Below are 114,612 nucleotides of genomic sequence, written 5' to 3'. Positions count from 1 at the left end.
CGGACGCGTTGTCGATCATTGCGAAGAAGAGCCAGATTCCGGTTATCGCCGACATCCACTTCCAGCCGCGCTACATCTTCGCGGCAATCGATGCGGGATGCGCTGCGGTGCGCGTCAATCCGGGCAACATCAAGGAATTCGACGGCCGTGTCAAAGAGGTAGCCAAGGCTGCCGGTGATGCAGGCATTCCGATTCGTATCGGTGTCAACGCGGGATCGCTCGATCCTCGGTTGATGGAGAAGTACGGCAAGGCGACGCCCGAAGCGTTGGTCGAGTCCGCGCTGTGGGAGGCCGGGTTGTTCGAAGAGCACGGCTTCGGTGACATCAAGATCTCCGTCAAGCACAACGATCCGGTGATCATGGTCGAGGCTTACCGCCAACTCGCCGCGAAGTGCGATTACCCGTTGCACCTCGGCGTCACGGAGGCAGGGCCGGCGTTTCAGGGCACGATCAAGTCCGCGGTCGCCTTCGGTGCGCTGCTCGCGGAGGGTATCGGCGACACCATCCGGGTTTCGCTCTCGGCCCCGCCGGCCGAAGAAATCAAGGTCGGTAACCAGATTCTGCAGTCTCTGAACCTGCGTCCCCGCAAGCTCGAGATCGTGTCATGCCCCTCGTGTGGCCGTGCACAGGTCGATGTCTACACACTTGCCGACGAGGTCTCTGCCGGCCTCGAAGGCATGGAGATCCCGCTGCGCGTGGCAGTCATGGGTTGCGTCGTGAACGGACCGGGTGAAGCACGTGAGGCTGACCTCGGTGTGGCGTCCGGCAACGGCAAGGGCCAGATCTTCGTCAAGGGCAAGGTCATCAAGACGGTGCCCGAGGCGCAGATCGTCGAGACTTTGATCGAAGAAGCGATGAAAATCGCCGAAAGCATGGAGGGTGACGCTTCGGAGGGTGCGCCGGTCGTCACCGTGAGTTGAGTGATTGCCGGATGAATCTTCCCCGTCGGTGTCAGGTTCGTGGCAATCTGAGTGCATCATGATCGGGTAGTGATATTCGTGGACGCGCAGTCGAGTCGAGGGGGTTGACGGATGCTCAAACTCCTCGGAGCCAAGCAGGTCGGAAGTCGAGATCTCGAAGACGTCCGACGGGTACTCGACGCCGATCCGGTGGCCGCCTGCATGATTGCCGCGCGCGTCGAAGAATGCGGTGTCGACCCACGAATGATTCACGGCGAGCTGTGGAGTCGAGGCGGGCCGTTGTCCTCGCTGTGCTTTGCCGGGGCAAATCTGGTTCCACTTCGAGGCGATCCGGATGACATTCGGGCATTCGCTGACCGCGCCTGTCGGATTCCGCGCATGTGCTCGTCGGTGGTCGGTCGCGCCGAATTGGCGTTGCCGCTGTGGGAGATGCTCGAGCTCGATTGGGGAACTGCGCGGGAGGTTCGCCCCGAACAGCCGTTGCTCGCGGTATCCGAGCCGCTGGCATGCCCGTCGGACCCACTGGTGCGGCAGGTTCGCTCGGACGAACTCGAGATCTATCTGCCTGCCGCGATCGCGATGTTCATCGAAGAGGTTGGCGTCGATCCGCGTGCAAACGACGGTGGGCGCGGATATCGACATCGTGTGGCAAGCCTGATCGCCGCTGGTCGAGCGTGGGCGCATATCGAGGACGGCCAGGTCGTCTTCAAGGCGGAGGTCGGTTCGATGTCTGCTCGCTGTGGCCAGATTCAGGGCGTGTGGGTCAACCCGGAATTTCGTGGGCAGGGCTTCGGCGTGACCGGTACAGCGGCTGTAGCGGAGTCGATCATGGCGACCGGCCGCATTGCGAGCCTGTACGTCAACAGCTTCAATACGATTGCGCGGTCGACCTATTCGCGGGTGGGGTTCCGGCAGGTCGCGACCTTCTCGACGGTGCTGCTCGACTGAGCGTCCAAGCTGCGTGCAATGGTCGCGCCTACGCTGGGTGGAGCATTTGTCGCCCTACTATGGGGCTCGATGAACACTCGGCATTTCTCTCGTAGTCGCTCGGCCCAACTGTTGGCCTCCTGCACCGTGGTCTTTTTGGCGGTGGGGATCAGTTCGTGTACTCCGAAACCCGCCGGCCCCGAGCCCGTCGCGCAGCAGTTCCTGAGTGCGTTCGGTGACAGGGACATCGACGAGGCAGCAAAAATGACGGACCGGCCTGATTCCGCGGGTCCTGTATTGAGTGACACCTGGGATGCGCTTCAGGCGGAGTCGATGACTGCCGAGACCACGTCGGTGAAGATGAACGGTGACACTGCGACGGTCGGCTACACCTACGAGTGGCACCTGCCGAAAGACCGCGTCTGGACGTACGACGGCGAGCTGCAGATGGGACGCAAGGACGGCGACTGGTCCGTCCGTTGGAGTTCGACGGACGTTCATCCGCGCCTCGGTGACAAGCAGACGATGTCGTTGCGGGCAACCGCGGCGCCGCGAGCGCGGGTCAACGAGCATTCGGGGACCGACGTCCTGGTGCCGGGAATCGTCTACCGAGTGAAGTTCGATCGCTCCAAGAGCAACGACATCATAGGTTCCGCGAACAGTCTCGCAAGTGTTCTCGGGCGGTTCGATGCGTCGCTGACCGGTCAGTCGATTGCCGAATCCTCGACGGCCGTCAAGGGTGACTATCTGGTGACGCGGCTGCGCAGTGATGACTACGACCAAGTTTCGGCGCAGTTGGGTGCGATATCGGGAGTATCGGTATCGGACGAATCGGATCTCGTGTCGACCGACCCGGAGTTCGCGCCTGACCTTCTCGGGCAGATCAAGAAGACGATCATCGACGAGGTCGACGGCAAAGCCGGCTGGAGTGTCGTCACGGTCAACCAGAACGGCGTCGACACCGACGTGTTGACCGAGACTGCGCCACAACCGGTTCCGTCGTTCAGTATCAGTCTGGACCGCAACATCCAGATCGCTGCTCAGCGCGCGGTGAACGTGAACAAGGATCAGGCGATGATGGTGGTGATCGAACCGTCGAGTGGCGCGATCCTGGCCGTCGCGCAGAACAAGGCAGCTGACCGCGACGGGCCGGTCGCGACGATGGGTCAGTACCCGCCTGGTTCGACCTTCAAGATCATCACGGCAGGTGCGGCAATTTCGACCGGTCAGGCGACCCCCGACACGATGGTGCCATGCCCGGGCCGAATCGAGATCGGCGAGCGCAGCGTCCCCAACTACAACGAGTTCGCACTCGGCACGGTGCCGATGGCAACGGCCTTCGCGCGTTCGTGCAACACGTCCTTCGCCAAGTTGGCCAGCGAGATGCAGGCAGACACGTTGACCACTGCCGCAGCGCAGTTCGGCATCGGCCAGGACTACAACGTGGTGGGATTGCCGATCGATTCCGGTTCGGTGCCGCCTGCGTCGGACCTGGTCCAGCGGACGGAAGACGGGTTCGGTCAGGGCAAGGTCGTGGTCAGTCCGTTCGGAATGGCGATGGCAGCTGCGACGGTCGCGAACGGTTCGACTCCGGTGCCGCAACTGATTTCGGGGCGCGAAACCACCATCGACGGTGAGCGCCCGGCGATCACGCCGGCCATGGTCGACGGCCTGCGCGGCATGATGCGACTCGTGGTCACGAGCGGTACTGCAGAACGCGTCGAAGATCAGGGTGAGGTGTACGGCAAGACCGGTGAAGCCGAGGTCGACGGGGGATCGCATGCGTGGTTCGTCGGCTATCGCGGCAACCTGGCCTTCGCCACTCTGGTTGTGCGGGGCGGAAGTTCGGACAACGCCGTCGCAGTCACCCGCGACATGCTCACCGCCCTGCCGGAAGGCTACTGACCCCTCAGGGGAGCAGTCCCAACCTGCGAGCGGTAACCACGGCTTCGTGGCGTGAGCTCGCGTCCAGCTTTCCCATCGCGCTTCGCAGATAGCTCTTGACTGTTTCAGGTCGAAGGGAAAGCCTTTGGCCGGCTTCGATGTTGGTGCAGCCGAGTGCGACTTGCGAGAGAACATCCACTTCACGTGGGGTGAGCGCGACGTCGGATTCGGCGTCGGCGGTAGGCCGCAGCAGGTTGGCCAAACGCTGGGAAAGTCCGCGGAGCTTGGTCTGCAAGTCGGTGTCGGTCACGGTCTGGGCGACACTGCGTAGTTCGGCGTGGACTCCGCGGATCTCTTCCGAAGACATACCGTCGGCGGTGGTCGCGGCGGCGGCCTGAAGTAGTTGCAGGCGACGATCGACCTCGTCGCGGATGGCGAACTCCATCCCGAGACGCCGGGATGCGCTGACCATGACGTCTGCTGTGCGATCGCCGAGAGGCGCGGAATCACGGATCGCGGCGTAGAGGACAGCGCGCGATTTGCCGGACACCATGACCGGAACGGCGATGATCGAATGCAGGCCCTCGCTGAGAACAGGCCGGTCGAAGTGATGAGTGATGGACTGCGAATTGCCGTAATCGTTGACGGTGATCGGTGAACCCTGGGCGACGACGCGTCCGCCCATGCCCGAGCGCGGCGGGATGGCCAAGCCCTTGAGATTGTTGGTGCGGGTGCCGACGAATTCGCTCAGGTGCAGGGTTCCGTCCTGGACCTCGCCTCCGAACAGCACGGGAACAACGCCCTGAGCTGCAATCGTTCGGAGTTCACCTCGCATAGCGTCCCCGTCGCGGGGACGCAGAAGTGACGAAGCATGTCGATTCACGCAGGTACCCCTTTCTGGGGGTAGTGAAGTTCTCTTGTGAGCTAGATCATAGGGGGTGAACAGTACGTATGACGAGCCGCCAACTTAACCGGTCGGGCCAACCATACGACGATCGATAAGGAGCAAGTTGATGAGCACCGATCCCACCGCACGGGTGCGCGAGCTGCTGGACCAGTACGACACCCCGCATGCCAGCGCCGCAGAATTGCTCTGCGATCGGCATCCCGCGGATGGCGTTGCATTCACCGTCGTCGAGGCAGACCTTAGCTCGGTGGACCTCACTTACGGTCATCTACGTGAGCAGTCCGCGCGTTTCGCGGCAGCTCTGGCGGACCTCGGAGTCGAGCCGGGTGACAACGTCGCGACCTTGATGGGCAAGTCTGCGGACCTCGTGGTCGCGCTCCTCGGAATCTGGCGCCGCGGCGCGGTCCACGTGCCCTTGTTCACGGCGTTCGCTTCGCCGGCCATCGCTTTCCGCTTGACGGCCAGTGGCGCGAAGGTGGTCGTTTCCGACGCCAATCAGCTCGACAAGCTCGCGCCGGGCGAGGACATCCCCGCCGACGCAGCGTGGCAGGTCATCGTCGCGGGCGGTGCGGCCGGTGACGAGTTGGACTTCGATGCACTTGTCGCAGCTCAGGATGCCGAAGACCCGAAGGGCGCTGCTCAGGCAGTCGGCGGCAACGCACCGATGGTGCAGTTGTTCACCAGTGGCACCACGGGGACACCCAAGGGCGTGCCGGTTCCGGTGCGCGCGCTCGCGTCGTTCCACGCCTACCAGGAGTTCGGCCTCGACGTCCGTCAGGACGACGTGTTCTGGAACGCCGCAGACCCGGGCTGGGCGTACGGGCTGTACTACGCGTTGCTCGGTCCGCTTGCCGCGGGAACGCGAAGCATTCTGCTGCACGCCGGATTCTCCGCGCCGCTGACGTGGCAGATCATCGAGAAGTTCGGTGTCACCAATTTTGCCGCTGCTCCGACCGTGTACCGCAGTCTGCGTGCCGACAAGGCGCCCGTTCCGGAAGGCATCTCGCTTCGCCGCGCGTCCTCGGCCGGTGAGCCCTTGACTCCGGATGTTGTTGCGTGGTCGAAGAACTCGTTGGGCGTCGAGGTTCGTGATCACTACGGCCAGACCGAGCACGGCATGTTCATCGTCAACGCCTGGGCCGACGGACTCCGCGAGGACGTCCGTCCAGGATCCATGGGTCGTCCGTTGCCGGGCTGGTCTGCCGCTGTGCTGGAGGACAATTCGGATGACATCGCACCGGCTCGCACTCAGGGACGCGTGGCGATCGATACTCACAACAGTCCGTTGATGTGGTTCACCGGGTACGTCGATGCGCCGGAGAAGACGAAGCAGCGATTCAGCGAAGACGGTCGCTGGTACATCACCGGTGACGCCGGAATGACGGACGAGGACGGATTCTTCTTCTTCTCCTCGCGCGACGACGACGTCATCATCATGGCGGGCTACCGCATCGGTCCCTTCGACGTCGAGAGCGTGCTGGTCATGCACGAGCACGTCATCGAGGCGGCAGTGGTGGGCATGCCCGACGAGTTGCGCGGTGAGGTCCTCGAGGCGTTCGTCGTACTTCGCGAAGGTGTCGACGGTGACGACGAACTCGAGAAGGAACTGCAAACCCTGGTGAAGAAGAAGTTTGCAGCGCACGCGTACCCACGCACGGTGCACTTTGTTCCGAACCTGCCCAAGACCCCGAGCGGCAAGGTTCAGCGGTACATCTTGCGGAAGGGATAAACCCCTTGCTGTGCGCCGTTATTAAACCCGGGCGGGGGTAAAATGCGCCCCCCCAGGTCACCGCCGACGGGTTATGCCCACCCCCAAGAGGGCGCTTCGGGTAACTGCAAGCAGCAGTGTCGTATTTGCTGCGGCAAGAAATACCTGGCCGCGGTCGGTGAGTCCGAAGATACTGACCGGCAAGGTCTTCCATGTCGCCGGGTAGACCATGACCGTTGCGCCCAGCTCACCCATCGACAGTGCGATGGAAAGCCCGGCGGCCGCACCCAACGCTGGGAGCAGCAGCGGTAGCGTCACCCGCGTCAGCACCCGCACTGGGCCGGCGCCGAGTGATTCGGCAGCTTGACGGTAGGCGGGATCGAGCCGTTCGAGCGCGGCCGATACGGAACTGAAGGCAAAGGCAAGCACCAAAACCGTGTGAGCGAGGATCACGATCCATTTGGTGCCGCCGAGCAGTAGTGGGCGCTCGTTGAAAGTGATGAGCAGACCCAAGCCGATCGCGACCGACGGAACTGCAATCGGTAAATGGAATACGGCATCGGTGATGCGCCGCAGCCACATCGGTGCCTCACGAGAGGCCAGCGCTGCCCACGTTCCGACGATCAATGCCAGTGCTCCCGAGATGAACGCAGTCTGCAAACTGACGATCAGGCTGGCGAAGTTCTCGTCGGACAGCGCCGTGGAGAAGTTCTTGCCGCCGAGATTCGACGGAAGTGGACCGGTCCACGATCCGGCCAAAGCAGCCGCTACGACAGTGGCGATGGGCGCGACGAAAACCACCGCGACGACCAGGGTGAAGAATCCGAGTACGAGAGCCCTAGAGCTTCGTGTCCACAGCAGCACGGCTGCCTCCCATCAATCTGTTGAAGGTGAATCGGTAGAGGCAGTACAGGCCGAGTGAGAGTGCGACCTGGACCGTCGCGATCACTGCCGCGCCGGGCAAGTCGAAGGTGACGATGCCGCGGGTGTAGATGAGGACCGGAAGAGTTACGACGTCTTTTGCTCCGGTGAAGAGCACAATGCCGAATTCATTCAGTGTCATCAGAAGTACGAGCGATCCACCGGCCAGGAGGGCTGGCCACGCTTCCGGCATCACCACCTGCCGCAGAACTCGGACGGGTGACGCGCCGAGGCTGGCTGCAACGTCGAGCTGTTCACGCGGAATCTGGGTGAACGCGGCCAACAGTGGACGCACGACAAAGGGTGTGAAGAAGGTGATTTCGGCCGCGATGACTCCGAACGGAGTGTTCAGGAAGTTCAGCGGGCCGCTCGCGTCGCCGGTGATGCGGATGATCAAGGCGTTGACGGCGCCGGCCGTGCCGTACAGAAACGTGAACGCCAGCGTGATCAGGAATGACGGCAGGGCGAGCACCGTGTCGATCAATCGCCCCACCACCTTGGATCCGGCGAATGGAACGAAGGCAAGCACCAAGGCGAGGAAGGTTCCCAGGATCAGGCACCCCAGGGTCGACGCCACGGCGATCTGGATGGTCCGCCACAGTGCGGTCCTGAACAGTTCCGAACCGAGCACGGAGGACCACGTGGACAACCCGGTGCCGCTTCCGGTGCTCAGCGATTCCGTGAGGACACGCGCAGTGGGATAGACAGCAAACACGAGGACAAGAAGCAGTGGCGGTAGCGTCCACCCGATCCGGCGCCACGGGATGGGGTCTTTGTGCTGGGGCACAGCGGTTTCAGGGCGTTCCAAGGTTGTCGTCATGGGTGGCGATCCGCCGGCACCAGGACACTGCCGTCCGTGGGCAAGACGACGCCCACTTCGGTGTCGACCGGTCGTTCGTCGTGCCCTGGAACATCCACGTCGACGCGGACGTCGTCGAGGCCACGGACAGCCAGCGTCAGACGCGTCGTGGAACCGCGCCAGACGCTCGAGACGATGCGCGCCGGGAATGATCCTCGTGCGCCGACGCCGGTTACGCCTACCGCGTGTGGACGAACACACAGGTAGGCGTCCATGTCGGACTCCCATTCGATGTGCCCGATCTCGGGCTGCGGGGCGTGAGCGGTGAACGGCGTGCCACCGATCGAGACCAGTGCGGAGGTGCCGATGACGCGTGTGACGGTGCAGGGCAACAGGTTGGCACCCCCGAGGAAGGCCGCGGTGAAGCTGGACGGCGGGCGTTTCCACAAGGCCTCGGCGGTGTCGATGTCCGCGAGTCTGGCGTTGCGCATCACTGCGATTCGGTCTGCGAGCGCCAGGGCTTCACTCTGATCGTGCGTCACATAGAGCATGGCTGTGTCAGGTAGTGCGGCGCGCAGTCTCGCCAGTTCGCCGAGCATGCTCTCGCGAAGTTGCGCATCCAGGGCGGCCAGTGGTTCGTCGAGGAGGAGTACTCCAGGGCGAATTGCCAAGGCTCGGGCGATTGCGATTCGCTGCTGTTGACCGCCGGAAAGCTCACGGGGAAGGCGCTTTCCGTACGCCGACATCCCGACCATGTCGAGGGCTTCGGCTACGCGAGGGCCGATCTCCGAGCGCGGCACGCGATGGGCTCGGAGTCCGAAGGCTACGTTCTCGGAAACTCGCATGTGCGGGAAAAGAGCGTACGACTGAACGACGACGCCGATACCGCGTTGTGCGGGAGGCAGATTGGTGACGTCTCGGGTGCCGAGCTTGACGGAACCGGACGTGGGGCGGACAAATCCCGCGAGGGCCTTCAGGGCGGTCGACTTGCCGGATCCACTGGGCCCCAGCAGTGCCACAGTTTCACCCGGTGCCACTCGCAGATTGAAATCGACGAGTGCATGGGTTGCGGTCTTCCCGCGGCCGTAGGCGACGTTGACGCGATCGAAGGTGATGGCCGGAGCGGAATGTTCGATCGCTCCGTGAACACCGACGGTCTCGGGGAGCGTCCGCCCCAGTCTGGTTCTTGCCATGATCAGCTCCCGGTGGCTTTCTGGTAAGCGGCGATGTCGGCGTCGAGCGAGCTGAGGACGTCGTTCCAGTTCGGGGTCCACACGTTGACGCCCTGCAGAACTCCCGAAGGCGTGTTCTTGTCGGTCGATTCACCGGCACTGCTTCGGACGTCCTCGCGGACCGATACGCCGAGTGCATCGGTGGCGACGGTCTTCTGGGATTCTTCGGAGAGCAGGAACTCCATCAACTTCTTGGCTTGTTCGCTGCTCGGTGCGCTCTTGGCGAGGCCCATCACGTAGGGCAGTGCAATGGTGGTGCGAGTGCCGTCGGCTCCCGCGGGGAAGAAGATGTCGAACTTCGAGCCGTCGTCGGCGATGGAGGCGAGGTTCATCTGGACGTCACCGTTGGCGACCAGGAGTTCCCCGTTGCTGACCTTGGGCTGGAGCTTTCCGGTGGAGGACGAGGGACCGACGTTGTTGGCCTGGAGCTTTCCGAGGTAGTCGAGTGCGCCTTCCTTGCCCATCAGATGCTGGAGCAGCAACAACACCGCGGTACCGTCGCCGGCCTGGCCGGGCGTGGAGTACTGCAACTTGCCCTTGAACTGATCAGTGAGCAGGTCGTCCCAAGATTGTGGGGCGGGTGACGCAGTCGGATTGGCGATGAACGAGAGGTAATTCTCGACGACGGGTACGTATTTGCCGGCGTCGTCCTTCTCGTCCGCGGGAACGGCGGAGGTGTCGATTCCGCTGGGCTCGAGCAGACCTTGGGCGTCGGCCTTCTGGATGAACGGCGGCAGCGTGATGATCACGTCCGCCTGTGGGTTGGACTGTTCTTTCTCGACCCGCGAGACGACCTCGCCGGATCCGGCTTCCACGAGGTTGACGGCGATACCGGTCTGCGCGGTGAAGGCGTCGAATCTTCCCTTGTACCAACCGGACAGACCGTCGGCGCTGTAGACGGTGACGGTCTCGGTATCTGATCCGGCAGCAGTGCCGGTGCCACCGCAGGCAGTGGTGAACGAAAGGACGGACACGGCGAGAGCGGCCGCAGCGATGCTCGGGCGTAGACGCATGACGATTCCTTTTTCGGAGGTGAGATCAGGAGTGGGTGAGGAGTTCGGCGAACTCCGTCACGGACGGGACGATGTGGGTGGCTCCGGCGTCGCGAAGCTGTTGCTCGTCGTGTGCGCCGGTCAGAGTTCCGGCGACGATGGATGCGCCGGAGCGAATGCCGCTGAGCACGTCGTTGGACGTGTCGCCGAGTACGGCGATCTGGTGGACGTCGTCGATCGAAAGTTTGAGCAGGGCAGTCAGAATCAGGTCCGGGTACGGTCGACCGCGACCGACCTCGGCGGGGGAGAGGGTGAGATCGGCGAGGGTTTCCCAGCCGAGTGCGACGAGGAGTTTGTCCTGCGTCGATCGGCTGAAACCGGTGGTCAAGGCAACTTTGATGCCGGCCTCGCGCAGTGTGGTGATCGCCTTCTCCGCGCCAGGGATCGGCTCGGCCAGGCCCTGGTCGATGAGGGAATCGTAAGTGGTTTCGAAGGCGACGTTCGCGGCCTGGGCGCGGTTCTCGTCACCGAAGATCGCCCGGAACACGACGATCTTCGACTGGCCCATGGTGTCGAGGACGTACTGGCGAGCGGCGTCGGCTTCCGGGCCTTCGGCAGGCAGTCCGCCGGCTTCGGCAGCGGCGGCGAACGCGCGAAGAACCAGTCCGTCGTCGGCGACGGTGGTGCCGGCCATGTCGAGAACGGCAAGGGTGATGGGAGACATGAGAAGTCTTTCTTGTCGGAAGGATTCAGAGACCGAGCTGGTCGGCGGTTTGTTCCGCCAATGCCGGGCCGAGCGTCATGCCGCGGCCACCGGGACCGGCAACCACCCAGACGTTGTCGGCGGCTTGTGCGCGGTGAACAAGTTGTGAGGGGTCGAGGCACTGGCTGTAGACGCCCGCCCATCGCTTGACGATGGGCGGAAGATCGCGTCCCAGAAGTGTTTCCACGACTCCGGACAGATGGCGATAGGGCGCCTCGTCGACGTCGAAGTCGAAGGGCTCCTCGTATTCGTGGGTGTCACCGATGGTCAGACCGCCGTGCAAGCGCTGCACGCACAGGAGCTGCATGCGGTGCTCCTCGGCAGTCGGTTCCTGTGGCTGCACCGTGCGAAGGTGATCGAGGGCAGATCCGGCGAAACCGGGGTAGTAGCGGAAGCTGTCACCGTCAGCGATTGCGGTGGTGAGCTTTTCGCCGAGTGGGGCGGTCTGCATCATCTGCAGGCGCACACGTCGCAACGGGAGATCGCCGGCGAGATCGCGGGCCAATCCGCCGAGTGTTGCTCCGGGGCAGACGATCACGAGATCGGCGTCGAAGTTGCGACCGTGGTCGTCGCGGATGTGTACGCCGGAGGTGTTCGTCGTGATCTCGCGGGCTTCCGTTCCGGCGTGGAAGGTGTAACGGCCGGTGGATTCGAGGTAAGAACGGATGGCGGGGAGCGCTTGCCGTGACTCGACAGCGGCGTCCAGGGTGCAGTGCAGTCCGCCGAGAAACTTGCCCCGGAGCGCGGGGTTGACGACGCGAACGGCGTCGGGATCGAGAAGTGCGAACCCTCGGTTGTCGGCGTCCGGCCGAGCGAATGCTTCCTGCGCGACCGCGACCTCCTCCTCGGTGCGCATGAGGGTGATGGAGCCGGCCGGGCGGTATCCGACGCCGGGGACACGGGCGGCAAGGTCCGCCCACAGCTCGCGCGAACGCAGCGCGGCTTCGAGTTCGTGCGGAGCACGCCCGGATACCCAGACCAATCCGAAGTTCCGTACCGTTGCACCGCGGGCTTCGGGCTCGCGTTCGAGATGGATGACGTCGTGTCCCCGGCGGATTGCCTCGTCGGCGTGCGCCGTTCCGAGGATTCCTCCGCCCACAATCAAAATTCGCATGTAGAGATAGTGACGTTTGGTCTAGACCAATAGGGGGAATCGAGACGAACTCCAGGTTAACAATTGGTATAGACCGAATTCTTGTACGCTTGCGCCATGAATCAGCAGACGTCCACCGGGCCGGGGACCTCGAGCGTCGTGATCGAACCGGAGCTGAAGTACTACCGGGTGCGCACCGAGATCGAGACCATTCTCAGTGGGCTCGAGGAGGGCGACGCAGTCCCGTCCGAGCGGGAATTGGCGGCACGGTTCACTGTCGCTCGCGAGACGGTCCGTCAAGCGCTTCGTGATCTGCTTGTCGAAGGACGGATCGAGCGGCGGGGGCGGGGCACTGTCGTCGCGAGTCCGAAGTTGGTTCAGCCGCTCTCGATTCGTTCTTATACCGAAGGCGCACTGAGTGCTGGGCGAGTGCCCAGTCGTAAGGTTGTGACGTTCGAACGAATGTCGGCCGACGACGGTCTCGCCACGGAGTTGGGTATCGAGTTGGGCGACAGCGTCGTTCATCTCGAGCGTGTCCTCTTCGCCGACGGTGAGAAGATCGGACTCGAATCAACCTTCCTGCCGGACAGCAGGTTCGGTGAGATGCTCGACGCTTTCGACGCGACGACATCGCTCTACGCGGCCATCCGTTCCATCGGCGTGGTCTTCGCCTCCGCAACCGAACGGATCGAGACGGTGCTCGCGTCACCGCGTGAGGCAACGCTCGTCGAGTCCACGACCTCGATGCCGATGCTTCTGCTGCACCGGACCTCCGTCGATCCGGAGGGTGTGCCGATCGAGCGCGTTCGTTCGCTCTACCGTGGTGACCGTATTGCCTTCTTGACGACTCTTCGCGAGTAGGAGGGGCGTCGAGGGGGTCTGCTGTTACCGGGAACGATAGGCACTCCCAGGCCCGTGGAATCTGTTCTGTACTGGACTCCATCAAACGGGAGGACAGTGAACATGGGTGACAAGAAGGTCTGGTTCGTAACCGGCGCAGGCCGGGGCATGGGAGTCGACATTGCTCAGGCGGCTCTTGCCGGCGGGCACGCGGTGGTGGCAACGGGGCGTGATGCGGACCGTGTTTCTGCAGCGATCGGTGAGCATGACGACCTGTTGGTGATTGCCTTGGACATCACTGACGAACAAGCCGCATATGCTGCGGTGGACACGGCAGTTGCGCGATTCGGTGGAATCGATGTGCTGGTGAACAACGCCGGAAACTTCTACGCCGGGTTCTTCGAGGTTGTCAGTCCGGCGCAACTTCGCGCTCAGATGGAGACCAACTTTTTCGGGCCGATCAATGTGACACGGGCGGTGTTGCCGGTGATGCGTAGGCAACGGAGTGGACATGTCGTGACTGTCAGTTCGCTTGCGGGCCTGGTTGGTCAGGAGTTTTGCGCAGCCTACGCCGCGTCGAAATTTGCGCTGGAGGGCTGGATGGAATCATTGCGATTCGACGTCGAACCGTACGGAATCGGGACGACGATCGTGGAGCCGGGATTCTTCCGGACCGAACTGCTTGTCGAGGGTGCGTCGTCGATCTGGCCTGAATTGTCGATAGACGACTACGACGCTCGGACTGGCAAGACCGTCGAAGCGTGGAAGAGCATGAACGGTGCCCAGGGTGGGGATCCGGTGAAACTTGCAGCGGCACTTGTGGCACTTGTCGATTCGCCGCTACCCCCGCGTCGGTGGGTCGCCGGCGCCGATGCACTGTCCGTGGTCGAGCAGAAAGCCCACCAACTGCTCGATGAAGTCGAAGCCCACCGTGGTTTGTCTTCGTCGCTTGCCCTCGAGGCATGACGACCTGATCCGAATTCGTCAGGTCACGGTTGTGAGTTGAACATGTCCAGGAGCCCCTGGGGTGCGTTCTCGCCGAAGCACATGTCCAGACCGTCAGCCGACTGTTGTGCCGATGCGGCGCTGCGCGGGAAGAGTCGTTCTTCGTAGGCAGCAAGTCCTTCCTCCGTGCCGCTATGTGACGCGATCGCCTCGCCGAGTTCGGCGCCGTCGAGCATTGCCAGGTTCGCGCCCTCTCCGGCAAACGGCGACATGACATGCGCTGCGTCCCCGAGCAGAGTGACCCCGGGAGTACGGCTCCACCTGTGCCCGATGGGAAGGGCATGGATGGGGCGAGGGGTCAGCGAGCTGTCCGCTTCGACGATCAGTGACCGCAGCGACTCGTCCCAGTCCGAGAAGTGTTCCAGCAGAATCTTCTTCGCAATATGATCGTCGGAGAAGTCGACACTCGCTGACCAGTTCTCGGGAACTCGCAGGGCGGCGTAGATGTGCAGACTGTTGTCGGTCTCACGGTGGGCAAGGAAGCCCTTGTCAGCGCTGAGCGCGAACATCATTCCGCCGCCTACTGTTTCAGCGGCCTTCGCGTGCTGGTTGTCGGCGTCGTGAAGGTCGAACTCCACGAAAGATACTCCGGTATAGGCAGGAGTGGCGTTTGAAACCAGTTGGCGAATTTTCGACCACGCGCCGTCGGCGCCGACCAGGAGATCGGTGGTGAAGTGGGTGCCATCCGTGAGGTGGACCTCGTGTCGACCATCCGGCAACGGATGAGCACTGCGGACCTTTGCTCCCCAGTGAATTGTTTCTTTCGGAATTGAGCTGAGCAGTAGGTCACGCAGCTGGCCGCGGTCGATTTCCGGGCGATCGCCGTCTCCGGTGTCCTGCTCGCTCAGGTGCACGACGGCATTTCGATCGAGGACGCGTGTCTCTTCGCCGCCTTGATGAACGAGTGCGCGGAACTCGTCGTAGAGGCCTGCGGCACGAAGCGCGATCTGGCCCGAGTCTTCGTGAATGTCGAGCATCCCGCCTTGGGTCCGAGCTGTTGGTCCGGATTCGAGATCGAATACCGCCGAATCGATTCCGCGGAGATGGAGGACTCGGGCGAGGGTGAGGCCGCCGAGGCCGGCGCCGATAATTGCGATGGGATAGTGGTTCATGGTGGGTTCCTAAGAAGTGAGTGGGGTGTTCTCGATGCCCGTGATGAGCGTGCGGAATCCCCAGGAGAGGCGCGCGGTGGGTTCACCGGCAAGTAGAGCTGTTGCATGGCCTGCGACGAGTGGGTGCGTCTGCGGGTTTGCGTTCCGGATTGCGTCGGTCAACGCGCTCCATTGGGCATCCGAGTCGGCGGAATTGTTCGGCGCCGAGTGTTCGGCAGCAGTGGACGTCGCGTACTGCAGCAGCAAGTCCACGCCCCACGCGGCTTGACCCGAAGGGACTTCGCCTTCGTCGAGCAATGCGAGCAGGCGCTCGAGCAGGCGTACGTAGTGAGCTCCGCTGGGCCGGGAAACGAGAGCCGACTGGGCAAGGCCGGGATGATCGAACAGTATGGCCGTGTACGACGTCAGCACCCGTTCGAGGCGCGCTTGCCAAGTGCCGGAGGAATTTTCGGCGAGGTCCACGACTCCGAGCAGTTCGTCCAGAACGGCGGCGTGCAATTCGGCGGTATTTTGAACGTACACGTACAGCGACGCCGGCCCGGTGTCGAGTTCGAGGGCGAGTCGACGCATGGTCAACTTCTGCAACCCCTCCGACCGCAAGATTTCCACCGCGGTGCTGACGATGCCCTCGCGTGTCAGAGCGGGTTTGGCCGGACGATTGCGTCGGCTCGATGGACTTGCTGGCTGGTTGGGCATGTTTTCACCGTACACGAACATGTTCGTAACGAACATGTTCGTTGAGTCACGTGAAGATGTCACGAATCACATGCTGATGTGAATGGGCTACATGCCCGTACCGCCGGAGAGCATTGCGATCGTCAGCAGGATGCCGCCGACTATGCCCACGAGCGGGCTGTCGCTGTTGAGTAGCCAGTCGTTCAACGATCCCATGAGCGCCTCTTTCGGGTTTCGATCTGCCGACGGTCGAGCTTATCGACAGATCGAACCCGGTATGTCACTTTTGTCCGAATTGTGGATCGGACCTGAGGTGATCAGCCGTAGACGTTGTCGGGGCTGATCAACTTGGTGATCGGTGCCATCAATGCGCTGGTCAGATCAGTCTCGCCGTCGATGTCGGTGTTGATGAAGACGACCAGGGTGGTGTCCTTCTCGGGCAAGTAGACCGAGACTGTCTTGTAGCCGGGCAGGCTTCCGTTGTGACCGATCCAGCCACCGCTGTTGAACAATCCGAGTCCGTAGCCGGAGCTGTCGTCCCCTTCGCTCAAGTTCACGGTTTGCAGGCGCTGCTTCTGAGTGTCGTCGGTGAGGAGATCGCCCTTGGCCAGCGCCGGAACCCAGATGTGCATGTCGTCCAACGACGAGATCATTGCACCCGCGGCGCCGCCCCACGACGGATTCCAGTCCGTCGCCGCGGTCACGGATTCGTCGAGCGTTTGGTTGGTGTACCCCTGTGCGTGTGGTGTCGGGAACGCGTTGGTCGTGGGAAAGCTTGTGTGCTCCATGCCGAGTGGTGTCGTGATCTTGGTGTCGATGACGTCCGACAGTTTTGAGCCGGAGACCTTTTCGATCACCATTCCCAGCAGAATAGTGTTGGTGTTCGAGTAGTCGACGGTGGTCCCTGGTCGAAGTTGGAGTGGGAGGTCCTTGACGTATCCGACGAGTTCCTCCGGTGTGAAAGTTCGGCGAGGATCCGAAAGATATTCCATCACAAACTGTTCAGACGTCGTGTAGTCCACGAGGCCGCTGCGCATCCCTGCCAGATGACGCAAGCTGATCGCATCACCTTCCATGACCCCGTCGACGTACTGGGAGATCGGATCGTCGAGACCGATCTTTCCCTCGTCGACCAATTGCAGCAGGGCGGTGACGGTAAATGTCTTGGTGACGCTACCGATCCGGTGGTAGAAGTCGGTCTCCATCGGTGCCTTGGTTGCAGTGTCGGCGACTCCTGCAACCTTCACATAGTTGCCGTCGGGTCCCCAAATGCCCACCATCGCACCGGGAATCCCCGTCGAATTCACCGCAGCGTCGATGATCGAATCGAGCTGGCCGGTGATGGCAGAGTCCATGACCTTGTCAGTGGTGGATGTGGGATTGTCTGTGGATTTGTCCGTGCTGCAGCTGATTACAGCGCCGGCAATGATGGCGCTGCACAGGCCGACAAGCATGATGCGTCTTGCTCCGGTTTTCATGAGTCGAACTCTGCCTGTCCGAGGGCACTCACACATCGACCCCGGGTACGGCAGACGCAGTCCCCAGGTACCTCCTCAACCGGTACCGGGGGACTACGGAACCCTGGCCTGAACCCTTGACTTGGGTCAGAGCCCGCCGTCGAAGAACGCCGCCAGCGCCGGTGCGGGGTCTGCCGCGGTGCCCATATTTGCTACGCCGACAACGATCAATCCCAGCGTGAACAGTGCAGTGAGAAGGCCTATCGACCCCGACATGAATCTCGTCCGCCTGTCGGATCGTGCCGTTCTCGCGAAGCGTGCCCACACGACCACGGCCACGGCCAGTGATATTGCTGCCGCGATCAGCGCGATCACCGCCATGGCCAAGTGATACCGCGCGAAGTCGCTGATCATCAGTTCGAGGGCCGGACTTTGCTGATTTCCGGTGCCCGTCGACTGAGCGAGCTGTTGTCGGACCTGCCCGACAGTTTCGGAGAGTGCCCCATCCGTCTGGGCCACGGGCAACATCGAGATCAGCGAAGAGAAGGGTGCGACAACACCTTGGACATTTGCCATCACGAGTACCGAAGAGAACAGCGCGAGGAGCGTGACCAGGCCTCCCGCCGAGACGAATGCGAGTTTCTTTCCAACCGTCAGAGGGCCGGCGTTCACGAACGACGCCTTGACCATGCGGCCGAGTGCGAGCAGAACCGTCAGCAGGATTACCGCAATCACAGCCTTGGCCACGTGGTAGCGCAGCCAGTAGTCGACAGCGGACTCCAAGCTCGGAGAGAAGGCTTGGACACCGGAACTCCAGTATTCGACGAACGCGGCGCGGACCGTCTCGACGAGTTCCCCCTGGCCTACGTACCCATCGCCCGGCCTACTCGTCAGCATGCCCGGGGCGAGAACGAAGGCTGCGGAGAAGACGGCGGCGGCAGCGATCAGCGCGGCGATCTTGCGGCCGGAAGACAGTATCGGCCGAGATGGCCCCGACGCGGTATGCAGCGGGATTCCTCCAGCGTGATGAGCGATCATCTGGTCACCGTCCACAAAGTCATGTCAACGAGTGTAGAAATCGGTACACCGGACTTCATCGTTCGAGAGGATGATATTTCCGGCGATGGCGTCCGCCCGCCGTCGCCGCTGCCGTCGACATCCCCTCAGCACTCGACATCCCCTCAGCACTCGACGACATTGACGGCGAGTCCGCCTTCACTGGTTTCCTTGTAACGCACGGACATGTCGTTTCCGGTTTGGCGCATGGTTTCGATGACGGTATCGAGGCTCACCACATGCGTCCCGTCACCCAGGTATGCGAGCTGAGCTGCGGTGACTGCCGTCGAGGCGGCTACGGCATTTCGTTCGATGCAGGGGATTTGGACCAGGCCACCAACCGGATCGCAGGTCAGCCCCAGATGGTGTTCCATGGCAATCTCAGCTGCATTCTCGATTTGTCGTGGTGATCCGCCCATGACAGCGCACAAGCCGGCTGCCGCCATCGCGCAGGCAGCTCCGACTTCACCCTGGCACCCCGCCTCCGCACCCGAGATCGAGGCATTCGCCTTGATGATCGATCCGATTGCGGCAGCGGTGAGGAGAAAGGTTCGAACGTCGTGAGCGCCGGCGCCCGTAGCGCGTATGTGGTGATAGAGCACCGCCGGCACGATGCCCGCAGCGCCGTTCGTCGGAGCCGTTACCACGCGGCCACCTGCTGCATTTTCTTCGTTGACCGCCATGGCGTAGACGGTCAGCCACTCGCGTGAGGAGGGGTCGCAGTTACGTTGTTCCAGTTGAGTGTTCGCAGACCGTGCTCGTCGGCGAACTCCGAGACGCCCGGGCAATACACCTTCGGTCTGGGTGCCGCGTTCGATGCATGCGCGCATCGCGGACCAGATCGCGTCGATGCCGGTGAATGCTCGATCCTGGCCATGCATCGCGATTTCGTCCGACAGTGCCAGCTCGGCGATGGTTCCGGAGCCGCATTCCGCCAGTAGCTCTTTCGCGGTTCGATAGCGTGAGTTGATCGAATGCGCGCTTGCTTGCGTCTCCGTTCCGGCGCGCAGTACGAATCCGCCACCGATCGACAGATATGTACTCGTACAGACGATTTCGTTACCCTTGAAGGCTGTCAGTGTCATCGAGTTGGGGTGCCCGTGACGGCGAACGAGTGGCTCGAACACCATGTCCTCGCGAGTGAACACAACATGTTCGAGTGAGCCACCGACGAGCATCACCGATCCGCCGTCCGACAGTTCGGCCCAGCGCCCGTGAACGTCGGTCGGCTCGCACGTTTCAGGATCCAACCCACGAAGTCCCGCAATCACCGCGTCGGGAGTGCAGTGACCTATTCCGGTGGCGGCGAGAGAGCCGTGCAGGTAGCAGCGAATTCGGTCGACCGACGCGGTCAAGCCGGCGGCGGAGAGCTCGCCGCCGAAAGTGTGGGCGGCGCGCATCGGACCGACCGTGTGTGAACTGGAGGGTCCGATGCCGATGGAGAAGAATTCGAGAGCGGAAACGTAGACGCCGGTGGTGCTCATTCGGCGCTCGTGACGGTGGTCGCTCCTGACTCGCGCTGGGCCGCAATCGTCAGGAGGTTGGAGCGCGAGTCCCCGGTTGCGGCTCGGATCACTGTGCGCGCCATTGCGATTGCTCCGTGCAGAACAGCTTCGTCGCCCGCTGCGGAGCGGGCATCAGCGGCAAACTCGATAGTGTGAGGAACTCCGGTGACGCCGCGCAACGCGATCATCGGGTGGATCGAGGGGACCACCTTCGACACGTTGCCCATGTCCGTCGAGCCGCCGGTCAGGGGAGTTCGGGCGGCCGCGGTGCGGCCCAGGCTCGCGATCTCCTCGTCCCAGATCGTCGCCAGCACGCGATGTTGAACAAGCTCCTCGTAGCGCGGTTCGGCGCGTTCGGTCGACCAGGAGCAGTCGCTGGCCACAGCTGCGCCCTCGAAGCAGGCGAGCATGCGACGCTTGGCGTCCAACAGCACGTCGAGTTCTGCGGCCCGAACTTCCGCTCGCACCAACGTCGAGGCCGGAATGATGTTTGTTGCTTCGCCGCCGTGCTCGACGTAGGCGTTGAGCCTGACGTCGGACGGAAGTTGTTGACGGAGAAGTCCGATGGCGACCAAGGCGATCGTGGCGGCGTCACCTGCGTTGATGCCCTTGTGTGGCGCAGCGGCCGCGTGTGCGGCTCGTCCGGTGTAGGTCACGTCGAACCGGTCGACTGCCTGCGTTCCGGTGACGGTGCAACTGACGTCTTCACCTGCAGCACCGTGGACCATGATCGACATCGCCGCGCCCTCCCATGCGCCACGTTCGAGCAGCAAGACTTTCCCGCCGCCATGTTCTTCGGCCGGCGTACCGAGAAGGACGACGGTCAGGCCGTGTTCCTCCGCGACCTCTCCGAGCGCGATCGCTGCTCCCAGTCCGGCAGCGGCGATGACATTGTGTCCACACGCATGACCGATGTCGGGAAGGGCGTCGTACTCAGCGCAGACTACGACGCGGAAGGGGCCGGAGCCTCGCACAGCTTCGAATGCCGTCTCGAGGCCGTAGGCGGCGCGAGTAACCGTGAAGCCGGCTTCCTGTGCGGCGTCCGCCAAGAGGGCGGACGCCCGATGCTCTTCGAATGCCAGCTCTGGGTGAGCATGGATCGTGTGGCTGACATCGATGAGGCGTGATGCCCACTTCTCGATCGTGCTCGAAACCGAGTCTGTGTGGGTGAGGGTGTCAGCGATGGACATGGGTATTGCTTCCTTTCAACATCTTTGGTTCTCTGTGTCTTCGGATCGCGGTGTCTTCGGTTCTCAGCGTCTTCGGGTGCAGTTCTAGTGCCAGAGGCCCAGCGCGAACTCCGCGACGACCACGGAAAGTAGGTAAGAGGCGAGGATCGCGACGATTCCGACGGGCACGATCTTCCAGCCGATCGTCTTGAGCAAGGGAAGGTCCTTGCCGAGGCTGAGACCTGCGACAGTCAAGGTGAGGGTGCAGATCGAGAGAAAGTCGACAGTCCCGACGGTGCTCGAGACGAAATCACCGATGGGGGACCACGGTGTTGTCGCCAAGGCGCCGATGGTGATGATTGCGATCATCGCCGCGATCTTGCCGCGCGTCAGGCGGGCCACGCCGACGCCCAGGAGCAACAATCCGGTGAGGATCAGGTAACCGACGATGATCGATCGAGATACGCCACCCGCTGCGATTGAGGAGACGATGACCCCACCGACGAACAGAATCGGAACGATGGTGGTCAGCGGCACGGTGACGCTCGGCGCAACCGCTCGTGGGGCAGTGTCGGCTTTCCGTTCGCTGGTCGTCTTCGAGCGCTTGGTGAGTGCGCCGTAGATTCGATCGGCAAGGGGGAGTGCGACATACATGCCGACATACACGCCGAGGAGGCCGGTGATGATGTTGGATGTTGCCGCTACGGCGAGTACCTGGTCGGCCATCTCGGGGTGCGCCGAAACGACGCTGGCGGCAGCGGCAGCCATCATCGAGCCGGATCCGACCCCAGCACCCATCGCCAATGCAAGGGGGTCGAAGATGTTGAAGGATGTCGCCAGCGACGCAATCAGGCTGATCAGCACGGCACCGAACAGAGTGCCGAAGACGTACATCGACAGGACACCACGGTACTGGTCGGAATCGGGACCGTAGCGTTCACTGACCATCGCGAAGGACCCCTCGCGGTCGATGGAGAAGGTGGCTCCGACGGTGGCCGGTCCCATCCGAAGGAGTACCGCCAACGGGAGTGCGAGAGCGATAGTGCCGAACAAGTGCCCCAGTTCCTGCAGTAGCAGGGCGGGGCCCGCCTCGAACAACAGTTGGATGTTCGGGCCGATGGTGAAAGACAGTCTCGCGCAAAGCAAGAGAACAGCCAGCCCCATGATTGCCGAGGCTGCGGCCTGAAGATCGAGGCCGAGAGGTTTCCACTTCTGACTCGAGACGGCACCGCCGGCAATCAGTCCCCACACCATGGGCAAGATCGTGATGGCGGCAGCGCCGACAGGAATCACTGCGGGGCCGATCAGTTGAGCGCCTGCCGCAAGCGCGAGGAGCAGAATCGCCACGATCCACAGCCGTGGCGACCTCAAGGCGAAAACGATCTTTTGCGTCGGGGTTTGATCGCTGACCGGAGAATCGTCATGCGAGACAGGGAATGCTTCGGTCATGTCGGTGTCTTTCTCGAGGGGGCGAACGAACGCAAGAAGCAAGCGTTCTCGAGGTTCAGGATTTGGTGGACTATTGATGTGATGAAGTTAGGATCGATGCGTTTCGATCCTGTTTCGGTGCAGCATTCTTTTGAAAGTGAGGTCCTCGGTGCAGGATCAGGTGCTCAAGGACGAAGATCTTCGGCTGTTGAACGCACTGCAGATCAGGCCGCGAGCCTCGTGGTCCGAGCTTTCACGCGCGATCGGTTCCGACCCGGTCACCCTGACCAGGCGTTGGGAGCGTCTGCACTCGCAAGGGATAGCGTGGATCGCTGCGTACCGTGGGGGTCCCATCGTGTCGGCGACCGCACTGCTCGAGATCGAATGCGCACCGGCACAGACCTTGAGCGTGGCCGAACAGATCGCGCACGATCCCGAAGTTCTCACAGTCGATCTCACAACCGGCAATCGGGATCTACTCGTCACGCTCACCTGCACTGACCTCGATCAATTGTCCAGGTATGTCTTGGAACGAACACGATCGCTGCCGATGGTCACTGCGATGCGAACTCAGATCGTGTCCTCGGCGAATTCCGACGCACGAAACTGGCGTCTACGTGCTCTCGATGCGGAAGAAATTGCCGCGCTCGAGTCGGCCCCGGCGGCGAAGAGTCGTGGGGTACGCGCCAGCGAAGAGGAACAGTCGAAGCTGTTCGACATCCTTTCTCGCGAACCACGAATCACCGTCTCGGCCCTCGCTGCAGCCCTCGGCGTCACGCCGGCTCGCGCCGGGGCGCTCCTTTCTCACGAGCTGTCGACGGGGCGCCTGGTCGTCCGCACGGAGATTGCTCGGCCCTACTCCGGCTGGCCGGTCTACGCCTGGTATTTCTTACGTCTCGAGGGGCGAAAGGAAGCCATTGCTCAGCGCCTTTCCCTCCTGCGTGAGGCGAGGCTTGTTGCTTCGACGATCGGCAGCTACGACATCGCATTGGCGGTGTGGCTGCGCTCGATCGACGACGTGCAGCGTTTGGAAGGTTATCTCGCCGAGCAGTTTCCGGGCGTATCCGTGGTGGACCGGTCGATCGTCCTGCGTACGCCGCATCATCTACATCGAACAATCGATGTGTCGGGTCGAAGCATGCCGAAGCACGGGTGATCCGTAACGCGTTCGCGCGGATCGGGTGCTCTCCGACTACTGGGGGATCGCCACGTCGACGATCAAGCCGTAGTGATCGGAACCTTCGATCTCGATGCGCTCGAGAGTCTTCGCCTGTGCACCCCGCAGAAGTACATGGTCGATGCCGACGATCGCGGGAAATTTTTTGTCCGCCGGGTAGGTGCGAACGATGCCGACTCCCAATTGGTCTGCGGTATCGGAGTAGCCGACGTCGAGAAGGTCACGGAATTGCTTGTGCGTGAAGGTCGTGTTGAAATCGCCACTGACGACGACGGTTCCCTCCGCGGCAGCGGCGTCGAGCGCGTTTCGCAACGTGCTCAGCTCGGCAGTCCACACGTCGGGCGGGGTCACGTACGCCGGTCCGGGGTGAACCGCCAGAAGGGTGAACGGGGTTGAGAATCCCACTTCGGCAACAAGATTGGTAGGTCCGAAGCCGTTCAATTCCCGAGTTTCCGTCAGCGGATAACGACTGTAAATACCTGCGCCACCCCCGCCGGCCTCGTCCGATACCAAGTAGTGATGCGGCAGCAGTTGCTCGAGCCCTTGATCTCTCAGAGAGCCTTCGAGTGATGTGGTCAGTTCCTGAACCGTCAGGACATCGACTGCCTTCTCACGCACCGTCGCAGTCAAACTGACGGGGTCTGCCTGCCCGAAGAGAAGGTTCGCTTGCATTACACGCAGAGACGGCCCGTCGATTTCGGAACTGTTTGCTACATACAATGGACTGATCACCGACGCGCCCACCGCTATCAGTACCACCGAAATCGCCAGCAGGATCCAGCGGCGAAAAACCAGGCATATCAGGGACGCTGCGAGTGTGACTGCAAGCAGCATCGGGACAAAGGAGGCCACGGCGATCAACGGGTTGATCGGCTTGGTGGAGTACAACGAGATCAGCGCAATGACACCGACGGCAATCCCACCCACCCCGGCGACCTGAGCGATACGGCGAGCCGGAACGTTGTCCGTCGTGAATCCCATACCAAACGGTACCTAATGCAGCTTAGGCTCCCGATTGCCTGGCGTTGTCAGTCGCCGGTTCGGGTGCGGAATGCGTTCACGGCCGCTTCGATGGTCGGGTAGAAGTGCGTCGAATCGAACCTGTCGCCGACCCCGAATCGGATGAGTCGATCCTTGATCGGACCTTTCATCTCCGCGAATGCCAATCGAATTCCTTTGCCCTCCAAAAATGTATCCAGATCGACGAGTTCGTCGACGGCGGTCGTGTCGAGCCCGGTGATCGGCTCGGCGGCAATGACCACCCATTCGACCGGGTCGGGTGCCTTGGCGACGACGGAGCGAACGTACTCGTCGAAGATCTCGCCGTTCGCGAAAAACAGTGGTGCGTCAAATCTCACCAACACGAGGCCGGGGATGCGATGTCCGTCCGGGTGGCGTTCGACGTCGTGGAATCCCGCGGGTTCGCCCGTCTCGACGAGTTCGGTTCGATGTGGCTGCCATACCTGCGCGATGACCGCTACGAAGGAGAGTCCGATCGCAACAAGGATGCCTTGAAGCACCCCGACCAGGGCAACGCCCAGAAACGCCGCGACGGCGAGGCCGAATTCCACGGTGCTCATGCGCCACATGCGGACCATGCCGCCCACGTCGATCAGTGCACACGCGGCGACGATGACGACGGCGGCCAGTGTTGCATCGGGCAGATATGCCGTCAGTCCGGGAGCGACGAGGACAAACACCAGGACGGCGAGTGCTCCGACGACACCGGCCAATTGTGTATGCGCCCCACTCTGTTCGGCTACCGGCGTCCGTGATCCGCTCGCCGATATCGGAAATCCGCCGAACAGTCCGCCGGCCACGTTCGCGACACCGATCGCCTTCATCTCGGTACTGCCGTTCACGTCCTCGCCGTGGCGGGCGGCGAAGGTGCGCGAGAGAACGCCGGTGTCGGCGAAGGCAATCAGCGCGATACCTGCCGCCGGTCCGATCAGGTGCCCGACGTCCTGCCAGGTGACTCCACCGAGAGAGGGGAGGGGAAGTCCTTCCGGCAGTGCGCCGACCATGCCGATGTCATCGGTGAGACCGGCGGCGGCGGACAAGACTATTGCCGCGACGACGGCGACCAGCACACCGGGTACAACAGGTACCCAGAGCCGGAAGACCACAATGACAATGAGTGAACCCACGCCGATGACGGCAGCGAGGGGATCGACATCTCCACCGGCCAGAGCCTTTCCGATCTCACCGATTTCACCGAGGAGGCCGGACGCGTCGACGGAGAAACCGAGCAGCTTGGGAATCTGACCGATTACGACGACGAGCGCGATGGCGTTGAGGTAGCCGAGGCGGATCGGTTTCGAGAGGAGTTCGGTCACGAAACCCAGACGCAGAAATCCGCCGATCACCAGGATGAGCCCGACAAGGACGGCGAGAACCCCGGCGAGTGCAAGCGCGTTCTCCGAATCGCCGACCACCGCCAGCGGTATGACTGCGGCGGCGATGAGCGGTGCCAGCGACGAATCAGGCCCGAGTACAAGAATCTTCGACGGTCCGACTACCGCGTACGCGAGCAACGGCACGATGGTTGCGTACAGACCGGCGTACGCGGGCAATCCGGCGGCCTCGGCGTAGCCCATCCCCGCCGGGATCAGCAGGGCCGTCAAGACGAGCCCTGCTGTGATGTCGGTTCGCAGCCATTCGCGGCGGTACCCGCGGGCAGTCGCGATCCCCGGTAGCCGACCTAGACCCTCCGTCCACGTCATCGTGTGATTGTCCCTCCCTCAGCGGAGTGACGGGCGCGCTCGGGGGCAACTGCAGTGGTCGCGGTGATGGCGACAGGTGTCGGTGAGAGGCGGCGGCGTCGGATCGCCTTTTCCAACTCGACGACAACCGGGATGATCAGCGACCAGCCTAGGCAGACGAGCCACTGGGCGCCGGTCAGTGAGGTTGTCATGAGGAGATCCTGGAGAACACCCGCCTCGACGGCAAATACGGTCACGACCGTGGGGATGGTCAAGATCTTGATGGCACCGAGAACCGGCGGAACAAGGCCGGACTCGGGATCACGCCGCATGGTCAACCCAGCGAATATCGAACCGAGAGAGAGCACTACGAATGCGGTGGTCATGGGGACATTCGCCTCAGTAGTGCTCATTTCGCCGGGTGCGAGAAGCATCGCTGCGAGTGTCACTGCGAATTGCAAGACGCCGTACGCGAGCCACTGAGCGACTGCGCTTCGATGTGCGATCGGCATCTTGGGATCGCGTGGCGGCTTGTTCATCAGATCCGGTGGCGGCGGGTCGAGCATGATCACGGCGACGGGGAACAGTGTGATGAAGAAGTGCTGGAACAGCACCATCAGCGGTGTCAGTGCCACACCCTCGTTGATGTTGAAGATGCTCGCGGCGAGGAAGAGGAGAACCAACGAGAAGAGTTTCGACATCTGGTAGCGGATGTACGAGACGATCTTCCCGTAGATGTTGCGGCCCAGGGTGATCGCGGTGATGAGGGTTCCGAAGTTGTCGTCGGTGAGCACCATCTTGCCCGCCTGTTTGGTTACCTCACTGCCCGAGCCCATGGCGACGCCGATATCGGCCTTCTTCAACGCGGCGGCGTCGTTGACAGCATCTCCGGTCATCGCGACCACGGCGCCACCGCTCTGCATGACATCGACCAAGCGAAGTTTGTCCTGCGGAGTGACTCGGCCGAACACGTGCAGGTTCGGCAACGCGGCCGAGAGTTCGTCATCGGTCATCGCTTGCAATTCGGCTCCGCCGACCGCGCCCGGGCCGAGTCCGAGTTCGGCACCGATCGCGGCGGCGGTGATGGCATGGTCGCCGGTGATCATGCGGACCTCGATGCCGGCCCGGTGTGCGGTTCGCACCGAATCGACCGCCTCCGGACGCAGCGGGTCGATGATGCCTGCCATACCGACAAACGTCAGGTCCTCGACAAAGGACATAGGGTCCGCCACGACAGCGTCGTCCCGTCCGTCGAGGCGTCTGACCGCGAATGCCAGCACCCGAAGACCCTTCTCGGACATGGACTGATTTGCTGCCGTGAGTTCTTCTCGGACTTCCTCGATCGGGACCTGCCGACGGCCGGGGAGAAAGGCCGAAGAACACCGAGCGAGGACGACATCGGGTCCGCCCTTGACCAATCCGACGAACTGACTTACGCCGTCGACTTCGAGATGGTGGTACGTGGCCATGAACTTGTACGCGGAATCGAACGGAACCGTCGCCACCCGCGGGTAGGTCCGTCTGGTGAGTGGGGCGTCGGCACCGATCTTTGCCGCGAGCACCACGAGTGCGGCCTCGGTCGGGTCGCCGACAACTTCCCCAGAATCGGAAACCGTCGCATCGCTGTCGAGACACAGTCCGTATGCGAGAAGGGTGAAGTCGGGCGGTGCCTCGCCGGCAACCTGCGTGATCCTTCCCGCTTTGGCGTAGCCTTCGCCGTCGACCGTGTACCAACGGCCGTGGACGTACAGCGATCGGACGGTCATCTGGTTCATGGTCAGCGTGCCGGTCTTGTCCGAGTTGATTGCACTGGTCGCGCCGAGAGTTTCGACGTCGGTCAGGTTCTTCACGACGGCCTTGGCGTCGGCCAGTTGACGGGCCCCGTAGGCCAGCATTGCCTGGACGAAGGTTGGCAGGCCGGTCGGAATCGCGGACACTCCCATCGCGATACCAAGGAGCAGAAGCGTTGTCAGGTCCTGACCACGAATGAGTCCGATGACGACGATGACGATCACGGCCGTCCACGCGATGATGCCGAGAAGTTTGGTGAGAGAGTCCAATTCTCGTTGCAGTGGCGACTTGCCAGGGGCGACGGCCGACAACATCGACGCGATCTGGCCGATCTGCGTCTGCATTCCGGTCTCGGTGACCACCATGGTCGCTGTGCCGCGGGTGACCGAGGTGTTCTGGAACACCAGATTGCTGCGGTCTCCGAGTGGAATATCCTCATTGCTCAGCGTTTTCGGGTCCTTCGGGATCGGCGCGCTTTCCCCGGTCAATGCGGCTTCCTGTGTCTCCAGGGTCGTCGAGGCGAGCAACCGTCCGTCGGCAGCGATGATGTCTCCTGCCTCGACTTGGACGACGTCACCCGGCACCAGTTCGGTAGCGTCGAGCTGAATCAGGTTCCCGTCACGAATGACCCGCGCTTGGGGTGTCTGCATCTTGGCGAGCGCGTCGACGCTGGCCCGTGCCTTCAACTCCTGTCGAGTTCCGAGGACGATGTTGAGCACGACGAGCACCGCCACCACGATCGCTGTCGGCACTTCACCGATGGCGATGCTGACCGCGGCCACGGCGACGAGCATCAAGTTCATCGGATCTTTCAGTTGCAGCAGTGCGATCGACCACGTCGACGGCGGTGGCGTCGAGGTGATTTCGTTCGACCCGTAGCGTTGTCGACGTTGGTCGGCCTCACTCGATTGCAGTCCGCGCTGCTGGTCCGACTGCAGTACGGACACGACTGATTCGCCACTCTGCGCATGCCACGGCGTGGGGCTCATGACCGCACGTCCTTTCCTTGGCGATCGTCAATACCGGGTCGGAATCCAGTGAAGCGGTTGTTTGGGCGTCTGGTAGCCGTGGGCCTTCTGCCGTTTCGGCAGGGTGATGTCAGTGGATTGCACGGGCTCGTAGGGGATCTGACTCAAAATGTGACTGATGATGTTGAGTCGTCCGCGTTTCTTGTCGTCGTTGTTCGCGACATACCAGGGCGCCCAGCCGGTGTCGGTGAAGCGAAACATCTCATCGCGAGCACGCGAGTAGTCGTACCAATGACTGAACGACTTCAGATCGAGATTCGACAGCTTCCAGATCTTTCGAGGATCGTCGATCCGGCTTTGCAGACGTAAGAGCTGCTGTTCTTCGCTGACCTCGAGCCAGTACTTGAGCAGAATGACTCCCGATTCCACGATCGCGCGTTCGACGGTCGGAATGAGCTGGAGAAATTGATGAGCCTGTTCTTCGGTGCAAAAGCCCATCACTCGTTCGACTCCGGCACGGTTGTACCAACTTCGGTCGAAGATGACGATCTCGCCCGCCGCCGGGAGATGTGGGACGTAACGCTGGACATACATCTGCGAATGCTCTCGCTCGGTCGGCGCCGGTAGAGCAACCACCCGGAACACTCGTGGACTCACGCGTTCGGTGATGGCTTTGATTACTCCGCCCTTCCCCGCGGTATCTCGGCCTTCGAACACGATGCAGACCTTGGCGCCAGACGATTTGACCCACTCCTGCAAAGCCACGAGCTCACCGTGCATCGGCTTGAGTTCGTGGCGGTATACCTTGTTCTTCATCGGTTTTTCTGCGACGAGTGCCGCGTCGTCGTGAAGAATCCGAGCGTTCTTTCCCACTTCCACTCCTTGGAGACGTGAGCGCGCGGGGCATCGTCCGCTCGTATGTGTATGCCCCGTATTCGGTCAACCTATTCTCTCCGTGATCGAGACCCGAATCGTGTTGTTTTCGAACCTGTTTCGAGTCTTGACGCAGTCGCCTGGACGGACGACCATTAATGAATGACTGGCGACGAAGAGTTGCTCCACGTCGAGCGGGTGATCACTCGCCTGATTTCCCGGTATCCGAATGTTCCTCCACCGGAGATCGAAAACGGAGTGCGAACAATTCACCAACGTTTTATGGGCTGTCGGATACGTGACTTCGTGCCTCTCCTTGTCGAAAAGGCGGCCAGACACGAGATCTCGAACCGGGTGATCGTGATTCCGATAATGGATGAGCGGTCCGCAGTGCTGAACCCTCTCGAACTGTAGCCGGAACGGACGTCGTCGGCGCATACTGAAATGACCTTGGACCAGGGAGTTTTGGCCGACTGCAGATTTCAGGCGCGGAATGTCAGCCTCCCGAACTCCTTATGTGTAAACCGAGTACAGGGAGCGTTGACATGGAAGGTTTCTGGGAATTCTTCTGGTTCATCTTCGTCTGCTTTGCCTTTGTGGCGTATTTGAGCGTGTTGTTCTCGATCATCACCGACTTGTTCCGTGATCACGAGACTTCGGGTTGGGCCAAGGCGTTGTGGATGATTTTCCTCTTCGTCATTCCATTCTTGTCCGCGATGATCTATGTGGTTGTCAAGAATGACGGAATGACTCGGCGGTCGATGGAGGCCGCTCAACAGCACATACACGCGCAGAGTGACTACATTCGAACCGTCGCCGGCAGGTCTCCGACTCAGCAGATCGCCGACGCCAGAGAGCTTCTCGACTCCGGCGCGATCAACGAAGAGGAATTCCAGGCAATCAAGGCAAAGGCGCTGGCGTAGTTTTTGTATCTTCTGCCCCAGGCCTGGCGTCGTCGGTTCCGGCGTCGTCAGGCCGGGCGTCCTGCGCGGCGGCGCGTGCGGGACGAACCAGCACTTCGAGAGCTACGAGTGCAACCAGCGCAATGATGACGATCCAACCCACGACCAAACCGGTGGGGTAGCGCCAGAAGAGCAGCAACAATGCGGCGATGCCGATGATGGCGCAGCGCAGCGGAACACGAAGCTGATTGGCCCACCGCTCCACCTGATTTGGCGTACGGCCGCTTGAAGAATGCCGGACGAAGTCCAATGCCTGCCCGTAGCCTCGTCGAACGGCGATCGCCGACGACGACCCACCGACCAGGTAGGCGCCGAGCCCGACCACCACGCCGAGGACCGCAACCGCTCGCAGGCTCGTGCGCAGTGGTACCAGAACTGTGTCGATGACGGCAGTCGCGGCGTCTGGCGAGAGGATATCGGTGGGCACACTGTCGAGGTAGATTGCGCGTCCGATGAGAATTCCGATCGCGAGAACCAGCATTCCCAACGCAATCGACAAGCCGACCAGGGACAGTGCGCGGAGCCTGCGACCGGTTGGCGCAACGGCGACAGCGGCTGCCGCGCAAGCGATTCCCAACCACGGCAACACCGCTGAGACCTTGTCGAGTGCCGAGACGGCTCGCTGAGCCTTCACCAGCTCGGGGGACTGGAAGAGAACAAATTCCTTGTCCACGGAGGGGATTTTGTCTGCGAAGGCGAAGCCGCGGTCGATCAAAGCTGCTTTGACCCTGTCGATGATCGTACTGAGCGAAATGCTGACGGTTCCGCTCTGATCGACTTCGACGGAATTGGGGCCGTAATCTCCGGTCATGACCGAGACCAGTGCGTTGTGCGCCGATCGGTTCGCTTGAATCCACAAGTCCTCGAACTGTTGTGACCGAACGAGCGAGCCCACCGTGTCGTGAACAAAACTCTTTGCCTGGCCGGCGATCACCGGTGCCAACCCCACTACGGCTTGATCCAGACGCGGCGCGTTGGCCGCAAGATTCGACACGTCGGTCAGTGCGGTGAGTGCGTCGGTGGTGAGCCCCTCGACGTCGACACGATCGAAGATCTCGTCGGTGATCTGATTCGTGATCTCGGCCTGAACGGCGGGATTCTCGCCCAGTGGCGCGACCGTACTGACGTAGCGGTCCGTGTCGAGTATCTGACTACGGGTGAAGCGGGTGGTCACGGACAAGACGGCAAGGAGCGCGACCAACACCAGCAGTATCGCCACGGCAGTCCACCGCAGTCCGTGTCGAGGTGGCCGGGAGACTTGCTCGACGGTCGTTTCGCGGGCGCTGGGAGTCTGCTCGCGAAGCGTTGCAACCTCTTGCCGCAACCTGGATAGTTCGGCACGTTCGTCCTCCTGGAGTGGGCCGTCGTTCGTGCCGTTTGCCATCATGTTCCTCTCCGGAGGGAAACTGCTGCCGCACAGATGAAAACGCTGAATTCGATGGGTGGATCCGGAGTCGAGACCTCAGATCACGTCGGGATTCCATGTCGCGACAGCCCAGATGACGAATACGTCGAGCGCGATGATGGTGATCGACCACCACGGAGAGTGGGGTAGCCACAGGAAATTCGCGAGGATCGACAGCGAACAGAAGATTATCGCGCCTACCCGTGCCCACGTCGCGCCGGTGAAGAGCATGATTCCGACAGCGGTGACGAGCACGCCGAGTACGAGGTGAATCCATCCCCAGGAGGTGAGGTCGAATTGGTACGCGTATTCAGGGCCGACGACGGTCACATCGTCTTTGGATATCGCCGAGATGCCTTGGAGAATTTCGAGCACGCCGACGGTGACGAGAAGAACGGCTCCGCCCAGCGCGCTTCCTTTTGCCACACCTTGCTTGACCAGTGATTCCTCGGCCATGACCGCCCCTTGGTATCAAGTGCGAAATTGCCTGGCGTAACTCCGTATTGCGACCATTTACGGTGGTGAAGTATCCCGCCACGGGGCAAATCAAACATTCAGCGCTGGACATCCTCGCGATATTCGCTCGCCCACGAATCCGAGAGGATCTACCGTGACGGCATGGATGTGGAGGACGCAGGCATGACGCCGACGACTGCGCCGGTAACAATTCGGACGGATCGACTGGTGCTTCGTACCTACCGTCCCGGCGATCATCAGGACCTTCTCACCTTCTACGGGCGTAGCGACGTGTGCCGGTATTTGTTCAACGAACCCTGGAGCCCGGACGATGCGCGAGAGGCAGTGCAGACCAGAATGTCTCGCCGCGACCTGGCAGCGGGCGCGGTGGCTCTTGCTGTCGAATACGAGGGCCGGGTTGTCGGAAGCGTGAGTGCCTGGCTAGTCGAGGAATCGGGTTGCACAGCCGAAACCGCGCACACGGCAGAAGTCGGGTGGGCATTCTCGCCCGAGTTCGGCGGCCGAGGATTCGCGACGGAAGCTGTGACCGCTCTGATCGACCTGGTCTTCGCGACACCCCGATTGCGCCGCGTGGTCGCGCAGATGGATGCGAGAAACGAATCCTCGGCGCGACTCGCGCGGCGAATCGGGTTGCGGCGAGAGGCGCATTTTCGGCAGAACGCGTGGATCAAGAACGAGTGGACCGACACTGTGGTTTTTGCAACGCTGCGCAGTGAGTGGCCTTCAAGTCTCTGATCAGGAGGGCCGAGCTGCTACTTCGCAACCAGTTCGGTCAACTGGGGGACCAGCTCGTCAGTTGCCCATGGAACGCTCAAAACGCTGACGTACATTGTGGCGGCTGTCAGGCGATTGTCGGTGATCCACAAGTCCTTCCCGTTGGCGATAACCGGCCACCGTGCGAACAGGGTGTTGGCCAACGTGCTGTCGACTTCCGACTGATCGCTTGCCCATCCGAGATATACATCGGTGTTGATCGTGTCGAGCTTTTCCATGCTGATGCCGAACAGGAACGAGTCGCCTGCAAAGTTCTTGGCACCGTTGACCACGTCGGGAGCGACTGTGAGTCCGAGGTTTTCGACGAACTTCACGCGCGGATCGTCCGGGCCGTAGATGGCCGTTTCGGTTTCGCCTTCGCGGATGTAAGACCCGAAGGCGAACGTGACTCCATTGAATTCAGGATGGCTGGTCTTCGACTCTTCCACCGTCTTTTCGACGGACTTGATCAAATCCGCGGTTTGGGCCGGGCGCCCCAAGGCCTTGCCGACATCGGTGGCGAGGTTTTGCCACGAACTCGGCTGGTACGGCTTGGTGTCGTAGGGGAGTGTCGGGGCGATCGAGCTCAGGCGCTGATAGTCCTGCTCGGAGAAACCGGAATACGGGGCAAGAATCAGGTCGGGTGCGGCATTGAGGATCTGCTCGAACAGAAGCTCACCGCTGTCGGAGTAGTACGGCGCCGGTGTGGGCAGCGGCTGGCCCGACTTCTCGAGTTCCGCGCGCGTCCACGGGAGGAAGCCGTCGGCGTCGCCGGCCCACGAGTCCTTCTGCATTGCAATCGGAGTGACGCCGAGGGCGATGACAGTGTCGGCCGCTGCGGAATCGAGGGTGAGGATCCTGGTCGGTTCCTTGTCGATGGTGGTGCCGCCGAATGCGTGCTCGATCGTGACGGGGTATGCGCCGTCCTCGACAGCAGATGCCGACGAACTATTTTCCTGGGCGTCCGATGACGACTGCGTGCAGGCGGTCAGAGGCAGTGCGGCCGCCACCATCAGCGCAACGACAATTCGCCTCTTCCGTTGGGGACGAATTCTCTGACGGGCAGATCTGAACACGCGAAACTCCTCGGGATTGATCGGGGAAGTGCTTGCACGACTCAGCGCGGTACGCACATGAGAGCAGGCTTACCTAAGTGAATGTAGGGCGCGTGCGTGTAGCGAAGGGGCCAGCAGATGTCGACAACAGGTCAGGCTCGAGTCAGTTGACAGCGGCGAGCGCATTGCCAGGGGTGTAGCCGACCGTCTTACGAAAAGCAGCGATGAACGAGCTCGACGTCCCGTACCCGACTCGACGGCTGACGGCGTTCACACTCATCCCGGTCCCGAGCATGCCCAGTGCTGTGCTCATGCGAACCAGAGTGCGCCATTGCGCAAAACTCAGCGCAAGTTCCGCGGCAAAAATCCGGGTGACCGTGCGTCGGCTGAGGTTGAGAACGTGCGCCCACTGGTCGAGTGACCGATCGTCGGCGGGATCCGACAACACTTTGTCGACGAGTTGTCGAAGCCGGGGATCGCGGGGGATCGGTACGTCGAAGTGAGGTGCCGATGCCGGGGTGAGGAGATCGACACAGACCTGCTGTGCCCGAAGGCGTTGTTCTGCAGGCATTCCGGTATGGGCGAGGTGTATCAGCAGTACCCGGGCTGCCTCACTCAACGTCACGATGCACGGTTCGTTCCAGGCGGGAGTCCACAACTCGGGGGTGAAGAGAGTGGCGCGGAATGCGACGTGGGGATTGGCCTGACCTTCGTGGAGGACCCCGCGAGGGATCCACAGGCCGACGCCGGGCGTGACGGTCCAGAGTTGATTGTCGATGATCATGTTGACGACGCCGCGGTCGGACCAGATGAGTTCGTGCTCGGCATGAGCGTGCTGTGGCCACTGGGTGATGTGGTCGGTCTCGACGATGTACGTCGTCAGTTGGAACGGCGCCGGGACGGCGCGCGCCATCGGAGTGTGGCGGTCGGAATCCGACAGGTGGAGGCCACCGTCGATTTCACGAAGGGCAGGGATCGGCACTGCGGACTACCTCCAAAGCAAAGTTAGGTAAACCTTACACCCTGTTTGCTGGGTTCAGTGGCCCGCACCGAGTTCGATGAGAAGCACGCCTGCCGCGATAAGGCCGATCCCCACGATCATGAGCTTGGTCAGCGGTTCGCGAAAGAGAATGCGGGATGCGATTGCTGTTAGCGCCACCCCGCAAGCAGTCCAGATGCCGTACGCAACGCCGATTGTCAGGCCCGCGTCGAGTGCGAGCGTGAGGAAAGCGAAAGCGGCGAGGTACCCCACGGTGACAACCGCGAGCCATCGTTTGTCGCTGCCGTCCTGCGACGCCATCCGTAGTGACAACGTCGCGGTGACCTCGGAAATAATTGCAGCGATCAGAAATACGAAAGTCATGCCGGGTCCGCCGGCCCGCTGTCGGCAGCAACCTGGGAACCGAGTTCAACGCAGAGGACTCCGCCGATGACCAGGGCAATGCCGACGCCCATGGTGGCTGTCAGGGGGTCGCCGAAAAGGAAAGTCGCGAACACCGCGGTCAGGACAACTCCGGTTGCGCCCCAGATTCCGTATGCAACACCGAGTCTCATGCCCTCCCGCAGGACGAACGACAACGCGGTGAATGCTGCGAGATATCCGCCGACGACCACGACGTACCAGGCGGGGTGATCGAGGGCCGCGCGCAGAGACAGAGTCGCAGACACCTCGGTCAGGATCGCGGTGATCAACAGGAGCCATTTCTTCACGGTTCGGATTCTGTCAGGCTCCACCGATTCCGGTCGCGCACTACGGTTGAGACATGACGTGCGTGCTGCTCGGCGGAATCCGCCAAGGTGACATCCGCCACGATGTGTCCGGTGGCGATATAACCGCGACGCCGATTCTCGACTGGGGCCACGATGACGTGGCTCGCCTCTACGAGGACATTGCAGAAGGTGCGATCCAGTCGGCGCAGGAGTTCCTGGTGTCGGCCCATCGCAGCGTCGCTGCAAATATTCGGCCGGTGTACGGCCTCGACGACCGGCAACCCGTCTCGGTGACATTGAGCCGAGGACGCGGATCATGCAGTCAGAGACTGGCTATCGTCGAAGCGTTGGCTCGCCGCCGAGGTATCGCCACCCGAGTTCACGGTCTCGTACTTCGTGGGGAGTTCTGGTACCCGAGATTTCGGCGTCTACATGCGGTGATTCCGAAGTCAGTGCTGCTGGCGTGGCCGGAATTTCTGGTCGACGGACGCTGGCAGGACATTTCCGAGATCGTTTCACCTGCGGTGGTCTCAGCGCTCGAACCGTTCACGAACACCGGCGAGGAGACACTGTTCGACGCGATCGGACGCGCTCCGATCAGTTGGGGCAAATCAATTTCGTGCGATTGCTTGGACTTCTCCGAATTCGTCGACCGTGATCTGGGCACCTTCGAATCTCGCGACAAGCTCTTCGAGGAATTCGGACAGACGATGTCGACCCCCATCAGAATTCTCGTCGATCCGGTTTTCCGGAACTGGAGTGCATCCGGCTGACGCGCGACGCGAGGTCTAGGCTGTTCTGCATGTCTGTGCGTACCCCATTGGTCCCTGGAACCGTCTCTCCCGTCCTCGCTGTGCCCTCAAAGATCGAGCGGCCCGAGTACGCGTGGAAGCCGACCGCCAAAGAGGGCAACGAGCCCTGGGTTCAGACGCCGGAGACGATCGAGGCGATGCGCATCGCCAGCAAGATCGCTGCCGGCGCGCTGCAGGAAGCCGGCAAGGCTGTCGCTCCCGGTGTCACGACCGACGAGCTCGACCGCATCGCACACGAGTTCATGCTCGACCACGGCGCATACCCGTCGACGTTGGGCTACAAGAGCTTTCCGAAGTCGTGCTGCACGTCTCTCAACGAGGTGATCTGCCACGGAATCCCCGACTCGACCGTGATCCAGGACGGAGACATAGTCAATATCGACGTCACCGCATACATCAACGGAGTGCACGGGGACACCAATGCGACGTTCCTCGCCGGTGACGTGTCCGAAGAGAACCGCTTGCTCGTCGAGCGCACACACGAGGCAACGATGCGGGCCATCAAAGCCGTCAAGCCCGGCCGCGCGCTCAACGTGATCGGACGCGTCATCGAGTCCTACGCCCATCGGTTCGGGTACGGCGTCGTCCGGGACTTCACCGGACACGGAATCGGCGAGACCTTCCACAACGGCCTCGTGATCCTGCACTACGACGAGCCCGCGGTCGAGACGATCATCGAACCGGGCATGGTCTTCACGATCGAACCGATGATCAACCTCGGTGGTATCGACTACGAGATCTGGGAGGACGGCTGGACCGTCGTCACCAAGGACCGTAAGTGGACGGCGCAGTTCGAGCACACCTTGGTGGTCACCGAGACCGGTGCAGAGATTCTCACCCTGCCTTGAGTTCGGCGATGCGCGGCGCTCTGCTGGTAGCCGGCACTACTTCCGACGCAGGCAAGAGCGTTCTGGTAGCCGGATTGTGTCGCATGTTGGCGCGTCGAGGCGTCCGAGTGGCGCCGTTCAAGGCGCAGAACATGTCGAACAACTCCGTGGTCACGCTCGACGGCGGAGAGATCGGCCGTGCGCAGGCACTTCAGGCGCGGGCATGCGGTCTGGAGCCGAGTGTTCGATTCAATCCCGTGCTGCTCAAGCCGGGGAGTGATCGCACTTCGCAACTGGTCGTTCGGGGCAAGGCGATGACCACGGTGGGTGCTCGCGATTACATGCAGCATCGGCAGTGGCTTCGCGCCGTCGTGGCCGAAGATCTCGAATCGCTTCGATCCGAGTTCGACGTCGTGATCTGTGAAGGCGCCGGTTCACCGGCCGAAATCAACTTGCGCGCAACGGATCTTGCCAACATGGGATTGGCTGAGGCTGCGCAGATTCCGGTCGTCGTCGTCGGTGACATCGATCGCGGCGGCGTCCTGGCCCATCTGTTCGGGACCGTTGCTGTGCTCTCGCCGAGCGACCAGGCATTGATCGCGGGATTTGTGATCAACAAATTCCGCGGTGACGTTGCACTGTTGGAACCTGGACTGGATCAACTGCGCAGCCTCACCGGTCGACCCACTCTCGGAGTGATCCCGTTTGCCGACGATCTTTGGCTCGACGCCGAGGATTCGCTTGGCGTCACCGGCAACGCCCCGGTAGGGCGCCCTGGCCCACCCGTCGGTTCGGCCTGGCTCACCGTTGCTGCGGTTCGGCTCCCGCGCATCTCCAACTCGACGGATGTCGAGGCGCTGGCATGTGAACCGGGCGTGGCAGTTTCGTGGGTGACCGATCCGTCGCGGATCCGCGACGCAGACCTCGTGGTGATCCCCGGTAGTAAGTCCACCGTGAGTGACCTCGAGTGGTTGCGGAGTACCGGCCTGGCTGACGAGATCATCGCCCGAGCGGGCCGCGGGCAGGCGGTGCTGGGAGTCTGCGGCGGATACCAGATGCTGGGTAATTCGATCGTCGACGAGGTCGAATCAGGATCAGGGATCACCGCAGGACTCGGTCTGCTGGACCTCGACATCGAATTCGCTTCGGACAAAGTGCTGGCGCAGGTAACCGGTTCCGCCGACGGTATCTCGGTGTCGGGGTACGAGATTCATCACGGACGCGTCGTGCACAACGGGGACCGTCCATTGCTGGCGGACTCGGGCGGTGTGCCGGAAGGCAGTGTGCGAGGGTCTGTTCGAGGGACACACTGGCATGGTCTCCTGGAAAGTGACGACTTTCGGCGCAGCCTGCTGCGTGAGATCGCGGTTCCCGGTTTTGTTGCTGCACCCGACACCTCGGTTGCCGCGGTGCGAGAACAACAACTCGACCTTCTCGCTGATCTCGTCGAGCAGCACCTCGATCAGGATCTACTCGAGAAACTGATCAACGGTGGGGCGCCGATCGGGCTTCCCGTCATTGCCTCCGCACTCGAAGCCTGAGAGCGCTCCCGCGGGCGTCGACGTGGACGCGGTAGAATAGCCAGGCCTCACTCCCGCGACGGCTCCCTAGTAGGAGTGTGCGCGGTGACAGATCAATTCGACGGCTTGCTTACCGACTTCAGTGACGAGGTGCTGGTCGACTCGGCAATGCTCGGCGATCATGCGGCCTTCGACGTCATCGTTCGCCGATACGGCCCGCACTTGTATCGATTTGCCCGTCGACTCGTCACCAGTGAGAGTGACGTCGACGACATCGTCCAGGAAACCTGCGTTGCCGCCTGGCGCCAACTTCCGGGGTTTCAGCGGCGCTCGAGCATCAAGACCTGGTTGTTCGCGATCTGCTCTCGCAAGATCGCGGATGTCCATCGAAAAGTCGGCTCCTGCGCCGCCGATGTGGACGGACTTCGGGACGAAGTCGATACTCGATTGCGCGATCCGAGCGAGGAAGTATGCGGCACAGCATTTCTCGACGCTCTTGAAGCCGAACTCGATCGTCTACCGCTGCGTCAGCGCGCCGCCTGGGTCTTGCGGGAAGTGGAGGGCATGACGTATCCACAGATCGCAGTTGTCCTGGAACTGAGTCCGGACGCGGTTCGTGGCCAACACACTCGGGCGAGGCGGAATCTGGGTCTCGCGCTCGACCGATGGCGATGACGACTCGGCGGTTTGCCGGGTTCTGTCACCGAACTCACTCTCCTGACGGCCCGGGTAGCTGGAAGAATGCTTCGTCGTGGATACCGCTTTCGACCCCAGAGGCTTCGACCCGAGAACCGAGGATTCGGTGCCGTCGGTAATGCCGGACGATGCGACGGCAACGGGTGCTGACGTCGCCGTCGAGGCTGCGGAAACTCGGCTGACTGCAAGCGCGGTCCGGGAGTTGCTGGCAGCGCTCGGAGGAAGTATCGGCGACGAGGACGAACTCGTGGTTTTGCTCCAGCGCGCCGTCGAAATCGCGAACGACGCCATCGAGGGCGCCGACAGCATCGGCGTCACCATCGATCTGGCCGGGCAGACCTACACCGCCGTTCATACCGATTCGCGGACTCTGCGTGTCGACATCGAGCAGTACGACGCCGGCGACGGACCATGTCTGCACGCCGCTCGAACCGGTGAAACCGTTGTCGTCGATGCCGAGACCAGCGCGGAACGCTGGCCGCGGTTCGCGGCGGCGGCGAAGGACGAAGGGATCAAGTCCTTTCTCGCGGCGCCGCTCTTCACGCCGGATCAGCGACTGGGTTCGTTCAACCTGTACGGACGCGCCTCAGCGGCATTCGACCGGGTCGACGCGGATGTCATGGAGATTCTCACGACAACGGTCTCACGCGCGATCGGCGACTTCTCTCGTTTCAAGTCCGCCAAGGCGGTGGCTGATGCCTTGCAACGTGCGCTCGAGACCCGGGCGCCGATCGAACAGGCCAAAGGCATGCTGATGGCCATCCATCGGATCGACGCCGACACCGCATTTCACATGCTGCGCAAGCAGTCTCAGACGACGAATACCCGGTTGCGCGACGTGGCAGCCGAGATCGTCGAGACGTATTCGGCGCCGCCTACCGCTGTCTAGTTCGAGGGGGACCGACGTACAGCCTCGAGCGCGACGACGACGCTCGCGGCGACAACCACGTGCATCAGCGCGAGCATGACCGTGCTGGCGGCGTCGAAGTCTGCGGCAATGGTCAGAGCGATGGTGCCGAGCGCCACGACTGCCCCCACGATCTGGGCGATGCGGATGATCGGCTCCCACTTCAGTGAGATCAACATTGCGACCGACAAACCGACCAGCAGTGGCACCACCGTCAATGTGATGACCCCACCAGGCGCGACGCTCGCCGGCTTTCCCTGATCTGTCATCTCGAAGGATCCGCCCAATGCGAGGCCGATCAACCACAGGATCAGATTGACGACGAGAGCAATTATCGTGGCGCCGAGTACGGCGCGTGGCTTGGTGACGTGGAGGTTGTGTGCGGTTGACGCGATTGCAGACATGGTGTTCTCCCGGCTCGATGCGATGGTCTTGTGACGTCGCTCTGGTGAATAGACCCGCCGGCGGGCAGAAACTCATCGCTGAGGTTGACTATTGCCCGTCGACGACGGGCACTGCGGTGCCGGTGACCGAGATACCGCCGTCGACTGGGATGTCGACCTCGAGCACACTGGGACGCCCGACGTGTCGGCCCTGGTGGATGGTGATCCGCCGCGGAGTGGCCGCGGGTTCGAGTTTGCGCAGGTAACCGCCGGTCGACGCCGCTGCGGACCCGGTTGCAGGATCCTCGACGATGTTTCCCACCGGAAACAGATTTCGGGCTTCGAAGGTGTTGTCGTCGAGGGGGTGCAGGATTGTCACCGTGCCGGCCCACCCCTGCGCGTCCATCAGGGTTCTCATCGCTACGGGATCGAAGGTGAACTCGTCGAATGTCGACTGATCACGAAGTACGACGATCGGGTGAGTGTTGCCGGCGTACGAAAGCATTGCGGGATACCGCGCGTCGAGCGCAGACGAATCGACGCCGATGAGCCCGAGCAGCGCTGTCAGCACAGCATGATCGATCGGCGAGACCGACGGTTCGACGCTGATGAAGGTCGCGGTCGACCTTCCGTCCTCGTCGGTCGCCGTGTCGATGGATACCGGTCCGATCGGTGTTTCGAATGTGAAGGTTCCGTCGCCGTCTCGCTCGGTGAGAGCGATGGCCGTCGCAATAGTGGCATGACCGCAGAACGGTACTTCGGCGATAGGGGAGAAGTACCGGATCCGGCTGTGGCGCGGGTTGCCTCCGAGTTCCGGTTCGATGAGGAACGCCGTCTCGGCATACCCGACTTCGGCTGCAACGGATTGTAATTCGGGGTCGTCGAGTCCGCGGGCGTCGAGCAGCACGCCGGCGGGATTACCGCCGGCCGGATCCGAACTGAACGCAGTCAGTCGGAGGATGTCGTGAGAAGTTGCCATGTCGACCATCTTTGTCCGCTGTCGTCCATCGGGGGAAGAGACATCGCGCGATTGCGGTCCGCGATCTTCGAACTGGACTGCCTCCGGAACAAACCGGCCGCACGGCGTCGTTGGTGCAGATATGAGCAATGACACAGACACCGCCGAAGCGTTGTTCGCACTCGTGGCCCAGGGAAAACAAGGCGTGCTGGCAACCGTCAAGCGTGACGGCCGCCCACAGTTGTCCAACATCATTTACCGCTGGGACGTCGAGTCGAAGACGGCTTCCGTGTCCATCACAGCCGATCGCGCCAAGAGTAAAAATGCGATCCGCGATCCGCGGGTTTCCCTTCACGTCAGCGCGCCCGACTTCTGGAGCTACGCCGTGATCGAAGGACTTGCCGTGGTGACACCCGTCGCGGCCGATCCTCACGACGAAGTGTCTGACGCACTGGTCGAGCTGTACCGGGACATCAGCGGCCAGGAGCATCCTGATTGGGAGGAGTACCGCGAAGCAATGGTTGCGGAGCGTCGACAGATCCTCACGGTGCGCGCTGATCACATCTACGGAATGACGAGGCTCCCCAAGCCGTCCGGTACCTAGCCCCGCGCCCCACTCGAGTTCGGCCCACCCCCCACCTCGAGCGAACGGTACGTCCGTCGCCTCAGATGCGCCGAAAGCCACTTTCGCTCAGGGGAGAGGCGGTGCAGAGCGAACAAATCGGACTCGCCGGCGGTGGTGAGAATGTATGAGTGGTCATACTTCTGTCGACTCCAGGGTCCTCCACAGTGTGGATCGCGTACCGTTTCCAGACATGGAATTGACTCGAGTAGCGGTGGGCAGTGGTTCGTGCACCGTTCGGATCGACGGGCCGGTCAGCAAGCATGCGGTACTCCTGCTCCCCGGCAAGGGCGACCCCGTCGACTTGTACGACGATGTGTGTGAGCGACTGCACCATTCGGATTTGCGGACCGTCGCGGTGGAATCGATCGAGAATCTCGACGAGACCTCGGCTGTGGTACTTCTGGACGAGTTGAACATCGCCTGGGTGAACCTGGTCGGTCACCGGGAGGGCGCCGATCTCGCGTGGCTGTTGGCTGCACGTCAGTTCGGCCGCTTCGCGAGTTTGATCGCCGTGGACCGTGGACATCCGTCGGCGAGCGATATTGCCGGCGTACCGCCGGTCGAGGTTCCGACCACCGTCGTTGTGGGCAGTGGAGGTCGGGCCATCGCCGACGCCAGCGGTCGTTTCGTGTATTCCGACTTCCGTGTGACGGAACTTCCGGGTGTCGACGACGTCGTCAAGTCGGCACCGGCCGAACTCGCAACCGAGATCGTGCTGCGTACCAGCCCCTGGTGAAACTCTGACCTACGAAAAGGCGGGCACTCCCACTGTGCGGAGTGCCCGCCTTTTCGGCGTCATTAGGGCTGCGGGGCTCAGATGTCGAGGCCGAGCAGCGCGTTCTCGACCACTTCGGCCAGGGCCGGGTGGATCCAGTACTGGCCACGCGCCATGTCCTGAGCTGACAAACCGAAGCTCATCGCCTGGATGAGGGGCTGGATGACGGTCGGAGCCTGAGTGCCCATGACGTGGGCACCGAGGATGCGTCCGGTGCCGCGCTCGGCGATCACCTTGCAGATGCCTTCCTGATCCTCCATCGCCCAGCCGTACGCGACGTCGCCGTATGCCTGCACCTTGACGGTGATGTCGAGTCCGGCGTCGCGAGCCTGCTTCTCCGTCATTCCGACGTCGGCGATCTGCGGGTCGGTGAACACGGCTGCCGGCACGAAGCGGTGATCGGTGCTGCGAAGCCCGGACGTGTCCTTCCAAGCGTCCTGGAGCAGGTTGTGCTGAACAACGCGCGCTTCATGGTTGGCGACGTGCTTGAGCTGGTACGGCGACGAGACGTCACCGAGTGCGAAGACGCCCTCGGCGGTGGTGCGTTGGTATTCGTCGACCACGATCGAGCCCTTGTCGTCGAGTTCGACGCCGGCCTTGTCGAGACCGAGTAGATCGCCGTTGGGCTGGCGGCCCACTGCTACGAGAAGGACGTCACCGGAAACGACTGTGCCGTTTGCCAGTTCGACGGCGATGTTGTCGCCGTCGCCGCGTACCGACGTGAGGGGGGAGCTCAGATGGACGTCCCACTTCTGTTCGGCCAACTCGGTGAAACGCTCGGAGATCTCGTCGTCGAGGTGCCGCAGCAGTCTCTGGCTGCGACCGATGATCGACACGCGAGAACCCAACGCGGAGAACACGTGTGCGAACTCGGTGGCGATGAATCCGGAGCCGACGATCACCAGGTGCTCGGGAAGTTCGGGCAGTCGCATGATGTCTTCGTTGGTGTAGTACTTCACACCACTCGACGCGATCTCGTCCGGGATGATCGGACGCGAACCGGCTGCGATGACCACCTGGTCGGCGGTGATCGTCTCGCCGGTTCCGGTGTCGATCGTCTTGTCGCCGGTGAACGTGGCGTGGCCGCGGTAGACGGTGGTGTTGGGACTGTCTTCGCTGCGGTACCGCTCACCACCTGCAGAAATGGGATCGATGCGGCCGAAGACGCGCTTGACGATGTCGGACCAACGGACGCCGTCGAGCGTGGCGTCGACGCCGTACTTCTCGGCAGTGGTGATGGTGCGTGCCACCTCGGCGGCGTAGACGAACATCTTGGTCGGGATACACCCGACATTGAGACACGTTCCGCCGAAGGTGCCCTCTTCGAGGATTGCGATCTTCTTGCCGTCGAACCGCTCGTCGGGCAGCGAGTTTCCGGATCCGCTGCCGATGATTGCAAGGTCGTAGTGCGTCACTGCGCGATCTCCTGTGTGTTGCTTGCTGTGCTTGCCGAACTTTCTGCGGCCTGAGTGAGGTGGCCGTCGAGCCACTCCAACCACAGGTCGAGTTCGGAAAAGGCTGTGGCCAAGGGCTTCTCGGTCGAAAGAAACACGTCGTGACGGGCGCCGTCGATCGGGACGATGGTGGTGCGATCGCCGAGGCAACCCGCCCAGCGTGCGATCTGTTTGACGTCGAGAACGGAATCGGCGAGGTCGACGCTCGGGTTGTACGCCTTGGCGAACTGCGACTTCTTCGAGCGCAGAATCAGCGCAGGCACTCCGATGTCGAGGCCGCGGTGAAGTTTCGCGTGACCCGCTCGGACGGCCCGCATCCAGCCGAAGGTGACGGGGCAGCCGGCCAGAGGCTTCCAGTCGAGGTTGTAGTCCCACACTCCGTTTGCCGAAACATGAAGGCTGGAACCGTAAGTCGGTAGTCCGGTTCCCGGGATCACCGTCTTCGCCGATACCCGTCCGAGGGCGTCGATCGCGGTGGTTCCCACGTTACGAACCACCGAGGGGCCCTGAAGATCGAACCAGGGACTGTTGAGCACCAGCCCGCAGATTCCGGCGCCGTCGCTGCCACCGGGCTTGCGCTGCAAACGGTTCAGCCACAGCGGAACGATCAGACCTCCGGTCGAGTGCGCCATGAGCAGCACCTCGCTCCCGTCGGTCTCGCTGCGGACGATGCGCAGCGCCTCGTTCAGTTCGGCGTCGTAGAGCGCAAGGTCGGAGACGTAGTGCGCCGTGTGTCCCGGCTTGAGGGATCGCCCGCACTTGCGCAGGTCGAGTGCGAAGAATGCGTAGCCCTGCTCGGCAAAATGCTCGGCCAGGTGCTTCTGGAAGAAGTAATCGGTGAATCCGTGCACGTACAAGACGGCACGACGTGTCTTCACCGCCTCCTTCCGCGGTTGGTAGCGGACCAGTGTTGCGTCCACCTCGCCTTCGCCGTCCGGATCCGTTCCGAGCGGGATCGTCAGCTGCTGATATCCGTCACCGAGGACGTCTGGAACCCAAGTAGTCACAAATCACAATCTAATCGTCGTTTCGGGTGCGCGTTGTAGAGCACAATTGGGGGTGGTGAACCGCGCGAGTACGCACGGGTAACCTATTCGGCGTAACACAGCAGGCGGATGCGCGCACGGCTAATGACAAGGAAGTCGATTCTCCAGTGTCGAATCAGAACGCGGTAGAGACGAAGACGGATGTAGTGCTCGTGGGCGCAGGCATCATGAGCGCCACGCTGGGTGCATTGCTGCGCCAGCTGCAGCCCGATTGGTCGATCTCGACCTTCGAGCGGCTCGATGCCGTCGCAGCCGAGAGCAGCGACCCCTGGAACAACGCGGGAACCGGTCACTCCGCCCTGTGTGAGCTCAATTACACCCCGGAGAACTCCGACGGTACGGTCGACATCAAGAAGGCCGTCAACGTCAACGAGCAGTTCCAGGTGTCCCGCCAGTTCTGGGCACACGCGGTCGAGCAGGGCGTCCTGACTCAGCCCAAGGAATTCATCAATCCCATCCCACACGTGAGCTTCGTTCACGGTGAGGCCAACGCCAAGTACCTGCGTGCTCGCTACGACGCACTTGCCGGCCACACGCTCTTCCGCGGCATGGAGTACATCGACGATCCGGCCGAGTTCAGCGAGCGTTTGCCGCTCATGGCCAAGGGACGCGACTTCTCCGATCCCATCGCCCTGAACTGGAGCCAGGACGGCACCGACGTCGATTTCGGAGCGCTCACCAAGCAGCTCATCGGCTACATCGGTAAGACCGGCGGCAAGATGTACTTCGGCCACGAGGTCACCAACCTGACCCAGAACTCGGACAAGTCCTGGACCGTCAAGGTCACCAACCGTCGCACCGGTGAAAAGCGCACCGTTCGCTCGCGCTTCGTGTTCGTCGGTGCCGGTGGCGGCGCCCTGCACCTGCTGCAGAAGTCCGGCATCAAGGAAGCCAAGGGCTTCGGTGGCTTCCCGGTCAGCGGTGCTTTCCTGCGATGCACAAACCCCGAACTCATCGACCAGCACAGCGCCAAGGTCTACGGCAAGGCTGCCGTCGGCGCCCCGCCCATGTCGGTGCCGCACCTCGACACCCGTGTCATCGGCAACAAGCCGGGTCTGCTGTTCGGCCCATACGCCGGATGGTCGCCGAAGTTCCTCAAGCAGGGTCGCGTCACGGACCTGCCCGGCTCGGTCAAGCCGAACAACATCCTCTCGATGCTCGGCGTCGGCGTCAGCGAGCTCGGCCTGGTCAAGTACCTGGTCAGCGAACTCGCCAAGAACGAAGCCGGTCGCATCTGGGATCTGCGTGAATTCGCGCCCAAGGCGCAGGCTCAGGACTGGGAGCTCATCACCGCGGGCCAGCGCGTCCAGGTGATCCGCCGTGCCAAGGGCAAGGGCGGCGTCCTCGAATTCGGTACCGCTGTGGTCGCCGCTGAGGACGGCTCCATCGCCGGCCTGCTCGGCGCTTCGCCCGGTGCGTCCACGGCCGTCCCGGCGATGCTGGACGTACTCGAGCGCTGCTTCCCGACCGAGTTCCAGGGTTGGAAGGGCAAGCTTCGCGAGATGGTTCCGTCCATCGGCGTCAAACTCACCGACAACGAAGGCCTGTTCAACCAGGTCTGGGATTGGTCCTCGAAGGTTCTCGAGCTCGATTCCGCTGGTGCTTCCGAATCGGCTCCGGTCGCGGATACCGTCGCGACTGTGTGATAGTCCAACCCATGACGGCAACAGCAGCTTTGAAGCGTTCATGGGCACTCGACCTCGACAACAAGACGTTCTACGAGTTGTTGAAGCTTCGAGTGGAGGTCTTTGTCGTCGAGCAGGCCTGCCCGTATCCCGAGTTGGACGGGCGGGACCTGCTGACGGAAACACGCCACTTCTGGCTCGAGCAGGACGGCCAGGTGGTGTGCACACTCCGTCTGCTCGAAGAGCACGACGACGGAAACAAGAGCTTCCGAATCGGACGCCTCTGCACGTCGCGTCAGGCTCGCGGCCAGGGCCACACGACCCGCCTCCTGCAGGCCGCACTTGCCGAGGTCGGCGAAGCGCCGTGTCGGATCAACGCCCAGACCTACCTGGTCGAGATGTACGCCAAGCACGGATTCAAGGCTGACGGCGAAGAGTTCATCGAAGACGGCATCCCGCACACCCCGATGCGCCGTGGCGGGGGAGAGCCTTTCGTGGCTGTCAGCTAGTTTGTCGGAGATTTGACCCTGGTCGGCTCGTGGAAAAGCGAGCCGACTAGGGTTTTTTCGATACCGAATGTTCGCGGGGAAGTCCTGTTCGATCCAGGCGCGGTCCCGCCACTGTGAAAGATCTCTCCTCTACCGACTGACCGGGAGATCTCAGCCAGGTTGCCGCGACATTCGAGTGCAGCCAAATTCTCGGCGAGGAAACCGAGAGGTGGAGGGATATCGACGTGCGAAGTGAAGAAGATCGACCAGTGGCGGGCTTCCCGTTCAGTGCTGTGGTCGGCCAGGATCAATTGCGGTTGGCGCTGATTCTGTGTGCTGTGCATCCGGGGATCGGTGGAGTCCTGGTCCGCGGTGAGAAGGGAACTGCCAAGTCGACGGTCGTGCGCGCGCTGACTGCGCTGCTGCCCGCGGTCGACGACGCCGGAACGACACGACCGGCCCGCTTGGTGGAACTGCCCGTCGGCGCCACCGAGGACCGAGTGATCGGGTCCATCGACCTCGAGAAGGTTCTCCGCGACGGTGAGCGCGCTTTCCAACCTGGACTGCTCGCCGCCGCTCACCAGGGAGTTCTGTACGTCGACGAGGTGAATCTGCTTCACGACCACCTGGTCGACGTGCTTCTCGACGCCGCGGCGATGGGTCGCGTTCACATCGAGCGTGACGGAATCTCCCATTCGCACCCGGCCAAATTCGTACTCGTCGGCACGATGAATCCCGAAGAGGGAGAACTGCGTCCACAGTTGTTGGACCGTTTCGGACTGGCGGTCGATGTCGCAGCTTCCCGCGACGTCGACGTACGCATGGAAGTGGTGCGTCGCCGGCTCGACTACGAGCGCGACCCCGAGGCGTTTGTCGCTCGGTACGAATCCGCCGATGAGGAGCTCGCGGCCGAAATCCTCACGGCGCGTGAGAAACTGGACTCGGTCGAGCTGAGCAACCGCGAGCTGCGTCGTATCGCCTCACTGTGTGCGTCGTTCGACGTCGACGGTATGCGCGCGGACCTGGTGCTGGCGCGCACCGCGACCGCCCACGCTGCCTGGCGAGGCGACAGTGAGGTCACTGCGGAGGACGTGCGAGTGGCTGCGGAACTGACGCTGCCGCATCGCCGCCGCCGCGATCCGTTCGACGAGCCCGGCTTGGATCAGCAGCAGTTGGACGATGCACTCGAGCAGGCCGATCAGGACGCCCAGTCGCAGGTAGAGGACGACGCGCGCGACGGAGAGCCCGAACCTCCCGAGAATCCCGAAGACCGTGGCCCTGACGAAGACCGTGGCCAGGAAGATGGTGGCCCCGAAGACGGCGGTCCTGAAGACGAGGGTCCGGACGACGACGGCCCGGAAGACCCTGACGGACCTGGTGGGGGAGTACGCGCTACCGATCGCCCCTCGGCGCCACCGGCCGGCGAATTCAAGGCCAAGCTCCTCGAGGTTCCTGGTGTCGGCGAAGGTGCACCGGGACGCCGCTCGCGGTCCATGTCGTCCCGTGGACGAGTCGTGCGGTCCACGCGGGAACGTGGCCACGGATTGCATCTGACGAGCACGGTCTTCGCCGCAGCCGAGTCTCAAGTTGCGCGTGGCCGCACTGCTGGACGGCTGCGGCTGGCACCTGCTGATCTCCGCGGCGCGATTCGTGAAGGGCGAGAAGGCAATCTGATCGTCTTCGTTGTCGACGCGTCGGGGTCGATGGCAGCACGCGACCGCCTCTCCGCGGTCACCGGTGCGGTTGTCTCGTTGCTCCGCGACGCCTATCAGCGCCGCGACAAGGTCGCCGTCATCACTGTCCGTGGTCGTGAAGCAGAGCTCGTACTGCCGCCGACCTCTTCGGTGGACATCGCCGTCCGTCGCCTGCAGTCGATGCGTACCGGCGGCAAATCCCCACTCGCAGAGGGATTCCTGCGTGCTCGCGAAGTGGTTCTGCGTGAACGACTTCGTGACCCGCAGCGCCGCGCCCTTGTCGTCACGCTCACCGACGGCCGGGCTACCGGAGGCAAGGACGCGCTGCACCGCGCCCGCGTCGCCGCGCATCTTCTTGCCGACGCGTCCGTCGCTTCCATCGTCGTCGACTGCGAGACCGGCCTCGTGCGTCTGGGGCTGGCAGCCGAGTTGGCCCGAGAACTACGTGGCGGTTACGTCCGCCTTGCCGAATTGTCAGCGCAGCAGGTCGCGGGTGTCGTCCGCGCCGCAGCCTAGATCCCAGCTCAGGAGTTCACGATGCCCAAGGGTGTTCCCGAGACAGTTCCCGACGACGGTCTGACCACGCGTCAGCGTCGTAACGCGCCGGTACTTGCCGTGCACACCGGCCCGGGAAAGGGTAAGTCCACCGCCGCTTTCGGCATGGCGCTGCGTGCCTGGAATCAGGGGTTCGACATCGGCGTGTTCCAGTTCGTGAAGAGCGCCAAGTGGAAGGTCGGCGAGGAAGCCGCGTTCCGCGCGCTCGGAAACCTGCATGACGAAACCGGCGTCGGTGGGCCGGTGCAGTGGCACAAGATGGGCGAAGGTTGGTCATGGACACGCAAGGCCGGTAGCGAGGAAGATCATGCTGCTGCCGCTGCGGAGGGTTGGCAGGAGATCGCGAGAAGGCTTGCAGGCGAGGAGCATCGATTCTATGTCCTCGACGAGTTCACGTACCCGCTCAAGTGGGGTTGGGTGGACGTGGACGAGGTAGTGCAGACACTGCGCGATCGCCCAGGCAACCAGCATGTCGTCATCACGGGGCGTGACGCCCCGCAGGCGCTGATCGACGCCGCCGACCTCGTGACCGAGATGACGAAGATCAAGCACCCGATGGATGCCGGCCGAAAGGGTCAACGGGGCATCGAATGGTAAGTCCTTCCACTCCGGCCGTGGTGATCGCCGCTCCTGCCTCGGGTAGCGGAAAGACCACGGTGGCAACGGGATTGATCGGTGCGCTGCGACGGTCCGGTTGCAGCGTTGCACCCTTCAAGGTGGGGCCGGACTACATCGACCCGGGTTATCACGGACTCGCGGCAGGGCGGCCCGGACGCAACCTCGACACTGTTCTGGTCGGCCCGGATCGCATCGGACCGCTCTACCGGCATGGAACCGCCGGCTGTGACATCGCCGTGGTCGAAGGCGTCATGGGTCTGTTCGATGGAAAGATCGACGAGGCCAACTCGCAGCCGTCGGCGGAGGGATCGACGGCGCAGGTCGCGTCGATCCTCGGTTCGCCGGTAGTCCTCGTGATCGACGCCCGTGGGCACAGTCAGAGTCTGGCCGCCGTACTCCACGGCTTCGCGACCTACGACGCAGGTGTGCGCATCGGCGGCGTCATTCTCAATCGCGTCGGGAGCGCTCGTCACGAGCAGGTGTTGCGTCATGCGTGCGACAAGGTCGGCGTCGCAGTGCTCGGAGTTGTGCCACGGTTGACGGAACTAGAAGTTCCCTCCCGGCACCTCGGTCTGATTCCGGCGGCCGAGCACGGCGCCGCCGCTGTGGCCGCAGTGGACGCGATGTCCGACTTGATTGCCTCGCACGTCGAACTGGATGCTGTTCGTGCACTGGCCGCCTCGAACGTGGGTGCAGCTGCATGGGATCCGGTTGCCGAGGTCGGCGCACATGCCGAGTCTCGTCCCGTGGTGGCCATGGCGGGCGGCCCTGCCTTCACCTTCGGCTATGCCGAGCACCGTGAACTCCTGACTGCTGCCGGCGCGGACGTGCAGGTGTTCGACCCGTTGCGGGACGAGCTTCCCGCGGGAACTGCTGCTCTTGTCCTTCCTGGCGGGTTCCCGGAAGAGCATGCGGTGGACCTCGCGGCCAATACCGTTCTGCTGCAGCAGGTTCGTGACCTGGCGGACGGCGGTGCGCCGATCCACGCCGAGTGTGCCGGTCTGCTCTACCTCGCTCGCAGCTTGGACGGTCACAGCATGGCCGGTGTTGTCGGGGTGGATGCCACATTCGGGAAACGCCTGACCCTCGGGTACCGCGAAGCAGTGGCGATCAGCGACTCCACCCTCTTCGACGCAGGCTCCCGCGTCACCGGTCACGAGTTCCACCGAACGTCTCTCGTCTCGGCAGACGCGGACGGTTGCGGAAGTGCGTGGGGGTGGCGGCCCTGGGACGGCGGCAGTGTCCGCGAAGGATTTGTTCGCGGCGGCGTCCACGCGTCGTATCTCCACACTCATCCGGTGGGGCAGCCCCAATCGATCGCGAAGTTCGTCGATGCCGCACGGGGATGACCTCTGTATAGGCGTTGGATTCACGACGAGCGCCACCGCGAAGGACATCGTCGCTGCGGTGAACGCCGTACTGCAGGAGCGAGCGAGGATCGTGGTCCTCGCCACTGCGACCGGCAAGGCGGCGTCTGCAGCTCTGCTCGCTGCCGCCGATGAACTGAACGTCCCGATTGTGAGTTTCGACCCGGACGTACTTGGGCGAGTTCAGGTTCCGTCACCGTCGACTCGCGTCGAGCACGCGATCGGGACGGCAAGCGTCGCGGAAGCGGCGGCGATCCTTGCCTCCGGGGGCGGCCCGCTCCTAGTGGCCAAGACTGCCAGGGATGGAGTGACCGTGGCGGCGGCCCGTAAAGTTCCCTCCAGCTTGACCAATTCTGACGACGAAACGGAGTGCGAGTGAGCGAGTCCACCGCAGACGAGACCAACTACTTGGTCGGCCTCAACCTGACCGATCGACGCGTGGTCGTGTTCGGTGGCGGCACTGTGGCTCAGCGCCGACTCGGACTGCTGGTCGCCTCTGGTGCCCGTGTTCACGTCATCAGTCGCGCGTTCACTCCAGCCGTCGAAGGTATGGCCACGGCCGGGCAGATCACGGTCGAAGAGCGCCCGTACGCCGACGGCGACCTCGAAGGTGCGTGGTATGCCATCGCCTCGACCGACGAGCCGGAAACCAATGCGGCGATCGTCGCCGAAGCGGAGCGTCGCCACATCTTCTGCGTGCGCGCCGACAACGCGAAGCACGGCACCGCGGTAACTCCCGCCAGCGCCGAGTACGACGGTATGAGTATCGGAATTCTTGCCGGCGGCGATCACCGTCGTTCGGCAGCAGTCCGCACCGCGGTCGTCGAAGGTCTTCAGTCGGGCGTGCTCGCCGATACGGCCGAGCCGGCCGCTGCGGGCGTTGCTCTCGTCGGTGGTGGCCCCGGTGACCCCGACCTGATCACCGTGCGCGGACGCCGTTTGCTCGCACGCGCTGACGTCGTCGTGGCCGACCGATTGGCTCCTCCGGAGTTGCTCGCCGAACTGGGTCCCGACGTCGAGGTGATCGACGCCGCGAAGATCCCGTACGGCCGTGCCATGGCTCAGGAGGCCATCAACGCCGCGCTGATCGACAACGCGAAGGCAGGCAAGTTCGTGGTCCGCCTCAAGGGCGGGGACCCGTACGTCTTCGGGCGGGGATACGAAGAACTCGAAGCGTGTGCCGCTGCCGGCGTTCCGGTGACCGTAGTGCCCGGAATCACGAGCGCGATCTCGGTCCCGTCGGCCGCAGGCATCCCGGTGACCCACCGCGGTGTCACCCACGAGTTCGTCGTCGTCAGTGGGCACGTGGCTCCGGATCATCCGGATTCGCTGGTCGACTGGTCGGCACTGGCCAAGTTGCGCGGCACGATCGTGCTGCTCATGGCGGTCGAGCGCATCGATCAGTTCGCGAAGGCGCTCGTCGACGGTGGACGCCCGTCAACAACGCCGGTCACCGTGATCCAAGAGGGCACTCTGCGCACTCAGCGTGAACTTCGGGCCGATCTGGCGACCGTTGCTCAGCGCGTCAAAGACGAGGAGATCAAGCCTCCGGCGATCATCGTGATCGGGCCGGTCGCGGGCTTTTCCGTCGACGCTGGGTAACGTGAAGTCTTGTGTCTGATTCCCCAACATCTGAAACCGCTTCGGCGAATGCCCCGGTAGCCACTCGAGTCATCGGGCTCGCCATCATCGTCCTGAGTGGTTTGCAGATGATGGTGGTGCTCGACGGCACTGTCGCGAACCTCGCGCTGGCGCCGTTGCAGTCTGATCTCGGATTGAGCGACAGTGGCCGTAATTGGGTGCTGACCTCCTACGCGCTGGCGTATGGAGGTCTCATGCTCCTCGGTGGTCGCCTCGGTGACGCGTACGGGCGCAAGAAGATGTTCATCGCGGGAGTCTCGCTGTTCACGGTGGCGTCGTTGCTCTGTGGCCTCGCCCTGAACGAGGGCATGTTGATCGCAGCGCGGGCGCTTCAAGGCGTCGGCGCAGCTGTGGCGTCGCCCACCGCCTTCGCCCTTGTTGCCACGACTTTCGCCGCGGGTCCGGCTCGTAATCAGGCCATCGCGATTTTTGCCGCCATGACGGGCGTCGGATCGATCGCCGGTCTGATCATCGGCGGCGCATTGACCGAGGTGTCATGGCGACTGATCTTCCTTATCAACGTCCCGATCGGGATCGCGCTCGTCGGCATGGCGTTCCGCGCCCTTCGCGAGACGAATCAGACGCGTCTGGCTTTGGATGTCCCCGGCGCGATCCTCGCGACCCTCGGTTGTACCGGTGTTGTTTTTGCTCTCACCGAAGGCCCGGAAATGGGATGGGGGAGTATCGCCGTCATCGGTGCATTGGCGGCCGGATTGGTCGCCCTCGCCGCCTTCCTCTTCGTCGAGCGAACTGCGGACAACCCGCTCTTGCCCTTCTCGTTGTTCGCCGATCGCAACCGTGTCGCGACGTTCCTCGCCATCTTCTTCGTCGGTGGCGCGATGTTCAGCATGACGGCCTTCGTCGCACTGTTCGTGCAGGACATCATGCAGTATTCGCCGTTGCGTGCCGGTATCGCGTTCATTCCGTTCGCGTTCGGATTGGGCGCCGCCGCGTCGGTTGCTTCCAAGCTCGCCGTGAAGGTTCAACCCCGTTGGCTGGTCCTCACCGGCGTCGTGATCATGATCGTCGGACTCCTCTACGGATCTACTCTCGATTCCGATTCCACCTACCTCGCCAACTTGTTCGTGCCCGTGATCGGGATCGGATTCGGTATCGGCCTCGCGATGGTGCCCTTGCCACTGTGCGCGATCGCCGGTGTCCCGGAGACCGAGATCGGCCCGCTGACGGCCATCGCTCAGGTTGCCCAGACGCTCGGTGGACCACTGGCGCTGTCGGTGATCGGTGCGATGGCGACGTCGAAGACGCTCTCGCTCGGCGGCACTTCGGGCAAGGCAGCGGACATGAATCCGGCGCAATTGATCGCACTCGGAGAGGGATACACCTTCGCACTTGTGGGCTGCGCGGTCTGCGCCGTGTTCGCCGGTATCGCGGCGCTGTGCATCAGGTTCTCACCTTCTCAGGTAGCCCAGGCTCAGGCTGCGGAGAAGGCAGCTCAGGGAATTGCCTGATCAGTCCTGTTTTTCCGCTTCGCTAGCCGATACGATCGTTGCAGGACGTGCCGAGAGTCTCGACGAATCGGGGTGCCGTGATGCGGATCGCGGACATATTGCGAAACAAGGGCAACAGCATCGTCACGATCGACGCCCACACGACGGTCAACGGGTTGCTGTGCGATCTTGCCCGCCACAACATCGGAGCCATGGTGGTGGTCGACAACGACGCGGTGGTCGGCATCATCTCTGAACGCGATGTCGTTCGACGCCTGCACGAGCGTGGCCCGGACCTTCTCGGGATCCAGGTTTCCGAGGTCATGACCGCACTGATGTACACGTGCGTTCCGGCAGACGCGGTGGACAGCATTGCCGCGATCATGACCGAGCGTCGAATTCGGCATCTGCCGGTGATCGAGGACGGCAACCTCCTCGGCATCGTCAGTATCGGTGACGTGGTGAAGAGCCGCATCGACGAGCTCAAGAGCGAACGCGATCAGCTCGAGTCGTACATCGATCAGGGCTGATCGATAGGTTGTCGCACGGTGACTACTCTCGTGTGATGGCCGCATTCCAGGAATCCACAGCAGAGACGGTCACCATCGTGGCCGGCCTCGAGAGCACCTTCGCTGACGAACTCGGCGCTCTGACGGTGCCGTGGCAAGGTGCTGCCGCGCCCGACCCGCAGTTGCTCGTGCTGAACGAGCAGCTGGCTGCGTCGTTGAGATTGGACGTAGCAGCGCTGCGAAGTGTGGACGGGATCGGCGTCCTGTCCGGGTCGACGGTGCCGGTCGGGGCCACACCGGTGGCGATGGCATATGCGGGTCATCAGTTCGGTGGGTACGCACCAATTCTCGGGGACGGTCGGGCTTTGTTACTCGGCGAACTCGTCAGCAGTGACGGGCAGCGAGTGGACTTGCATCTGAAGGGCTCCGGGCGCACGCCGTTCTCTCGGGGCGGCGACGGGTATGCGGTCGTAGGGCCGATGCTGCGCGAATATCTCGTCAGCGAGGCGATGAATGCCCTCGGTGTCCCCACTACGCGCGCGCTGTCGGTGGTGGCGACGGGCCGAGACGTTCGCCGCAACGGCGCAGAACCCGGTGCCGTGCTCGCACGGATCGCGTCGAGTCACCTACGCGTTGGGACCTTCGAGTTCGCGGCCCGGCAGGGCGAGGTATTGCAGCCGCTCACCGATTACGCGATTGCCCGGCACTACCCGGAGCTGACCGAACTTCCGGCAACGGGTAGACACAATCGCTACCTGAAGTTCCTCGAGGCGGTGGTCGAGGCGCAGGCATCACTGGTGGCGAGGTGGATGCTCATCGGTTTCGTGCACGGGGTCATGAACACCGACAACACGACAATTTCGGGGGAGACCATCGATTACGGTCCGTGCGCCTTCCTCGACGCGTTCGATCCGGCGGCAGTGTTCAGCTCGATCGACCACGGGGGCCGCTATGCATTCGGCAATCAGCCCGCTGTACTGAAGTGGAACCTGGCGCGCTTGGCAGAAACACTGTTGCCACTGATCGATTCCACACCCGACGAAGCAATTTCCGCGGCGTCAGCAGTTCTCGAGACCTTCGACGAGCGCTACGAGGGTCACTACGCGGCCGGTCTCGCGGCAAAGCTCGGTCTGGCCCAGCCGTTTGTCGATCGGGCGCTCGTCGACGATCTGCTGACGTTGTTGGCGGAACACGGTGCTGATTGGACGGGCAGTTTCCGCGCTCTCGCCGACGAATTGCGCGGAAAATCGGTGCCTCTCGACAACCTCGTGCCACGGGAGCACATCGCGCCCTGGTTGCAGCGGTGGCAGGGAGCCCTGACCGAAAACGGACACGGGGCCGCGAAGACCGCGAGCGCGATGGATCGCGTCAACCCGCTGTACATTCCGCGTAATCATCGGCTCGATGCGGCCTTGCGCGCCGCGACCGACGGTGACCTCGCTCCCTTCGAGAAGCTATTGGAAGTGGTCACGCACCCGTTCGGCCGACGCGACGAGTGGGCTGACTACACCGAGGCGGCTCCGCAGTCTTTCAGCGAGACGTTCCAAACCTTCTGTGGCACTTGACAGACGACGCCATCAATCCGTCAGGATGATCAATTCACGCTCCGACGCGATTTCGACGCGCAAGCCCGCCTTCGACGCCACCCGCGCAACACCCTTGATGTCGGTCGGTTCGGCACGCGAGACCACCAGCGCACGGGCGAGCAGACCTTTGTGGTGCTTGTTGAAGTGACTGACGACAGTGCGGGTGCCGTCCGGCTTCTCGGTGAGGACCGTTGCGATCAGTGCGTCCGGAACCGGTCCGAGGTCTTGGTAGGTGCCGGACCGTAGATCGATGACAAGGCCGTCGGCTTCGGCCGCCAAGGCCTTCGGCAGTTCCGGCTTCCACAGTGAGCGGAGCGTGCCCATCCCGGGCAGCTTGGACCCGCCGGAAAGGCGGTAGGCGGGGATCAGATCTCCCGCACGGACTGCACCGAACAGGGCGGAGCCGATCGCGATCCGATCGAGAGCCTTGGCCTTCTGGGCACGGGTGAACGACTTGGCGTCGAGGGCGTCGAAGAGCACCCCGGTGTAGCGCTGCAGCGCGGGCCGCGTCGCGGACACCCACAGCTTGGCGTTGCGTTCCACTTCGTCTGCTTGCGTCGGACCGAGCCCGAGCGCTTCGCACGACGCCTCGACGTCAGCGGCCAGATCGACCAGCGTCTGAACCAGCAATTCGCGCGTTTCGGTCAACTGTGGCATCGACAGTTCGGCCAGATCGAGGGGCGCATCCTTGCCGCCGTCGGACTTGGTTTCTGAGGGAGGCAGCAGTACAAGCACGCTGTAACCGTACCGAGGCCCGCTCGGCCGACTGCGGCGACTATCCTTACACCTCGTGATTACCCGTCTGTCCCACCTGTTCCTGCGTACCCTGCGTGACGATCCCTCGGACGCCGAAGTTGCCAGCCACAAATTGCTGGTTCGTGCCGGCTACGTGCGTCGTATCGCTCCAGGCGTCTACTCGTGGTTGCCGCTGGGATTGCGGGTGCTGCGCGAGGTTGAACGTGTTGTCCGCGAAGAAATGAATGCCATTGGTGGGCAGGAAATTCTGCTGCCTGCTCTGCTCCCGCGCGATCCGTACGAGGCGTCGAACCGCTGGACCGAGTACGGCCCCAACCTGTTCCGCCTCAAGGACCGCAAGGGCAACGACTACATGCTCGGCCCGACCCACGAGGAGCTCTTTGCTCTGACGGTCAAGGGTGAGTACAACTCGTACAAGGACTTCCCGGTCACCCTGTACCAGGTGCAGACCAAGTACCGCGACGAAGAGCGTCCGCGTGCGGGCATTCTGCGTGGTCGCGAGTTCCTCATGAAGGATTCGTACTCCTTCGACCTCAGCGACGAAGGCCTGACGGAGTCGTACCAGGCGCACCGCGGTGCCTACGAGAAGATCTTCACGCGTCTGGGCGTCAAGTACGTCATCGTCTCGGCGACCTCCGGTGCGATGGGCGGCAGCGCGTCCGAGGAGTTCCTTGCCGAGAGCGAGATCGGCGAAGACACGTACGTGCGCTGCCTCGAATCCGGCTACGCCGCCAACGTCGAGGCCGTCAAGACTGTTGTTCCCGACTCCATTCCGTTCGACGGGCTACCCGAAGCGAAGGTGTACGACACCGCGAACACACCCACCATCGACACCCTCGTGGACTGGGCGAACGGTGCCGACCTCGGCCGCACCATCACCGCCGCCGACACTCTCAAGAACATCATGGTCAAGACCCGCCTGCCCGGCGGCGAGTGGGAACTGCTCGGTATCGGCATCCCCGGCGACCGTGAGGTCGACGAAAAGCGCCTCGAAGCTTCACTGGAGCCGGCCGAGTTCGTGATGATCACCGAGACCGACTTCAAGAACAACCCGTTCCTGGCCAAGGGTTACATCGGCCCGAAGGCTCTGCAGGCCAACGGTGTTCGCTACCTTGTCGACCCGCGCGTCGTCGACGGCACCAGCTGGATCACCGGCGCCGACGAAGACGGCAAGCACGTGGTCGGCCTCGTTGCCGGTCGCGACTTCACCCCTGACGGAACCATCGAAGCCGCCGAGGTTCGTGACGGCGACGCCTCTCCCGACGGAGCCGGCACGCTGGTCTCGGCTCGCGGTATCGAGATCGGGCACGTCTTCCAGCTCGGCCGCAAGTACACCGACGTCTTCACCGTCGACGTCCTCGCCGAGAACGGCAAGCCCGTCCGCCCGACCATGGGTTCGTACGGCGTCGGCGTCTCGCGCCTGGTGGCCGTCATTGCCGAGCAGCACCATGACGAGAAGGGTCTGCGCTGGCCTGCCGAGGTTTCACCGGCCGACGTCTACCTCGTCATCGCGAACAAGGACGAGACCGCGCGCGAAGGCGCCGAAGGCCTCGCCGCGCAACTCGACCGTGCCGGACTCGAAGTGATTCTCGACGACCGTAAGGCGTCGCCTGGCGTGAAGTTCAAGGACTCCGAGCTGATCGGTGTTCCGCTGATCGTTGTCGTCGGCCGTGGTTGGGCCGACGGCAAGGTCGAGATTCGCGACCGCTTCACTGGCGAGAGCCGTGAGATCGACGCCGACTCGGCGATCGAGGAGATCATCAGCGCAGTTCGCGGCTGATTCGAATAGTCGTCAGGGCCGCCGCAGCCACCTTCCGAGGTGTCTGCGGCGGCCCTTCTTTTCTGCCACAATCGTGGCTATGGAACGCGAACCGGATTGGGCAGAAGTCGACGGCTATCTCGTTTCCACGTTGGTAGGTGAAGATCCGGTTCTCGACGCGGCACTCGCCGCCAACTCCGAGGCCGGTCTCCCGCCCATCGACGTGGCGCCGAACCAGGGCAAGCTCCTCAACCTTCTGGCGCGAATGTGCTTGGCGCGCAATGTCCTCGAGATCGGAACGCTCGGCGGATACAGCACGATCTGGCTCGCTCGCGCGGTCGGCCCCTCGGGCCAGGTCATCACGCTGGAATTCGATCCCACTCATGCGGATGTCGCTCGGGCGAATATCGAGCGCGCCGGCTTGGCTGACCGTGTCGACGTCCGCGTCGGGGCCGCGCTCGACAGCCTCCCGTCGATCGCGAAGGAAGAGTTGGGACCTTTCGACTTGGTCTTCATCGACGCCGACAAGGAGAACAACACCGAGTACGTGCGGTGGGCGTTGGCCCTTTCGCATCCCGGAACCGTCATCATCGTGGACAACGTGGTGCGTGGGGGACATGTGTCCAACCCGGATATCGACGACGAGCGCGTCAAAGCGAGTCGAGCGGTGTTGGAGATGATCGCGGCCGAGCCGAAACTCGACGGCACCGCCATTCAAACCGTGGGTTCGAAGGGGTGGGACGGGTTTGCCGTTGCAGTAGTGAACGAGTGAGCGCAGACTCGAAGCGGTGAGGATGCTGGGGGCAGCAAAGGCGGCATGGCGATGGGTGCGCAGTGCTCCCGGTACCTATGTCTGGTTGCTTGCCCTGCTGTTCACCACGCTGTTCCTGCGGCATCTGCCTGACAATGTCGAGGAGCGTTTTCTCGGCAAGCGCTCGACCAATCTGCATCACCTGGCCGAAGACCCGCTACGAGTCCTGTTCTCGAGTGCCTTCTGGCTCGAAGGTGGCGGTTGGTTGGGATACCTGGTTCTCTTCACCATCTTTCATGCAACGGCTGAGCGTTGGCTCGGGACGTGGCGGTGGCTGTGTGTTGTCGTCATCGCCCACGTCGGAGCCACGTACATCAGCGAAGGTGTTCTGTACGAAGGTATTCGGCACGGATACGTGGCGGAGTCGGCGGTCAACACTCTCGACGTGGGAGTGAGCTACGGTCTGGCCGGCATCATGGGGATTCTGGTGTACCGCATCGTCGATCCGTGGCGATACGTCTATCTCGCGGGGCTGTTGGTCTTCTACGGTGTACCTCTGATTTTCGCCACCAATTTCACCGCCATCGGCCACATGTCTGCGTTGTTGCTGGGATTGGCGTGCTATCCGATCACGCGTGCTCGGGCGGGCACGTGGAATCCGATGGACCTGTGGCATTCGCGAAGAATCGCAGGTCTTCCATGAATCGCACCGCGGAAAGTTACCCGCTGGTAGTTTAGCGTCATCGACGAAAGGTAATGACGTGTCTGGCACCGATGGATTGCTCTTCAACCCCCATACTTACGACCCTGCTCAGTTCGATCCGGAGACCCGCCGTTTGCTGCGAGCCACCATCGAATGGTTCGAGAGCCGCGGCAAGAAGCAACTGCTTCAGGACGACCTCGACGCAGTGTGGGTCTCCGACTTTCTCGAGTTCGTCGGCAAGGAGAAGTTGTTCGCGACGTTCCAGACTCCGGCGGCATTCGCCGACGGTGACGAGAACCGTCGTTGGGACGGTGCCCGCAACGCGGCCTTGAGTGAGATCTTCGGTTTCTACGGACTCGCTTACTGGTACGCCTGGCAGGTCACGATCCTCGGACTCGGACCGATCTGGATGAGTGACAACGACGCAGCGAAGAAGCGTGCAGCGCAGGAACTTGCCGACGGCGGCGTCATGGCGTTCGGCCTCTCCGAGCGTGATCACGGCGCCGACGTGTACTCCACCGACATGCTTCTGACTCCCACCGACGGCGACGTCGCCTTCCGCGCGAGCGGCGAGAAGTACTACATCGGAAACGGCAACGTAGCCGGAATGGTGTCTGTGTTCGGGCGTCGTACCGACGTCGAGGGTCCCGAAGGCTACGTGTTCTTCGTCGCCGACAGTGCACATCCGAACTATCAGCTTGTGGACAATGTCTTGCGCGGGCAAATGTACGTCAGCAATTTCCGCCTCGACGACTACCCGGTGCGCGAGGAAGACATTCTGCACACCGGCGTCGCCGCATTCGAGGCCGCGCTCAACACGGTCAACGTCGGAAAGTTCAACCTGTGCACCGGCTCCATCGGGATCACCGAACATGCGTTCTTCGAAGCAATCACTCACGCGCAGAATCGAATCCTCTACGGTAATCCGGTCACGGACTTCGCCCACGTACGCGCCGCCTTCGTCGACGCGTACTCACGTCTGATCGCGATGAAACAGTTCAGCGCGCGGGCGGTCGACTACTTCCGCAGCGCCAGCCTCGAAGACCGTCGCTACCTGCTGTTCAATCCCATGACCAAGGCCAAGGTCACCTCGGAAGGTGAAAAGGTCGTCGGGTTGCTACACGACGTGATCGCGGCAAAGGGGTACGAGAAGTCCACGTACTTCCGTGAAGCAGCGCAGATGATCGGCACGCTGCCCAAGCTCGAGGGCACCGTCCACGTCAACGTCGGCCTGATCCTCAAGTTCTTGCCGAACTACCTGTTCAACCCCGCGGAGTTCCCGGAGATCGTCACGCGCGACGACGCAGCCGACGACGAGTTCTTCTGGAATCAGGGACCGACCCGCGGCGCTGCGAAGATCCAGTTCCACGAGTGGAAGCCCGTCTACGAGAAGCACTCTTCGATCCCGAACGTCGCTCGTTTCTACGAGCAGGCGATCGCACTCACCGAATTGCTCACTGCTGCAGCGCCGGACGCGCAGCAGCAGAAGGATCTCGATTTCATGCTCAATGTCGGGCACCTGTTCTCCCTCGTCGTCTACGGTCATCTGATTCTCGAGCAGGCCGAGATCAGCGGACTCGACGCCGACGTTGTCGATCAGATCTTCGACTTCCAGATTCGCGACTTCTCGGGGTACGCGATCGCACTGCACGGAAAGCCGTCGTCGACGCCCGAGCAGCAGAAGTGGGCCTTGGCCGCAGTGCGGAAGCCTGTTGTGGACAGTGAACGCTTCGACCGGGTGTGGCAGCAGGTCAAGGCGTACGACGGTGCATACGAGATGCGCGCATGACCGCGCCGGTGGTACGTGAGCAGTTGATGGCCGTCGTGGAGGGATCCCCGAAAGCCGTCGGCGCGCATGATCGCTCGACCTGGGTTGCGCTGTTTGCCGAAGACGGCCAGATCAACGACCCTGTAGGTTCACGTCCGCATAACGGGCAGGCGGCGATCGAGAGTTTTTACGACACGTTCATCGCCCCCAATTCGATCACCTTCCACGTCGAGCGCGATATCGTGTGCGGCCGCACAGTGTGGCGCGATCTGAGCCTCGCTACCGAGATGTCGACCGGAGTCGTCCTCGACGTGCCGATGCATTTGCGCTACGACTTGGTGGGGGAGCCCGATTCCCTGCGGATCGGGACCCTCTATGCGCATTGGGAATTGGCAACGATGCTGAGCCAGCTCGCTACTGCCGGCGTTGCCGGGGTGAAGGCTGCCGCGAAATTGACCCCGCAGCTGCTCTCGAACCAGGGGATCGGCGGAGCGCTCGGTTTCTCGCGTGGCATCTTCGGCGTCGGAGACAAAGGCAAGAAGGCGGCTTCGCGGTTCCTCGATGCGGCCGCTGTCGGTCGAACGCCGCCGGTACCCGTCGAGCTTCCGGCGGGGACGCAGTTGTCCAATGCCGACGTCAACGCTCTGCTCACCGGCGTGACGAAGAGCAAGATGCTGGTTGCCGGTCGCACCGTGACGGCGAGCGTAATCGTGTGCGGGGAACCGGCCATCGCCCTGTTCGGCTTCGAGGCGAGCGGTCATCGCCTCAATCGGGTGCGCTTTTTCACCGAGAGCTGATACCGAGAACACTCGAATGCAGGTCAGGCTCGGCGCGCCACTCCGGCGCGCCGAGCCTTCGCTTTTCTGAGAATTGTCAGATCGCCCCGAGATCCGCAGACAGCCAGTGCTGCGGATTCATGTAGATCGCTACCTGCTCGCCCAACTGCGATCGCGCGAATTCGAGATATCCGTCGACCTTGTCCGGGGTCAGGTATCGCCGCGAGACTTCGACCAGCATCTCGTCGGTGCCCGGAACGATCTTGTCGACGGATCCGCTGACGCTGACGTAACGGATTGTCGGATCGAGCCTTTCGGCCATCAACGAGAAATGCCCGGCCGACTCGATGAGTCGCGTCTTTCGTGAATCCTTGCCCGTGAGGATCCATGGTTTGCCGCCAGGTGAATACAGGTACCAGATCGGGACGGTCAACGGACCGCGTTCGGTGCCGTCCGCTACGGACAGCGCCCCGATGTGGGGTTCGGCCAGGAACTGTTCACGCTCATTTTCGGAGAGTGCCATTCCTCGAGATTACCGCGACGTTTGACATGGCGTTGTGACTCCGTACACAATCGATGTGCTCATTATGAACATGCGTTCGCAATGCGAACAGATCTCGATCTGGACTACTGGATCTGAACCGGTAGCGAACGCCCACAAGCAGTGAATGTCGAGGATCCGATGACCGCACCGCATACGCAATCGAGTTCGATCACCGGTTCGCCTGGGGCGCGTGCCGCAATGTGGGTAGCACCGCTGTGTTGGATCGCTGTGCTTCTGGACGGATTCGACCTGGTCGTACTCGGTGCGGTCATTCCTTCGCTTCTCGACTACGACGCGTGGGGATTGAGTACCGGCACGATCACGATGATCTCGACCTTCGGGCTCATCGGCATGACCATCGGCGCCCTCGTCATCGGCACTCTCACTGACGTCATCGGTCGACGCCGCGCGCTGCTGTACGCCGTCGCCGCATTCTCGATTCTGACTCTCTTGTGCGCAATTGCGCCCAATCCGTTCATCTTCGGTCTGCTGCGCTTCCTCGCCGGGGTGGGACTGGGTGGCGCCCTTCCGACGGCATTGGCTCTGGTCAACGAATTCTCGAAGAAGCAAGGCGGGGGATCTGCGTCGACCATGCTGATGACCGGCTATCACGTCGGCGCCGTTGCCACCGCCGCGCTGGCGCTCGTCGTGATCGAACCTTTCGGTTGGCGAGCGATGTTCGTTGTCGGCGCACTTCCTGCCGTCGTCCTGATTCCACTCATGCTGCGGTTTCTGCCGGAATCCCCGTCGTACCTTCTCGCTCACGGAAAGCGTGCCGAGGCCGAGGAAATCGCTGCCCGCTACGGTGTCGAGCTCGAGGCTGCGCCTACGTCCGAAGCTGGGCGTGCCGAAGCCGCCAATCCCGTTCGCGCACTGTTCTCTTCGAAGTTCCTGCGTAACAGCATCGCCATCTGGATCACCAGTTTCATGGGCTTGCTGCTCGTCTACGGATTGAACACGTGGCTTCCGACGATCATGCGCGAGGCCGGTTACAACCTCGGAGCCTCGTTGACGTTCCTTCTGATCCTCAATGCCGGAGCCGTCGTCGGGCTGTTGATCGCCGGGGGCGTCGCGAACAAGATCGGCCCGCGTACCGCAGCAATCGTGTGGTTCACGGGAGCAGCGTTGTTCCTGGCGCTTCTGAGTGTGAAGGTGTCGTTCGGAATCTACGTGATGGTCTTCCTCGCCGGATGCTTCGTGTTCAGTGCACAGGTACTGGTCTACGCCTTCACGAGCGCCAATCACCCACCGCAGATTCGCGCGACAGCGCTCGGATGGTCGGCGGGTGTCGGCCGGGTCGGTGCGATCTGTGGCCCGATTCTGGGCGGAGTTCTCCTGGGTGCGGGTTACGCCGTGCCGTGGGGCTTCTACGCTTTCGCGCTCGTCGGACTGCTCGGTGCAATTTCGATCTCCTGCACACGGGTTCGCACCTGAAATACCAGTTTCGCAGGTTGGTGCGCTACTGCTATCGTTGAATATGAGTATGAAGAGTAGCGCTATCGTCACGTCACGGGCACCGCTACCGATGCCATCGTCTCGATCCGGTTTGTGGTGGGGCTTGCTCGGTGTTCTGGCGTTCTCGTTCACCGTTCCGCTCACGAGGGTCGCCGTCGCGGATCTCGACCCCCTGTTCGTCGGCGCGGGCCGCGCCGTCGTTGCCGGGGCCCTTGCGATTGTGATGCTGTCGGTTACTCGCGCGACGCTTCCGACGCTTCGGCAGTGGTTTCGCATCGCACTCGTGACCGTTGGCGCGGTACTGGGGTTTTCACTGTTCACCACGTTTGCGTTGCAGACATCGCCGGCGAGTCACGCGGCAGTCGTGATCGGACTACTTCCCGCTGCGACCGCGGTATTTGCCGTCGTCCGAGGAAAAGAGCGTCCCAGTAAGGGATTCTGGTGGGCAAGCGCCGCCGGCGCGGTATCGGTCGTAGGGTTCGTGGCCGTCGCAAACGGCGGACTCGGCTCGTTTCATCTCGCTGATCTTCTTCTGTTCGCCGCGGTTGTGTGTGCAGCGCTGGCATATTCGGAAGGTGCGTTGCTGGCCCGCGAGATCGGGTCGTGGCAGACGATTGCCTGGGCATTGATTCTCGGACTGCCGGTCACGATTGCGTTGACGGTGGCGTCCATGGCCCAGGCTCCGGTTTCTGCCGATGTGAATTCGTGGCTTTCGTTTGCCTACCTGGGATGCGTGAGTATGTTTCTCGGGTTCTTTCCCTGGTACCGGGGTCTGGCGATCGGTCCCATTTCCACTGTGAGCCAAACACAGTTGGTTCAACCGGTGCTCAGCATTGCCTGGTCGGCGCTGATACTCGGTGAGGCGTTGTCACCCTCGATCGTGGCCGGCGGCGTCGTCGTCATCGGGTGTGCCTGGCTTGCCCTGAAGGCGCGAGTGGCAGCGCCGCGTGCTGTGCCGGCACGCGACGCGACCACTGCCACCGATGATTCAGAAAAGCGGGCCGCCACCGAAGGCACTGCGGTGTGACGCAGGTTGTTTCCCGTTGGCGTCGGTGATTCCGTACTCGACGGCCGTCTCGGCGGTGATCAGTGTGTGACCGCTGCGCGCGTTCACTTCTGGATCGTTGGCCAATGCAGTGATGACCTGGCCGACGAATTCCGGGGTTTCGGCCTCGGCCAGTGAGAAGCCTTCGAAGCTCTCGATCCCACTCGCCTCCATCCGCTCGTTGCGGATCAACCCGAGCCAGAAGGAAAGTGCGGTGACGCCGGTTCCCTTCAATTCGACAGCCATGTCGGCGGCCATCTTGTCCAAACCTGCCTTTGACATCCCGTACAGGACAGAGTGCAGGTACCCGCGGGTGCCGAATGACGAGATATTGCCGATCACTCCACTGCCCCGGGGGACCATCAACTTCGCCGCTTCTACCGAAGCAACGTAGTGGGCGCGCAGTCCGATTCCGATCAGCGAATCCCAATCGTCGATCGGCCTCTTCCAGAACGGATCGGCGAAGCCGGCATAGCCCGCCGGGTTGGCCCAGACGTTGTTGACCAGAAGATCGAGGCGGCCTGACTGTTCCTCGGCGATGCGTGCAAACAGGTCGACGATCTTTTGATCGTCGGCGTGATCGCACTGCACGGCAATGCCGTGACCGCCGCGCTCGGTGATCTCCGCCGCGGTGCGATCGAGCGGGCCGTCGGCGCCGACGGTTCCTCGCGCCGTCACGTACACCGTCCAGCCGTCGCTTCCCAGTGCGAGTGCAATGCCTTTACCGACGCTCCTACTCGCGCCGGTCACGAGCGCTACTTTGCCGATTGTCGACGTGGTCATCGGGGGCCTCCCAACGAACCCTCGGCGATTTCACTGTCGGGGGACAGGGGAGTGGTGATCGACCACGTCTCCGTGAAGTGGCATTGACTCATTTTCCACACACCGTCCTCGATTACGTATTTGTCGTCGTATTCGCCGGTCATCAACTTCTCGGTGCGTCCGACAGTGTCGACCTGGCGGAACTGCAGAGTCCATCGCCCCACCGCCGACGTCTCCGAGGTCAGTGTGATGTCGGGATGCAATCCGTGATGCATGTCGAGTACCGCGTACCGGCCGTCGACCTTGCGAAGAGCGATCTTCTCGAAGATGTCCGCCATCGGCCCGGCGTCGTCGAACGCGCCGAGACGGCCGTAGTCGATCGACGCTCCTGAACGGATGAAGCTGCTGCGGAACCGAACCGGATCCTTGGCGTCACATGCTCGCCAGTAGCCATGTTTGAGCTTCTTGATTTCCTCGATCTGTTCGAGCGCGTCGAGGCGTTGTGCGAGATCCACTACCGTCGGTCCTTTTCGTCTGGGTTTCCCGGAGACATGTCGGATCGACTGTAGGGTGTCCTCAGTCACATGTGTGTAGTTTTTCCCAGTGACCGGTCAGGAAACGGTGTCGGTTTCGCTCGAGGATTCGTCGCCGGTGAGAGTGATTGCAGTCGAGTCGCTGAAGACGCTGCCCCAGAGTTCGCCGAGGGCCGGATCTTCTTCGGCGTGTTCGGGTGCCATCATTGCGAGCAGATTGTTGATCAGCATGCCGTTCGCGATGAACAAGCGTGCTTGCTCGGGCGTGCAACCGGTGCGCTCGCGCAGCAAGGTGTAGATGCCGGACATGGCGGTCCGGGACACGGCGGCGACGTCGTCGGTGCTGGTTGCGAAGCCGTGCAACATGACGAGCAGCAGATCCCGGTCGAGGACCAGCTCGCCGTAGGCGGATCCGAGTTCGGCCCAGAACTGCGGATTGCTCGGATCGATTGTGACGGTGTCCAATTTGTCGTTGAAGGTGCGGACGATTTCGTCGAGCGCACGCGTGAACACCGCGTGGAACAAATCTGCCTTGGTCCCGAACATGCGCACGACGTAGGGCTGCGAGACGCCGGCTTCCTTGGCGACGGCGTCCGTGCTGGTGCCGGAGTATCCGCCCTTTGCAAATGCCCGCGTTGCCGCGGCAAGGACCAGTGCGCGACGTTCCGGTGCGCTCATCCTGCGGGTACGTGGTTCAGCTGCACCGATCGACATATTGACACGTTATCACCGGATAGCTTAGTTTCGACTTAAGTAATCAATTGATGCCTTAAGGCACCTTCACCATCGAGGAATCACGATGACCGTTTTGACGAAGTCCGGATCGGACGCCGCATCCGGGTCGGAAAACAGTGGAGGACGTAAGGTTCCGATCGCGATAGCGATGGTTGCTGCTTCTCTGCCCATGTTCATGGCTACCCTCGACAACCTCGTGATGACGAGCGCGCTGCCGGTGATCGAGAAGGAACTGAACGCGTCCGTCGGGCAGCTCCAATGGTTCATGAATGCGTACACGCTCTGCTTTGCGACGCTGATGCTTTCGGCGACGACGCTCGGCGATCGGTGGGGACGCCGCCGGATGTTCGTGTTCGGAATCGGGCTGTTCACGGCTGCATCGATCGCTTCGGCGCTGTCGACAACTCCCGCCCTGCTGATTGCGGCCCGGGCATTTCAAGGCGCGGGCGCAGCCGCGATCATGCCGCTCTCGCTGACCCTCCTCGTCGCAGCCGTACCGGAAGCCAAGCGCGCCATGGCAATCGGTGTCTGGGGTGGCGTCTCCGGACTGGGAATCGCGATGGGTCCCGTGGTCGGTGGAGCGGTAGTCGACGGGTTCTCGTGGCAGGGGATCTTCTGGATCAACGTGCCGGTTGCGATCGTTGCCGTTCCTCTCGCGTTGTATGCGTTGCGTGAATCGACCGGTCGCACACAACCTCTCGACCTTCCCGGTGTCGCACTCGCCGGACTCGGTGTGTTTCTGGCGGTGTGGGGGATCGTTCACGGCAACGACGACGGCTGGGGATCGCTTGGAGTGGTTGCGTCGTTGGTCGGTTCCGCAGTCGCGTTGGCGCTGTTCGTTCTTCGCGAGATGAAGACGTCACATCCGGTCATGCCCCTACGTCTGTTCCGTTCACGCAGCTTCTCGATGGCGAACGTCATCGGCTTGACCTTCTCGATCGGGATCTTCGGAGCGGTGTTCCTGCTGTCGCAGTACCTCCAGATCGTGATGGGCTACAGCCCGTTCCAAGCAGGAGTGCGGACGCTTCCGTGGACGGCAGCGCCGATGATCTTCGCTCCTCTCGCCGGTTTTCTGGCGCCGAAGGTCGGGCTCCGTTCACTTCTGCTGACCGGACTACTGCTCCAGGCCGGAGCATTGTTCTGGTTGGCCGCGTTGATCGGTCCCGACGTGACGTACGGTTCGCTGGTTCCGGCGCTACTGATGGCGGGCATCGGCATGGGCCTGACCTTCGCGCCGAGTTCGACGGCTGTCCTCGTCGACATGGACGAGCCTGATCACGGAACGGCCAGTTCGACCAACTCGACGCTTCGCGAGATCGGTGTTGCGCTGGGAATCGCGGTTCTCACCGCAGTCTTCCTTGCCGCTGGTGGCGCGCTCACGCCGCTGGGCTACGGAGATGAGCTGACACCTGCACTGCGCGTCGGCGGTTGCTTCGTGTTGGTGGCCGTGGTTGCGGCTTGGTTCGTGCCCTCGCATCGCAAGGCCTGAGCCACTGCTGTGCGCCGTTATTAAACCCCCGCGGGTAATAAACGCGCCCCCCACATTACGAAGCCGGGGCCCCAGGGCCAGCAGAGGTGGACGGCGCGGGTCCCAGCGCGGCCCCCCATCCGGCGCCGCGGATTGCCGCATCGGTCAGGCCGTCGATTCCGAACGTGCGGAGTTGGTCGGTATCGACCTGTTCGACGAATGCCCGGTAGGTCACGGCGGTGTCGGATTCGATCTGTGCTGCCAGTTGTGCCGCGGTAACGGCGTCCGTCACCGGGAACGGGATCTCGTAGGCTGCCGCGGCTGTCGGCGGGGTCTCGCCCGCGTCGGTCGACAGGGCAACCAGCGCATCACGTCGCGCGCGGTGCGCGGCTGTATGTGTGGCAACTTCGTTGACACGGGCAGGATTCGAAAACGCGGCAACCACTCCGTAAGCGAAGATCGCGGCATTCTCTGATTCGATTGCGGTCAGCAAGGCAGAACTCTCGGTTCGACGGGTGTGCGAAGTGATCATGGAAGCAACACCGCAACCTGGGTCGAGCAGGACGCGCTGATCGAACCGAGCAAGCCCGCGCGATAGCCGGACATCGTGCGAGCGAGATCCGCGGCACTGCGCGCCGAATCGGTCAGCGAGGTCCTCAAGGTGTCAACGCCCGTCGGAGCGTTTGCGACCGAGGTCGACGGGGGCGCAGTGGTCGTAGCGCCGCCGCCCGCTGCTCGCGCAATCTCGGCGTCGAGTTCGAGTGCATGCGCTGTGCGTTCGGCGCTGATCGTGGTCAGTGATGCCGACTTGTCCGGCGCAAGAGCGATGGCGGCGGTTGCGGCTGCCGCGTCGGAGCGAGCTCGCTCGGCCTGGGCCGTCAACTGGTCGACTTCTGCAGCCGCCTCCGCTGTGCCGTTGTCGGTGCAGGCGGACAACGAGAAGGCTGCAGCGCCCAACGCTGCTGCGGTTCCCGTCATCTTGAGCGCACTCCGCCGGGAGAGTGGGGTAGTAGTCATGGGCGTCAGCACCAGTCCATCGTGCCAGGTGGTCGGCCGATCGTTCGAATCCGCGGCACGTGTTCAAGTGTGACGTGCGTCGGGCACTCTGGTCACGGAGACGCGTAATGAGCGGTACTCTTGGATGCTTGCAGCATGAGGCACCTGGTGTCTTTTCATGCTCGCAGCCGCCCACGTCGACAGTCGACACAAGTCGGACAATCGACGACAACTGAAATGAGGAGTTCGCGAGATGCCGGTGCCATCCAGGGAGAGGGTGATCGAGCTGATCTCCGAACTCGTGCACGCCCAGGGTTACGACGTCGAAGACGTTGTCGTGACCAGTGCGGGCAAGCACAGCGCGGTGCGCATCATGGTCGACAGCGATGCCGGGATCGAACTCGATGCCGCCGCAGAGATCAACAGACTCGTTTCGGAACTTTTCGACAGCCTCGAGGAAATCGGTGAAACGCCGTACACCCTCGAGGTGACTTCCCCGGGAATCGATCGTCCACTGACGCTCGAGCGTCACTGGCGTCGAGCTCGTGGACGCAAAGCGCGTATCGATCTGGCCGGCGAGACCGTGGTCGGCCGTATCGGAACGTTGAACGACGATTCCGTGGCGGTTGTCATCGGTGGCCGTGGCGGACTGACCGTGCGAGAGATTGCACTGGGCGACGTTCAGAAGGCCGTAGTTCAGGTGGAGTTCTCGAAGCCCAGTGAGGCGGAGTTGGAACTCGCGGGCGGCATCCCGGAGGGGCGCGCAGTTCCCTCGGATGCGGTTGACCTCACCGATGACTCGGGCGTGGACAGTGTCGAAGACGACGAAGCAGAATTAGAAGACGTAGAAAACGAAGAAGGGTTCGACAAGTGAATATCGACATTGCAGCGTTGCGAGCGATCGAAGCCGAAAAGGGCGTTTCGATCGAAACTGTGATCGCCACGATCCAGACCGCGCTGCTGACGGCGTACCGCCACACCGAGGGGCACAAGCAGAACGCTCGGATCGATGTCAACATCAAGACCGGTTCGGTGCGAGTGATGGCACACGACACCGATGCCGACGGCAACATGATCGGCGAGGAGTGGGACGACACTCCCGAAGGATTCGGTCGAATCGCGGCGACCACCGCACGCCAGGTCATCCTGCAGCGTTTGCGCGACGCCGAGCACGAGCGCAGTTTCGGTGAGTTCTCCACCCATGAGGGTGAAATCGTCGGCGGTGTCATTCAGCGCGACACGCGTGCAAACTCTCGCGGGATGGTCGTCGTTCGAATCGGCAGCGAATCCAATGGCGCCGAAGGATTGTTGCCGCCCGCAGAACAGGTTCCCGGCGAGAACTACGAACACGGCGAGCGCATCAAGTGCTACGTCGTCGGGGTTGCTCGCGGCGCCCGTGGCCCCCAGATCACCCTCTCGCGGACCCATCCGAACCTGGTTCGCAAGTTGTTCGCACTCGAGGTTCCGGAGATCGCGGACGGCAGCGTCGAGATCATCAACGTCGCGCGCGAAGCGGGACACCGTTCCAAGATCGCCGTTGCCTCACGCGTGCAGGGGCTGAACGCAAAGGGTGCATGCATCGGCCCGATGGGTCAGCGCGTCCGAAACGTCATGAGCGAACTTGCGGGGGAGAAGATCGACATCATCGACTTCGACGAAGATCCCGCGACGTTTGTGGGCAACGCACTTTCCCCGTCGAAAGTGGTCTCCGTCACTGTCGTCGATCCCGAGGCTCGTGCGGCCCGTGTCATCGTGCCCGATTTCCAGCTTTCGTTGGCCATCGGAAAAGAGGGTCAAAATGCCCGCCTGGCTGCACGGTTGACGGGTTGGCGTATCGACATTCGGAGCGATGCGGCACCCGTTGGCGACGCGTCCGACCGGCCCGCCACGTCCAACGGATAACGGTGGAATGCAGTGATCGAGACGGTTCGGCGGTAGAGTGGACAATGGTTCGACGTGAGTCCTCGGATTCTGCGCGCGTGAAACCCGGTTCGCCGGTCAGAACGTGTGTGGGGTGCAGGGAACAAGGGTCGGCTGTCGATCTGTTGAGGGTCGTGGTTGGTGAGCAGGGGCCGGAGGGTTCCCCGCTCGTCCCCGACGTATCGCGAAGACTCCCCGGTCGAGGTGCATGGCTGCACCTGGATCCGAGTTGTCTGAGCCTGGCAGAGCGGCGCCGAGCATTCAGCAGAGCACTGCGAGTGTCCGGAAATCTGGACACGTCCGCTGTCGACCAGCTGGTCGACGCAGTTCACACAAAAGCAGTACCTCTCGAGAAGAACAGGCACAAGCACTCATGAGCACACCGTGAAGCACCAACGATGAACGTCCATCGGCGATAACCCGAGGTCGTGCGGGACCCACATCTGTGGGATGCCTCCTGCTCGACCTCATCAGTGAGGAGAGCAGTGGCAGGCAAGGCCCGCGTGCACGAGTTGGCTAAAGAACTCGGTGTCACCAGCAAGGAACTACTCGCAACGCTCAAGGAGCAAGGCGAGTTCGTGAAGTCTGCGTCATCCACAGTGGAGGCGCCCGTCGCCCGTCGTCTGCGGGAGTCATTCCCGTCGGCAGGCGGAGCAGAAACCAAGTCCGAGACCGGCGCAGCCGCTCCGGCGGCTCGCCCCGCGGCAAAGCCCGGCGCACCGTCGCCGTCAGCTGCAAAGCCCGGTGGCCCGCGTCCCGGCCCCAAGCCGGCCGCACCCGCACCGGCTGCTCCCGCAGCTCCGGCACCGGCAGCCCCCGCGGCTCCCGCAGCCGCTGCTCCGGCAGCACCGTCGGCGCCGGTCCCCACCCCGACGTTCAACGCTCCGAAGCCGGCACAGCCGGCACGCCCGGCTCCGGCTGCTCCCGCAGCATCGGCACCGGCAGCCCCCGCGGCTCCGGCGGCACCGTCTACCGGCGCAAAGCCCGGCGGACCGCGTCCGGGACCGAAGGCACCTCGCGTCGGTAACAACCCGTACTCCTCGGCACCCGCCGAGCGTCCGGCACCTCGTCCGGCTCCCGGCGCACCGCGTCCGGGTGCAGGCCAGGGCGGTTCTCGTCCGGCTCCGGGTCAGGGCGGTCCCCGTCCGGCTCCCGGCCAGGGGGGACCTCGTCCGGCTCCGGGTCAGGGCGGTCCCCGTCCGGCTCCCGGCCAGGGTGGACCTCGTCCGCCTGCAGGTCAGGGCGGACCCCGTCCCAGCCCCGGCTCCATGCCTCCTCGCCCGAACCCGGGTGCAATGCCTGCTCGTTCCGCTCGTCCCGCGCCCGGTGGCGGCGGACGTCCGGGTCGTCCCGGTGGCGCTCCCGGTGGTCGTCCGGGCGGCGGCGGCGGTGGATACCGCGGCGGCGCTCCCGGCGCCGGTGCTGGTGCAGGTGCTCCCGGTGGAGCAGCTCCGGCCGGTGGATTCCGCGGTCGTCCCGGCGGCGGTGGCCGTCCCGGTCAGCGCGGCGCAGCGGCAGGTGCATTCGGTCGTCCCGGCGGAGCAGTTCGCCGTGGACGTAAGTCGAAGCGGGCGAAGCGCGCCGAGTACGAAAGCATGCAGGCTCCCGCAGTCGGCGGCGTCAGGCTGCCACGCGGCAACGGTGAGACCATCCGTCTCGCTCGCGGCGCATCGCTGTCGGACTTCGCGGACAAGATCGATGCGAACCCCGCAGCACTCGTGCAGGCGTTGTTCAACCTCGGTGAGATGGTCACGGCAACTCAGTCGGTCAACGACGAGACGCTGGAGCTGCTCGGCGGCGAAATGAACTACGTCGTGCAGGTCGTCAGCCCGGAGGACGAGGACCGCGAGCTGCTCGACAGCTTCGACCTCACCTACGGCGAGGACGCCGGCGGAGAAGAGGACCTCGAGTCCCGTCCGCCTGTGGTCACCGTCATGGGCCACGTCGACCACGGTAAGACCCGTCTGCTCGACGTGATCCGTAAGGCGAATGTCCGTGAGGGCGAAGCCGGCGGCATCACGCAGCACATCGGTGCCTACCAGGTGCTGACCGAGCTCGAGGGCAACGAGCGTCTCGTGACGTTCATCGACACCCCGGGTCACGAGGCCTTCACGGCCATGCGTGCTCGTGGTGCCAAGGCCACCGACCTCGCGATCCTTGTTGTCGCAGCCGACGACGGCGTCATGCCGCAGACGGTGGAAGCGATCAACCACGCCCAGGCGGCCGACGTGCCGATCGTGGTCGCGGTGAACAAGATCGACAAGGAAGGCGCGAACCCGGACAAGATCCGGCAGCAGCTCACCGAGTACGGACTGGTGGCCGAGGAATACGGTGGAGACACCATGTTCGTCGACATCTCGGCGAAGCAGGGTCTCAACATCGACGCACTGCTCGAAGCAGTGCTGTTGACGGCGGACGCTTCCCTGGATCTGCGCGCCAACCCGGACATGGACGCTCAGGGTGTTGCCATCGAGGCGCACCTCGACCGTGGCCGCGGCCCCGTCGCTACCGTGCTCATCCAGCGCGGAACGCTGCGGGTCGGCGACTCGATCGTTGCCGGCGATGCTTACGGCCGCGTCCGCCGCATGGTGGACGAGCACGGTCAGGACGTCCACGAGGCACTGCCTTCACGTCCGGTCCAGGTCATCGGCTTCACGTCGGTCCCCGGTGCAGGCGACAACCTGCTCGTGGTCGACGAGGACCGTATCGCTCGTCAGATCGCGGACCGTCGCAACGCACGTAAGCGCAACGCGCTTGCAGCGAAGAGTCGTAAGCGCATCAGCCTCGACGATCTCGATGCAGCTCTGAAGGAACATTCACAGCTGAACTTGATCCTCAAGGGTGACAACTCGGGAACCGTGGAGGCCCTCGAAGAGGCTCTCCTCGGAATTCCGATCGACGACGAGGTGCAGTTGCGCGTCATCGACCGCGGTGTCGGTGGCATCACGGAGACCAACGTCAACCTGGCTGCTGCGTCCAACGCGATCATCATCGGCTTCAACGTCCGCGCCGAAGGCAAGGCAACGGAGCTGGCGAACCGCGAGGGCGTCGACATTCGCTACTACTCGGTGATCTACCAGGCCATCGACGAGGTCGAAAAGGCACTCAAGGGTCTGCTCAAGCCGGTGTACGAAGAGGTCGAGCTGGGCAAGGCAGAGATCCGCGCCATGTTCCGTTCGTCCAAGATCGGCAACATTGCCGGTTGCTTGGTCACGTCGGGCAGCATCCGTCGCAACGCCAAGGCACGTCTCATCCGCGACAGCAAGGTCATCGCCGAGACGGTCACCATCTCCTCGCTCAAGCGGGAGAAGGAAGACGCTACCGAGGTTCGCGAAGGCTACGAATGTGGTTTGACCGTCACCTATTCCGATATCAAGATCGGTGACGTTCTCGAGTGCTACGAGCTTCGCGAGAAGCCGCGCGACTGATTATGTCGACACGGGCGTTGGGGCGGACGCACGTGAGTACTAGCTGACATGGACTCTTCCGGACTTGAACATACAAGTCCGGAAGAGTCCATTCGGCTCTGTCTAGGGGGAAAATGTTTGTAGGGGCACTGGAGTTCGACATTCTTTTCGGCGATGTCCACTCACTCAAGGAAAAGCGTTCGATGCTGTCGCCGATCCTGACGGAACTCCGTCGATTCGGCGTGAGTGCAGCGGAGGCGGGGGAGCAGGGACGCCTGCGTCGTGCGCTCGTGGGCGTCGGTGTGGTCAGTTCGTCCGTCGATCACCTGCACGATGTTCTCGATCATTGTGAGCGAGCGGTCGCCGAGCGTCCGGAGATTCAGTTGCTGGCTGTGCGAAGGCGAATCTTCGGCCCGGAAGACTGAGTGTCACCGATCTGTGTCGCTGAGCCACTCTTCCGGACGGCGTACCGAATCGAGTTGGTCGGCAAGGGATTCGGCGTCCAGGGGACCAAGTGTGACGGTGTCTGTACTCACGCTCGATGTGCACGGTGGCTTGTGGCCGAAGACCTCTACCGATGGTGATTTGGTTGCCGGGTAGCCGATGGACGAGACTGTTGTCGGTAATAATTCTTGTTAACCAGAACTTTGATCGATCGAGTCACCTCGATTCGAGTGGCCAGGTAGAGGAGACTGACAGTCATGGTAGATCCAGCCCGGGCACGCAAGTTGGCAAAGCGTATCGGAACCATCGTCGCGACCGCGATCGATCACGAGATCAAGGATCCGCGACTCGCATTCGTGACCATCACGGACACCAAGGTCACCAACGATCTGCACGACGCGACGGTGTACTACACAGTCATGGGCGAGAAGGTCGATTCCGCACCCGATGTGGAAGCCGCCGCCGCAGGACTCGAGAAGGCCAAGGGTGTTCTCCGCTCGAAGGTCGGTGCCGGAACTGGCGTTCGCTTCACACCGACTCTGACGTTTGTCGCCGATACCGTTCCCGACACCGCGCGTCATATGGAAGAACTGCTGGCCCGTGCCAAGGCCGCCGACGACGAGGTCGCCAAGGCGCGTGAGAATGCACAGCCGGCCGGAGATGCAGATCCGTACAAGGAGCCGCGAGTGGCTTCGGACGAAGACGAGGCGTCGCCAGATGTTCGTGAAGCCGACTGACGCGCACCGAGAATGACGATCACCGCACTTTCGGACGTCGACCCCTGCGAGGCGAAGTTCGCTCAGGTGGCCGAGGTTCTCGAATCGGCACACACGGTGACAATTCTCTGCCATGTGCAGCCGGATGCGGACACGATCGGCAGCGGACTTGCGCTCGGTCTCGTTCTCGAGCGTCGGGGCATTTCGGTGCAGGTCGCGTTCAGTCGGCCGTCGGCGCTGCCCGAGTCGATGTCTGATTTCCCTGGTGTTCACTTGCTCGTGGCGCCCGCCGATGTTCGGGAAAGCGTCGATGTTCTGGTGACCGTGGATGTCGGCAGCGAGGGCCGCCTCGGTGAGTTGGCGAGTCGACTCGCCGGCGCGAATCGCACGATCGTCCTTGATCACCATCGCTCCAATTCCGAATTCGGAAGCATCAACGTCGTCGACGAAACCGCGGCTTCGACGACGGCGCTCATCGCACGATTCTTCGATGCGTGGGGAGTCGCGATCGATCGCGATATCGCGCACTGTCTCTATGCCGGACTGGTCACCGACACCGGCTCCTTCCGGTGGGGAGGTCCGCTTCCGCACGTGCTCGCGGCGCGTTTGCTGGCGACAGGCATCGACGGCGACGCGATTGCGCGAAAGCTGCTCGACACCCATCCGTTCGGGTGGTTGCCGATGCTGGCTTCGGTACTCGGGTCCGCGGTGCTGGTCCCGGAAGCCGCGGACGGCCGTGGGCTGGTGTACGCGGTGATCCGACGCAGTGACATCGGCGATCTTCGCTCCGAGGAGATCGAGAGCGTCGTCGATATCGTGCGAACTACTTCGGAAGCCGAAGTTGCCGCAGTACTCAAAGAGTCGGTTTCCGGAAGCTGGTCGATCTCGTTGCGTGCAAAGTCGGCGATCGACGTGTCGGCGGTCGCTGAAAGTCTTGGTGGCGGCGGGCACCGGCTGTCGGCCGGATATACGTCGACCACTTCCAGCGACGAGATTGTTGCCGCGCTCGTCGCGGCACTCGGCTGAATCCGCGGCATTGAGCGAATCTGACGCCACCTCGGCGGGATCTTCGGCAGCTGATTTCGACGTCACTGGGCGTCGAATCTTTTCCCTGGCGTTTCCGGCGCTCGGGGTACTGGCGGCCGAACCCCTCTATCTGTTGTTCGACATCGCCGTGGTCGGCCGACTCGGGGCGCTTCCGCTGGCCGGATTGGCAGTCGGTGGTCTGATCCTGTCGTTGGTGAGTACGCAGCTGACCTTCTTGTCGTACGGCACGACGGCGCGCGCCGCACGGCTGCACGGGGCGGGCCGCGAGCGCGACGCGGTGGGCGAGGGTGTTCAGGCGACCTGGCTGGCGGCCGCGATCGGCTTGGCCTTGGTAGTGATCGTGCAGGTGATCGCGGGCCCGCTGACTTCGGCGGTGGCCGGGACTCCCGACATTGCGGCGGCTGCGGAAAGTTGGCTTCGGATAGCGGTATTGGGTGTTCCACTCATCCTGGTGGCTCTGGCCGGCAACGGCTGGATGCGCGGGGTTCAGAACACGGTGCGACCGCTTCGGTTCGTCCTTGTCGGCCTGGGTATTTCGGCGGTGTTGTGCCCGATTCTCGTGCACGGTTTGCTCGGTGCTCCCCGGATGGAACTCGAAGGATCAGCTGTCGCGAATCTGGTCGGCCAGAGCGTTTCGGGTGTCCTGTTCGCCTGGGCACTCTTTCGTGAACCGGTCTCGGCTCGACCGCATCTTGCAATCATGCGGGCGCAGATGCTGATGGGCCGTGACCTGATCCTGCGCAGCCTCGCATTCCAAGCGTGTTTCGTCTCGGCGGCCGCGGTGGCGTCGAGGTTCGGCGCAGCCGTAGTCGGTGCACACCAAGTTGTCCTCCAACTGTGGAACCTGGTTTCGCTCCTTCTCGATTCCTTGGCGATCGCCGCCCAAACGCTCATCGGAGCTGCCCTCGGCGGTGGATTCGCAGCCGCGGCGAAGAGGATGACCTGGCGGATCACTGCCTGGTCGACGGTATTTGCCGTGGTACTCGCGATCTTCTTCGCCGCGGGCCACTCCGTGATCCCCGGACTTTTCACGTCCGACGCCGAGGTCCTCGGTCAAATGTCGATCGCCTGGTGGTTCTTCGTCGCGATCATGCCGGTAGCGGGAATCGTGTTTGCACTCGACGGTGTTCTGCTCGGCGCCGGGGACGTGGTGTTTCTGCGCAACGCGACCATGCTCTGCGCAGTTCTCGGATTTCTGCCCGCGATCTGGCTCTCCCTCGCCTACGACTGGGGGCTGGCCGGAATTTGGGCAGGGCTTACCGTGTTCGTAGTACTTCGGATGGTCGCGGTGTCGTGGCGAGCGTTTTCCGGCAAGTGGGCAGTGACAGGTCCGGCGACGGCGAAGCGCGGAAGTTCAACTGAGGAAGCAGAGGGATCGTGGCAGCAAAGCTGATGGCGGTGAGCGACATTCATGTCGGTCACAACGGCAACAAGCCGATGACGGAGGAACTGTTCCCGGATTCGCCTGACGACTGGCTCATTCTCGCCGGAGATGTTTCCGAGAAAACTGACGACATTCGGTGGGCGTTGAAGCTCCTTCGCAGCCGATTCGCAAAGGTCATCTGGATTCCGGGCAACCACGAACTGTGGACGACCGCCAAGGATCCGGTTCAGATTCACGGAGCGCCGCGGTACGAGTACCTGGTCAACATGTGCCGCGAACTCGACGTCATCACGCCCGAGGACCCGTTCCCGGTGTGGGAGGGAGACGAGGGCCCGGTCACGGTCGTCCCGATGTTCCTTCTCTACGACTACTCCTTCCTGCCGGAAGGCGCGCGAGACAAGGAACACGGGCTCGAGATCGCGCGGGACAAGAACGTCGTCGCCACCGACGAGTTCCTGCTCTCGCCGCAGCCGTATGCAACGCGCGACGCGTGGTGCCGGGCGAGAATCGAATACACCCAGGCACGGCTGGACGCGCTCCCCGAAGGCACAAAGACCGTTCTGGTGAACCATTTCCCGATGGTCCGGCAGCCGACGGACGTGCTCATGTATCCGGAGTTCGCGTTGTGGTGCGGAACCACCGCGACCGCCGACTGGCATGTGAAGTACAACGCGGTGTGCTCGGTGTACGGGCACCTGCACATTCCTCGAACCACGTACTACGACGGCGTCCGCTTCGAGGAAGTATCACTCGGGTACCCGCGCGAATGGCGTCGGCGTGGACTGCCGGAGAAGTTGTTGCGTCAGATTCTTCCCGTTCCGGAGTACCCGCCGGGAACGCTCAACAAGTGGGGTGGCCACTTCAAGGTCACGCCGGAGCAGGAAGCCGAAGTCGAGCGCATGCGCGCCGGACGCTGAGAGGTATCGCTACGTGATCGAACAGATTCTTCCCGGTGGAGTTGCGACGGCCGAGGCCTTCGTGGATCCGCCCGGTCTGGTTCCGCACCCCAGTGAGGAGGCGTTGATCGGCCGCGCGGTCGAGAAGCGCCGTCGCGAGTTCGTGACTACCCGGCACCTCGCGCGTCAGGCGATGGGCAAGCTCGGTGTTCCGTCTGCCGCTGTCATGCGCGGCGAGCGTGGTGCCCCACTCTGGCCGCAGGGAGTAGTCGGAAGCCTCGCCCATTGCGACGGCTACCGCGGCGCTGTCCTGGCGTACTCCATGCAGGTCCGCTCACTCGGTATCGACGCCGAGCCGCACGGCCCGCTGCCGGACGGGGTATTGCCCGCGGTCAGCATCGAAGCGGAACGAACGTGGCTGGACACTCAGGAAACCGGCGGTCCGGTGCACTGGGATCGAGTGCTCTTCTGCGCGAAGGAAGCCACGTACAAGGCGTGGTTTCCGCTAACTGGGCGCTGGTTGGGTTTCGAGGACGCCCACATCACATTCGAGGCGGAGTCGGAAACTTCCGGAACTTTCAACTCGCGTCTGCTGGTCCCCGGTGAGGCGACGTCTGGTCCGCCGCTCACCTCTTTCGACGGCAGGTGGTTGGTGTCGGACGGGCTCATTCTGACGGCAATTTCGGTGCAGTGAGCGCGACTGGCAGAATCGGCACACGTGTCAGCTCGTGAAAAGCCTTCCTCCGGTCTTGTCGGCGCCGGAATCCTGATTGTCGACAAAGAGGCGGGCATCACCAGCCACGACGTGGTCGCTCGGTGCCGCAAATTGTTGAACACCCGCAAGGTGGGACATGCCGGGACTCTTGATCCCATGGCGACCGGCGTCCTCGTTCTCGGCGTCGAGCGTGCGACCAAGTTGCTCGGACTCCTGGCACTGACAACCAAGGCGTACTCGGCGACCATTCGCCTCGGTGCAGCGACGGACACGGACGATGCCGAAGGGGAGGTCCTGACTTCCGCAGACGCTTCGCAGGTGACGGACGCGGAGATCGCTGCCATCGTGGCAACGCTGACCGGAGACATCAAGCAGATCCCGGCAAGCGTGAGCGCTATCAAGGTCGACGGTCAACGCGCACATGCCCTGGTGCGTGCGGGAGAAACCGTCGAGCTGGCGCCGCGCCCGGTAACGGTGTCGACTTTCGAAGTTCTGGCTCGGCGAGATGTCCCTGGTGGCTTCGTCGATCTGGATGTAGACGTTGAGTGCTCTTCCGGAACATACATCCGCTCGCTTGCACGCGACCTCGGTCGTGAATTGGGCGTCGGCGGTCATTTGACGGCATTGCGCCGCACCCGCGTCGGGCCGTTCACTCTCGAACATGCGCGCACGCTCGAAGATCTCGCGGATCAGCCGGGTGTGAGCCTCGACATCGATCAGGCCGCGCAGACGGCTTTTCCGCATCGGCAGATCACGGCGGAGGAAGCCGAGGCGATCAGCCAGGGGCGCTGGCTCGAGCCGATCGGGATGAAGGGGATCTGTGCGGCGATCGATCCCACCGGTCACACGATTGCGCTTCTGCAGGAGAAGGGTCGACGCGCCAGTTCGGTGATGGTCGTGCGACCGGCGACGCTTCGCGGGTGATCGTCCGCGAGTGTGTCGACGGCGACCTCGACGGTTGCGTCGATGCGCTGGCACAGGTCCACGAGTGCGACGGATATCCGAACACGTGGCCACAGAACCCGCACCGCTGGCTCAGTTCGCCCACGGTGGTGAAGGCGTGGGTCGGTGAGAGCGACGGCCGTGTTGTCGGTCATGTGGCCGTCGACCGCGAGGTTGCAGGCGCGCCCACCACCGCGGGATCGATTGCCGTGTCGCGATTGTTCGTTCATCCCCATGCCCGCGGAAACGGCCTCAGCGGTGCGCTACTCGACGCTGTCACGGATTTCGCAGCAGAAAGTCAGTTGGAACTGGTGCTCGACGTCGTCGAGGACGCTTTGCCGGCGATCGCGCTGTACGAGCGTCGAGGTTGGGTGTACGTCGACGAGAGGCTCGCCGACTGGACCCGGACCGACGGCGTCCGGCCTGTAGAACGGCGATATCGTCTGCCGCTCTGAGCGGCCTCGACTACACGAGCCAAATTGCTTGAGCGACTGGGCTTCCCAGGTCGATGGTGTCGGGGCTGTCGCCGAGTCGAACGGACACTGTTCCGGCGAAATCACGGCGTTCTTCGACAGTGATGTCGACATCGAGACTGACGCCGACGGAATCGAAGTACCGAAGCATTTCGGGATCGGAATCGGAGATCCGGGCAACGCGGCCCCGCTCGCCGTTGGCGAAGTCGCTGAGCTGACGGGCCGGGGGAGTCGGCACCGAACCATCGGTGGCGGGAATGGGATCGCCGTGCGGGTCACGTTCGGGGAAGCCCAGTTTGGCGTCCATCCGCGAGATCATCAGATCGGAAACGGCGTGTTCGAGGACTTCGGCTTCGTCGTGGACTTCGTCCCAGCCGTAGCCGAGTTCCTGAACCAGATAGGTCTCGATCAACCGGTGGCGCCGGACCATGGACACAGCAGCCGCGCGGCCACTGTCCGTCAGAGCGATGGAACCGTAGCGGGCGTGATCGACGAGGCCCTGGTCCGAGAGTTTGCGGATCGCCTCGGACACCGTCGAAGCCGAGACGTTCATCTTCTCGGACAGGAGCTTGGTGGACACCCGCTCGTGGGACCACTCCTGGATCGTCCAGATGACCTTGAGGTAGTCCTGAGCCACCGACGAGAGTGCGAGCGTGTCGATTGCCGCGCCGTGCGCCGAAGTGCTGTCGCCATCCGACGTCGATGATGCTTCCGAGGTTCCGGTCTTGTGAGCTGCCACAACGCTTAGCTTAGGCTACGAAATCCGGAACTTCCGTACGTGAGCGGCAGCACAGCGGTGATTCGCTGGGCGGGTCCGAACGTGACCCGCCGCCGGTGGACCCGTAGGCTGCCAATCGTGCTGAGATGGCGTGGTCTCGACGAAGTTCCGGCCGATTGGGGTCGTTGTGTGCTCACTATCGGTGTGTTCGACGGTGTGCATCGTGGGCATGCCCAATTGATAGCGAGAGCGGTTACCGCTGCGCGCAAACGTGGTGTTCCGAGCGTGTTGATGACGTTCGACCCGCATCCCATGGAGGTTGTGCGGCCGGGTAGTCATCCAGCCCAGTTGACGACGCTGCAACGGCGTGCGGAATTGGCTCAGGATCTGGGCATCGACGTGTTCTGCGTGATGCCGTTCACCGCTGATTTCATGAAGCTGACGCCGGAGCGCTACGTCCACGAAATTCTCGTCGAACGTCTGCATGTTGCCGAGGTGGTGGTGGGGGACAATTTCACCTTCGGCAAGAAGGCGCTCGGCAACGTCGATCTTCTTCGTGAGATGGGCGCTCGCTTCGGCTTTGCGGTCGACGGCGTCCAGCTGCTCGCCGAGCATGCGGTGACGTTCTCGTCGACCTACATCCGCTCGTGCGTCGACGCAGGCGACATGGAAGCCGCCACCGAAGCTCTCGGCCGTCCACATCGTGTCGAAGGTGTAGTCGTCCACGGTGACAAGCGTGGACGCGAGTTGGGATTCCCGACGGCCAATGTTGCACCGCCGATGTTTTCGGCGATTCCGGCCGACGGCGTCTACGCAGCGTGGTTCACGGTGCTCGGCGCCGGCGAGGAACTCGGAACTGTCGTTCCCGGTCGTCGATACCAAGCCGCAGTGTCTGTGGGGACCAACCCGACCTTCTCCGGCCGGACCCGAACCGTCGAGGCGTACGTTCTCGACACCGAAGCCGACCTGTACGGACAACACGTCGCTGTCGACCTGGTTTCGCGGATTCGGGGCATGGAGAAGTTCGACTCGATCGAGTCGCTCATCACGGCGATGAACCGAGACGTCGAACGCGCACGCCAAATCCTGAGTGAGGATGCAGAGCGCAGCGTAGGTTGAGCTCGTCCTGCACTAGTGGCGGCGGCCACATTCGCTCCAGGTGGGCGAAAGCGCCTCATTGCTGCTGGTAGGATCTTCTCTCGGTGCGTGCTGCGGTTTGCGGTGGCCGCACCGATCTAGTTCCTTTCACGCAAACGTCATCACAGGAGTGAATCAAGTGGCATTGACCACGGAAGAAAAGAAGGTCGTTCTCGGCGAGTACGGCTTGCACGAGACCGACACGGGATCGCCTGAAGCTCAGGTGGCAATGCTCACCAAGCGCATCACCGATCTCACCGAGCACCTCAAGACCCACAAGCATGACCACCACTCGCGTCGTGGACTGCTCTTGATGGTCGGTCGCCGTCGTCGTCTGCTGAAGTACGTGGCAAAGACTGACGTCGCTCGCTACCGCACGCTCATCGAGCGTCTCGGCCTGCGTCGCTAGATTTTTCCCACGACGCTGATCGAAAGCAACACGGCACGCTTCGGTTTGCCGAACACTCCGTTAGCCGGCGAAGCCACGCATATACTGGGCTTCGCTGGCTTTCGGCGTTAGCTGCCGCAAGGCAGTTTCCGCTGTCGGCGCTATGCACAGTTGTCTACGCACAGTTGTGCAGTGCGCAGCCAGCACACCGTATGCACCAGAGAACGTGGTGTCGGTTGTCGGTAGTGGTTCTCCGGACCGGGCAAGTGCCCGAAAGCTCCGGCGGACTTCGATCGACGGCCGCCCGAACGTCGTGACGTCCCGAAGCAGAAATCGCTCGCATCGCAAGGAGCGTCTGCAATTCAAGAGGGGGACGTCCCTCGGTGCGCAGTTTCCACCAGGAGGGTGGAAACGCCCGCGCGGGTACGGCGAAGACGAGAGGGAAGTGAAGAGAAAAGAATGACAGAGAATTCCGTAGTAGAGGTCGACGAAGGCGTGTTCGAATCCACCGCCGTGATCGACAACGGGTCCTTCGGTACCCGCACCATCCGTTTCGAGACCGGACGCCTTGCTCAGCAGGCCGCCGGCGCCGTCGTTGCTTACCTGGACGACGAGACCATGCTGCTGTCCGCCACGAGCGCCAGCAAGCACCCCAAGGAGCACTTCGACTTCTTCCCCCTGACGGTGGACGTCGAAGAGCGTATGTACGCAGCGGGCCGCATCCCCGGTTCGTTCTTCCGTCGTGAGGGACGCCCCTCCACCGACGCGATCCTGACCTGCCGCCTCATCGACCGGCCGCTGCGCCCGTCCTTCGTCGACGGTCTCCGTAACGAGATCCAGGTCGTCGTCACGGTCATGAGCCTCAACCCGCAGGATCTGTACGACGTCGTGGCCATCAACGCCGCTTCCGCGTCGACGCAGATCGCGGGCCTGCCGTTCTCCGGACCCGTCGGTGGCGTGCGTGTTGCACTCATCGTCTCCGAGGACAACAAGGCCGGCCAGTGGGTTGCATTCCCGACGGTCGATCAGCTCGAGAACGCCGTCTTCGACATGGTCGTAGCCGGCCGCGTCGTGTCCGGCAGCGGTGACAACGCCGACGTAGCGATCATGATGGTCGAGGCCGAGGCCACCGACAACGTCATCGCGAAGATCGCCGACGGCGCTCAGGCACCGACCGAGGCCATCGTTGCCGAAGGCCTCGAGGCCGCCAAGCCGTTCATCGCACGCCTGTGCGCTGCTCAGGCAGCACTGGCATCCAAGGCTGCAAAGCCCACGGGTGACTACCCGGTCTTCCCGGCGTACCAGGACGACGTTTTTGCTGCCGTCGAGGCTGCTGCGTCCGAAAAGCTCAATGCCGCACTGACAATCGCCGGCAAGCAGGAACGCGACGACAAGACCGACGAGGTCAAGGTCGAGGTTCTCGAGCAGGTTGCACCCAACTTCGAAGGCCGCGAGAAGGAACTGGGAGCAGCGTTCCGCTCGCTCACCAAGAAGCTGGTTCGCCAGCGCATCCTGCGCGATCAGTTCCGCATCGACGGCCGCGGCGTCACGGACATCCGTTCGCTGTCCGCCGAGGTCGCGATCATCCCGCGCGCACACGGCTCCGCACTGTTCGAGCGCGGCGAGACCCAGATCCTGGGTGTTACCACTCTCGACATGGTCAAGATGGCTCAGCAGGTCGACTCGCTCGGTCCCGAGACCACCAAGCGCTACATGCATCATTACAACTTCCCGCCGTACTCCACCGGTGAGACGGGTCGCGTCGGTTCGCCGAAGCGTCGCGAAATCGGTCACGGTGCACTCGCCGAGCGCGCTCTCATGCCGGTTCTGCCCAGCGTCGAAGAGTTCCCGTACGCGATTCGCCAGGTCTCCGAGGCTCTGAGCTCCAACGGTTCCACCTCGATGGGCTCGGTGTGTGCGTCCACGCTCGCACTGCTCAACGCCGGTGTGCCGCTTCGCGCTCCGGTTGCCGGTATCGCCATGGGTCTGGTCTCCGACCAGGTCGACGGTGAAACCCGCTACGTCGCTCTGACCGACATCCTCGGCGCCGAAGACGCCTTCGGCGACATGGACTTCAAGGTCGCAGGCACCAAGGACTTCGTCACGGCCCTGCAGCTGGACACGAAGCTCGACGGCATCCCGTCCAAGGTCCTCGCCGGCGCACTCGCGCAGGCCAAGGATGCTCGTACCACGATCCTCGAGGTCATGGCAGAGGCCATCGACACCCCGGACGAGATGAGCCCGTTCGCTCCCCGCGTGACGGCCATCAAGGTCCCCGTCGACAAGATCGGCGAGGTCATCGGCCCCAAGGGCAAGATGATCAACTCCATCACCGAGCAGACCGGTGCCAACATCTCCATCGAAGACGACGGCACCGTGTTCGTCGGCGCCACCGATGGACCGTCTGCACAGGCCGCGATCGACATGATCAACGCCATTGCCAACCCGCAGCTCCCCAAGGTCGGCGAACGGTTCCTGGGCACGGTCGTCAAGACCACCGCCTTCGGTGCCTTCGTTTCGCTCCTGCCGGGACGCGACGGACTGGTGCATATCTCGAAGCTGGGCAGCGGTAAGCGCATTGCCAAGGTCGAAGACGTGGTCAACGTCGGATCCAAGATCCGCGTCGAGATCGCCGACATCGATGCACGTGGCAAGATCTCGCTGATCCCGGTCGAAGAGGGCAACGACGAGGCTGCCGCTCCGGCCGCCGACGAGGCTGCTTCCGAGTAGATCTCACTTCGTACTCTGATGCGGCCCCGCGCGGATTTCCGTGCGGGGCCGCATCTGTACTGTCTGTAGACACGAGCCTGTAGATACCTGATTCAACACTTGCACCGAGGACTGCTGAACCTTTTCATGCCAAAGACCACTCCCAACACCACGCGCAGCCGCAGCGCTGTGCTGAAATCGCCGATCGATGCGACTCCTGAATCGGGAGTGCAGCGCACGGTCCTTCCCGGCGGCCTGCGCGTCGTCACCGAATTCATCCCCGGTGTGCGTTCCGCCTCCGTCGGCGTGTGGGTCGGAGTCGGTTCCCGCGACGAGCAGCCGAGTGTGGCCGGTGCCGCGCATTTTCTCGAGCATCTGTTGTTCAAGTCGACGCCGTCACGGACCGCGTTGGACATCGCGCAGGTCATGGATGGTGTGGGCGGCGAACTCAATGCATTCACGTCGAAGGAACACACCTGTTTCTACGCGCACGTGATCGACGAGGACCTCCCGATGGCGGTGGACCTTGTTGCCGACGTCGTACTGCGTGGGCGCTGCAGAACTGCGGATGTCGACGTCGAGCGGCAAGTAGTGCTCGAAGAGATCGCGATGCGAGACGACGATCCGGAAGACCTGCTCGGCGACGCCTTCCTGACCGCGTTGTTCGGAGATCATCCTGTCGGTCGTCCCATCATCGGTAGCGTCGAATCGATCGAGTCGATGTCGCGCAATCAGCTGCATTCCTTCCATGTTCGGCGTTACACGCCGCAGCGGATGGTGCTGGCAGTAGCGGGGAACGTCGACCACAAGCAGGTTGTGACGCTCGCTCGCCGCGCCTTCGCCGGGCATCTCGAGCGTGGAGTCAAGCCGGCGCCGCGGCGCGAAGGCACTCTGCGTTTGCGAACGATGCCTGAACTGAGCTTGACCCACCGCGACAGCGAGCAGGTCCACCTTGCGCTCGGAGTACGCGCGTTCGGTCGGCACGAGGGTCATCGCTGGGCCCTGTCTGTTCTCAACGCCGCAGTGGGCGGCGGGCTGAGTTCTCGTCTGTTCCAAGAGATTCGCGAGAAGCGTGGGCTTGCGTACTCCGTCTATTCCGGCGTAGACACCTTCGCGGACACCGGAGCGTTCTCCGTGTACGCGGGTTGCCAGCCGGAGAACCTCGGGGAGGTTGCCACAGTGATCCGCGAGGTACTTGCGAACGTGGCGACGGACGGCATCACCGATGCCGAGATCGCCCGCGCCAAGGGATCGCTGCGCGGCGGATTGGTTCTGGCACTGGAAGATTCAGGTTCACGCATGAACCGTATCGGTCGCAGTGAACTGAATTACGGCAACCATCGCAGTGTTGCGCAGACGCTCGCGACCATCGACGCGGTTACCTCCGAAGAGGTGCTCGAGGTGGCGCAGGTGCTCTTGACCAGGCCTTTTGCAGCCGCCGTCGTCGGCCCGTACAAGCGGGTTCGTGACCTCCCTGCGTCGGTACGCGGGATCGTGGGCAAGTAGTTCGAACTATCGAAATCGGGGTGTGCAGTTGAAGATCCGTGGTGCAGTGCTCGAAGAGATCGGCCGGGAGCGTCCCTTTGCGGAGTCGACTCCGATTTCGATTTCGGAACTCGACCTCGAATCCCCGGGCCCGGGTGAGATCCTCGTCAAGATCGAAGCTGCCGGGCTTTGTCACTCCGACCTCTCCGTGGTCGACGGGAATCGCGTTCGCCCCGTGCCGATGTTGCTGGGCCACGAGGCAGCTGGTCGAATCGTCGAACTCGGCGACGGCGTTGATTCGTTGTCGGTGGGCACCCGCGTCGTGATGACTTTTCTTCCGCGGTGTGGCGAGTGCGCGGGATGCGCCACTGACGGCCGGATGCCGTGCACGGTGGGTAGCGCCGCCAACAACGACGGCAGTTTGCTCGGTGGCGCGCAACGACTGCGGCGCTCCGGCGAGAGCGTCAAACATCATCTCGGCGTTTCGGGTTTCGCGACGCATGCGGTGGTCAACGCCAAGTCCGTAGTTGCCGTCGAAGACGATATTCCGGCCGAGATTGCAGCCGTACTCGGTTGCGCGGTGTTGACCGGCGGGGGAGCGCTACTCAACGCGGCCAAGCCTCGCCCGGCGGACACTGTGATGGTGGTCGGCTTGGGCGGCGTCGGGATGGCCGCAATCCTGACGGCGCGGGCACTCGGGGTCGAGAACGTCATCGGCGTCGACGCACTGGAGTCCAAGCTGGCTCAGGCGCTGGAACTGGGCGCGACCGAGGTCTTCACACCGTCCGGCCTGTCCGAGAGTGGCGTTCGCGCAGACATCGTCGTCGAAGCTGCGGGAAATGCTCGGGCGTTCGAGACAGCCGTGGCCGCGACGGCAGCTGGTGGCACGACCGTCACGGTCGGGTTGCCTGCGCCTGATGCGCGCTCGTCGATCTCGCCGCTCGGGCTGGTGGCCGAAGCGCGGACCATCATCGGCAGTTACCTCGGATCCGCGGTCCCCGCCCGCGACATCCCGATCTACGCGCAATTGTGGCGGGACGGGAAGCTGCCGGTCGAGAAGCTCATCTCCTCGCGAATCGAGTTGGACGACATCAATTCCGGCATGGACGAACTGGCCGATGGAAAAGCAATCCGACAGGTCATTATTTTCGAATCGGAGTAGGCGCGCATCGGTGTTATGCAGCGGAAATGAGAGGGTTGCGCCTCCGAGAGCCCCACGCCTCGCCGCGGAAAATCGTTACCCCTTGTAACGCTCCTCTCGTACTGGACGACTACTCGAATGACGTTGCGTGACGCCCCGGGGGTCGGTCGTACGTTTTCCAAAAGTTGATTGGGGAGAAGATATGCCGGTTCGTGGGTTCTTTTCGCGACATCGAATACTGGCGGGTGCAGTAGCGCCCGCAGCGCTCGGCGTGGCCGCGTTGGTGGCGGTCGCAGTTGCCGTGGATTCTCCGCAATCGCAGACGATCGAGACCGAGTTGACTGCGTCTGTCACCGAGTGCCACGACACGGTCGGGATCGGTGTCGCCGGTCGCGGTGACACGCCGGTCGAGGGCACAACGAAGATGCTCGTCGGTGCGGATGGAAAGACACTCCTCCCGGCGGCGCTCACAGACGACTACAGCAGCCACTGGGTGGACCCGGTCCTCAAGGCGCCCGCCGGGTCGGTCAAGGACGGCTCGTACGCCTCCGTCTACATCGCGTATCCCGCAAACATGGACAGTTACGAAGAGGCCGTGACGACGGGCGCGGACAACACCCGCGCTGTGATGAAGGCAATCAGCGCGGCTTGCCCGAACACGAAGTTCTCGATTGTCGGCTACAGCGAAGGCGCTGACGTAGTGCGCCGCGTCGCGATGGACATCGGCTCGGAGTCGAGCACCTCCGGCATCAATCCGGACAACGTCGTCGGTGTGGTCATCTTCGCCGACGCCGGTCGACTCGCGGGGGAGGGGCCGTTCCCCGGCGCCGAGAACCCGTACGCGAACCCGAACGGTTTCAACCAGCAATATCAGAACGGAAAGAACACCGCTTCCGGATCCGGGGCACTTCCAGGCACCAGCGGAGATTTCGGGGCTCTGAACGGCAAGATTGCGTCGTTCTGCTCTGACGGCGACCTCACCTGCGCAGCTCCCGAGAACATTTCACTCCTGATTCTGGCGGCAAACGTCGGTCGGCAGCTCAACGTCGACCAGTTGCAAGCGCAGAATCTGACGCCCGCCACCGGCATGGACATCGCGGTCGTGATGGGACGCGTGATGTTCGACGCCTTCAACGACATCTCGAGCAATCCCACCTGGATGCAGAGCGACGAAACCTTCCTCGATGTCTTGCTGAAGGTCTCCGACCCGGCGTACAAGCCGAGCGAGGCCACCACGACGCCGGTCGCAAAGGACTCGGTTTCCACTGAGGAAGTGTCGCCGTTGGCGTACCTGCCGCAGAAGCTGTTCAAGGAAATCGTCGGCCTCATCGCCACGAACCAGAACACCATTCCCGTAGTCATGAACGATCCGTACGGCCTGACCTTGGGCCCGGATGTCGGTCACCACTTCGACTACTGGCGCGATTCGGATGCTGCAAACGGCAAGCCCCTGACATCAGCGGAGTACGCAGCGGCGTGGCTGACCTATCTGGCCAAGCAGGCGCAGGACGGCAAGCCGGTCGATTCGTCGGCGAAGCCGACCGCCGAAGAGATGGCGGATGCCATCGACGCCTTGGCTGCTTCGCCTTCGGTTACCGACTCGGCCAAGCCCACCACAACCACGGGCGAAGCGGTACAACCCGCACCCGCAGGTTCGGAATCTGCAGCACCGGCACCCGCGGCTCCGACGACGACATCCGTTGCGCCGGCCGCGACGCCGAGTGTGACTTCAACCGTGGCGCCGTCGACTTCAGTCGAGTCGAGTGCACCGCCCGCCGCGACCACGACAACGACAACATCAACAACAACAACGACACAAGCTGCGGCCGGCTAGCCCAGCGGTTTCCGTTCGTCAAAAACGCTGTCACAGGCTGCGATCCGCAAGTAGTTGCGGATCGCAGCCTGTTTGTATGTACGGGTTACGTACAGCGGCGGTTGGTGCTTATCGTGGAAGGGAGGTTTCCGGATCACGAATCGTGGGTTTCACCGTGCACGAGCTGTCTATTGCGCAGAGTGTGGTCGAAGCCGTGTGCGAGCGTGCCGGCGACCGACGAGTAGCGAGCGTGCGGCTTGAAGTAGGGCAACTCTGCGCGGTGGTTCCACACTCTCTGCTGTTCTGCTTCGACGTTGTCACCGCGGGTACTCACGCCGAGGGTGCCAGCTTGCACATCGATGAGATTGCAACCAGCGCGCGATGCAACAGCTGTGGCGTGACTTTCTCGCCCCCCGACATGTTCTTGTTGTGTGGGTGCGGCAGTGCTGATGTCGAGGTGCTTGCCGGCCGCGAGTTGCGGATCCTGTCGATGGAAGTGAGCTGAGCATGTGCGCGACGTGTGGGTGCGGGGACACCACGGGACCTCGGGTGTCGGTCGTCGCCGGCGGAGAACCCGAGCAGGACGACAGCCATGGGCACGGTCACGACCACGACCACGACCACGACCACGACCACGACCACGACCATGACCATGACCATGGGCACGGTCACTCCGACCACACGGTAATTCTCGAGCAGCAGGTGCTTGCCAAGAACGACCGCATTGCGGTTCACAATCGTGAGTGGATGCGGGGCCGCAGAATCACGGCGCTCAACATCATGAGTTCGCCCGGCGCGGGTAAGACCACATTGCTGGCGCGAACGATCCGGGAACTAGGACGACAACGACCGATTGCCGTGATCGAAGGTGACCAGGAAACCCGGCTCGACGCCGAGCGGATTCGTGAGGCCGGCGCGTCAGTGGTCCAGGTCAACACGGGGGCGGGCTGTCACCTCGATGCCGAGATGATCGATCGCGCGCTGCGCGCCTTGGACCCCGCGGACGAGTCGCTGCTTCTGATCGAAAACGTAGGAAACCTGGTGTGCCCCGCCCTCTTCGACCTGGGTGAGGAAGGCAAGGTTGTCCTAATATCGACGCCGGAGGGGGGCGACAAGCCGAAAAAGTATCCGCACATCTTTGCCGTCGCGGACCTCGTGGTGATCAACAAGATCGACTTGCTCCCGTACGTCGAGTTCGACGTCGATGCCTGTGTCGCGCAAGCGAAAATCCTCAATCCTGCTGTGCGCGTTGTTGTTCTATCGGCCACGACAGGTGAGGGCATGGACGAGTGGTACGAGTGGATCGGTAGTCGGTCGGCGATTTCTCCGGTGGCCGTTGACAACTGATCTGCTCGGGTAGTTAATGAAATGAGTGGGTGCCACGCAAGTGGGCCGAGGTTCGACTCCGGTGGCGTCAGCGTTTCGGTGCCGCAGCAATTTCAGGCCATAGCGTGTCAGGCAGTAGCGGTGCCGAGAATCAGGCGCAAGTGCACCCGTGAAAGCGGCTGACATGGACACACAAAAATCGACTGCTGGCACCACGGCGGAACCTGCCTCCGAAAGCGCAGCTACCCCCGAAAGCGCAGCGGCCAAAGCGGAAGAAACTCTGATCCACGTGCTGTGGATCAATGCCGGTCTCAGTTGCGACGGTGATTCGGTGGCGCTCACCGCGGCCACGCAACCCAGTATCGAGGAGATCGCGCTCGGTGCGTTGCCCGGCCTGCCTCAGGTGGCGGTTCATTGGCCGCTCATCGACTTCGAATGTGGACCGCAGGGCGGCGCTGACGATTTCCTGGAATGGTTCTGGAAAGCCGACCGGGGAGAATTGGAACCCTTTGTTCTTGTTGTCGAAGGATCTATACCGAACGAGAAACTTCACGACGAGGGGTACTGGTGTGGTTTCGGGAACAATCGCGAAACCGGCCAACCGGTCACCACGAGCGAATGGCTCGACAAGCTGGCACCGAAAGCCACTGCGGTAGTTGCGGTCGGCACGTGCGCAACCTATGGCGGCATACATGCGATGGCCGGCAATCCGACCGGTGCGATGGGCGTGCCGGACTATCTCGGATGGACCTGGAAATCGAAGGCGGGCATCCCGATCGTGTGCGTTCCCGGGTGTCCCATTCAGCCGGACAACCTCTCCGAGACCCTGACCTATCTTCTGTACATGGCCACTGATCAGGCGCCGATGATTCCCTTGGACGAATCCCTCCGCCCGCAGTGGCTTTTCGGTGCCACCGTTCACGAGGGCTGTGACCGTGGCGGGTACTACGAGCAGGGCGAGTTCGCGACGGAGTACGGGTCGCCGAAGTGCATCGTCAAGCTGGGATGTTGGGGACCGGTCGTGAAATGCAATGTCCCCAAACGTGGTTGGATAAACGGAGTCGGCGGGTGCCCTAATGTCGGCGGGATCTGCATCGGCTGCACGATGCCGGGATTCCCGGACAAATTCATGCCGTTCATGGATGAACCACCTGGCGGCAAACTCTCCACCAATGCGGTGGGAATGTACGGGTCCGTGATCCACAGTCTGCGCCGGATCACCGGTCACACGTTGGACAAGGAACCGCACTGGCGCGAGCGCGGGTCGAAGTTGCTCACCGGTGCGACGCGTACGTGGTGACCGACCGGATACCTTCAAATCAGTTCGTGAGCAACGTCTCTGGGAGGCACTGCAATGACGGCCATCGTTCCCGAACCCACCTCGACTGCGGACCGCGACGGTCTTGTCGAGATGGCGTGGGACCCCATCACCCGAATCGTCGGCAGTCTGGGTATCTACACCAAGATCGACTTCGCCAATCGCGAAGTGGTGGAGTGCCACAGCACGTCGTCGATCTTTCGTGGGTATTCCCTGTTCATGAAGGGGAAGGACCCGCGCGACGCGCATTTCATCACCAGTCGTATCTGCGGCATCTGCGGTGACAATCACGCCACGTGCTCGTGCTACGCACAAAACATGGCGTACGGCGTCAAGCCGCCGCATCTAGGCGAGTGGATCGTCAATCTCGGCGAGGCCGCCGAGTACATGTTCGACCACAACATTTTTCAAGAGAATCTGGTCGCAGTCGACTACTGCGAGAAGATGGTCTCCGAGACGAATCCCGGTGTGCTGGCGCAGGCAGAGAACACGCGCTGCCCGCACGAGGAGCAGCACGGTTATCGCACGATTGCGGACATCATGCGGACTCTCAATCCGTTCACGGGTGAGTTCTATCGCGAAGCGTTGCAAGTCTCGCGTTCGACTCGCGAAATGTTCTGCTTGATGGAGGGTAGGCACGTCCACCCGTCGACGCTCTATCCCGGCGGCGTCGGCACCGTCGCGACGATCGAACTGATGACGGACTACATGTCGCGGCTGATGCGGTACGTCGAATTCATGAAGAAGGTCGTGCCGATGCACGACGACCTGTTCGACTTCTTCTACCAGGCGCTGCCTGGTTACGAGAAGGTTGGCCTGCGGCGGACCCTGCTGGGTTGTTGGGGATCGTTCCAAGACCCCGAGTACTGCAATTTCTCGTACAAGGACATGACCGACTGGGGCCGGAAGATGTTTGTCACTCCCGGTGTGGTTGTCGACGGAAAGTTGGTCACCACGGATCTGGTGGACATCAACCTCGGTATCCGAATCATGCTGGGGTCCTCGTATTACGAGGACTGGAGTGATCAGGAGATGTTCGTCAAGACCGATCCGCTGGGTAACCCGGTCGATCGCCGGCACCCGTGGAATCAACACACCAACCCTCACCCGCAGAAGCGGAACCTCGAGGACAAGTACAGCTGGGTCATGTCACCGCGATGGTTCGACGGAAAAGACAACCTCGCTCTGGATACCGGCGGGGGAGCATTGGCTCGTCTGTGGAGCACCGCTCTTGCCGGCCTGGTCGACATCGGATACCTGGAGTCGACCGGACACAGTGTGAAGATCAATCTTCCGAAAACAGCACTGAAGGGTCCTGTCTCGCTCGAGTGGAAGATTCCAGAGCATGGCAGCAATACTCTCGAAAGGAACCGTGCGCGAACGTATTTCCAGGCATACGCAGCAGCGGCTGCCCTTCACTTCGCAGAGAAGGCGCTTGTCGAGATCCGGGCAGGCCGTACCAAGACGTGGGAGTCGTTCGAGGTTCCGGACGAGGGAATCGGTTGCGGATTCACCGAAGCCGTCCGCGGAGTTCTCTCACATCACATGGTGATTCGTGACGGCAAGATCGCGAACTATCACCCGTACCCACCGACCCCGTGGAATGCGAGCCCGCGCGACAGCTACGGAACCCCCGGTCCGTACGAGGATGCCGTGCAGGGTCAGCCGATCTTCGAGGAGAACGATCGAGACCACTTCAAGGGCATAGACATCATGCGGACCGTGCGTAGTTTCGATCCCTGTCTGCCGTGTGGTGTTCACATGTATCTCGGCGGCGGTAAGACCCTGGAGAAGTTGCACTCTCCGACGCAGTCCGTGACCGGGGAGTGATCGATGGAGCAATCGGCCGACTACTGGCGCGGAGCAGGTGAGCGCATCGAGACGTTGTTACAGGCCAATGCCGGTGCAGGCCCGGTGGCCAGGGATCGCGCCGAGCAACTGGTCCGCGAGGTCGTGCAGTTGTACGGCGCCGCACTCGAACGCACCGTCGCACTGGCGGATCCGGCCATGATGGATGCGATGGTTCGCGACGATCTGGTGTCGAGCCTCCTACTGGTGCACGGACTTCACCCGCACGACGTCGAGACCCGCGTACGCACTGCGCTCGACAGCGTGCGTCCGTACCTCGGCTCGCACGGCGGGGACGTCGAACTGATCGAGGTGGCGGACGGCGTGGTGCGGCTACGGCTTCTCGGAAGCTGTAACAGTTGCCCTTCGTCGTCGGTGACCCTCGAAACCGCGGTCCAGGACGCGGTGCAGGCGGCGGCACCCGAGACAACCGGAATCGACGTCGAAACACCGGATTCGCACGAGCTGAAGTCGGGTGTGATCTCGGTCGAGTCCCTGTTCTCGCACGTACACGCCGACGGGGGAGGCGCGCACTGGGTGGAGGTCCCTGAATTTGCCGAAGTCGACGCGGGTGAGGTCGCGGGCTTCCGGGTATCGGATACCGATCTGTTGGTCTGCCGCTCCGGTGACGATCTGTACGCGTATCGCGACCATTGCCCCGTATGTGACCATTCGATGGCGGGGGCTGTGCTCGAACGCATGATGGGCCTTCCTGTCCGAGACGCCGCCGTCCTTACCTGTCCGACGTGCTCTGCCCACTTCAGCGTGTACGGAGCGGGAGCGCGGGTCGGCACCGGCTCCGAGCACCTGGCGCCTCTGCCGGTGCTTATTCGCGACGGTGTGCTCTCGGTCGCGCTTGCCGACGATTCCGTGTTGCCGGTGACCTAGCCGTGGACGAAGCCTGGTCATGAAAACCACTGTGGGAGAGGTACTCACGCGAATCGCCTCGACGCGCGCCGTTCCGACCGGGCCGCTGTGTGAGATGTGCGCGGCGGGCATAGGTGACGAACACCAACACGTCGTGGACGTACAGGTCCGGAGCCTGATGTGCGTGTGCCGTCCCTGCTATCTGCTCTTTGCGCCGGTCGACGCGGATCTCCGATACAAAGCGGTTCCCGATCGGTATCTCGAATTTCCGGGCTTCGAACTCGCCCCTGGCCGGTGGGAGTCCCTGGAAATTCCCGTCGGCCTGGCATTCTTCTTTCGGAACTCACTCCTCGACAAGTACATAGTCTTCTATCCGGGACCTGCCGGAGCTACCGAATCCGAGCTGCCCATCGACTCGTTCGAGACTGTGCTCGCGGAGAATCCGGGGCTCTCGCAGATGCGGGCCGACGTCGAGGCGTTGATTGTCTCGGTGCCCGCGTCAGGACAATCGCCGAGATGCTTCGTTGTTCCGATCGACGCCTGCTACGAGCTGGTGGGCAGGCTGCGCACAGTGTGGCGCGGATTCGACGGGGGCCAGGATGCCGCGCGCGCGGTGGACGAGTTCTTCGGGCGCGTCGAGGCGCGAAGCAGGTCGGCATGACCGTCCTCGACTTCTCGGTCGACAACGTGGAGGTGGAACCGTATGCGGTTACACCAAATCTGACGGTGAGATTGAGGATGTCGGAGACTACCGGCGCGACCGTCCGAGCAGTCGCTCTACGCGCACAGGTTCGAATCGAACCGCACCGCCGGCCGTACTCCGACGAGGAAGGCGACGCCCTGCGCGATTTGTTCGGTCCGCGGGAGCGTTGGTCGAGTACGCTGCGAACCTTCTTGTGGATGGAGTGTTCCGCGGTCGTTCAGGGATTCACGGAAACAACGGTCGCGGCCTTACCCATGGCGTGTACGTACGACTTCTCGGTGACGGCGTCGAAGTATATGCACGCACTCCGTGACGGAACGATTCCGATCGTGGTTCTACTGAGCGGAACCGTATTCACCGACGGGCAGCGCGGTTTCTCGGTACAGCAGATCCCGTGGGACAGATCTGCTGCCTACGAATTGCCGGTCGACGTGTGGAAACAGCTGATGGCCACGCATTATCCGGCCTCTGGTTGGGTACGCCTCGACCATGAGACGATTGCCGATCTCGTGCGATTCAAGGCAGCGCACGGCTTCACGGACCTCGAATCAGCCGTGCGGCAGTTGCTCACGGCGAGCGAGGTGCCCCGATGACCCGAACTGAGATGGATCACGACGTTCGGGCCGTGGCCGACGCTGTCCTGTACGAGGGATATCTTCTCTATCCTTACCGGGCCGGCTCGGCGAAGAATCAATCCCGTTGGCAGTTCGGGGTTCTCGGACCGCCCGGCGCCGCCGGTGACGGAGTCGGCGAGGAACCGTCGATGTCCGCCCAATGTCTGCTCGGCGAACTCGAGCGGAACGGCGCCGAAGTAACGGCGACGGTGAGATTTTTGCACCACCAGTCGCGGACGGTTGAACGACTCGGCGCCGGCGGCGCGTGGATTCCGGTGGATCGGTTGGTCGTCGACGGGCACGAGGCGATCTCGTGGGACGAAGCCACCGAATCCGAGATCGTCTTGGGTCCGTGGGGTCTGGACGAACTCGAGGCCGGCGTCGAAGAATCCTTCTGTGCGGCGGGAGTTGTCGACGGAGAGACTCTGGCGGATTCTCGGGGCCGGGTAGTCGGACGGGTCGTTCGGACACGGCTTCCGGTGACTGGCCGCTTGGAATTGAACGCCTCCGCAGGGGACAGACGCAGGGTGATCTCCGTGAGCATCATGAACGACACGAGCGTCGACATGAGGGACAAGGGCACGGCCACGGCGCAGTCGATGCTCGGCACTCACGTCATTTTGACCTGCGCAGGCTCGAAGTTCGTGTCGTTGTTCGATGAACCAGATCACTCGGAGCCGCTGCGCCAAAATCGCTGTTATCCAGTGCTCGCGGGGACCGAGGATCCGACTCACCCCGGTACATCGCCCACCGTTCTGGTGTCACCGATCATCTTGTACGACTTTCCCGAGATTGCGCCGCAGAGCGAAGGATCCCTGTTCGACTCGACGGAGATCGACGAAATTCTCACGCTGAGAATTCTGGCCATGACCGAAGAGGAAAAGGCGCGGGCGCGGGCGACCGACTCGAAAGCTGCCGACATCATCGACCGATGTGAAAGCTTGACGGCCGACGATCTAGCCGGCCTGCACGGCGTGCTGCGAGATTCGAATGCCGGTTCTGATCTGATACCCGAGGTGCCTGACGGCGTGGACTGGTGGACGCCGGAAGCCGACACCAGTGTTCAACCACGCACCGACGCAGTTTTGATCAACGGCGTCCGCGTCTGCGGTGGAAGTACGGTTCGGCTTCACCCCTCACGTCGCGCTGATGCTCAGGACCTGTTCTTCGACGGCCGGATCGCCCACGTCGCCACCATTCATGAAGACGTGGACGGCGACATTCATGTTGGGGTGACGCTCTTGGACGACCCGGCCGCCGATCTGCACAACTGGTACGGCCGCTACCTGTACTTCGCGCCGGACGAGATAGAGCCGGTGCCGCGAGACGGCGCGAGTTGACGTACTTCACGCTGTCGGACTTCACAGCTTTCGGACTTCACTGCTATCGAGAGGAGAACCCGCCATGAGGAGCATGGGATTGCTGTCGACGGCACTTCTCGGCGCCACCGCGATCGCAGCCGCGATCGTTCTGGTGGTGTCGATGCCGGACATCCAGCGCTATCTGCGAATGCGAAAGATGTAAAGCACTGTGCGCGTGCTGATTGCAGGCGTCGGAAACATATTTCTCGAAGACGACGGATTCGGCCCCGAAGTTGTTCGAGCGTTGCAGCATGAGAATCTCCCGACGGGGGTTCGCCTGGTCGACTACGGGATTCGTGGTGTGCATCTGGCATACGACTTGTTGGAGTCGTGGGACGCGCTGGTGCTGATCGACGCATTACCGGTGACCGGAGTGCCGGGGAAGCTTGCGATCATCGAAGTGGACCCAGAAAGTGAAGGCTCGCAAGGAGGTTTCGACGCACATTCCATGCATCCGAGTTCGGTGTTTGCCAGCCTGCAGGCCCTCGGCGGAACACTCCCGCGGACGTTCGTGGTGGGGGCACACGCGAAATCGGTCGGCGACGGAATCGGATTGAGCACAGAGATGCGTGATTCGGTAGGGCAAGCCGCCTCTGCGGTGATGGCACTCGTCCGGTCGATCGACGTGGATTGTGATGCCACCACTTTGGGGCCGGAGGTGTGAGTCATGTGTCTGGGGATTCCGGGACGGGTACGCGAACTACTGGACGGATACGGCGGTCAACTCGCCCTCGTCGACGTGGAAGGTGCACCGCGCAAGGTCAACATCGGGATGCTCGACGAAGGCACCGTCACGGCAGGTGACTGGGTGGTGATCCACATGGGCTTTGCAGTCGAGAAGGTCGACGAACAGGGAGCACAGCGCGCCCGGGCCGGCCTCGAACTGATGGGCCGTGGTCAAGACGGTGAGATCGACGAGTCCGGTACTCGTACCGGCGAGGTCGGGACATGATGGTCGCCAGCCGTGTCATCGTTCGTGGCGTAGTCCAGGGGGTGGGATTCCGGCCGTTCGTTCACGCGACTGCGACCGAACTGGGACTGTCGGGTTCGGTGGGAAATTCTGCTCTCGGGGTCGTGATCGACATCGAAGGCGACGGACAGGCAATCGATGCGTTTGTCGCTCGGGTGCGAAACCGCCCCCCACCGCTGGCACGAGTGGAGTCGATAGAGCGCGAGGACTCGCCGCCGCTAGGTCGTCAGGGGTTTTGCATCATCGAGACGGATGCGGGGGCGGTCGGGCGAACCTTGGCGCCGGCCGATGTCGGGATCTGCGACGACTGCCTGCGGGAGCTGACTGATCCGAGCGATCGGCGATATCGTCATCCCTTCATCACCTGCACCAATTGTGGTCCACGATTCACGATCATCGAGTCGATGCCCTACGACCGGGCCGCTACGACGATGAAGCGGTTCCCGTTGTGCGCGAACTGTGCGGCGGAGTACGTGGATCCCTCCGACCGCCGGTTTCATGCGCAACCGATTGCCTGCCCGGAGTGCGGTCCAACGCTTTCGTTCGTGGAAGGCGACGCGCCCACGGAGACCGGCGAGGGTGCACTGCTACGAGCCCGATCGCTGCTACGAGACGGGAAGATTCTTGCTGTCAAGGGAATTGGAGGATTCCACTTGGCCTGCGATGCGCGTGATGATCGCGTGGTTCACGAATTGCGTGACCGCAAGCATCGACCGAGCAAGCCGTTGGCGGTGATGGTGCGCGATGTGAGAGAAGCCAGAGCGCTGGGTGTGGTCGGGGATGCCGAGGCCGATGCCATGTCCTCGCGCGAGCGTCCCATAGTGCTGGTTGCCAAAGCGTCTGGATACACGCCGTCTCCCTCGATTGCCCCAGGCATTCCGGACATCGGAATCATGCTGGCCTACAATCCGATTCAGCATCTTCTTCTCGGGTTGGCGGGAGACGCTGCGGGCCCCGCGGCGTTGGTGATGACGTCGGCGAACATCGGTGGCGAGCCAATTCTGTATTCCGACGACGATCTCGAACGGGTGGGTGACCTGGCCGACGGGGTGTTGACCCACAACCGTCCGATCTTGATGCCGTGTGACGACTCGGTGATGCGAATAGTCGGCAGTGGACGACAGTTGCTTCGTCGCTCGCGCGGATATGCACCGCTGCCCGTTGCGGCGCCGTTCGATCTACCGCCCACCTTGGCGGTCGGGGCCGATCTGAAGAACACCTTCTGTCTTGCCGAGGGTGCGTATGTCTGGCCGAGTCAGCACATCGGAGACATGGGCGACCTCGCTGTCCTCGACAGTTTTGCTGCCTCGGAGAGTCACTTCGAGTCGATCACCGGAGTAGTGCCGCACCAGATTGCCTGTGACGAGCATCCTCGGTATCGCTCGTCCTCGTGGGCTCGCAGTCGTAGTGGAGACCGACCGGTGCGCGTCGTCGGGCATCACCACGCACATGTGGCTTCCGTGATGGGGGAGAACGGCCGGGACGGGAGCGAACCGGTTCTCGGAATAGCGTTCGACGGCACCGGTTACGGGGCGGACGGCGCAGTGTGGGGAGGGGAATTGCTGCTGGCGACGTACAAGGGTTATCGCCGTCTCGCGCATCTGGGATACGTACCGCTGCCAGGGGGCGATGCCGGAGTGGAACGACCGTACCGAATGGCGCTCGCCCACCTCTGGCATGCCGGGTTGGACTGGGAATCCGACCTCGCGCCGGTGGCGGCCTGTCCGCCACGAGAGCAGTCGGTCCTACTTCACCAGTTGGAAACCGGTTTCGGGTGTGTGGACACCTCGAGCATGGGGCGGTTGTTCGACGCAGTCTCCTCGCTGACCGGGGTTCGTCAGAGCGTCGACTACGAAGCGCAGGCCGCCATCGAGTTGGAGGGCATTTCGAGGGGAGTCGACTGCGCCCCGTCGCGGTACACCTTCGACTGGGTGCAGTCGGACGACGATTCATGGACAGCTGATCCACGGTCGGTCATTCGGGCCGTTGTCCGTGATCTCCGGGCGAAGGTGCCCGCCGACGTGATCGGCGCGCGCTTCCACGAGTCTGTCGCTTACCTCGTAGTCGAGTGGGCAATCCGTGGCCGCGACCTGGCGGGAGTGGACGAGGTAGTTCTCACCGGAGGCGTCTTTCAGAACCCCCTCCTGCTCGTCCGGGCGTGTGCCCTGCTCGGAGAAGCCGGATTCACGCCGTTGACAGGACTGCAGTTACCACCGAACGACGGTGGTCTCGCCTACGGCCAAGTGCTGGTCGGGAGTTCGTCATGAGGTCAGGAGTTGTGCCATGTGCCTAGCCGTACCAGGACGTATCGAGTCCTTGGAGGAACGCGACGGAACGACGATGTCGGTGGTGAACTTCGGTGGCGTCCGAAAAGAAGTGTGCCTCGAATACATTCCGGGCGCCCGAGTCGGCGAGTACGTCGTGGTGCACGTCGGATTCGCGATCCAACGACTCGACGAGGAATCCGCACGCAGCACGCTGGCGGAATTCGAACACCTCGGCGTACTCGAAGAGGAATTCGGTGACGGGTTCGCCAGGGCTGCCCGGGCCGCCGGGATCGAACCGAAGGAGACGGAATCATGAAGTATCTGGACGAGTTCTCCGATCCGGAACTGGCCGGCAAACTGCTGGATCAGATCCGCGCGCTGGCCACGCGCCGATGGGCGATCATGGAAGTGTGTGGTGGTCAGACACATTCGATCATCAGGCACGGCATCGATCAACTACTCCCAGAGCAGATCGAGATGATTCACGGACCTGGTTGCCCGGTCTGCGTCACGCCGCTCGAGATCATCGACAAAGCTCTCGAAATCGCGGCAAAGCCCGATGTCATTTTCTGTTCATTCGGGGACATGTTGCGAGTTCCGGGGAGTTCGTCGGATCTGTTCCGGATCAAGAGCGCCGGCGGCGACGTTCGCGTGGTGTACTCACCGTTGGATGCACTGACTATTGCCAAGGAGAATCCGGACCGGCAAGTGGTGTTCTTCGGGATCGGATTCGAGACCACAGCGCCGGCCAACGCCATGACCGTCTATCAGGCCAATCGCCTGGGTATCAAGAACTTCTCGCTGCTCGTCTCGCACGTTCTGGTCCCGCCGGCAATGGCCGCGATAATGGACTCGCCAGAGTGCCGCGTGCAGGCATTTCTGGCGGCCGGGCATGTGTGCAGTGTGATGGGAACGTCGGAGTACCCGGCCCTCGCCGAGAAGTACAGGGTCCCGATCGTCGTCACCGGATTCGAGCCGCTGGATCTCCTGGAGGGCATCAGAAAGACTGTGCTGCAGTTGGAATCGGGTCGACACGAGGTCGAAAATGCCTACGCCCGTGCTGTCACGGCGGAGGGCAACACCGCAGCGAAAGCGATGCTCGAGGATGTGTTCGCGGTGTCGGACCGGACGTGGCGCGGCATCGGATCGATCCCGGACAGTGGGTGGCAGCTGGCGCCGAAGTATGCGTATTTTGATGCGGAAGAACGTTTTTCGGTGACCGATATCCACACCGACGAGTCGAGTGTCTGCCGGTCCGGTGAAGTATTGCAAGGCTTGATCAAGCCACACGAGTGCAGTGCCTTCGGGAAGGAATGTACTCCGCGGAATCCACTCGGTGCCACGATGGTGTCGTCCGAGGGGGCGTGCGCTGCGTACTACCTGTACCGACGCCTGGAACTGCAGGAGGCGGGTCATGCCGGCTGAGGAGACCGCTGTCGTGGACCTGTCGGCATGGGTGTGCCCACTGCCGCTGCGTGATTCGCCGAACATCGTCATGGGACACGGCGGTGGGGGAGCGATGTCCGCCGAGCTCATCGAGCATCTGTTCCTGCCCTCGTTCGGAAGCGCTGCCGATGCCGAGCTCGGCGACTCGGCTGTATTCGACATCGGCGGGGTGCGGCTCGCCTTCTCAACGGACTCGTACGTCGTGAAACCCATGGTGTTTCCCGGCGGAACGATCGGCGATCTTGCGGTCAACGGAACGGTGAACGACCTGGCGATGGCGGGAGCACAACCCTTGGTGATGTCGACGGCATTCATCCTCGAAGAAGGGACCGCGTTGACCGACATCGCGGGGATCGCGAAGGCGCTCGGGCGGGCTGCGCACGTTGCCGGCGTTCGACTGGTGACGGGTGACACCAAAGTTGTCGATGCCGGTCACGGCGACGGAGTCTTCATCAACACCGCGGGAATCGGGATTGTCGCCGACGGGGTGGACATCAACCCCACTCGCGCACAAGTGGGTGACGTCGTGATCGTCAGCGGCGACATCGGTGTTCACGGGGTGGCCGTGATGAGTTGTCGCGAAGGTCTCGAATTCGGGACCGAGGTGCGCAGTGATTGCGCGTCGCTCAACGGCGTGGTCGCCGACATGATTGCCACCGGCGTCGACATCCATGTCTTGCGCGACCCTACCCGGGGCGGAGTTGCCGCCACCCTCAACGAGATCGCTCAAGCGTCGAACATCGGTGTTGCGCTGGTGGAACGAGATCTGCCGATTCCCGCTGACGTGCGCGACGCCTGTGGGCTACTCGGTTTGGATCCTTTGTACGTCGCCAACGAGGGTAAACTGATCGCCTTCGTTCCGCGAGAAGACTCCGACCGAATTCTGGAAGCGATGCGCGGTAATCCGCTGAGTGCGGGAGCTGCCGTGATCGGGGAGTGCGTGGCCGAACATCGCGGAATGGTGGTGGCGCGTACGGCATTGGGAGGCAATCGGGTAGTGGATTTGCCGGCAGGTGAACAACTTCCGCGGATCTGCTGATGACTGCCGTCGGTATGAACGGGCCGGCGTTGTTTGCCCGCTACGCGTATCCGCCGAACGAGTTGGGTTACTGCGGACCCGACGATCCTTCAGTGCTGCTTCGTCTGGCCAGCGGCAACTCGGGCAGCGGCGACCGTGATCGCGCTCGTCAATTCGACGGTGCGTGGCCGTACCTCGAGGCATTGGCCGCAAGTGCGGGCATCGACGATCCTCTCGATCCGCGAGTGATCGAAGCCTATTGGGTAGGAGGTGATCTCCTCGACTCGCTTGATTCGGGGGCGTTGTTGCAGCACTTGAGGGGGGCATTCGGTGAACGCGAAAACACCGGGTTTCTCCCTGCCCTCGGGGATCGGGACCGCGCGCTCGCGCACCACAGTTTTCACGTATTTCTGGTGTATCCGTGGGTCAAGCTTCTTCGGAAGCGCGGTGCGGTCCCACTGTCCGTCCTCCAGAACTGCCGGATCAGATGGGGAGTGGTCGAGGACGTGAGTGAGGAGCACGCGTTGGTGGTTTCGTCCCCGCTCGAGTTCGACGGTGAGCAACTCGTACGCGGCACGCCGGTGACGCAGCGAGTGCGATGGAGCGTTGACGGCCGCTCACTCGCACCGACGCCCGTCCAGGGCGCCTTGGTGACGATGCACTGGGATTGGCTGTGTGACAACATCACGTCAGAGCAATCACGGGCATTGGATGCCGCGGAAGACTCGGCATTGCGGATCGCGACCCGGATGCTGTCGACGTGACAGGCCCTGTCAGAGCAGGGACCACGGTCTGGAGGATACGCAGGTGTCAGGGCACGAAAAAGGTTCCGAGGCCCGGTGTTCCGATCGCCTGGGGATCGACGTATGCGACGACCTGACCCGAGCCCGGACGAATGGTGACGGGTTGTGCATCCAGTGTCGGAAATGATGCGGATCCGTACGCTCCGGTGCCGAGACTGAGCCAGTGGACGACCGCGGAGTGGGGGTTTCCGTCGCCGGGTGCGCGTTGCACGTGCAGCACGGCGACGCCCGGTTCTTCGCCGACGATCGCTGCAAGGTGGGGAGTGGGCAAGTCGACGAGCGGGACGTAAGGGTCGACCTGGAACGGAACCGTGCTCGGCGCCGCTGCCGCGGTACCCGGCATCATCACGCCGGAGATCGCAAGGGCCGCAAAGACCGCGGCACCGGTACGTGCAAAAGCGTTGAGTGCAGTCATACGATTCGACGCTAGTCGCTTGACCGGCGATTCGGTGCCGTTTCGCGTTTCAATCGGCGGCGGGGTGACGTCGACGCCACCGCCCAGTGGTACGCGAAGGTATTCGGAATGACGATCGAGATATTCGGCCCCACGGTACGCACTGCACTGAAGTTCGGAGATCAGAAGATCAATCCGAGGCCTCTCGGATCGGCGGAGCAAGACCCGGCCTGGACCACCGGCGCCGTCGAGCCAGCAGGTTCCGAGGATTTGTGCTTCATCACTCTTGCGTCGCCTGGAACTGTCCGTGAGCACCTGGAGAACTGTGGGGTCGAGGTGCTCGACGGGCCCGTGACCAAACTGGGTGCCCTCGGCGAGATGGTCTCGCACTATTGTCGCGACCCCGACGGAAACCTTATCGAGATCGCCGTCTACCCGTGAACCAACCACTCCGAGGAGAAATTACTCCAGATTCAATGTCGTCCAGTGCTGCCTCCGCCGGCTGTCGACATCCTTCCCCGCCGTGCACTTGGAATCGGTGTTCGTCACCGGACGTTGCGGGTCCCGCTTTCTCTGATCGTTCGTCCGCGGTCCGCGTCCGTCGGACTGTTCTCTTCAAGATCGCTGATCGAACTGGATTCGAGAAGGTGTCGGACCGGCGTCCGATGGCTTTCGAGGAGGATCTAGCTACTTCCGTCGTCTATCGAGTGAGCGAGGGTGGAGACGGTGCGCTTTCGGTGGGTTGTTGCCGGTTGCACTGTGTCGGGCCAGTCAGCAGTTTCTTCCAGCGCCCAGTCGGCCCATTCGGCGATGTGGTTGAAGTGGCCGATCATGAACCGGTTGGCCAGTGCCATCAGATGATTCTGCTGGGGGAGTGTGCCGGCTTCGGGGGCCGAAATCCGTTGTGCGTGTGAGACGAACAGACTTCGGGACCGAGTTGCCTGTTCGCGCATGGTGGTCAGGTTGGTCCGCAGGTCGGCGATCGTGCCTTGGTTGGCGAAGATCACGCGGATCATGCCTTCGAACTGCAAGGCGGGGGGTGTGGCCTGGGTGGCGAGCCAGTCACTCAGCGCTGTGCGGCCTTCGTCGGTGATGGAGTAGACCGTGCGGGAGCGCTGAGTGCCTTTCGTTACCGTGCTCGCCGTGACCAGACCGCGTTCAAGCAGAATTTTGGGGGCGTTGTATCGCTGTCGGTCTGCGCTGGGCCACAACTCGGCGACCCCGCGTCCGACCTGTTCGGCGATCTCGTATGCCGACCAGTCCTTGACCGTCAGCAGTCCCAGGATCATGTACGAGGTAGGTGTGAGATCACGCTGAGCCACATGGCTCCCTTCGTTCCGCGGTTACATCCGAGCCTACAAGTGCTACTTCCCTTCACCGTTTGCATCCTCGGTGTCGGCGATGTCGTCGGATGTGTCCTGAGCGGGCTTGCCGTAGATGAAGGGGACGAGCGCTGCAGCGACGGCAGAGGCCGGGGCGAAACCATCGGCCGTGGGTGCCAGATTTCCCCACACCACCAAGGTTACGTCGTTGACCGGGTCGTACCCCATGAACGAGTTGTAGCCGGGCAGTTCGCCGATGTGGCCGTACATCGGACCCATTTGAGCGATACCGTATCCGTATCCTGCGGATCCTTCGCCATCTGTGGGTTGCACACTGTTCAAACGCAACTCTTGTGTGGCGGGACTCAGGAGCGAACCGGTTCCCAGAGCTTTGACCCATGTCGCCATGTCGTTTGCAGTCGAAATTCCCTGACCTGCAGACCATGTCCACGAGGGATTGTGCCTAGTGGTGTTGGTCGGTTTTTCGGTGCCTGCGGCGATCGCGTCGAGGCGAGATTGTGGGAGAGCCTCTTTGCCTTCGCCGAGCGTTTCGACGTTGCCACTGTAGGTGTAGCCGTCTGCAAACGGAGTCGGGATGCTGGTGTCGGTGTTCGCAGGAAACGACGTCCCTGCGAGTGCGAGTGGCCCGAAGAATCGGTCCGCGAAGATCTGCTGAATCGGCTTGCCGTCCAGCTGCTCGGCGATCAAGCCGAGGAGAACGGTATTGGTGTTGGAGTAGTGATAACCGGTGTCGGGCGCGAAATACGGCGGCTGGCTCAGCCCCATTGCCAGCAGTTCCTCGGGTGTCCACACCCGCTCCGGTTGCTCGTCGAGCGCCCGGTTTAGTTCGAGGGTTTCGGTGTAGTTGTACAGGCCGCTACGCATGTCGAGTAGGTCGCCGATGGTGATGTTGTCGCCGTTGGGGACATCTGGGCGGAACTTGCTGACCGGATCGGTTACCGCAACCTTGCCTTCGTCGACCAACTGCAGGATGGCCGTACCGGTCCAGGTCTTGGTGTTCGAGCCCACGCGAACCTTGGTGTCCAGAGTGGGAGGCTCGTTCACGCCTTCCCTGACCGAACCCCATGTATTGACGTACTTCTGCGTCGGCGTCGTGATCATGACCACCATTGCGATCTCACGGAACTCTTCTGCCTTCTCGGAGACGACGGAATCCATTGCGGCGCTGTCGAAAGACAAGACGGCGCTGTCCGCAGACCCGGCGGAGGTCGGCGGGGACGACGAGGGGGACTCGGAATCGGTTGCGGACGAACAGGCTGAGAGCAGCAATGCCGTAGCGATGCAGGCCACAGCCACTTTGCTGGTCTTGACGTTGTGAAATGACGTCGACTTCCCAAAAGGGTTCATAGAGGGACTTTAAGCGATACTGCACTCTGCATGCTGCACTTTGCAGTAAATTACGACAAATCAGTCATGCATCCTCAGGAGCGTCCATGCCGCACACCACATCAGTTCGCGCCGTCGCTGCGTTCATCAGCGTCGGAGTAGTCCTCACCGCATGTTCGGCGAAGCCGTCGAATTCCGATTCCGCATCGGCTCCGGCGCAACAGGTTCCCGAGGAGGCAGCCCGCATCATGGCCACCGATCCGTACGCTATGGCTCGGTGGTCCTATCTCTTGGTCGACCCCGCCACCGACGAGGTGGTTTACAGCAACAATGCTGATAGCTCTATGTTTTTGGCTTCCCAGACCAAACATTTCACCGTCGGCACCGCCTACGACACCCTTGGTGTAGACCACACTGTCACCACCCCCGTTTATGCCACTTCTCTCCCCGTCGAGGGCACCCTTACCGGTGATCTGGTGCTGGTCGGCTCCGGTGACCTCGCGCTCGGTGGGCGCAACGCCGCACAAGGCCGATTCGATTTCGCCACCGACGGCATCGACCACGTCTACGCCGATGCCCTGCCAGGAGCCGTTCTCGCGCCCGGTGATCCGCTGGCAGGCCTGAACGATCTCGCACGACAAGTAGCCGACGCCGGCATCACTCGGGTAAACGGCGACGTTCTGGTAGACCCTCGTCTGTGGGACACATACTCGACAGTCGAAGGCCTGGTCCCATCGATTTTCGTCAACGACAACCTCGTCGATATCCAGGCGAGTCCGGGTGCGGTAGGTGAGCCCGCCACCATCGACATGCTTCCCGGTAACGGCCTGTTCCGCGTCGATGCTCAGGTCACCACGGGTGAGGAAGGTAGCGACTCGACTCTGAAGGTTGCGGCCGATCCGTCCGATCCCACCCAGATCAACGTGACCGGGTCCGTGCCGGCTGGAAAGACATCGCTGACTGTCTATCGCATCACCGACGCGCCGACGTGGGCGCGTCAGCTGTTCGTAGAAGCACTGCGACGCAATGGAATCGAGGTTGCATCGGTATCTCGTACGAACAGCACGGCTGCCCTGCCTGTCGATCGGACATATTCAGGAAGTCGACAGGTTGCGAGCCTGCAATCGGCACCAATTTCGGAGTCGGGAGGGATGATTCTCGCGACAAGCTACAACACGGGCGCGAACACTTTCTTGTGTCTGTTGGCAGTAGCGACAGGATCGTCGTCGTGCAGCGACGGTCTGCCCACCGTGCGGGCACTCGCCGAGAAGGCTGGTATTGCAGCATCCGACCTGGTGGTCATGGACGGTCAGGGCGGAGACCCGTCACAATCGACGCCCGCAGCCGTCCTCCAGTGGCTCGACTGGGTGGACCAGCAGCCATGGGCCGATACGTTCTGGGCAGGTCAACCCGTACTCGGTGAGCGAGGTTCGTTGTCGGGCGTGGGAACCGACAGTCCGGCAAAGGGGAAGGTCATCGGTAAGACGGGAACATCCGCCGACGTCGAATCTGACACCGGCAGGTTGATAGTCACTCTTCAAGCGTTGTCGGGTTACATGATCACCCCCGACGATCGCCGACTTCTGTTTGTCGTCGCCGTCAGTGATGCAGTGTTTCCCGACCTGCCTAGGGGAGTGTTCCAAGTCGGGGGAGACGTCGGTGGTGTTGCCGCTGCATTCCAACAAGCACAGACGAATTGACGGGGCGAGTCAGTGGTCCGGCGTTCGGGCGCTCATCCCTTTCGAATGAGGCACGAACGATGTAGGCGCACAGAGTGTCAGCATTGGCGCGCAGCGGTATCGACTGCGTCCCGATGAGAAACGAGTTTTGACATGGGTTCCGTTATCGGAGATCTCCTCCCCATAGCTGTCGGTGTCGCCGTGTCTCCGGTAGCCGTCATCGCCACGATCTTGATGTTGCTCTCCAAGCGCGCGGGTAGCACCAGCATCGGGTTCGCGTTGGGTTGGCTGCTCGGAATCTTCATTGCCACAGTTCTTTTTGTCACCCTGTCCAGTGCCCTCGGTACCTCGGACAATGGACCGTCTGCCACGGTATCGTGGATCAAACTCGCTCTCGGTGTCCTCCTGTTGGCGGTCGGGGTCAAGCAGTGGCGAGGGCGCAGCGGCGAACACGAAACACCGAAGTGGATGCAAGCCATCGACGAGATGACCGCGGTCAAGGGGTTGGGCCTAGGATTCGCGCTCGCCGCGATCAACCCGAAGAATCTGCTGATGTGCATCGCGGCGGGAGTGTCGATCGGCTCGGCGTCGCTGGCGACGAGTGGAGTGATCGCCTCTGTCCTTGTCTTCACGATCATCGCCAGTTCAACGGTCGCGATCCCGGTCATCGGATACCTGGTGGCTGCTGATCGTCTGCGCGAGCCGTTGGCCAAGCTCAAGGTCTGGCTCCAAGACAACAACACCACGGTGATGAGCGTGTTGATCTTGGTCGTCGGAGTTGTTCTGATCGGCAAAGGAATCGGCGGAATCTTCTGATAAGCCCTCTTTCACGTGGTGTGAACGCGGACCGCCGAGGTGGGTGTCCTATCAGGCCAAGTTCACCGCGTAGTCGCCATCGGCGTGGCCGATCAGTTGCCAGCCGCCCTCTATCGGGGACAGTCGGACGTCAGCGAGATTCGTGGTCTCGAGCTGTGGCCGGTCGGTGCCGGGGTACCAGGCTTCGACCTGTCCGGTACCGGTCCCGGTAAACCCGTTGCGCGACAACTCCGTCAGTGTGCCGGGCGCTGCTCGCGGATAAGCACGCGAGAGAGGCCCGGCAAATCCCTCTACGAGCCCGAGTGATTCGCCGGAAGGGCAGTCGATGCGATTCAAATTTCCTTGCGGCTGGTGGGTATTGCCGTCCCGAACCGGGTGGGGGTCACCGCACGCTTGTGTCCACGACCACCACGCGCCGCCCATCCGGTACTTGTCGGTGGCGTCGACGAAGCGGTCGACGTCTGCTCCCTGCTCGCCGGCATCCCCGAACCAACCCCATTCACCCGTCCACAACGGGGCGTCGTACCAGGCGGCAGCGCGGTCGGCGATCTTGAACCCGTCTTCGATTCCGGGGAATTCGCTACTGACTGTTATCGATTCGCTGTAGAGATGTGGCGAGAAGACCACCAGAGGATCGGTCAGGTACTGGCGTGGGGGCAGCGCGTCGAAGCCGAATGCCGACCAGATCGCGCTGGGCTCGAAGAACACGAGGTGCGGAAATCCGCCTGATTCGGCCTGTCTGATGGCGTCGGTGGCCCGCTTGTAGTACTGCCCGATCTGATCAGCGGCGGTGAATGGATCGCGCAGGCCGGGATTCGGTTCGTTCAAAAGGTCGTATCCTGCCACCGCTGGTTCGTCTTTGAACTCGGCGGCCAACCGCGCCCACGTAGCCACGAGGCGACTCTGGATTCCTTGCTCGTCGTCGTAAAACGCCTGGAAGGCATGGGCGATCGCCGGTGCGGCTTCCCGGAGTCCAGCGATATTGCAGGTCGTCCATCCGCCGGTCAGGGTTGCCCACTCCGGTGCGCCGTCCCAGCCGACTCCCGGCTCCATGAAAGACGGGCACGACTGGTCGCTCGGGGTGCCGACGTACGGGCCCCATGCGTCCTGATGCATGTCGAGAACGGTGTAAATGCCGTGATCTTTCGCGTTCTGGACTGCGCCTCGAATCCGGTCGACATACGCAGTGTCGAATGCACCGCGGGTCGGTTCGAGGAGGGACCACGCGACGTTGAGTCGGACGACGTTGATGAATCGCCCTGGGTTCGGTGGAGACTTCTGGCCTTGGAAACGAGGATGGAAGCATGCCGAATGAACGGGTGTCAGG

Annotated in this window: 111 protein-coding genes and 1 pseudogene (1 of these 112 only partly in view); 72 read left to right on the top strand and 40 right to left on the bottom strand. The window is 62.6% G+C overall.

From position 1 onward, the window contains the following. From ispG to R4P70_RS15470, 3 genes are all read left to right on the top strand, one after another. Positions 1-920, top strand: the 3' portion of a protein-coding gene (gene ispG / locus R4P70_RS15480) for a flavodoxin-dependent (E)-4-hydroxy-3-methylbut-2-enyl-diphosphate synthase (RefSeq protein ID WP_007734888.1). It extends 238 nt beyond the left edge of the window; 920 of the gene's 1,158 nt are visible here — the last part of the coding sequence; its start codon lies off the left edge, out of view; it ends in the stop codon at positions 918-920. Positions 921-1,031: 111 nt separating this feature from the next. After that, positions 1,032-1,868, top strand: coding sequence for a GNAT family N-acetyltransferase (locus R4P70_RS15475; RefSeq protein WP_003942692.1), 837 nt, complete (start codon positions 1,032-1,034; stop codon positions 1,866-1,868). A gap of 69 nt (positions 1,869-1,937) precedes the next feature. Further along, positions 1,938-3,752, top strand: a complete 1,815-nt coding sequence (locus R4P70_RS15470; RefSeq protein WP_046378399.1) for a penicillin-binding transpeptidase domain-containing protein — start codon at positions 1,938-1,940, stop codon at positions 3,750-3,752. Between the two features lie 4 nt (positions 3,753-3,756). Here R4P70_RS15470 and R4P70_RS15465 read toward each other — a convergent pair whose 3' ends face one another. Then, positions 3,757-4,566, bottom strand: coding sequence for a LuxR C-terminal-related transcriptional regulator (locus R4P70_RS15465; RefSeq protein WP_046378400.1), 810 nt, complete (start codon positions 4,564-4,566; stop codon positions 3,757-3,759). Positions 4,567-4,744: 178 nt separating this feature from the next. Here R4P70_RS15465 and R4P70_RS15460 point away from each other — a divergent pair, with 178 nt between their 5' ends. Further along, complete coding sequence (locus tag R4P70_RS15460) at positions 4,745-6,367, top strand: AMP-binding protein (RefSeq protein ID WP_019747998.1); 1,623 nt, start codon at positions 4,745-4,747, stop codon at positions 6,365-6,367. A gap of 57 nt (positions 6,368-6,424) precedes the next feature. Here the strand turns inward: R4P70_RS15460 and R4P70_RS15455 are convergent, their stop codons facing one another. The 6 genes from R4P70_RS15455 to R4P70_RS15430 are packed head-to-tail and all read right to left on the bottom strand — an operon-like array spanning position 6,425 to position 12,167. Beyond that, positions 6,425-7,210, bottom strand: a complete 786-nt coding sequence (locus R4P70_RS15455; protein WP_317830983.1) for an ABC transporter permease — start codon at positions 7,208-7,210, stop codon at positions 6,425-6,427. After that, positions 7,185-8,087 (bottom strand): 2-aminoethylphosphonate ABC transporter permease subunit, encoded by a 903-nt coding sequence (locus R4P70_RS15450; RefSeq protein ID WP_020907381.1) that lies wholly within the window; start codon positions 8,085-8,087, stop codon positions 7,185-7,187. The genes R4P70_RS15455 and R4P70_RS15450 overlap by 26 nt, the downstream gene beginning before the upstream one ends. Next, positions 8,084-9,259 carry an ABC transporter ATP-binding protein gene (locus R4P70_RS15445; RefSeq protein ID WP_019748001.1) on the bottom strand — a complete coding sequence of 392 codons (1,176 nt, stop codon included), beginning with the start codon at positions 9,257-9,259 and terminating at the stop codon, positions 8,084-8,086. Before R4P70_RS15445 ends, R4P70_RS15450 begins: the two co-directional genes overlap by 4 nt. A 2-nt stretch (positions 9,260-9,261) precedes the next feature. After that, entirely contained in the window at positions 9,262-10,311 is a 1,050-nt protein-coding gene (locus R4P70_RS15440) for a 2-aminoethylphosphonate ABC transporter substrate-binding protein (RefSeq protein ID WP_020969356.1), read from the bottom strand. Between the two features lie 25 nt (positions 10,312-10,336). Beyond that, positions 10,337-11,014, bottom strand: a complete 678-nt coding sequence (locus tag R4P70_RS15435) for a phosphonatase-like hydrolase (RefSeq protein ID WP_317830982.1) — start codon at positions 11,012-11,014, stop codon at positions 10,337-10,339. Between the two features lie 25 nt (positions 11,015-11,039). Beyond that, entirely contained in the window at positions 11,040-12,167 is a 1,128-nt protein-coding gene (locus R4P70_RS15430) for a TIGR03364 family FAD-dependent oxidoreductase (protein WP_317830981.1), read from the bottom strand. Positions 12,168-12,263: 96 nt separating this feature from the next. Between R4P70_RS15430 and R4P70_RS15425 the strand changes: the two genes are divergently transcribed. Then, the gene (locus R4P70_RS15425; protein ID WP_182261083.1) at positions 12,264-13,007 is read left to right on the top strand and encodes a GntR family transcriptional regulator; all 744 of its coding nucleotides are present in this window, start codon (positions 12,264-12,266) and stop codon (positions 13,005-13,007) included. A gap of 102 nt (positions 13,008-13,109) precedes the next feature. Further along, a complete protein-coding gene (locus R4P70_RS15420) occupies positions 13,110-13,952 on the top strand; it encodes an SDR family NAD(P)-dependent oxidoreductase (protein WP_020969358.1) in 843 nt (280 codons plus the stop codon). Between the two features lie 23 nt (positions 13,953-13,975). On the opposite strand, the gene R4P70_RS15415 is transcribed toward R4P70_RS15420, so the two are convergent. The 7 genes from R4P70_RS15415 to R4P70_RS15385 all read right to left on the bottom strand — a co-directional run bounded on the left by R4P70_RS15415 (position 13,976) and on the right by R4P70_RS15385 (position 22,414). Continuing rightward, the gene (locus R4P70_RS15415) at positions 13,976-15,103 is read right to left on the bottom strand and encodes an NAD(P)/FAD-dependent oxidoreductase (protein WP_317830980.1); all 1,128 of its coding nucleotides are present in this window, start codon (positions 15,101-15,103) and stop codon (positions 13,976-13,978) included. A 9-nt stretch (positions 15,104-15,112) separates the two neighbouring features. After that, the gene (locus tag R4P70_RS15410; protein ID WP_317830979.1) at positions 15,113-15,799 is read right to left on the bottom strand and encodes a TetR/AcrR family transcriptional regulator C-terminal domain-containing protein; all 687 of its coding nucleotides are present in this window, start codon (positions 15,797-15,799) and stop codon (positions 15,113-15,115) included. A 296-nt stretch (positions 15,800-16,095) separates the two neighbouring features. Beyond that, the gene (locus R4P70_RS15405) at positions 16,096-17,256 is read right to left on the bottom strand and encodes a serine hydrolase domain-containing protein (RefSeq protein WP_317830978.1); all 1,161 of its coding nucleotides are present in this window, start codon (positions 17,254-17,256) and stop codon (positions 16,096-16,098) included. Between the two features lie 126 nt (positions 17,257-17,382). After that, positions 17,383-18,273: a hypothetical protein gene (locus R4P70_RS15400; RefSeq protein ID WP_317830977.1), complete on the bottom strand. Its 891-nt coding sequence runs from the start codon at positions 18,271-18,273 to the stop codon at positions 17,383-17,385. Positions 18,274-18,416: 143 nt separating this feature from the next. Further along, a complete protein-coding gene (locus tag R4P70_RS15395; protein WP_141487404.1) occupies positions 18,417-19,775 on the bottom strand; it encodes an L-serine ammonia-lyase in 1,359 nt (452 codons plus the stop codon). Next, positions 19,772-20,986 (bottom strand): amidohydrolase, encoded by a 1,215-nt coding sequence (locus R4P70_RS15390; RefSeq protein ID WP_046378407.1) that lies wholly within the window; start codon positions 20,984-20,986, stop codon positions 19,772-19,774. Before R4P70_RS15390 ends, R4P70_RS15395 begins: the two co-directional genes overlap by 4 nt. 84 nt (positions 20,987-21,070) lie before the next feature. Continuing rightward, complete coding sequence (locus R4P70_RS15385; protein ID WP_020969365.1) at positions 21,071-22,414, bottom strand: DUF3100 domain-containing protein; 1,344 nt, start codon at positions 22,412-22,414, stop codon at positions 21,071-21,073. Positions 22,415-22,550: 136 nt separating this feature from the next. Between R4P70_RS15385 and R4P70_RS15380 the strand changes: the two genes are divergently transcribed. Further along, positions 22,551-23,549, top strand: a complete 999-nt coding sequence (locus R4P70_RS15380; RefSeq protein WP_223257884.1) for an Lrp/AsnC family transcriptional regulator — start codon at positions 22,551-22,553, stop codon at positions 23,547-23,549. A 36-nt stretch (positions 23,550-23,585) separates the two neighbouring features. Here R4P70_RS15380 and R4P70_RS15375 read toward each other — a convergent pair whose 3' ends face one another. Genes R4P70_RS15375 through ppk2 form a run of 4 tightly spaced genes read right to left on the bottom strand, consistent with a single transcriptional unit; the run spans position 23,586 to position 29,847 of the window. Then, on the bottom strand, positions 23,586-24,551 hold the full coding sequence (locus R4P70_RS15375) for an endonuclease/exonuclease/phosphatase family protein (protein ID WP_317830976.1): 966 nt from the start codon (positions 24,549-24,551) through the stop codon (positions 23,586-23,588). A 47-nt stretch (positions 24,552-24,598) separates the two neighbouring features. Beyond that, positions 24,599-26,293 carry a SulP family inorganic anion transporter gene (locus tag R4P70_RS15370; RefSeq protein WP_019748017.1) on the bottom strand — a complete coding sequence of 565 codons (1,695 nt, stop codon included), beginning with the start codon at positions 26,291-26,293 and terminating at the stop codon, positions 24,599-24,601. Then, positions 26,290-29,052 (bottom strand): cation-translocating P-type ATPase, encoded by a 2,763-nt coding sequence (locus R4P70_RS15365; protein ID WP_317830975.1) that lies wholly within the window; start codon positions 29,050-29,052, stop codon positions 26,290-26,292. The genes R4P70_RS15370 and R4P70_RS15365 overlap by 4 nt, the downstream gene beginning before the upstream one ends. 27 nt (positions 29,053-29,079) lie before the next feature. After that, entirely contained in the window at positions 29,080-29,847 is a 768-nt protein-coding gene (gene ppk2 / locus R4P70_RS15360) for a polyphosphate kinase 2 (RefSeq protein WP_153212522.1), read from the bottom strand. 219 nt (positions 29,848-30,066) lie between these two features. Between ppk2 and R4P70_RS15355 the strand changes: the two genes are divergently transcribed. Together R4P70_RS15355 and R4P70_RS15350 are read left to right on the top strand one after the other, a co-directional pair. Continuing rightward, the gene (locus R4P70_RS15355; RefSeq protein ID WP_317830974.1) at positions 30,067-30,318 is read left to right on the top strand and encodes a three-helix bundle dimerization domain-containing protein; all 252 of its coding nucleotides are present in this window, start codon (positions 30,067-30,069) and stop codon (positions 30,316-30,318) included. Between the two features lie 131 nt (positions 30,319-30,449). Beyond that, the gene (locus R4P70_RS15350; RefSeq protein WP_020969370.1) at positions 30,450-30,827 is read left to right on the top strand and encodes an SHOCT domain-containing protein; all 378 of its coding nucleotides are present in this window, start codon (positions 30,450-30,452) and stop codon (positions 30,825-30,827) included. Here R4P70_RS15350 and R4P70_RS15345 read toward each other — a convergent pair. Both R4P70_RS15345 and R4P70_RS15340 read right to left on the bottom strand, forming a co-directional pair. Beyond that, a complete protein-coding gene (locus R4P70_RS15345; protein WP_317831071.1) occupies positions 30,805-32,250 on the bottom strand; it encodes a hypothetical protein in 1,446 nt (481 codons plus the stop codon). The genes R4P70_RS15350 and R4P70_RS15345 overlap by 23 nt on opposite strands. Positions 32,251-32,328: 78 nt before the next feature. After that, positions 32,329-32,727 (bottom strand): hypothetical protein, encoded by a 399-nt coding sequence (locus R4P70_RS15340; protein WP_019748023.1) that lies wholly within the window; start codon positions 32,725-32,727, stop codon positions 32,329-32,331. A gap of 162 nt (positions 32,728-32,889) precedes the next feature. Between R4P70_RS15340 and R4P70_RS15335 the strand changes: the two genes are divergently transcribed. Continuing rightward, the gene (locus R4P70_RS15335) at positions 32,890-33,483 is read left to right on the top strand and encodes a GNAT family N-acetyltransferase (protein ID WP_317830973.1); all 594 of its coding nucleotides are present in this window, start codon (positions 32,890-32,892) and stop codon (positions 33,481-33,483) included. Positions 33,484-33,500: 17 nt separating this feature from the next. Here R4P70_RS15335 and R4P70_RS15330 read toward each other — a convergent pair whose 3' ends face one another. The 4 genes from R4P70_RS15330 to R4P70_RS15315 all read right to left on the bottom strand — a co-directional run bounded on the left by R4P70_RS15330 (position 33,501) and on the right by R4P70_RS15315 (position 36,266). Beyond that, complete coding sequence (locus R4P70_RS15330) at positions 33,501-34,577, bottom strand: ABC transporter substrate-binding protein (RefSeq protein WP_020907401.1); 1,077 nt, start codon at positions 34,575-34,577, stop codon at positions 33,501-33,503. Between the two features lie 142 nt (positions 34,578-34,719). Then, a complete protein-coding gene (locus R4P70_RS15325) occupies positions 34,720-35,538 on the bottom strand; it encodes a helix-turn-helix transcriptional regulator (RefSeq protein ID WP_019748026.1) in 819 nt (272 codons plus the stop codon). A gap of 54 nt (positions 35,539-35,592) precedes the next feature. Beyond that, complete coding sequence (locus tag R4P70_RS15320; protein WP_019748027.1) at positions 35,593-35,919, bottom strand: DMT family transporter; 327 nt, start codon at positions 35,917-35,919, stop codon at positions 35,593-35,595. Further along, positions 35,916-36,266, bottom strand: a complete 351-nt coding sequence (locus R4P70_RS15315; protein WP_317830972.1) for a DMT family transporter — start codon at positions 36,264-36,266, stop codon at positions 35,916-35,918. Before R4P70_RS15315 ends, R4P70_RS15320 begins: the two co-directional genes overlap by 4 nt. 53 nt (positions 36,267-36,319) lie before the next feature. Here R4P70_RS15315 and R4P70_RS15310 point away from each other — a divergent pair, with 53 nt between their 5' ends. The 5 genes from R4P70_RS15310 (at position 36,320) to R4P70_RS15290 (ending at position 41,010) form a co-directional block, all read left to right on the top strand. Continuing rightward, entirely contained in the window at positions 36,320-37,039 is a 720-nt protein-coding gene (locus tag R4P70_RS15310; protein WP_317830971.1) for a transglutaminase domain-containing protein, read from the top strand. A 29-nt stretch (positions 37,040-37,068) separates the two neighbouring features. Continuing rightward, positions 37,069-37,926 carry a type I methionyl aminopeptidase gene (gene map / locus R4P70_RS15305; protein WP_007734970.1) on the top strand — a complete coding sequence of 286 codons (858 nt, stop codon included), beginning with the start codon at positions 37,069-37,071 and terminating at the stop codon, positions 37,924-37,926. Positions 37,927-37,934: 8 nt separating this feature from the next. Further along, the gene (locus R4P70_RS15300; RefSeq protein WP_070796243.1) at positions 37,935-39,446 is read left to right on the top strand and encodes a cobyric acid synthase; all 1,512 of its coding nucleotides are present in this window, start codon (positions 37,935-37,937) and stop codon (positions 39,444-39,446) included. Positions 39,447-39,530: 84 nt separating this feature from the next. After that, on the top strand, positions 39,531-40,100 hold the full coding sequence (locus R4P70_RS15295; protein ID WP_020969378.1) for an RNA polymerase sigma factor: 570 nt from the start codon (positions 39,531-39,533) through the stop codon (positions 40,098-40,100). A 76-nt stretch (positions 40,101-40,176) separates the two neighbouring features. After that, positions 40,177-41,010, top strand: coding sequence for a GAF and ANTAR domain-containing protein (locus tag R4P70_RS15290; RefSeq protein ID WP_019748033.1), 834 nt, complete (start codon positions 40,177-40,179; stop codon positions 41,008-41,010). Here R4P70_RS15290 and R4P70_RS15285 read toward each other — a convergent pair. Then, a complete protein-coding gene (locus R4P70_RS15285) occupies positions 41,007-41,432 on the bottom strand; it encodes a DUF6069 family protein (protein WP_020907407.1) in 426 nt (141 codons plus the stop codon). The two genes, R4P70_RS15290 and R4P70_RS15285, sit on opposite strands and share 4 nt — an antisense overlap. Positions 41,433-41,520: 88 nt before the next feature. Then, positions 41,521-42,390 carry a PhzF family phenazine biosynthesis protein gene (locus R4P70_RS15280; protein WP_020907408.1) on the bottom strand — a complete coding sequence of 290 codons (870 nt, stop codon included), beginning with the start codon at positions 42,388-42,390 and terminating at the stop codon, positions 41,521-41,523. A gap of 121 nt (positions 42,391-42,511) precedes the next feature. Between R4P70_RS15280 and R4P70_RS15275 the strand changes: the two genes are divergently transcribed. Together R4P70_RS15275 and R4P70_RS15270 are read left to right on the top strand one after the other, a co-directional pair. After that, complete coding sequence (locus tag R4P70_RS15275; protein ID WP_020907409.1) at positions 42,512-42,973, top strand: PPOX class F420-dependent oxidoreductase; 462 nt, start codon at positions 42,512-42,514, stop codon at positions 42,971-42,973. A gap of 211 nt (positions 42,974-43,184) precedes the next feature. Next, entirely contained in the window at positions 43,185-43,730 is a 546-nt protein-coding gene (locus R4P70_RS15270; RefSeq protein WP_003942671.1) for an alpha/beta fold hydrolase, read from the top strand. A gap of 77 nt (positions 43,731-43,807) precedes the next feature. On the opposite strand, the gene mtr is transcribed toward R4P70_RS15270, so the two are convergent. Beyond that, positions 43,808-45,184, bottom strand: a complete 1,377-nt coding sequence (gene mtr, locus R4P70_RS15265) for a mycothione reductase (protein WP_317830970.1) — start codon at positions 45,182-45,184, stop codon at positions 43,808-43,810. Further along, complete coding sequence (locus R4P70_RS15260) at positions 45,181-46,230, bottom strand: alpha/beta hydrolase (RefSeq protein WP_069146005.1); 1,050 nt, start codon at positions 46,228-46,230, stop codon at positions 45,181-45,183. The genes mtr and R4P70_RS15260 overlap by 4 nt, the downstream gene beginning before the upstream one ends. 146 nt (positions 46,231-46,376) lie before the next feature. Between R4P70_RS15260 and mqo the strand changes: the two genes are divergently transcribed. The 10 genes from mqo to R4P70_RS15210 all read left to right on the top strand — a co-directional run bounded on the left by mqo (position 46,377) and on the right by R4P70_RS15210 (position 57,779). Beyond that, complete coding sequence (mqo, locus tag R4P70_RS15255) at positions 46,377-47,915, top strand: malate dehydrogenase (quinone) (RefSeq protein ID WP_020907417.1); 1,539 nt, start codon at positions 46,377-46,379, stop codon at positions 47,913-47,915. 11 nt (positions 47,916-47,926) lie between these two features. After that, positions 47,927-48,403 (top strand): GNAT family N-acetyltransferase, encoded by a 477-nt coding sequence (locus R4P70_RS15250; RefSeq protein WP_003942808.1) that lies wholly within the window; start codon positions 47,927-47,929, stop codon positions 48,401-48,403. A 224-nt stretch (positions 48,404-48,627) separates the two neighbouring features. Next, the gene (locus R4P70_RS15245) at positions 48,628-50,592 is read left to right on the top strand and encodes a magnesium chelatase subunit D family protein (protein ID WP_084326551.1); all 1,965 of its coding nucleotides are present in this window, start codon (positions 48,628-48,630) and stop codon (positions 50,590-50,592) included. Between the two features lie 21 nt (positions 50,593-50,613). After that, positions 50,614-51,228 (top strand): cob(I)yrinic acid a,c-diamide adenosyltransferase, encoded by a 615-nt coding sequence (gene cobO, locus R4P70_RS15240; RefSeq protein WP_019748043.1) that lies wholly within the window; start codon positions 50,614-50,616, stop codon positions 51,226-51,228. Beyond that, positions 51,222-52,598: a cobyrinate a,c-diamide synthase gene (locus tag R4P70_RS15235; protein WP_317830969.1), complete on the top strand. Its 1,377-nt coding sequence runs from the start codon at positions 51,222-51,224 to the stop codon at positions 52,596-52,598. The genes cobO and R4P70_RS15235 overlap by 7 nt, the downstream gene beginning before the upstream one ends. Next, entirely contained in the window at positions 52,582-52,995 is a 414-nt protein-coding gene (locus tag R4P70_RS15230; protein ID WP_019748045.1) for a cobalamin biosynthesis protein, read from the top strand. The genes R4P70_RS15235 and R4P70_RS15230 overlap by 17 nt, the downstream gene beginning before the upstream one ends. Continuing rightward, positions 52,992-54,218 (top strand): uroporphyrinogen-III C-methyltransferase, encoded by a 1,227-nt coding sequence (gene cobA, locus R4P70_RS15225; RefSeq protein ID WP_047271356.1) that lies wholly within the window; start codon positions 52,992-52,994, stop codon positions 54,216-54,218. The genes R4P70_RS15230 and cobA overlap by 4 nt, the downstream gene beginning before the upstream one ends. Before the next feature lie 11 nt (positions 54,219-54,229). Further along, entirely contained in the window at positions 54,230-55,726 is a 1,497-nt protein-coding gene (locus tag R4P70_RS15220) for an MFS transporter (RefSeq protein ID WP_411742472.1), read from the top strand. An 80-nt stretch (positions 55,727-55,806) separates the two neighbouring features. Continuing rightward, complete coding sequence (locus tag R4P70_RS15215; RefSeq protein ID WP_092764509.1) at positions 55,807-56,235, top strand: CBS domain-containing protein; 429 nt, start codon at positions 55,807-55,809, stop codon at positions 56,233-56,235. A gap of 35 nt (positions 56,236-56,270) precedes the next feature. Then, the gene (locus tag R4P70_RS15210; protein WP_317830968.1) at positions 56,271-57,779 is read left to right on the top strand and encodes a protein adenylyltransferase SelO; all 1,509 of its coding nucleotides are present in this window, start codon (positions 56,271-56,273) and stop codon (positions 57,777-57,779) included. 12 nt (positions 57,780-57,791) lie between these two features. On the opposite strand, the gene yaaA is transcribed toward R4P70_RS15210, so the two are convergent. Continuing rightward, the gene (yaaA, locus tag R4P70_RS15205) at positions 57,792-58,535 is read right to left on the bottom strand and encodes a peroxide stress protein YaaA (protein ID WP_007735009.1); all 744 of its coding nucleotides are present in this window, start codon (positions 58,533-58,535) and stop codon (positions 57,792-57,794) included. Between the two features lie 55 nt (positions 58,536-58,590). Here yaaA and R4P70_RS15200 point away from each other — a divergent pair, with 55 nt between their 5' ends. The 5 genes from R4P70_RS15200 (at position 58,591) to R4P70_RS15180 (ending at position 64,334) form a co-directional block, all read left to right on the top strand. Beyond that, positions 58,591-60,336 (top strand): proline--tRNA ligase, encoded by a 1,746-nt coding sequence (locus R4P70_RS15200; protein WP_020969391.1) that lies wholly within the window; start codon positions 58,591-58,593, stop codon positions 60,334-60,336. A 79-nt stretch (positions 60,337-60,415) separates the two neighbouring features. Continuing rightward, positions 60,416-61,087 (top strand): O-methyltransferase, encoded by a 672-nt coding sequence (locus tag R4P70_RS15195; protein ID WP_020969392.1) that lies wholly within the window; start codon positions 60,416-60,418, stop codon positions 61,085-61,087. Positions 61,088-61,109: 22 nt separating this feature from the next. Beyond that, positions 61,110-61,769: a rhomboid-like protein gene (locus R4P70_RS15190; protein ID WP_070386971.1), complete on the top strand. Its 660-nt coding sequence runs from the start codon at positions 61,110-61,112 to the stop codon at positions 61,767-61,769. A gap of 58 nt (positions 61,770-61,827) precedes the next feature. After that, on the top strand, positions 61,828-63,558 hold the full coding sequence (locus R4P70_RS15185; RefSeq protein ID WP_317830967.1) for an acyl-CoA dehydrogenase: 1,731 nt from the start codon (positions 61,828-61,830) through the stop codon (positions 63,556-63,558). Next, positions 63,555-64,334, top strand: a complete 780-nt coding sequence (locus R4P70_RS15180) for a nuclear transport factor 2 family protein (RefSeq protein ID WP_021333004.1) — start codon at positions 63,555-63,557, stop codon at positions 64,332-64,334. The genes R4P70_RS15185 and R4P70_RS15180 overlap by 4 nt, the downstream gene beginning before the upstream one ends. Before the next feature lie 76 nt (positions 64,335-64,410). On the opposite strand, the gene R4P70_RS15175 is transcribed toward R4P70_RS15180, so the two are convergent. Then, a complete protein-coding gene (locus R4P70_RS15175) occupies positions 64,411-64,836 on the bottom strand; it encodes a pyridoxamine 5'-phosphate oxidase family protein (protein WP_317830966.1) in 426 nt (141 codons plus the stop codon). A gap of 159 nt (positions 64,837-64,995) precedes the next feature. On the opposite strand from R4P70_RS15175, the gene R4P70_RS15170 reads away from it, so the two are divergent. Then, the gene (locus tag R4P70_RS15170) at positions 64,996-66,291 is read left to right on the top strand and encodes an aromatic acid/H+ symport family MFS transporter (RefSeq protein ID WP_317830965.1); all 1,296 of its coding nucleotides are present in this window, start codon (positions 64,996-64,998) and stop codon (positions 66,289-66,291) included. Positions 66,292-66,382: 91 nt separating this feature from the next. Continuing rightward, positions 66,383-67,339, top strand: coding sequence for a DMT family transporter (locus tag R4P70_RS15165; protein WP_021333002.1), 957 nt, complete (start codon positions 66,383-66,385; stop codon positions 67,337-67,339). Here the strand turns inward: R4P70_RS15165 and R4P70_RS15160 are convergent. From R4P70_RS15160 to R4P70_RS15150, 3 genes are all read right to left on the bottom strand, one after another. Continuing rightward, positions 67,301-68,140 (bottom strand): SDR family NAD(P)-dependent oxidoreductase, encoded by an 840-nt coding sequence (locus R4P70_RS15160; protein WP_020969395.1) that lies wholly within the window; start codon positions 68,138-68,140, stop codon positions 67,301-67,303. The two genes, R4P70_RS15165 and R4P70_RS15160, sit on opposite strands and share 39 nt — an antisense overlap. Beyond that, positions 68,137-68,634 carry a nuclear transport factor 2 family protein gene (locus tag R4P70_RS15155; RefSeq protein ID WP_046378422.1) on the bottom strand — a complete coding sequence of 166 codons (498 nt, stop codon included), beginning with the start codon at positions 68,632-68,634 and terminating at the stop codon, positions 68,137-68,139. Before R4P70_RS15155 ends, R4P70_RS15160 begins: the two co-directional genes overlap by 4 nt. 96 nt (positions 68,635-68,730) lie before the next feature. After that, positions 68,731-69,366, bottom strand: a complete 636-nt coding sequence (locus R4P70_RS15150) for a TetR/AcrR family transcriptional regulator (RefSeq protein WP_020969397.1) — start codon at positions 69,364-69,366, stop codon at positions 68,731-68,733. 85 nt (positions 69,367-69,451) lie between these two features. On the opposite strand from R4P70_RS15150, the gene R4P70_RS15145 reads away from it, so the two are divergent. After that, a complete protein-coding gene (locus R4P70_RS15145) occupies positions 69,452-70,876 on the top strand; it encodes an MFS transporter (protein WP_317830964.1) in 1,425 nt (474 codons plus the stop codon). Positions 70,877-70,931: 55 nt separating this feature from the next. Here R4P70_RS15145 and R4P70_RS15140 read toward each other — a convergent pair whose 3' ends face one another. Together R4P70_RS15140 and R4P70_RS15135 are read right to left on the bottom strand one after the other, a co-directional pair. Continuing rightward, entirely contained in the window at positions 70,932-71,387 is a 456-nt protein-coding gene (locus tag R4P70_RS15140) for a ferritin-like domain-containing protein (protein WP_317830963.1), read from the bottom strand. Next, positions 71,384-71,833 (bottom strand): hypothetical protein, encoded by a 450-nt coding sequence (locus R4P70_RS15135; protein ID WP_195791245.1) that lies wholly within the window; start codon positions 71,831-71,833, stop codon positions 71,384-71,386. The genes R4P70_RS15140 and R4P70_RS15135 overlap by 4 nt, the downstream gene beginning before the upstream one ends. A gap of 271 nt (positions 71,834-72,104) precedes the next feature. On the opposite strand from R4P70_RS15135, the gene rimP reads away from it, so the two are divergent. The 12 genes from rimP to R4P70_RS15075 all read left to right on the top strand — a co-directional run bounded on the left by rimP (position 72,105) and on the right by R4P70_RS15075 (position 83,777). After that, on the top strand, positions 72,105-72,725 hold the full coding sequence (gene rimP / locus R4P70_RS15130; RefSeq protein ID WP_317830962.1) for a ribosome maturation factor RimP: 621 nt from the start codon (positions 72,105-72,107) through the stop codon (positions 72,723-72,725). Then, on the top strand, positions 72,722-73,753 hold the full coding sequence (gene nusA, locus R4P70_RS15125; RefSeq protein WP_003942738.1) for a transcription termination factor NusA: 1,032 nt from the start codon (positions 72,722-72,724) through the stop codon (positions 73,751-73,753). Before rimP ends, nusA begins: the two co-directional genes overlap by 4 nt. Before the next feature lie 44 nt (positions 73,754-73,797). Continuing rightward, positions 73,798-74,148: a YlxR family protein gene (locus R4P70_RS15120; protein ID WP_019748063.1), complete on the top strand. Its 351-nt coding sequence runs from the start codon at positions 73,798-73,800 to the stop codon at positions 74,146-74,148. A 108-nt stretch (positions 74,149-74,256) separates the two neighbouring features. After that, complete coding sequence (gene infB / locus R4P70_RS15115) at positions 74,257-77,199, top strand: translation initiation factor IF-2 (RefSeq protein WP_317830961.1); 2,943 nt, start codon at positions 74,257-74,259, stop codon at positions 77,197-77,199. Positions 77,200-77,312: 113 nt separating this feature from the next. Further along, positions 77,313-77,603 carry a DUF503 domain-containing protein gene (locus R4P70_RS15110; RefSeq protein WP_003942205.1) on the top strand — a complete coding sequence of 97 codons (291 nt, stop codon included), beginning with the start codon at positions 77,313-77,315 and terminating at the stop codon, positions 77,601-77,603. A 276-nt stretch (positions 77,604-77,879) separates the two neighbouring features. Continuing rightward, complete coding sequence (rbfA, locus tag R4P70_RS15105; protein ID WP_003942248.1) at positions 77,880-78,359, top strand: 30S ribosome-binding factor RbfA; 480 nt, start codon at positions 77,880-77,882, stop codon at positions 78,357-78,359. A 12-nt stretch (positions 78,360-78,371) separates the two neighbouring features. Then, entirely contained in the window at positions 78,372-79,364 is a 993-nt protein-coding gene (locus tag R4P70_RS15100) for a bifunctional oligoribonuclease/PAP phosphatase NrnA (protein WP_317558481.1), read from the top strand. Positions 79,365-79,374: 10 nt separating this feature from the next. Next, a complete protein-coding gene (locus tag R4P70_RS15095) occupies positions 79,375-80,778 on the top strand; it encodes an MATE family efflux transporter (protein ID WP_020969403.1) in 1,404 nt (467 codons plus the stop codon). Next, a complete protein-coding gene (locus R4P70_RS15090) occupies positions 80,763-81,686 on the top strand; it encodes a metallophosphoesterase family protein (protein ID WP_003942180.1) in 924 nt (307 codons plus the stop codon). Before R4P70_RS15095 ends, R4P70_RS15090 begins: the two co-directional genes overlap by 16 nt. Positions 81,687-81,699: 13 nt before the next feature. Next, positions 81,700-82,359, top strand: coding sequence for a 4'-phosphopantetheinyl transferase (locus R4P70_RS15085; protein ID WP_003942126.1), 660 nt, complete (start codon positions 81,700-81,702; stop codon positions 82,357-82,359). Positions 82,360-82,383: 24 nt separating this feature from the next. Next, positions 82,384-83,304 (top strand): tRNA pseudouridine(55) synthase TruB, encoded by a 921-nt coding sequence (gene truB / locus R4P70_RS15080; RefSeq protein WP_020907442.1) that lies wholly within the window; start codon positions 82,384-82,386, stop codon positions 83,302-83,304. After that, the gene (locus R4P70_RS15075; RefSeq protein WP_317830960.1) at positions 83,301-83,777 is read left to right on the top strand and encodes a GNAT family N-acetyltransferase; all 477 of its coding nucleotides are present in this window, start codon (positions 83,301-83,303) and stop codon (positions 83,775-83,777) included. Before truB ends, R4P70_RS15075 begins: the two co-directional genes overlap by 4 nt. A gap of 10 nt (positions 83,778-83,787) precedes the next feature. Here R4P70_RS15075 and R4P70_RS15070 read toward each other — a convergent pair whose 3' ends face one another. Further along, positions 83,788-84,534: a metal-dependent transcriptional regulator gene (locus R4P70_RS15070; RefSeq protein WP_019748070.1), complete on the bottom strand. Its 747-nt coding sequence runs from the start codon at positions 84,532-84,534 to the stop codon at positions 83,788-83,790. A 117-nt stretch (positions 84,535-84,651) separates the two neighbouring features. Here R4P70_RS15070 and R4P70_RS15065 point away from each other — a divergent pair, with 117 nt between their 5' ends. From R4P70_RS15065 to R4P70_RS14965, 22 genes are all read left to right on the top strand, one after another. Further along, positions 84,652-85,632, top strand: coding sequence for a bifunctional riboflavin kinase/FAD synthetase (locus R4P70_RS15065; RefSeq protein WP_019748071.1), 981 nt, complete (start codon positions 84,652-84,654; stop codon positions 85,630-85,632). Between the two features lie 157 nt (positions 85,633-85,789). Then, a complete protein-coding gene (rpsO, locus tag R4P70_RS15060) occupies positions 85,790-86,059 on the top strand; it encodes a 30S ribosomal protein S15 (protein WP_003942254.1) in 270 nt (89 codons plus the stop codon). A gap of 438 nt (positions 86,060-86,497) precedes the next feature. Continuing rightward, positions 86,498-88,768 (top strand): polyribonucleotide nucleotidyltransferase, encoded by a 2,271-nt coding sequence (locus tag R4P70_RS15055; RefSeq protein ID WP_097387456.1) that lies wholly within the window; start codon positions 86,498-86,500, stop codon positions 88,766-88,768. Positions 88,769-88,894: 126 nt separating this feature from the next. Beyond that, positions 88,895-90,253: a pitrilysin family protein gene (locus R4P70_RS15050; RefSeq protein ID WP_317830959.1), complete on the top strand. Its 1,359-nt coding sequence runs from the start codon at positions 88,895-88,897 to the stop codon at positions 90,251-90,253. Between the two features lie 28 nt (positions 90,254-90,281). Beyond that, positions 90,282-91,394, top strand: a complete 1,113-nt coding sequence (locus tag R4P70_RS15045) for an alcohol dehydrogenase catalytic domain-containing protein (protein WP_024487609.1) — start codon at positions 90,282-90,284, stop codon at positions 91,392-91,394. Positions 91,395-91,575: 181 nt separating this feature from the next. Further along, positions 91,576-93,207, top strand: a complete 1,632-nt coding sequence (locus R4P70_RS15040) for a cutinase family protein (protein ID WP_264614426.1) — start codon at positions 91,576-91,578, stop codon at positions 93,205-93,207. Positions 93,208-93,361: 154 nt separating this feature from the next. Next, the gene (hypA, locus tag R4P70_RS15035; RefSeq protein ID WP_317831069.1) at positions 93,362-93,691 is read left to right on the top strand and encodes a hydrogenase maturation nickel metallochaperone HypA; all 330 of its coding nucleotides are present in this window, start codon (positions 93,362-93,364) and stop codon (positions 93,689-93,691) included. Between the two features lie 2 nt (positions 93,692-93,693). Further along, complete coding sequence (hypB, locus tag R4P70_RS15030; RefSeq protein WP_317830958.1) at positions 93,694-94,533, top strand: hydrogenase nickel incorporation protein HypB; 840 nt, start codon at positions 93,694-93,696, stop codon at positions 94,531-94,533. Positions 94,534-94,696: 163 nt separating this feature from the next. Next, entirely contained in the window at positions 94,697-95,812 is a 1,116-nt protein-coding gene (locus tag R4P70_RS15025) for a NiFe hydrogenase small subunit (protein ID WP_020969412.1), read from the top strand. Positions 95,813-95,866: 54 nt separating this feature from the next. Further along, positions 95,867-97,660, top strand: a complete 1,794-nt coding sequence (locus R4P70_RS15020; RefSeq protein ID WP_019748080.1) for a nickel-dependent hydrogenase large subunit — start codon at positions 95,867-95,869, stop codon at positions 97,658-97,660. 3 nt (positions 97,661-97,663) lie between these two features. Beyond that, positions 97,664-98,566, top strand: coding sequence for a NifU family protein (locus R4P70_RS15015; RefSeq protein ID WP_019748081.1), 903 nt, complete (start codon positions 97,664-97,666; stop codon positions 98,564-98,566). A 19-nt stretch (positions 98,567-98,585) separates the two neighbouring features. Beyond that, positions 98,586-99,206, top strand: coding sequence for a DUF5947 family protein (locus R4P70_RS15010; protein WP_166655195.1), 621 nt, complete (start codon positions 98,586-98,588; stop codon positions 99,204-99,206). Then, positions 99,203-99,841, top strand: a complete 639-nt coding sequence (locus tag R4P70_RS15005) for a DUF6084 family protein (protein WP_021344000.1) — start codon at positions 99,203-99,205, stop codon at positions 99,839-99,841. Before R4P70_RS15010 ends, R4P70_RS15005 begins: the two co-directional genes overlap by 4 nt. Beyond that, a complete protein-coding gene (locus R4P70_RS15000) occupies positions 99,838-101,202 on the top strand; it encodes a hypothetical protein (protein ID WP_020969416.1) in 1,365 nt (454 codons plus the stop codon). The genes R4P70_RS15005 and R4P70_RS15000 overlap by 4 nt, the downstream gene beginning before the upstream one ends. Positions 101,203-101,266: 64 nt before the next feature. After that, the gene (locus R4P70_RS32710) at positions 101,267-101,386 is read left to right on the top strand and encodes a DUF6893 family small protein (protein ID WP_003942178.1); all 120 of its coding nucleotides are present in this window, start codon (positions 101,267-101,269) and stop codon (positions 101,384-101,386) included. A 6-nt stretch (positions 101,387-101,392) separates the two neighbouring features. Beyond that, the gene (locus R4P70_RS14995; protein ID WP_019748085.1) at positions 101,393-101,887 is read left to right on the top strand and encodes a hydrogenase maturation protease; all 495 of its coding nucleotides are present in this window, start codon (positions 101,393-101,395) and stop codon (positions 101,885-101,887) included. 3 nt (positions 101,888-101,890) lie between these two features. Further along, complete coding sequence (locus R4P70_RS14990) at positions 101,891-102,175, top strand: HypC/HybG/HupF family hydrogenase formation chaperone (protein ID WP_019748086.1); 285 nt, start codon at positions 101,891-101,893, stop codon at positions 102,173-102,175. Further along, the gene (hypF, locus tag R4P70_RS14985) at positions 102,172-104,460 is read left to right on the top strand and encodes a carbamoyltransferase HypF (protein ID WP_019748087.1); all 2,289 of its coding nucleotides are present in this window, start codon (positions 102,172-102,174) and stop codon (positions 104,458-104,460) included. Before R4P70_RS14990 ends, hypF begins: the two co-directional genes overlap by 4 nt. Positions 104,461-104,476: 16 nt before the next feature. Beyond that, a complete protein-coding gene (locus tag R4P70_RS14980) occupies positions 104,477-104,776 on the top strand; it encodes a HypC/HybG/HupF family hydrogenase formation chaperone (RefSeq protein ID WP_020907459.1) in 300 nt (99 codons plus the stop codon). Continuing rightward, on the top strand, positions 104,773-105,885 hold the full coding sequence (gene hypD, locus R4P70_RS14975) for a hydrogenase formation protein HypD (protein WP_021333540.1): 1,113 nt from the start codon (positions 104,773-104,775) through the stop codon (positions 105,883-105,885). The genes R4P70_RS14980 and hypD overlap by 4 nt, the downstream gene beginning before the upstream one ends. After that, on the top strand, positions 105,875-106,945 hold the full coding sequence (gene hypE, locus R4P70_RS14970) for a hydrogenase expression/formation protein HypE (protein WP_020969420.1): 1,071 nt from the start codon (positions 105,875-105,877) through the stop codon (positions 106,943-106,945). Before hypD ends, hypE begins: the two co-directional genes overlap by 11 nt. Next, entirely contained in the window at positions 106,945-107,688 is a 744-nt protein-coding gene (locus R4P70_RS14965; RefSeq protein WP_060939616.1) for a DUF6390 family protein, read from the top strand. The genes hypE and R4P70_RS14965 overlap by 1 nt, the downstream gene beginning before the upstream one ends. Before the next feature lie 46 nt (positions 107,689-107,734). Here the strand turns inward: R4P70_RS14965 and R4P70_RS14960 are convergent, their stop codons facing one another. Beyond that, positions 107,735-108,142: a hypothetical protein gene (locus R4P70_RS14960; RefSeq protein ID WP_019748092.1), complete on the bottom strand. Its 408-nt coding sequence runs from the start codon at positions 108,140-108,142 to the stop codon at positions 107,735-107,737. 57 nt (positions 108,143-108,199) lie between these two features. Here R4P70_RS14960 and R4P70_RS14955 point away from each other — a divergent pair. Beyond that, a pseudogene (locus R4P70_RS14955) lies at positions 108,200-108,562 on the top strand (VOC family protein); the annotation flags it as partial. Between the two features lie 242 nt (positions 108,563-108,804). Here the strand turns inward: R4P70_RS14955 and R4P70_RS14950 are convergent. Continuing rightward, positions 108,805-109,443, bottom strand: coding sequence for a PadR family transcriptional regulator (locus R4P70_RS14950; protein ID WP_020969422.1), 639 nt, complete (start codon positions 109,441-109,443; stop codon positions 108,805-108,807). A 42-nt stretch (positions 109,444-109,485) separates the two neighbouring features. Beyond that, positions 109,486-110,811: a serine hydrolase domain-containing protein gene (locus tag R4P70_RS14945; protein ID WP_060939615.1), complete on the bottom strand. Its 1,326-nt coding sequence runs from the start codon at positions 110,809-110,811 to the stop codon at positions 109,486-109,488. Between the two features lie 86 nt (positions 110,812-110,897). Between R4P70_RS14945 and R4P70_RS14940 the strand changes: the two genes are divergently transcribed. Together R4P70_RS14940 and R4P70_RS14935 are read left to right on the top strand one after the other, a co-directional pair. Then, a complete protein-coding gene (locus R4P70_RS14940) occupies positions 110,898-112,490 on the top strand; it encodes a D-alanyl-D-alanine carboxypeptidase/D-alanyl-D-alanine-endopeptidase (RefSeq protein WP_060939614.1) in 1,593 nt (530 codons plus the stop codon). Between the two features lie 132 nt (positions 112,491-112,622). Further along, positions 112,623-113,285 (top strand): GAP family protein, encoded by a 663-nt coding sequence (locus R4P70_RS14935; RefSeq protein WP_060939613.1) that lies wholly within the window; start codon positions 112,623-112,625, stop codon positions 113,283-113,285. A gap of 51 nt (positions 113,286-113,336) precedes the next feature. Here R4P70_RS14935 and R4P70_RS14930 read toward each other — a convergent pair. Further along, positions 113,337-114,612 (bottom strand): glycoside hydrolase family 5 protein (locus R4P70_RS14930; protein ID WP_317830957.1); only part of this gene is annotated, 1,276 nt, incomplete at its 5' end.

The sequence above is a fragment of the Rhodococcus sp. IEGM 1241 genome, from assembly GCF_033142365.1.
In the GTDB taxonomy this organism is placed as follows: domain Bacteria; phylum Actinomycetota; class Actinomycetes; order Mycobacteriales; family Mycobacteriaceae; genus Rhodococcus_F; species Rhodococcus_F erythropolis.
This window is presented reverse-complemented; position numbering and strand designations above follow the sequence as displayed.

Excerpts from the sequence above, each read along its gene's own strand:
- R4P70_RS15475 (WP_003942692.1), top strand. The coding sequence starts at position 1,032 with ATGCTCAAACTCCTCGGAGCCAAGCAGGTCGGAAGTCGAGATCTCGAA.
- R4P70_RS15470 (WP_046378399.1), top strand. The coding sequence starts at position 1,938 with ATGAACACTCGGCATTTCTCTCGTAGTCGCTCGGCCCAACTGTTGGCC.
- R4P70_RS15465 (WP_046378400.1), bottom strand. The coding sequence starts at position 4,566 with ATGCGAGGTGAACTCCGAACGATTGCAGCTCAGGGCGTTGTTCCCGTG.
- R4P70_RS15460 (WP_019747998.1), top strand. The coding sequence starts at position 4,745 with ATGAGCACCGATCCCACCGCACGGGTGCGCGAGCTGCTGGACCAGTAC.
- R4P70_RS15450 (WP_020907381.1), bottom strand. The coding sequence starts at position 8,087 with ATGACGACAACCTTGGAACGCCCTGAAACCGCTGTGCCCCAGCACAAA.
- R4P70_RS15445 (WP_019748001.1), bottom strand. The coding sequence starts at position 9,259 with ATGGCAAGAACCAGACTGGGGCGGACGCTCCCCGAGACCGTCGGTGTT.
- R4P70_RS15440 (WP_020969356.1), bottom strand. The coding sequence starts at position 10,311 with ATGCGTCTACGCCCGAGCATCGCTGCGGCCGCTCTCGCCGTGTCCGTC.
- R4P70_RS15435 (WP_317830982.1), bottom strand. The coding sequence starts at position 11,014 with ATGTCTCCCATCACCCTTGCCGTTCTCGACATGGCCGGCACCACCGTC.
- R4P70_RS15430 (WP_317830981.1), bottom strand. The coding sequence starts at position 12,167 with ATGCGAATTTTGATTGTGGGCGGAGGAATCCTCGGAACGGCGCACGCC.
- R4P70_RS15425 (WP_182261083.1), top strand. The coding sequence starts at position 12,264 with ATGAATCAGCAGACGTCCACCGGGCCGGGGACCTCGAGCGTCGTGATC.
- R4P70_RS15420 (WP_020969358.1), top strand. The coding sequence starts at position 13,110 with ATGGGTGACAAGAAGGTCTGGTTCGTAACCGGCGCAGGCCGGGGCATG.
- R4P70_RS15415 (WP_317830980.1), bottom strand. The coding sequence starts at position 15,103 with ATGAACCACTATCCCATCGCAATTATCGGCGCCGGCCTCGGCGGCCTC.
- R4P70_RS15410 (WP_317830979.1), bottom strand. The coding sequence starts at position 15,799 with ATGCCCAACCAGCCAGCAAGTCCATCGAGCCGACGCAATCGTCCGGCC.
- R4P70_RS15405 (WP_317830978.1), bottom strand. The coding sequence starts at position 17,256 with ATGAAAACCGGAGCAAGACGCATCATGCTTGTCGGCCTGTGCAGCGCC.
- R4P70_RS15400 (WP_317830977.1), bottom strand. The coding sequence starts at position 18,273 with ATGATCGCTCATCACGCTGGAGGAATCCCGCTGCATACCGCGTCGGGG.
- R4P70_RS15395 (WP_141487404.1), bottom strand. The coding sequence starts at position 19,775 with ATGAGCACCACCGGCGTCTACGTTTCCGCTCTCGAATTCTTCTCCATC.
- R4P70_RS15390 (WP_046378407.1), bottom strand. The coding sequence starts at position 20,986 with ATGTCCATCGCTGACACCCTCACCCACACAGACTCGGTTTCGAGCACG.
- R4P70_RS15385 (WP_020969365.1), bottom strand. The coding sequence starts at position 22,414 with ATGACCGAAGCATTCCCTGTCTCGCATGACGATTCTCCGGTCAGCGAT.
- R4P70_RS15375 (WP_317830976.1), bottom strand. The coding sequence starts at position 24,551 with ATGGGATTCACGACGGACAACGTTCCGGCTCGCCGTATCGCTCAGGTC.
- R4P70_RS15370 (WP_019748017.1), bottom strand. The coding sequence starts at position 26,293 with ATGACGTGGACGGAGGGTCTAGGTCGGCTACCGGGGATCGCGACTGCC.
- R4P70_RS15365 (WP_317830975.1), bottom strand. The coding sequence starts at position 29,052 with ATGAGCCCCACGCCGTGGCATGCGCAGAGTGGCGAATCAGTCGTGTCC.
- ppk2 (WP_153212522.1), bottom strand. The coding sequence starts at position 29,847 with ATGAAGAACAAGGTATACCGCCACGAACTCAAGCCGATGCACGGTGAG.
- R4P70_RS15355 (WP_317830974.1), top strand. The coding sequence starts at position 30,067 with ATGACTGGCGACGAAGAGTTGCTCCACGTCGAGCGGGTGATCACTCGC.
- R4P70_RS15350 (WP_020969370.1), top strand. The coding sequence starts at position 30,450 with ATGGAAGGTTTCTGGGAATTCTTCTGGTTCATCTTCGTCTGCTTTGCC.
- R4P70_RS15345 (WP_317831071.1), bottom strand. The coding sequence starts at position 32,250 with ATGGCAAACGGCACGAACGACGGCCCACTCCAGGAGGACGAACGTGCC.
- R4P70_RS15340 (WP_019748023.1), bottom strand. The coding sequence starts at position 32,727 with ATGGCCGAGGAATCACTGGTCAAGCAAGGTGTGGCAAAAGGAAGCGCG.
- R4P70_RS15335 (WP_317830973.1), top strand. The coding sequence starts at position 32,890 with ATGGATGTGGAGGACGCAGGCATGACGCCGACGACTGCGCCGGTAACA.
- R4P70_RS15320 (WP_019748027.1), bottom strand. The coding sequence starts at position 35,919 with ATGACTTTCGTATTTCTGATCGCTGCAATTATTTCCGAGGTCACCGCG.
- R4P70_RS15310 (WP_317830971.1), top strand. The coding sequence starts at position 36,320 with ATGACGTGCGTGCTGCTCGGCGGAATCCGCCAAGGTGACATCCGCCAC.
- map (WP_007734970.1), top strand. The coding sequence starts at position 37,069 with ATGTCTGTGCGTACCCCATTGGTCCCTGGAACCGTCTCTCCCGTCCTC.
- R4P70_RS15300 (WP_070796243.1), top strand. The coding sequence starts at position 37,935 with ATGCGCGGCGCTCTGCTGGTAGCCGGCACTACTTCCGACGCAGGCAAG.
- R4P70_RS15285 (WP_020907407.1), bottom strand. The coding sequence starts at position 41,432 with ATGTCTGCAATCGCGTCAACCGCACACAACCTCCACGTCACCAAGCCA.
- R4P70_RS15280 (WP_020907408.1), bottom strand. The coding sequence starts at position 42,390 with ATGGCAACTTCTCACGACATCCTCCGACTGACTGCGTTCAGTTCGGAT.
- R4P70_RS15275 (WP_020907409.1), top strand. The coding sequence starts at position 42,512 with ATGAGCAATGACACAGACACCGCCGAAGCGTTGTTCGCACTCGTGGCC.
- R4P70_RS15270 (WP_003942671.1), top strand. The coding sequence starts at position 43,185 with ATGGAATTGACTCGAGTAGCGGTGGGCAGTGGTTCGTGCACCGTTCGG.
- R4P70_RS15250 (WP_003942808.1), top strand. The coding sequence starts at position 47,927 with ATGACGGCAACAGCAGCTTTGAAGCGTTCATGGGCACTCGACCTCGAC.
- cobO (WP_019748043.1), top strand. The coding sequence starts at position 50,614 with ATGCCCAAGGGTGTTCCCGAGACAGTTCCCGACGACGGTCTGACCACG.
- R4P70_RS15235 (WP_317830969.1), top strand. The coding sequence starts at position 51,222 with ATGGTAAGTCCTTCCACTCCGGCCGTGGTGATCGCCGCTCCTGCCTCG.
- R4P70_RS15230 (WP_019748045.1), top strand. The coding sequence starts at position 52,582 with ATGCCGCACGGGGATGACCTCTGTATAGGCGTTGGATTCACGACGAGC.
- R4P70_RS15215 (WP_092764509.1), top strand. The coding sequence starts at position 55,807 with ATGCGGATCGCGGACATATTGCGAAACAAGGGCAACAGCATCGTCACG.
- R4P70_RS15210 (WP_317830968.1), top strand. The coding sequence starts at position 56,271 with ATGGCCGCATTCCAGGAATCCACAGCAGAGACGGTCACCATCGTGGCC.
- R4P70_RS15195 (WP_020969392.1), top strand. The coding sequence starts at position 60,416 with ATGGAACGCGAACCGGATTGGGCAGAAGTCGACGGCTATCTCGTTTCC.
- R4P70_RS15190 (WP_070386971.1), top strand. The coding sequence starts at position 61,110 with ATGCTGGGGGCAGCAAAGGCGGCATGGCGATGGGTGCGCAGTGCTCCC.
- R4P70_RS15180 (WP_021333004.1), top strand. The coding sequence starts at position 63,555 with ATGACCGCGCCGGTGGTACGTGAGCAGTTGATGGCCGTCGTGGAGGGA.
- R4P70_RS15175 (WP_317830966.1), bottom strand. The coding sequence starts at position 64,836 with ATGGCACTCTCCGAAAATGAGCGTGAACAGTTCCTGGCCGAACCCCAC.
- R4P70_RS15170 (WP_317830965.1), top strand. The coding sequence starts at position 64,996 with ATGACCGCACCGCATACGCAATCGAGTTCGATCACCGGTTCGCCTGGG.
- R4P70_RS15165 (WP_021333002.1), top strand. The coding sequence starts at position 66,383 with ATGCCATCGTCTCGATCCGGTTTGTGGTGGGGCTTGCTCGGTGTTCTG.
- R4P70_RS15160 (WP_020969395.1), bottom strand. The coding sequence starts at position 68,140 with ATGACCACGTCGACAATCGGCAAAGTAGCGCTCGTGACCGGCGCGAGT.
- R4P70_RS15150 (WP_020969397.1), bottom strand. The coding sequence starts at position 69,366 with ATGTCGATCGGTGCAGCTGAACCACGTACCCGCAGGATGAGCGCACCG.
- R4P70_RS15145 (WP_317830964.1), top strand. The coding sequence starts at position 69,452 with ATGACCGTTTTGACGAAGTCCGGATCGGACGCCGCATCCGGGTCGGAA.
- R4P70_RS15140 (WP_317830963.1), bottom strand. The coding sequence starts at position 71,387 with ATGATCACTTCGCACACCCGTCGAACCGAGAGTTCTGCCTTGCTGACC.
- R4P70_RS15135 (WP_195791245.1), bottom strand. The coding sequence starts at position 71,833 with ATGACGGGAACCGCAGCAGCGTTGGGCGCTGCAGCCTTCTCGTTGTCC.
- rimP (WP_317830962.1), top strand. The coding sequence starts at position 72,105 with ATGCCGGTGCCATCCAGGGAGAGGGTGATCGAGCTGATCTCCGAACTC.
- R4P70_RS15120 (WP_019748063.1), top strand. The coding sequence starts at position 73,798 with ATGGTTCGACGTGAGTCCTCGGATTCTGCGCGCGTGAAACCCGGTTCG.
- R4P70_RS15110 (WP_003942205.1), top strand. The coding sequence starts at position 77,313 with ATGTTTGTAGGGGCACTGGAGTTCGACATTCTTTTCGGCGATGTCCAC.
- rbfA (WP_003942248.1), top strand. The coding sequence starts at position 77,880 with ATGGTAGATCCAGCCCGGGCACGCAAGTTGGCAAAGCGTATCGGAACC.
- R4P70_RS15100 (WP_317558481.1), top strand. The coding sequence starts at position 78,372 with ATGACGATCACCGCACTTTCGGACGTCGACCCCTGCGAGGCGAAGTTC.
- R4P70_RS15055 (WP_097387456.1), top strand. The coding sequence starts at position 86,498 with ATGACAGAGAATTCCGTAGTAGAGGTCGACGAAGGCGTGTTCGAATCC.
- R4P70_RS15050 (WP_317830959.1), top strand. The coding sequence starts at position 88,895 with ATGCCAAAGACCACTCCCAACACCACGCGCAGCCGCAGCGCTGTGCTG.
- R4P70_RS15040 (WP_264614426.1), top strand. The coding sequence starts at position 91,576 with ATGCCGGTTCGTGGGTTCTTTTCGCGACATCGAATACTGGCGGGTGCA.
- hypB (WP_317830958.1), top strand. The coding sequence starts at position 93,694 with ATGTGCGCGACGTGTGGGTGCGGGGACACCACGGGACCTCGGGTGTCG.
- R4P70_RS15025 (WP_020969412.1), top strand. The coding sequence starts at position 94,697 with ATGGACACACAAAAATCGACTGCTGGCACCACGGCGGAACCTGCCTCC.
- R4P70_RS15020 (WP_019748080.1), top strand. The coding sequence starts at position 95,867 with ATGACGGCCATCGTTCCCGAACCCACCTCGACTGCGGACCGCGACGGT.
- R4P70_RS15015 (WP_019748081.1), top strand. The coding sequence starts at position 97,664 with ATGGAGCAATCGGCCGACTACTGGCGCGGAGCAGGTGAGCGCATCGAG.
- R4P70_RS15010 (WP_166655195.1), top strand. The coding sequence starts at position 98,586 with ATGAAAACCACTGTGGGAGAGGTACTCACGCGAATCGCCTCGACGCGC.
- R4P70_RS15005 (WP_021344000.1), top strand. The coding sequence starts at position 99,203 with ATGACCGTCCTCGACTTCTCGGTCGACAACGTGGAGGTGGAACCGTAT.
- R4P70_RS15000 (WP_020969416.1), top strand. The coding sequence starts at position 99,838 with ATGACCCGAACTGAGATGGATCACGACGTTCGGGCCGTGGCCGACGCT.
- R4P70_RS32710 (WP_003942178.1), top strand. The coding sequence starts at position 101,267 with ATGAGGAGCATGGGATTGCTGTCGACGGCACTTCTCGGCGCCACCGCG.
- R4P70_RS14990 (WP_019748086.1), top strand. The coding sequence starts at position 101,891 with ATGTGTCTGGGGATTCCGGGACGGGTACGCGAACTACTGGACGGATAC.
- hypF (WP_019748087.1), top strand. The coding sequence starts at position 102,172 with ATGATGGTCGCCAGCCGTGTCATCGTTCGTGGCGTAGTCCAGGGGGTG.
- R4P70_RS14980 (WP_020907459.1), top strand. The coding sequence starts at position 104,477 with ATGTGCCTAGCCGTACCAGGACGTATCGAGTCCTTGGAGGAACGCGAC.
- hypD (WP_021333540.1), top strand. The coding sequence starts at position 104,773 with ATGAAGTATCTGGACGAGTTCTCCGATCCGGAACTGGCCGGCAAACTG.
- hypE (WP_020969420.1), top strand. The coding sequence starts at position 105,875 with ATGCCGGCTGAGGAGACCGCTGTCGTGGACCTGTCGGCATGGGTGTGC.
- R4P70_RS14965 (WP_060939616.1), top strand. The coding sequence starts at position 106,945 with ATGACTGCCGTCGGTATGAACGGGCCGGCGTTGTTTGCCCGCTACGCG.
- R4P70_RS14960 (WP_019748092.1), bottom strand. The coding sequence starts at position 108,142 with ATGACTGCACTCAACGCTTTTGCACGTACCGGTGCCGCGGTCTTTGCG.
- R4P70_RS14945 (WP_060939615.1), bottom strand. The coding sequence starts at position 110,811 with ATGAACCCTTTTGGGAAGTCGACGTCATTTCACAACGTCAAGACCAGC.
- R4P70_RS14940 (WP_060939614.1), top strand. The coding sequence starts at position 110,898 with ATGCCGCACACCACATCAGTTCGCGCCGTCGCTGCGTTCATCAGCGTC.
- R4P70_RS14935 (WP_060939613.1), top strand. The coding sequence starts at position 112,623 with ATGGGTTCCGTTATCGGAGATCTCCTCCCCATAGCTGTCGGTGTCGCC.